The sequence below is a fragment of the Asaia sp. As-1742 genome, assembly GCF_011753235.1.
GTDB classification, from domain to species: Bacteria; Pseudomonadota; Alphaproteobacteria; order Acetobacterales; family Acetobacteraceae; genus Asaia; species Asaia bogorensis_B.
In genome coordinates this window covers 1-115,343 of sequence record NZ_VWWA01000003.1, presented here as the reverse complement: position 1 = coordinate 115,343, position 115,343 = coordinate 1, and the positions used below count along the sequence as shown (strand labels likewise).

Annotated in this window: 95 protein-coding genes, 5 tRNA genes and 1 other RNA gene (1 of these 101 running past the window's edge); 56 read left to right on the top strand and 45 right to left on the bottom strand. The window is 60.2% G+C overall.

Annotated elements, in window-relative coordinates; all coding sequences use genetic code 11:
• On the top strand, nucleotides 1–1,521 hold the 3' portion of the coding sequence (locus F3J08_RS05505; RefSeq protein WP_122039308.1) for an FUSC family protein. The gene continues 594 nt to the left of window position 1, outside the view; the window shows 1,521 of its 2,115 coding nt (coding positions 595–2,115); its start codon lies off the left edge, out of view; it ends in the stop codon at nucleotides 1,519–1,521.
• Nucleotides 1,518–2,882, top strand: a complete 1,365-nt coding sequence (gene guaD, locus F3J08_RS05500; protein WP_166928751.1) for a guanine deaminase — start codon at nucleotides 1,518–1,520, stop codon at nucleotides 2,880–2,882. Before F3J08_RS05505 ends, guaD begins: the two co-directional genes overlap by 4 nt.
• Nucleotides 2,883–2,914: 32 nt before the next feature.
• On the opposite strand, the gene F3J08_RS16925 is transcribed toward guaD, so the two are convergent.
• The 4 genes from F3J08_RS16925 to F3J08_RS05485 form a co-directional block, all read right to left on the bottom strand.
• Nucleotides 2,915–3,133, bottom strand: coding sequence for a hypothetical protein (locus tag F3J08_RS16925; RefSeq protein ID WP_205206758.1), 219 nt, complete (start codon nucleotides 3,131–3,133; stop codon nucleotides 2,915–2,917).
• Nucleotides 3,111–3,962 (bottom strand): alpha/beta hydrolase, encoded by an 852-nt coding sequence (locus tag F3J08_RS05495; RefSeq protein WP_205206756.1) that lies wholly within the window; start codon nucleotides 3,960–3,962, stop codon nucleotides 3,111–3,113. Before F3J08_RS05495 ends, F3J08_RS16925 begins: the two co-directional genes overlap by 23 nt.
• A gap of 32 nt (nucleotides 3,963–3,994) precedes the next feature.
• Nucleotides 3,995–4,438 (bottom strand): zinc ribbon domain-containing protein YjdM, encoded by a 444-nt coding sequence (locus tag F3J08_RS05490; protein ID WP_166928750.1) that lies wholly within the window; start codon nucleotides 4,436–4,438, stop codon nucleotides 3,995–3,997.
• Between the two features lie 209 nt (nucleotides 4,439–4,647).
• A tRNA-Ser gene (locus tag F3J08_RS05485) sits at nucleotides 4,648–4,737 on the bottom strand.
• A gap of 279 nt (nucleotides 4,738–5,016) precedes the next feature.
• Between F3J08_RS05485 and rplU the strand changes: the two genes are divergently transcribed.
• The 4 genes from rplU to proB all read left to right on the top strand — a co-directional run bounded on the left by rplU (nucleotide 5,017) and on the right by proB (nucleotide 7,874).
• Nucleotides 5,017–5,331, top strand: a complete 315-nt coding sequence (gene rplU, locus F3J08_RS05480) for a 50S ribosomal protein L21 (RefSeq protein ID WP_023977545.1) — start codon at nucleotides 5,017–5,019, stop codon at nucleotides 5,329–5,331.
• Nucleotides 5,332–5,359: 28 nt separating this feature from the next.
• Complete coding sequence (gene rpmA / locus F3J08_RS05475) at nucleotides 5,360–5,626, top strand: 50S ribosomal protein L27 (RefSeq protein ID WP_023977546.1); 267 nt, start codon at nucleotides 5,360–5,362, stop codon at nucleotides 5,624–5,626.
• Nucleotides 5,627–5,721: 95 nt separating this feature from the next.
• Nucleotides 5,722–6,741, top strand: a complete 1,020-nt coding sequence (obgE, locus tag F3J08_RS05470) for a GTPase ObgE (RefSeq protein WP_023977547.1) — start codon at nucleotides 5,722–5,724, stop codon at nucleotides 6,739–6,741.
• On the top strand, nucleotides 6,738–7,874 hold the full coding sequence (gene proB, locus F3J08_RS05465) for a glutamate 5-kinase (RefSeq protein WP_166928749.1): 1,137 nt from the start codon (nucleotides 6,738–6,740) through the stop codon (nucleotides 7,872–7,874). Before obgE ends, proB begins: the two co-directional genes overlap by 4 nt.
• Nucleotides 7,875–8,078: 204 nt before the next feature.
• On the opposite strand, the gene F3J08_RS05460 is transcribed toward proB, so the two are convergent.
• From F3J08_RS05460 to F3J08_RS05430, 7 genes are all read right to left on the bottom strand, one after another.
• A complete protein-coding gene (locus F3J08_RS05460; RefSeq protein ID WP_166928748.1) occupies nucleotides 8,079–9,149 on the bottom strand; it encodes an SDR family NAD(P)-dependent oxidoreductase in 1,071 nt (356 codons plus the stop codon).
• A gap of 307 nt (nucleotides 9,150–9,456) precedes the next feature.
• A complete protein-coding gene (locus F3J08_RS05455; protein WP_166928747.1) occupies nucleotides 9,457–10,455 on the bottom strand; it encodes a hypothetical protein in 999 nt (332 codons plus the stop codon).
• 163 nt (nucleotides 10,456–10,618) lie between these two features.
• Nucleotides 10,619–11,848: a histidine-type phosphatase gene (locus F3J08_RS05450; protein WP_166928746.1), complete on the bottom strand. Its 1,230-nt coding sequence runs from the start codon at nucleotides 11,846–11,848 to the stop codon at nucleotides 10,619–10,621.
• A complete protein-coding gene (locus tag F3J08_RS05445) occupies nucleotides 11,845–14,439 on the bottom strand; it encodes a TonB-dependent receptor (protein ID WP_240149158.1) in 2,595 nt (864 codons plus the stop codon). The genes F3J08_RS05450 and F3J08_RS05445 overlap by 4 nt, the downstream gene beginning before the upstream one ends.
• Before the next feature lie 108 nt (nucleotides 14,440–14,547).
• Nucleotides 14,548–15,435, bottom strand: a complete 888-nt coding sequence (locus F3J08_RS05440; protein ID WP_166928745.1) for a DUF4880 domain-containing protein — start codon at nucleotides 15,433–15,435, stop codon at nucleotides 14,548–14,550.
• Complete coding sequence (locus F3J08_RS05435; protein ID WP_166928744.1) at nucleotides 15,432–15,938, bottom strand: RNA polymerase sigma factor; 507 nt, start codon at nucleotides 15,936–15,938, stop codon at nucleotides 15,432–15,434. The genes F3J08_RS05440 and F3J08_RS05435 overlap by 4 nt, the downstream gene beginning before the upstream one ends.
• A 266-nt stretch (nucleotides 15,939–16,204) precedes the next feature.
• A complete protein-coding gene (locus tag F3J08_RS05430) occupies nucleotides 16,205–16,504 on the bottom strand; it encodes a DUF2312 domain-containing protein (protein WP_051395789.1) in 300 nt (99 codons plus the stop codon).
• 252 nt (nucleotides 16,505–16,756) lie between these two features.
• Between F3J08_RS05430 and zwf the strand changes: the two genes are divergently transcribed.
• Together zwf and F3J08_RS05420 are read left to right on the top strand one after the other, a co-directional pair.
• Nucleotides 16,757–18,226, top strand: a complete 1,470-nt coding sequence (gene zwf / locus F3J08_RS05425; protein WP_166928743.1) for a glucose-6-phosphate dehydrogenase — start codon at nucleotides 16,757–16,759, stop codon at nucleotides 18,224–18,226.
• A 9-nt stretch (nucleotides 18,227–18,235) separates the two neighbouring features.
• Complete coding sequence (locus F3J08_RS05420) at nucleotides 18,236–18,709, top strand: hypothetical protein (RefSeq protein ID WP_062164307.1); 474 nt, start codon at nucleotides 18,236–18,238, stop codon at nucleotides 18,707–18,709.
• Between the two features lie 25 nt (nucleotides 18,710–18,734).
• Here F3J08_RS05420 and F3J08_RS05415 read toward each other — a convergent pair whose 3' ends face one another.
• Entirely contained in the window at nucleotides 18,735–19,715 is a 981-nt protein-coding gene (locus F3J08_RS05415; protein ID WP_166928742.1) for an alpha/beta hydrolase, read from the bottom strand.
• A 288-nt stretch (nucleotides 19,716–20,003) separates the two neighbouring features.
• On the opposite strand from F3J08_RS05415, the gene rnpB reads away from it, so the two are divergent.
• The 28 genes from rnpB to F3J08_RS05275 all read left to right on the top strand — a co-directional run bounded on the left by rnpB (nucleotide 20,004) and on the right by F3J08_RS05275 (nucleotide 54,799).
• Nucleotides 20,004–20,400: RNase P RNA component class A (rnpB, locus tag F3J08_RS05410), an RNA gene on the top strand.
• Nucleotides 20,401–20,820: 420 nt separating this feature from the next.
• Nucleotides 20,821–21,291 (top strand): division/cell wall cluster transcriptional repressor MraZ, encoded by a 471-nt coding sequence (mraZ, locus tag F3J08_RS05405; protein ID WP_122039311.1) that lies wholly within the window; start codon nucleotides 20,821–20,823, stop codon nucleotides 21,289–21,291.
• A complete protein-coding gene (gene rsmH / locus F3J08_RS05400; RefSeq protein ID WP_240149157.1) occupies nucleotides 21,288–22,289 on the top strand; it encodes a 16S rRNA (cytosine(1402)-N(4))-methyltransferase RsmH in 1,002 nt (333 codons plus the stop codon). Before mraZ ends, rsmH begins: the two co-directional genes overlap by 4 nt.
• Complete coding sequence (locus F3J08_RS05395; RefSeq protein ID WP_166928741.1) at nucleotides 22,286–23,290, top strand: hypothetical protein; 1,005 nt, start codon at nucleotides 22,286–22,288, stop codon at nucleotides 23,288–23,290. Before rsmH ends, F3J08_RS05395 begins: the two co-directional genes overlap by 4 nt.
• 22 nt (nucleotides 23,291–23,312) lie before the next feature.
• Nucleotides 23,313–25,451, top strand: a complete 2,139-nt coding sequence (locus F3J08_RS05390) for a penicillin-binding protein 2 (RefSeq protein WP_166928740.1) — start codon at nucleotides 23,313–23,315, stop codon at nucleotides 25,449–25,451.
• A 4-nt stretch (nucleotides 25,452–25,455) separates the two neighbouring features.
• Complete coding sequence (locus F3J08_RS05385; protein ID WP_166928739.1) at nucleotides 25,456–26,919, top strand: UDP-N-acetylmuramoyl-L-alanyl-D-glutamate--2,6-diaminopimelate ligase; 1,464 nt, start codon at nucleotides 25,456–25,458, stop codon at nucleotides 26,917–26,919.
• Nucleotides 26,916–28,292 (top strand): UDP-N-acetylmuramoyl-tripeptide--D-alanyl-D-alanine ligase, encoded by a 1,377-nt coding sequence (gene murF / locus F3J08_RS05380; RefSeq protein ID WP_166928738.1) that lies wholly within the window; start codon nucleotides 26,916–26,918, stop codon nucleotides 28,290–28,292. Before F3J08_RS05385 ends, murF begins: the two co-directional genes overlap by 4 nt.
• Nucleotides 28,292–29,383 carry a phospho-N-acetylmuramoyl-pentapeptide-transferase gene (mraY, locus tag F3J08_RS05375; RefSeq protein WP_023977565.1) on the top strand — a complete coding sequence of 364 codons (1,092 nt, stop codon included), beginning with the start codon at nucleotides 28,292–28,294 and terminating at the stop codon, nucleotides 29,381–29,383. The genes murF and mraY overlap by 1 nt, the downstream gene beginning before the upstream one ends.
• Nucleotide 29,384: 1 nt before the next feature.
• Nucleotides 29,385–30,752: a UDP-N-acetylmuramoyl-L-alanine--D-glutamate ligase gene (murD, locus tag F3J08_RS05370; RefSeq protein ID WP_166928737.1), complete on the top strand. Its 1,368-nt coding sequence runs from the start codon at nucleotides 29,385–29,387 to the stop codon at nucleotides 30,750–30,752.
• A 27-nt stretch (nucleotides 30,753–30,779) separates the two neighbouring features.
• Nucleotides 30,780–31,973: an FtsW/RodA/SpoVE family cell cycle protein gene (locus F3J08_RS05365; protein WP_166928736.1), complete on the top strand. Its 1,194-nt coding sequence runs from the start codon at nucleotides 30,780–30,782 to the stop codon at nucleotides 31,971–31,973.
• Complete coding sequence (murG, locus tag F3J08_RS05360; RefSeq protein ID WP_166928735.1) at nucleotides 31,970–33,085, top strand: undecaprenyldiphospho-muramoylpentapeptide beta-N-acetylglucosaminyltransferase; 1,116 nt, start codon at nucleotides 31,970–31,972, stop codon at nucleotides 33,083–33,085. The genes F3J08_RS05365 and murG overlap by 4 nt, the downstream gene beginning before the upstream one ends.
• Before the next feature lie 101 nt (nucleotides 33,086–33,186).
• Nucleotides 33,187–34,605 (top strand): UDP-N-acetylmuramate--L-alanine ligase, encoded by a 1,419-nt coding sequence (gene murC, locus F3J08_RS05355; protein ID WP_122039249.1) that lies wholly within the window; start codon nucleotides 33,187–33,189, stop codon nucleotides 34,603–34,605.
• A complete protein-coding gene (gene murB, locus F3J08_RS05350) occupies nucleotides 34,602–35,513 on the top strand; it encodes a UDP-N-acetylmuramate dehydrogenase (protein WP_166928734.1) in 912 nt (303 codons plus the stop codon). Before murC ends, murB begins: the two co-directional genes overlap by 4 nt.
• Nucleotides 35,510–36,448 (top strand): D-alanine--D-alanine ligase, encoded by a 939-nt coding sequence (locus F3J08_RS05345; RefSeq protein WP_205206754.1) that lies wholly within the window; start codon nucleotides 35,510–35,512, stop codon nucleotides 36,446–36,448. Before murB ends, F3J08_RS05345 begins: the two co-directional genes overlap by 4 nt.
• Nucleotides 36,445–37,545 (top strand): cell division protein FtsQ/DivIB, encoded by a 1,101-nt coding sequence (locus tag F3J08_RS05340; protein ID WP_166928733.1) that lies wholly within the window; start codon nucleotides 36,445–36,447, stop codon nucleotides 37,543–37,545. Before F3J08_RS05345 ends, F3J08_RS05340 begins: the two co-directional genes overlap by 4 nt.
• A complete protein-coding gene (ftsA, locus tag F3J08_RS05335) occupies nucleotides 37,542–38,942 on the top strand; it encodes a cell division protein FtsA (RefSeq protein ID WP_122039252.1) in 1,401 nt (466 codons plus the stop codon). The genes F3J08_RS05340 and ftsA overlap by 4 nt, the downstream gene beginning before the upstream one ends.
• Before the next feature lie 83 nt (nucleotides 38,943–39,025).
• Nucleotides 39,026–40,504, top strand: a complete 1,479-nt coding sequence (ftsZ, locus tag F3J08_RS05330; RefSeq protein ID WP_166928732.1) for a cell division protein FtsZ — start codon at nucleotides 39,026–39,028, stop codon at nucleotides 40,502–40,504.
• Between the two features lie 168 nt (nucleotides 40,505–40,672).
• Nucleotides 40,673–41,680, top strand: coding sequence for a UDP-3-O-acyl-N-acetylglucosamine deacetylase (gene lpxC / locus F3J08_RS05325; protein WP_240149156.1), 1,008 nt, complete (start codon nucleotides 40,673–40,675; stop codon nucleotides 41,678–41,680).
• A 79-nt stretch (nucleotides 41,681–41,759) separates the two neighbouring features.
• On the top strand, nucleotides 41,760–42,638 hold the full coding sequence (locus tag F3J08_RS05320; RefSeq protein WP_122039255.1) for an outer membrane protein assembly factor BamD: 879 nt from the start codon (nucleotides 41,760–41,762) through the stop codon (nucleotides 42,636–42,638).
• 78 nt (nucleotides 42,639–42,716) lie between these two features.
• On the top strand, nucleotides 42,717–44,432 hold the full coding sequence (recN, locus tag F3J08_RS05315; RefSeq protein ID WP_166928731.1) for a DNA repair protein RecN: 1,716 nt from the start codon (nucleotides 42,717–42,719) through the stop codon (nucleotides 44,430–44,432).
• Nucleotides 44,432–46,486: an NAD-dependent DNA ligase LigA gene (gene ligA, locus F3J08_RS05310; RefSeq protein ID WP_166928730.1), complete on the top strand. Its 2,055-nt coding sequence runs from the start codon at nucleotides 44,432–44,434 to the stop codon at nucleotides 46,484–46,486. The genes recN and ligA overlap by 1 nt, the downstream gene beginning before the upstream one ends.
• A gap of 84 nt (nucleotides 46,487–46,570) precedes the next feature.
• Complete coding sequence (locus F3J08_RS05305; protein ID WP_205206752.1) at nucleotides 46,571–47,902, top strand: hemolysin family protein; 1,332 nt, start codon at nucleotides 46,571–46,573, stop codon at nucleotides 47,900–47,902.
• A 392-nt stretch (nucleotides 47,903–48,294) separates the two neighbouring features.
• A complete protein-coding gene (locus F3J08_RS05300; RefSeq protein ID WP_166928729.1) occupies nucleotides 48,295–50,346 on the top strand; it encodes an FUSC family protein in 2,052 nt (683 codons plus the stop codon).
• Between the two features lie 33 nt (nucleotides 50,347–50,379).
• Nucleotides 50,380–50,574, top strand: coding sequence for a DUF1656 domain-containing protein (locus F3J08_RS05295; RefSeq protein ID WP_023978594.1), 195 nt, complete (start codon nucleotides 50,380–50,382; stop codon nucleotides 50,572–50,574).
• A 13-nt stretch (nucleotides 50,575–50,587) separates the two neighbouring features.
• Nucleotides 50,588–51,535: an HlyD family secretion protein gene (locus tag F3J08_RS05290; RefSeq protein ID WP_166928728.1), complete on the top strand. Its 948-nt coding sequence runs from the start codon at nucleotides 50,588–50,590 to the stop codon at nucleotides 51,533–51,535.
• A gap of 70 nt (nucleotides 51,536–51,605) precedes the next feature.
• The gene (locus tag F3J08_RS05285; RefSeq protein WP_166928727.1) at nucleotides 51,606–52,157 is read left to right on the top strand and encodes a nicotinamidase; all 552 of its coding nucleotides are present in this window, start codon (nucleotides 51,606–51,608) and stop codon (nucleotides 52,155–52,157) included.
• A 125-nt stretch (nucleotides 52,158–52,282) separates the two neighbouring features.
• Complete coding sequence (locus F3J08_RS05280; RefSeq protein ID WP_166928726.1) at nucleotides 52,283–53,797, top strand: PepSY domain-containing protein; 1,515 nt, start codon at nucleotides 52,283–52,285, stop codon at nucleotides 53,795–53,797.
• A gap of 15 nt (nucleotides 53,798–53,812) precedes the next feature.
• A complete protein-coding gene (locus F3J08_RS05275) occupies nucleotides 53,813–54,799 on the top strand; it encodes a DMT family transporter (RefSeq protein ID WP_166928725.1) in 987 nt (328 codons plus the stop codon).
• Nucleotides 54,800–54,840: 41 nt separating this feature from the next.
• Here F3J08_RS05275 and F3J08_RS05270 read toward each other — a convergent pair whose 3' ends face one another.
• The 3 genes from F3J08_RS05270 to F3J08_RS05260 form a co-directional block, all read right to left on the bottom strand.
• On the bottom strand, nucleotides 54,841–55,227 hold the full coding sequence (locus tag F3J08_RS05270; RefSeq protein ID WP_197669055.1) for a response regulator: 387 nt from the start codon (nucleotides 55,225–55,227) through the stop codon (nucleotides 54,841–54,843).
• Nucleotides 55,224–57,158, bottom strand: a complete 1,935-nt coding sequence (locus F3J08_RS05265) for a GAF domain-containing protein (protein WP_205206748.1) — start codon at nucleotides 57,156–57,158, stop codon at nucleotides 55,224–55,226. The genes F3J08_RS05270 and F3J08_RS05265 overlap by 4 nt, the downstream gene beginning before the upstream one ends.
• 172 nt (nucleotides 57,159–57,330) lie before the next feature.
• The gene (locus F3J08_RS05260) at nucleotides 57,331–60,291 is read right to left on the bottom strand and encodes a ligand-binding sensor domain-containing diguanylate cyclase (protein WP_166928724.1); all 2,961 of its coding nucleotides are present in this window, start codon (nucleotides 60,289–60,291) and stop codon (nucleotides 57,331–57,333) included.
• Nucleotides 60,292–60,833: 542 nt separating this feature from the next.
• On the opposite strand from F3J08_RS05260, the gene hsdR reads away from it, so the two are divergent.
• From hsdR to F3J08_RS05240, 4 genes are read left to right on the top strand one after another with little or no spacing between them, the layout of a single operon-like run.
• Nucleotides 60,834–64,253 carry a type I restriction-modification system endonuclease gene (gene hsdR, locus F3J08_RS05255; protein WP_166928723.1) on the top strand — a complete coding sequence of 1,140 codons (3,420 nt, stop codon included), beginning with the start codon at nucleotides 60,834–60,836 and terminating at the stop codon, nucleotides 64,251–64,253.
• Nucleotides 64,254–65,720 (top strand): N-6 DNA methylase, encoded by a 1,467-nt coding sequence (locus F3J08_RS05250; RefSeq protein WP_166928722.1) that lies wholly within the window; start codon nucleotides 64,254–64,256, stop codon nucleotides 65,718–65,720.
• On the top strand, nucleotides 65,717–67,180 hold the full coding sequence (locus tag F3J08_RS05245; protein ID WP_166928721.1) for a restriction endonuclease subunit S: 1,464 nt from the start codon (nucleotides 65,717–65,719) through the stop codon (nucleotides 67,178–67,180). Before F3J08_RS05250 ends, F3J08_RS05245 begins: the two co-directional genes overlap by 4 nt.
• Nucleotides 67,181–67,184: 4 nt before the next feature.
• On the top strand, nucleotides 67,185–68,114 hold the full coding sequence (locus F3J08_RS05240; protein ID WP_166928720.1) for a restriction endonuclease: 930 nt from the start codon (nucleotides 67,185–67,187) through the stop codon (nucleotides 68,112–68,114).
• Between the two features lie 253 nt (nucleotides 68,115–68,367).
• Here F3J08_RS05240 and F3J08_RS05235 read toward each other — a convergent pair.
• The 4 genes from F3J08_RS05235 to F3J08_RS05220 all read right to left on the bottom strand — a co-directional run bounded on the left by F3J08_RS05235 (nucleotide 68,368) and on the right by F3J08_RS05220 (nucleotide 69,497).
• Nucleotides 68,368–68,444 (bottom strand) — tRNA-Arg (locus tag F3J08_RS05235).
• A gap of 24 nt (nucleotides 68,445–68,468) precedes the next feature.
• Nucleotides 68,469–68,545: transfer RNA gene (locus F3J08_RS05230), tRNA-Pro, on the bottom strand.
• 113 nt (nucleotides 68,546–68,658) lie between these two features.
• Nucleotides 68,659–69,144, bottom strand: coding sequence for a xanthine phosphoribosyltransferase (gene gpt, locus F3J08_RS05225; protein WP_023978602.1), 486 nt, complete (start codon nucleotides 69,142–69,144; stop codon nucleotides 68,659–68,661).
• Complete coding sequence (locus tag F3J08_RS05220) at nucleotides 69,144–69,497, bottom strand: tRNA-binding protein (protein ID WP_205206746.1); 354 nt, start codon at nucleotides 69,495–69,497, stop codon at nucleotides 69,144–69,146. Before F3J08_RS05220 ends, gpt begins: the two co-directional genes overlap by 1 nt.
• Before the next feature lie 164 nt (nucleotides 69,498–69,661).
• On the opposite strand from F3J08_RS05220, the gene F3J08_RS05215 reads away from it, so the two are divergent.
• Nucleotides 69,662–70,924, top strand: a complete 1,263-nt coding sequence (locus F3J08_RS05215; protein WP_166928719.1) for an MFS transporter — start codon at nucleotides 69,662–69,664, stop codon at nucleotides 70,922–70,924.
• A 19-nt stretch (nucleotides 70,925–70,943) separates the two neighbouring features.
• Here F3J08_RS05215 and F3J08_RS05210 read toward each other — a convergent pair.
• Nucleotides 70,944–71,019, bottom strand: a tRNA-Asn gene (locus tag F3J08_RS05210).
• Nucleotides 71,020–71,102: 83 nt separating this feature from the next.
• Between F3J08_RS05210 and F3J08_RS05205 the strand changes: the two genes are divergently transcribed.
• Nucleotides 71,103–72,110 carry an ABC transporter substrate-binding protein gene (locus F3J08_RS05205; protein WP_122039264.1) on the top strand — a complete coding sequence of 336 codons (1,008 nt, stop codon included), beginning with the start codon at nucleotides 71,103–71,105 and terminating at the stop codon, nucleotides 72,108–72,110.
• A 163-nt stretch (nucleotides 72,111–72,273) separates the two neighbouring features.
• On the opposite strand, the gene rnhA is transcribed toward F3J08_RS05205, so the two are convergent.
• The 3 genes from rnhA to ispH are packed head-to-tail and all read right to left on the bottom strand — an operon-like array spanning nucleotide 72,274 to nucleotide 74,764.
• The gene (gene rnhA, locus F3J08_RS05200; protein WP_122049377.1) at nucleotides 72,274–72,750 is read right to left on the bottom strand and encodes a ribonuclease HI; all 477 of its coding nucleotides are present in this window, start codon (nucleotides 72,748–72,750) and stop codon (nucleotides 72,274–72,276) included.
• Nucleotides 72,743–73,705: a homoserine kinase gene (gene thrB, locus F3J08_RS05195; protein WP_166928718.1), complete on the bottom strand. Its 963-nt coding sequence runs from the start codon at nucleotides 73,703–73,705 to the stop codon at nucleotides 72,743–72,745. The genes rnhA and thrB overlap by 8 nt, the downstream gene beginning before the upstream one ends.
• Nucleotides 73,706–73,750: 45 nt before the next feature.
• On the bottom strand, nucleotides 73,751–74,764 hold the full coding sequence (ispH, locus tag F3J08_RS05190; RefSeq protein WP_023978608.1) for a 4-hydroxy-3-methylbut-2-enyl diphosphate reductase: 1,014 nt from the start codon (nucleotides 74,762–74,764) through the stop codon (nucleotides 73,751–73,753).
• A 237-nt stretch (nucleotides 74,765–75,001) separates the two neighbouring features.
• On the opposite strand from ispH, the gene F3J08_RS05185 reads away from it, so the two are divergent.
• The 3 genes from F3J08_RS05185 (at nucleotide 75,002) to F3J08_RS05175 (ending at nucleotide 79,363) form a co-directional block, all read left to right on the top strand.
• Nucleotides 75,002–75,568: a hypothetical protein gene (locus F3J08_RS05185; RefSeq protein ID WP_166928717.1), complete on the top strand. Its 567-nt coding sequence runs from the start codon at nucleotides 75,002–75,004 to the stop codon at nucleotides 75,566–75,568.
• 94 nt (nucleotides 75,569–75,662) lie between these two features.
• Nucleotides 75,663–77,372, top strand: a complete 1,710-nt coding sequence (locus F3J08_RS05180) for an alginate export family protein (RefSeq protein WP_166928716.1) — start codon at nucleotides 75,663–75,665, stop codon at nucleotides 77,370–77,372.
• Between the two features lie 50 nt (nucleotides 77,373–77,422).
• A complete protein-coding gene (locus F3J08_RS05175; RefSeq protein WP_166928715.1) occupies nucleotides 77,423–79,363 on the top strand; it encodes an OPT family oligopeptide transporter in 1,941 nt (646 codons plus the stop codon).
• Between the two features lie 188 nt (nucleotides 79,364–79,551).
• Here F3J08_RS05175 and F3J08_RS05170 read toward each other — a convergent pair whose 3' ends face one another.
• From F3J08_RS05170 to F3J08_RS05160, 3 genes are all read right to left on the bottom strand, one after another.
• Complete coding sequence (locus tag F3J08_RS05170; RefSeq protein WP_166928714.1) at nucleotides 79,552–80,151, bottom strand: hypothetical protein; 600 nt, start codon at nucleotides 80,149–80,151, stop codon at nucleotides 79,552–79,554.
• Nucleotides 80,152–80,677: 526 nt separating this feature from the next.
• Nucleotides 80,678–81,217: a cob(I)yrinic acid a,c-diamide adenosyltransferase gene (locus F3J08_RS05165; protein WP_166928713.1), complete on the bottom strand. Its 540-nt coding sequence runs from the start codon at nucleotides 81,215–81,217 to the stop codon at nucleotides 80,678–80,680.
• Nucleotides 81,214–81,789, bottom strand: coding sequence for a DUF4142 domain-containing protein (locus F3J08_RS05160; RefSeq protein ID WP_162922234.1), 576 nt, complete (start codon nucleotides 81,787–81,789; stop codon nucleotides 81,214–81,216). The genes F3J08_RS05165 and F3J08_RS05160 overlap by 4 nt, the downstream gene beginning before the upstream one ends.
• Before the next feature lie 97 nt (nucleotides 81,790–81,886).
• Between F3J08_RS05160 and F3J08_RS05155 the strand changes: the two genes are divergently transcribed.
• On the top strand, nucleotides 81,887–82,273 hold the full coding sequence (locus F3J08_RS05155) for a DUF423 domain-containing protein (RefSeq protein ID WP_166928712.1): 387 nt from the start codon (nucleotides 81,887–81,889) through the stop codon (nucleotides 82,271–82,273).
• On the opposite strand, the gene F3J08_RS05150 is transcribed toward F3J08_RS05155, so the two are convergent.
• Nucleotides 82,246–82,557 (bottom strand): hypothetical protein, encoded by a 312-nt coding sequence (locus tag F3J08_RS05150; RefSeq protein ID WP_166928711.1) that lies wholly within the window; start codon nucleotides 82,555–82,557, stop codon nucleotides 82,246–82,248. The two genes, F3J08_RS05155 and F3J08_RS05150, sit on opposite strands and share 28 nt — an antisense overlap.
• 156 nt (nucleotides 82,558–82,713) lie before the next feature.
• Between F3J08_RS05150 and F3J08_RS05145 the strand changes: the two genes are divergently transcribed.
• Nucleotides 82,714–83,262 (top strand): thioredoxin family protein, encoded by a 549-nt coding sequence (locus F3J08_RS05145; RefSeq protein WP_370458672.1) that lies wholly within the window; start codon nucleotides 82,714–82,716, stop codon nucleotides 83,260–83,262.
• A gap of 96 nt (nucleotides 83,263–83,358) precedes the next feature.
• Here F3J08_RS05145 and F3J08_RS05140 read toward each other — a convergent pair whose 3' ends face one another.
• The 12 genes from F3J08_RS05140 to F3J08_RS05085 all read right to left on the bottom strand — a co-directional run bounded on the left by F3J08_RS05140 (nucleotide 83,359) and on the right by F3J08_RS05085 (nucleotide 95,112).
• Complete coding sequence (locus F3J08_RS05140) at nucleotides 83,359–85,041, bottom strand: M3 family oligoendopeptidase (protein WP_166928710.1); 1,683 nt, start codon at nucleotides 85,039–85,041, stop codon at nucleotides 83,359–83,361.
• 116 nt (nucleotides 85,042–85,157) lie between these two features.
• A complete protein-coding gene (locus tag F3J08_RS05135) occupies nucleotides 85,158–86,306 on the bottom strand; it encodes a pyridoxal phosphate-dependent aminotransferase (protein ID WP_205206789.1) in 1,149 nt (382 codons plus the stop codon).
• Nucleotides 86,307–86,367: 61 nt separating this feature from the next.
• The gene (locus F3J08_RS05130; protein ID WP_166928708.1) at nucleotides 86,368–87,570 is read right to left on the bottom strand and encodes a pyridoxal phosphate-dependent aminotransferase; all 1,203 of its coding nucleotides are present in this window, start codon (nucleotides 87,568–87,570) and stop codon (nucleotides 86,368–86,370) included.
• A gap of 19 nt (nucleotides 87,571–87,589) precedes the next feature.
• Entirely contained in the window at nucleotides 87,590–88,642 is a 1,053-nt protein-coding gene (gene leuB / locus F3J08_RS05125) for a 3-isopropylmalate dehydrogenase (protein ID WP_240149189.1), read from the bottom strand.
• Between the two features lie 53 nt (nucleotides 88,643–88,695).
• Nucleotides 88,696–89,328, bottom strand: coding sequence for a 3-isopropylmalate dehydratase small subunit (gene leuD / locus F3J08_RS05120; RefSeq protein WP_023978622.1), 633 nt, complete (start codon nucleotides 89,326–89,328; stop codon nucleotides 88,696–88,698).
• Nucleotides 89,328–90,746 carry a 3-isopropylmalate dehydratase large subunit gene (gene leuC / locus F3J08_RS05115; protein WP_166928707.1) on the bottom strand — a complete coding sequence of 473 codons (1,419 nt, stop codon included), beginning with the start codon at nucleotides 90,744–90,746 and terminating at the stop codon, nucleotides 89,328–89,330. Before leuC ends, leuD begins: the two co-directional genes overlap by 1 nt.
• Nucleotides 90,747–90,769: 23 nt before the next feature.
• Nucleotides 90,770–91,150: a 50S ribosomal protein L19 gene (gene rplS, locus F3J08_RS05110; RefSeq protein WP_023978624.1), complete on the bottom strand. Its 381-nt coding sequence runs from the start codon at nucleotides 91,148–91,150 to the stop codon at nucleotides 90,770–90,772.
• 25 nt (nucleotides 91,151–91,175) lie between these two features.
• The gene (gene trmD / locus F3J08_RS05105) at nucleotides 91,176–91,877 is read right to left on the bottom strand and encodes a tRNA (guanosine(37)-N1)-methyltransferase TrmD (protein WP_166928706.1); all 702 of its coding nucleotides are present in this window, start codon (nucleotides 91,875–91,877) and stop codon (nucleotides 91,176–91,178) included.
• Nucleotides 91,874–92,458 (bottom strand): ribosome maturation factor RimM, encoded by a 585-nt coding sequence (gene rimM, locus F3J08_RS05100; protein WP_062164271.1) that lies wholly within the window; start codon nucleotides 92,456–92,458, stop codon nucleotides 91,874–91,876. Before rimM ends, trmD begins: the two co-directional genes overlap by 4 nt.
• A gap of 31 nt (nucleotides 92,459–92,489) precedes the next feature.
• The gene (gene rpsP / locus F3J08_RS05095; RefSeq protein ID WP_023978627.1) at nucleotides 92,490–92,825 is read right to left on the bottom strand and encodes a 30S ribosomal protein S16; all 336 of its coding nucleotides are present in this window, start codon (nucleotides 92,823–92,825) and stop codon (nucleotides 92,490–92,492) included.
• Nucleotides 92,826–92,875: 50 nt separating this feature from the next.
• Complete coding sequence (ffh, locus tag F3J08_RS05090; RefSeq protein WP_166928705.1) at nucleotides 92,876–94,273, bottom strand: signal recognition particle protein; 1,398 nt, start codon at nucleotides 94,271–94,273, stop codon at nucleotides 92,876–92,878.
• Between the two features lie 323 nt (nucleotides 94,274–94,596).
• A complete protein-coding gene (locus F3J08_RS05085; RefSeq protein WP_166928704.1) occupies nucleotides 94,597–95,112 on the bottom strand; it encodes a Spy/CpxP family protein refolding chaperone in 516 nt (171 codons plus the stop codon).
• A gap of 555 nt (nucleotides 95,113–95,667) precedes the next feature.
• On the opposite strand from F3J08_RS05085, the gene F3J08_RS05080 reads away from it, so the two are divergent.
• Both F3J08_RS05080 and F3J08_RS05075 read left to right on the top strand, forming a co-directional pair.
• A complete protein-coding gene (locus F3J08_RS05080; RefSeq protein ID WP_166928703.1) occupies nucleotides 95,668–96,981 on the top strand; it encodes a sugar ABC transporter substrate-binding protein in 1,314 nt (437 codons plus the stop codon).
• A 152-nt stretch (nucleotides 96,982–97,133) separates the two neighbouring features.
• Nucleotides 97,134–98,798 carry a glycoside hydrolase family 13 protein gene (locus tag F3J08_RS05075; RefSeq protein WP_240149155.1) on the top strand — a complete coding sequence of 555 codons (1,665 nt, stop codon included), beginning with the start codon at nucleotides 97,134–97,136 and terminating at the stop codon, nucleotides 98,796–98,798.
• Between the two features lie 112 nt (nucleotides 98,799–98,910).
• On the opposite strand, the gene F3J08_RS05070 is transcribed toward F3J08_RS05075, so the two are convergent.
• The 5 genes from F3J08_RS05070 to F3J08_RS05050 form a co-directional block, all read right to left on the bottom strand.
• Complete coding sequence (locus tag F3J08_RS05070) at nucleotides 98,911–100,404, bottom strand: UdgX family uracil-DNA binding protein (RefSeq protein ID WP_370458671.1); 1,494 nt, start codon at nucleotides 100,402–100,404, stop codon at nucleotides 98,911–98,913.
• Nucleotides 100,401–101,633 carry a putative DNA modification/repair radical SAM protein gene (locus tag F3J08_RS05065; RefSeq protein WP_122049568.1) on the bottom strand — a complete coding sequence of 411 codons (1,233 nt, stop codon included), beginning with the start codon at nucleotides 101,631–101,633 and terminating at the stop codon, nucleotides 100,401–100,403. The genes F3J08_RS05070 and F3J08_RS05065 overlap by 4 nt, the downstream gene beginning before the upstream one ends.
• Nucleotides 101,634–101,728: 95 nt before the next feature.
• A complete protein-coding gene (locus F3J08_RS05060; RefSeq protein WP_166928701.1) occupies nucleotides 101,729–104,287 on the bottom strand; it encodes an HWE histidine kinase domain-containing protein in 2,559 nt (852 codons plus the stop codon).
• Nucleotides 104,280–104,855: a biliverdin-producing heme oxygenase gene (locus F3J08_RS05055; RefSeq protein WP_166928700.1), complete on the bottom strand. Its 576-nt coding sequence runs from the start codon at nucleotides 104,853–104,855 to the stop codon at nucleotides 104,280–104,282. The genes F3J08_RS05060 and F3J08_RS05055 overlap by 8 nt, the downstream gene beginning before the upstream one ends.
• A gap of 474 nt (nucleotides 104,856–105,329) precedes the next feature.
• On the bottom strand, nucleotides 105,330–106,301 hold the full coding sequence (locus F3J08_RS05050; RefSeq protein ID WP_023978637.1) for a 3-hydroxyacyl-CoA dehydrogenase family protein: 972 nt from the start codon (nucleotides 106,299–106,301) through the stop codon (nucleotides 105,330–105,332).
• A gap of 143 nt (nucleotides 106,302–106,444) precedes the next feature.
• Between F3J08_RS05050 and F3J08_RS05045 the strand changes: the two genes are divergently transcribed.
• The 7 genes from F3J08_RS05045 to F3J08_RS05015 all read left to right on the top strand — a co-directional run bounded on the left by F3J08_RS05045 (nucleotide 106,445) and on the right by F3J08_RS05015 (nucleotide 114,580).
• Nucleotides 106,445–107,407, top strand: coding sequence for a LysR family transcriptional regulator (locus F3J08_RS05045; RefSeq protein ID WP_166928699.1), 963 nt, complete (start codon nucleotides 106,445–106,447; stop codon nucleotides 107,405–107,407).
• A gap of 160 nt (nucleotides 107,408–107,567) precedes the next feature.
• Entirely contained in the window at nucleotides 107,568–108,521 is a 954-nt protein-coding gene (locus F3J08_RS05040) for a LysR family transcriptional regulator (protein WP_122049358.1), read from the top strand.
• Nucleotides 108,522–108,591: 70 nt separating this feature from the next.
• Nucleotides 108,592–109,578: a D-erythronate dehydrogenase gene (gene denD, locus F3J08_RS05035; protein WP_166928698.1), complete on the top strand. Its 987-nt coding sequence runs from the start codon at nucleotides 108,592–108,594 to the stop codon at nucleotides 109,576–109,578.
• A gap of 69 nt (nucleotides 109,579–109,647) precedes the next feature.
• Complete coding sequence (locus F3J08_RS05030) at nucleotides 109,648–111,012, top strand: MFS transporter (RefSeq protein WP_166928697.1); 1,365 nt, start codon at nucleotides 109,648–109,650, stop codon at nucleotides 111,010–111,012.
• 67 nt (nucleotides 111,013–111,079) lie between these two features.
• Nucleotides 111,080–112,012, top strand: a complete 933-nt coding sequence (locus tag F3J08_RS05025; RefSeq protein ID WP_166928696.1) for a sugar phosphate isomerase/epimerase — start codon at nucleotides 111,080–111,082, stop codon at nucleotides 112,010–112,012.
• A 118-nt stretch (nucleotides 112,013–112,130) separates the two neighbouring features.
• Entirely contained in the window at nucleotides 112,131–113,441 is a 1,311-nt protein-coding gene (locus F3J08_RS05020) for an MFS transporter (RefSeq protein ID WP_166928695.1), read from the top strand.
• Nucleotides 113,435–114,580 (top strand): alpha-hydroxy acid oxidase, encoded by a 1,146-nt coding sequence (locus F3J08_RS05015; RefSeq protein ID WP_166928694.1) that lies wholly within the window; start codon nucleotides 113,435–113,437, stop codon nucleotides 114,578–114,580. Before F3J08_RS05020 ends, F3J08_RS05015 begins: the two co-directional genes overlap by 7 nt.
• A 636-nt stretch (nucleotides 114,581–115,216) precedes the next feature.
• Here the strand turns inward: F3J08_RS05015 and F3J08_RS05010 are convergent.
• Nucleotides 115,217–115,293: transfer RNA gene (locus tag F3J08_RS05010), tRNA-Met, on the bottom strand.
• Nucleotides 115,294–115,343: the final 50 nt, after the last annotated feature.

The window sequence follows — 115,343 nt, the reverse complement described above, 5'->3', positions numbered from 1 at the left end:
CTCTCTGACGCAGCAACGACGCAGCGTAAGGCACGCGAGCTTTTCGCGACAATCCTGCGCCTGAACAGTGAAATAGAATTTGCCGAGATAGAAATGGGCCCGCACGGGCACGAGGGCGACCACGCGCGTGCGGCCCTCGCTGCTGTGTCCATTCTCCTGTCGCGAGGCTTCGGCATGGCTGCCCGTCTGGCCGCTCTTGCCCATAGTCATGGCAGCTTTCACGAAACCTCGCGTCATGCGCAGATATTCCTGCGCGGACTGGAAGAAAGACTACGGAGTGCTGAGCCTGTTCAGGGTATTCTGGCCGATCTGCATCTGCTGATAGAGGAGTGCCGCATCCATGCTGCACCTTTCATAAGGCCTGATCATGATGACGCCCCCGATCTGGGTCCTGTCGATGAGCGCGTACTGCATGTTGCACTAGGGGAACTGCTGAACGATCTCGAGATTGCCATAATCGAATATGACGCAAGCACGCATCTGATCCCCAGGGATCGTTTTCATTTCCGGCTTCAGCCTCACCACGATCCACGCAACGCCATCAATAATGGCTTGCGCGTCATGGCGGCTATCCTCTTCACGGCGCTGGTCTGGGAGGTAACGGCTTGGCCAAACGGCACTGGCTTTATCTCGATGACGTCCCTCATCTGCGGACTGTTTGCCACTCAGGAGAATCCTGTTCTCGGAACCACAGCCTTCCTCAAGGGGACGATCTGGTCGGTCGTTGCCGGTGGTATACTGACATTCATCTTCGTGCCGAAATTCGACACCTACGAGATGTTTATCATGGCTTTCGGACCTGCAATGTTCATCGGCGGTCTGGCACGTGCCAATGCGGCCACAGCTGGTGCTGCCGCCGCATACGGTCTGCTCATGCCAAGCATGGTCAACGTGCAAAACCATCATCGCCTCGATGAGATCGCGTTCTATAACGGCGCGATGGGGACTGTTATGGCCGCCTGCGCCGCCGTTCTGGTGTTCCACACTTTCCTGCCCTTCAGCCCTCAGGCCGAGCGCCTGCGTCTGCGCCGACAAATGCTGGGTGAGCTACGCACGCTCTGTCACCTGAGCAAAGCACCGGAGACGCGACAATGGATTGGGCGAAATATCGATCGCTTTGCCCGTCTTATCCGTCATGCAGGCCCCTCCCCTCTTCCTATCGTTGAGAGTTATCTGCAGGGGACCCTGGCCGTCATGACCATCGGTCTGAACGCCATCCGACTGCGTACATTGCTGGATCGCGAGCATCTGCCGGTTACGGCCAGACGCCCGATAGAGCTGCTGCTTGATCGTATGGAATATACGCGTGACCGTCATGACCGTCCGGCGCGTGTAGCGGCAGCGGCCGTGCGACGGCTACGCTCACTCGACCGCACCGAAAAAGACCTTGTTACGAGACTCGAGTTGATCCGGGGTATTTCCTATCTGGTGGTGATCCGCGATGAACTCGCGGCGAACGCAGCCTTTCTCGACGAGACGCACGCCTTCACCAGTCATGTATTGCTTGAAGAAACCAGATGAACCCCACCAGCCATTCTTGCAACGATACCGACAACGATAGCGCTCGGCAGCCTCATCGCATCGCCCTGCGCGGCACTATCCTGCGCTTTGCAGGAAATCCGTTTGACATGCCTCCAGAGGAAGCATTGAGCGCTGAAACGGATAGTGTTGTCATCATCGAGAATGGACGCATCAGCGCTGTTGGGTCCTATGATCAGATGGCACACAGGCTCGGAGACAGCGTCGCGCTTGTCGACCATCGCGGCAGCCTGATCGGGCCGGGCTTCATCGACACGCATGTTCATTATCCCCAGCTCGGGGTCATTGCGTCTTATGGTGAGCAGTTGCTCACCTGGCTCGAGCGCTATGTCTTTCCCGAGGAACGCCGCTTTGCCGAGCAGGCCTATGCCCGACGCATTGCCTCGGACTTTCTGGACGCCCTGCTGGACCAGGGCACCACAACGGCTGCGGTCTACTGCACGGTTCATCCTGAATCGGTCGAGGCTTTCTTCGATGAGTCGACCCGACGCAACACGCGTATGATCGCCGGGAAAGTTCTCATGGATCGCAATGCGCCGGATTACCTGCGCGATACTGCCCAGAGCGGTTATGACGAGTCCCGTCGCCTGATCGACAAATGGCACGGTCGTGGCCGTCAGCTCTATGCCGTGACGCCACGCTTTGCCCCGACCAGCACCGAGGCCCAGCTTGAACTGGCCGGAACCCTTCTCGATACCGCGCCCGATCTGTTCATGCAGACGCATCTTCTGGAAACAGTGCAAGAGGAAGAATGGGTCCGGTCCCTCTTCCCTCATCGTACAGGCTATCTGGATGTCTATGACAAGGCAGGGCTTGTTCGACCACGCAGCATTTTCGGCCATGCCGTCCATGTGAGTGAGCAGGATCTGACACGTTGCGCCCATGCGGGCTGCACGCTGGCGCATTGTCCGACCTCAAACGCGTTTCTGGGCAGTGGTGCGTTTCGCCTGTTCGACGCCATGCGTCCCGATCGGCGTGTACATGTTGGACTGGGGACCGATATTGGCGGCGGTAACAGCCTTTCCATGCTACGTGTGATGAACGATGCCTATTGCGCGGCACAGTCGCATGGCACGAGTCTGCATCCGGTGCAGGCCTATTGGCTGGCGACCGCCGGAGCAGCGCAAGCGCTCGGGCTGCAAGACCGGATCGGCCAGGTGGAGCCAGGGCTCGAGGCGGACCTCTGCGTGCTTGACCCCTGTGCAACGCCCCTTATGGCGCAACGTACGAAACGTGCCGAGACGATTTCGGACCTACTCTTTGCCCTCTCAATGCTGGGTGACGACAGGGCCGTCAGCGCCACCTATGTCATGGGGCGGCTGCATCGGCGCTTTACACCCTGAGGCAGTAAAGGCGCGTCAGGCACTGGCAGGGCTTAGCTGGCGTCGATCAGGCCATGCTGGGCAAGCCAGGATTCATACCAGCCTGGCCAGTTTGCGGTGACCTGATCAGGCTCGCCCATACCGAAGCCATGCCCGCCAGTGGGCAGGCGACGATAATCGACAGCCGTTCCTATTGCCTCGCAGGTCTGGGCCATCAACGCGGCGTTATAGGGGTTGGCAATATGATCATTATCGGCCTGTGTCAGAAACACCGGCGGATATCCTGGCCTGACATGACTCTGTACTGACCACAGACGCGCCAGATCGGGGGGGGGCATTTACCCCCACAAGATCACGACGGGTCGCAGTGTGGTCATAAGGCTTCTCAAGTGTGATCACGGGATAGATCAGAGCAGCACCAGCCGGTTTCGGCACAGACATTTTCTCGAGGAGAGGCGCAAACGGACCCTCGCCATGCCACTGCGAGGCTGTCATTCCCATGAGATGCCCGCCAGCCGAGAAGCCAAGCAGACTGATACGCTCCTTGTCGATACCGTCTCGACGCGCATGACGCCCGATAAGGGCAAGCGCACGACGGGCATCCTGCAAGGGAGCAAGCGGACCCTCTGCCCACCCTTCACCCGGCAGACGATAGACCAGCACGTAAGCGGTCACGCCACGGGCCGCGAGCCAGCGCGCGGCGGGATAGGCCTCACGCTTCATGCCGATGCGTTGATACCCACCCCCTGCCGCAATAAGAACTGCGCTGCCGTTGGGGTTCGCCGGGCGGAAGATTTCAAGGCGCGGTTCGGTGATGTTGTAAAGAGCACCTCTGGCCGTTGCCTGTTCCGGCCCGCTCGGACCACCACCGCCGGGTGGTGTCTCGGGCCAGAGCGCGATCTGCTCCGGCGAGCGCGATCGGGAAGGACCGTGGCAACCCGCCAGAGCCGCCGCGGAAAGCGCAAGGCAGGATGTCAGTAAGCTGCGACGGTGGAGCCCCCTCGCGCCCGGGGGCCCGTTCGCGCAGAACGGGTCATGCCCCGGGTTCTGCCCCGCCATTGCGAGAGCGGGTCTGAAAGTTCGGGGCGCTTTACACGACATGCGGCTTCCTTCCTGCTTGTCGCGAACGGCGTTCAGGCCTTTCGGACGAATTCCGATTTGAGGTTCATCCCGCCGATACCGGGGATCTTGCAAGACAGATTGTGACCATCGCTCGCATCGACAAGACGGATGCCCTTGATCTTGGTGCCGCCCTTGATAACGGACGATGAGCCCTTGACCTTCAAATCCTTGATGATGGTTACGGTATCGCCATCGGCCAGCACATTGCCATTGGCATCACGTATCGCAAGGTCATCGGATTCAGATACCGCCCCAGCGGTTGCGCCACCCGCCACGCTCCATTCCAGCGCGCATTCGGGGCAAACCCAGAGTCCGCCATCCTGATAGATATGTTCACAGCCACATTGCGGGCAGATATCGCTTTTCACGATCTTGTCGTCCTGTTCCTTCGGGCACCTTACGACCGCCGCATGGATGGGTCGCTTCTGTTTCACCTGATACGGAAGCGTGTACATCGATCCCGGCAGTATTTGCCAGAGTTACATGCAGGTTTACTTGTCTCCGGCGCATTTCCGCCGATCCGAAAGCGTCACTACAGTCAGAACGCCGCAGCCTTCCGTATGATCAGATCTGGCTAAGCCCGAACACGGATCGCCAATCTGAACGGAGCCTTGGCTGCCCTATTCCCGGGACAGATAATTTTTGGGAACCCTCAAATGGGGTCTGGCGGAGAGGGTGGGATTCGAACCCACGGTGCCCGTGAAGGCACAACGGTTTTCGAGACCGTCCCAATCGACCACTCTGGCACCTCTCCGTAGCAGGATAACCTGGTCGTGGGCGGCTTATAAGGGGCAGATCCGGTGGCTTGCAAGAGGGGGGAATACGATTCTTTTCATGTTGCTGTCATTTCACCCTGTTTCCCACGCGATAATGATTGACGGACGCGGCTTGCCTCCTGTAGTGAGCCCCCCTCGCGGGAGCATGCGTCTTGTGGTGCGTGGTTCGGCCAATAATAAAAAGCGACTGGGCAATGCCGACCGGGGAAAACCCTGGCAAAATTGCCAAGAGATCGGACTGATAGAGAGTTTAAGACATGTTCGCAGTCATCCGCACCGGCGGAAAGCAGTATCGCGTGGCCCCGCAGGCAACGTTGAAGGTTGAGAAGCTCGAAGCCGAAGCCGGCACGACCATCACCTTCTCCGACGTTCTGGCCGTTGGTTCCGACGCAGGCATCAAGATCGGCGCTCCGCTGGTCGCTGGCGCCACCGTCACGGCAACCGTCATCGCCCAGGACCGTCTGGACACGGTCATCATCTTCAAGAAGCGCCGCCGGCAGAACAGCCGCCGCAAGAATGGTCATCGTCAGCACGTGACCGTCCTGCGCATCGACGCGATCAACGCAGCGTAACTGACGCTAGAGAGAAGGAGAGACCTCCATGGCACAAAAAAAGGCAGGCGGTTCGAGCCGTAACGGACGCGACAGTGCAGGCCGCCGTCTCGGCGTCAAGAAGTTCGGCGGTGAAGCCGTTCTCGCAGGCAACATCATCGTCCGCCAGCGCGGCACGAAGATGATGGCTGGCCCGAACGTTGGCGTTGGTCGTGACCACACCCTGTTCGCCCTCGCCGATGGCGCCGTGAAGTTCACGCGCCGCGCTGAAGGCCGCGTCCACGTTTCCGTGACGCTGGCAGAAGCCGCAGAATAAAAGACTGGCCAATACCAGTTGACGGGAGAGGCCGGTCCGCTTGGGCCGGCCTTTCTTGTTTTGAACGATATTGTTGGACGAAGACGAGACAGACCATGAAATTCCTCGACCAGGCCAAGATCTATGTGCGCTCCGGCGATGGCGGGGATGGTGTTGTCGCGTTCCGTCGTGAAAAATACGTCGAATTCGGCGGTCCTGATGGCGGCAATGGTGGCCGCGGTGGCGACATCATTTTCCGCGCCGTGCCGAACCTGAACACCCTCATCGATTTTCGCTACACCCAGCATTTCCGTGCTCGCAAGGGCGGCAATGGCGCGGGCTCGGACCGTACCGGCGCCAAGGCCGAGACGGTCATCATCAATGTGCCGATCGGCACGCAGATTTTTGACGATGATCGTGAGACCATGCTGGCCGACCTCGATGAGGACGGCAAGGAAGTGCTGCTTTGCAAGGGCGGCGATGGCGGATTCGGCAATGCCAATTACAAGACGAGCACCAATCGTGCGCCGCGTCGTGCTGACAAGGGCTGGCCGGGCGAGGAACGCTGGGTCTGGCTGCGCCTCAAGCTGATTGCCGATGTCGGTCTTGTGGGCCTGCCCAATGCTGGCAAATCTACCCTGCTCTCCGTCTGCTCGAGGGCCAAGCCCAAGATTGCCGACTACCCTTTCACCACGCTCCACCCGCAGCTTGGCGTTGTGCGCCTCTCGGCCACGGAAGAGTTTGTTATTGCCGATATTCCGGGCCTGATCGAAGGTGCCAGTGAAGGCGCTGGTCTTGGAGACCGTTTTCTCGGCCATGTCGAGCGTTGCGCCATGCTCATCCATCTGCTCGACGGAACAGAGAGCCAGCTGGTCAAGAATTATCGCATGATCCGCGGCGAGCTCGCTGCCTACGATGAGACCCTTGCTGAAAAGCCGGAAATCATCGTGCTGAACAAATGCGATGCCCTGACCAAAACCCAGATCACCGCCAAGACGAAGGCCCTTGCCAAGGCTTCCGGTGCCGAGGTGTTCACCTTGTCGGCAGCAACCCATGAAGGGCTGGCCGAGCTGCTGCGTATCGTGCAGGATCGCGTCACCCATTACCGTCTGGAAGAACGCGAGACCCATCAGTGACCAACCAACTGGCTGAAGCGCGCTGTGTTGTCATCAAGATTGGTTCGGCCCTGCTGGTCGATGCCAAGAACGCCGCGCTACGCCATCACTGGCTGAACACTGTCTGCGAGGATATCGCCCGGCTACGCCGTCAGGGCACCGATGTCGTGGTTGTCTCCTCGGGTGCCATCGCGCTTGCGCGTGTGCGCATCGGCATGGTGGGGCGCAAGCTCCGCCTTGAGGAGAAACAGGCCGCTGCCAGTGTCGGGCAGATCCAGCTTGCGCAGGCCTGGAGCGCCGCTCTGGGCCTTCAGGACCTTACGGCAGGTCAGTTGCTGCTGACCCCTGGTGACACAGAAGACCGCGAGCGTCATCTTAACGCCAGAGCAACGTTACGTACCCTCCTGGGCCTGGGCTGCGTACCTGTCATCAATGAAAATGACGCGATTGCCACGACTGAAATCCGCTTTGGCGATAATGACCGTCTGGCAGCCCGTGTCGCCCAGATGATCGGCGCTGACACGCTGATCCTGCTTTCGGACATCGATGGCTTGTACACCGCTGACCCCCGCCTCGACCCCGGGGCGGAACATCTGCCTGAGGTCGCTGCCCTGACTGAGTCGGTCATGGCCATGGGTGGAGCGCCCCCGCCCGGTTATTCGTCAGGCGGTATGCACACCAAATTGCTGGCGGCCCAGATTGCCACGCGTGCGGGTGCCCGCATGGCCATTGCCTCTGGCCTCTCCCCTCACCCGATCAGCCAGTTGCTCGATACCGGGCGCTGCACCTGGTTTCTGGCAGCGGAAGATGCAGGCTCGGCCCGCAAGCGCTGGCTAGCCAGTGCGCTCGAAACCAGAGGTCGTGTCATGATCGATCAGGGCGCGGTACGTGCTCTCGATCATGGTGGTTCTCTCCTGCCTGCGGGTGTGAAACAGGTCGAGGGCCGTTTCAGCCAGGGCGATCTCGTCGTTATCTGCGATGAGACCGGACAGGAAATCGGCCGCGGCCTGACCGCCTATGATGCCGAGGAGTCCCGCCTGATTGCCGGCCATCGCTCTGAGGATATCGTCACGTGCCTCGGTCATTCAGGGCGGGACGAACTGATTCATCGCGATGATCTGGTTCTGATCCGCCAACCCCGCGAGCCGTCCTGATCCTCTGCGGTCCGGCGCGGTAACCGGGTCGGGTCTTTGAAAAACCCACTCAGCCGGTCAGGCCGTAACGGGCAAAGCTGCTGTACCGTCTAAGGCAAGCCAAGACGTCAGATACAGCCCCTGCCTCCGCCGGATGAGTTCGGGTGCCTGTTACCGGCACCCGGAGTGGTCTTCAATCCCCTTGATGCTCCTGTGCCTATCGGCTCAGGTCATCAGAGCACTGTCACCGCCATTGACCTCGAATTCGGCGCCTGTCGTGAGGGCAGATGCGTCGGAAGCCAGAAATACGGCAATAGGCGAGATATCCTCAGGCTGTAGCCATCCGACTGGCTGAACCTCGGTTCGGGCACGATCCTTCCATGCCTGAGCGGGTGAGATCTCGCCATGTACTGTGTGATGCACCTGCTGCTCAAGGGCCGCGAGGCGCTGCTGATTCAGCGTGAGTGCGGTACCCACAAGCCCCGGTATGATGGCATTGACCGTCATGCCATAGGGCGCGAATTCCATCGCTGCGGATTTCATCAGGCCAATCAGACCCCATTTTGACGCGGAATAGCTCGCGCCCCCCTTCGTGCCGTGTCGCCCCTGCATGGACGAGACGATCAGCACACGACCGCCCTGGCGCGTGATCATGTGCGGTACAAAAGCCCGCAGGGTTCGGGCGGTGCCATTGAGGTTGTTCTCAATCTGGTCGTCCCAGTCAGCATCATCCATATCGAGCAGCGACTTCCAGCCTTGTATCGCGGCATTGGCTACTAGAATATCGATATGACCAAAGGCCCTGACCACCTCATCCGCTGCGGCTCGCAGCTGTGCGATCTGACGGATGTCAGCCCTGATCGCCATTGCCCGGCGACCGAATGACTGGATTTGCCGCACAGTCTCATCCAGTTCCTCATGGCTGGCAGGGACCGCATCGGCCACACGGCTTACCGGGCCGGCGATATCCAGCGCCACCACATCGGCCCCGTTTGCGGCATACTCGACCGCAATGGCACGACCGATGCCCCGGGCCGCCCCCGTGACGACAGCCACGCGTCCCTGCAACTGCGAGCCTCTCCCCGCCCGGATCGCCCCCGCACTGAACGCATCAGAAGCTCTCGGCGCCGTTCCAGGCCCGTCGTCATTGACCGCTGCGGCCTTGGAACCATTTGCCGAGGAGAGAAATGCTGCCCCTCCGGCCAGTCCGGCCACAAGCAAGGCTCGCCGTGCATGAACCGGTGAAGATTGGGCCTCATCGCTTATGAGTGTCTTGCTTGTCTGCGAGTGTGGCATGGTCGTATTCCCTTGTCTGACCGACGTGTTCGGCCTGGACATACTACGACACAATAAGACACAAATAGGTACACATCATTGTGTCTATTTGCCCTGAACGCGAGCCTTGCCAGTAACAGTCGCAAGAATCACTGACAAAGCCTTGGCGGATAACCATATAATTAGATCTATTATCGTAACTAAATTATATTTTCTATCTACCACACAGGATGGAGCAGCATACCTGCATTGGCTTCAGGCAAGGTTACTTACCCTGTGCTTCATCGTTTCAAAAATTGTGCGTAGGACCGCTCAAATTTGACATTGATCAGGGGCGCGGCGGCCAGCGCAGGGTCGGCTCGGAACGAACGCGGCGCGCGCCGGCCTCTTCCGCCTGACGGAGTTTCTCGGCTTCCGCCCCGGCGCCGCGCGGTGCCATTTCCTGACGCTGCGCCTTCAGGCGCCACGCATCATCGTTGCGGCTCGTCGCCTCATTTTGACCCTTGCCCTGATAGCTGGATATCGATGCGGCGGTACCTCCTGCCCCGGCGTATGGAGCGGCGGACGCTCGCGTGTCATAAGTGGCACCTGGCGGACGCGGCGCCTCTCGCGGTGGTGGTGGGTCAAAATGCGTAGGACGCAGAATGCGCTCCAGATTTTCCTGCGCGCCGGACTCTGCATAGCTGTAATCATCCCGCACACTGGGCGGGCTCTGGCGGTCACGACGCTCGTCGGTCGACGGGTGGCGTGGCTGGAAGGCCTCGCGCAGTGAAACCTCCTCGGCAGCAGGCATGGGCCGCAATGCCTCATCCTGGCCTGAGCGCTCGTACTGCATCCTGTCCGGCTGGATACGTTCAGCCGGGGCATGATCTGGCGTAAGGCGCTCACCCGAAGTCCGCTCAACCGGGGGACGCTCGGCCAGAGGGCGTTCGGCAGGCGGGCGCTCAACCGAGGGACGCTCAACCGGGAGACGCTGGGCTGCCTGCCGACCGGCCTGCGCTGACCACGGCATGGGGTCGGGGGCGCGCATGGTTTCAGTCGGACGAAGGGGCGGCTCGGCCTGCCCGCCAGACGACGTTACGCGTCGGGGCGGCGCATAGATCGGCTCACCGGAGGGACCAGTTTCGCCAGCGCCCTGAGCCAGCCTCATGGCGATGATGCGCAGTTCAGCCCGCACCTCGTTGAGTTGTAGCTCCACCTCTTCCAACCGCGGTTTCACACCGAAGATGGAAAACGGCATGAGGATGAACATAAGCCCCAGCCCAAGCAGGATGAACCCTGCAAGAAACTGCATCCACAGAGGAAGAGAAAGGAGTGCGGTCGTCATAATCAGCGATCTATGCCAATTTTACCGACACCGCCAAGCGCGATCTTTGCAGCTGGTCCTTCTGCCTTACCACGATTGGCGCCTGGGCCGACTCCCGTTGCTCTTAACGGTGCATTCCCACTCTGCAGCCGCGAAGCAGATGCCCTCTGCGGCCGCATAATTTCTAGCGCAAATCCGCCCGGGTCAGAGTTACAGCAAGAGGTTGAGCGGCGCCGCTTTTCCCGTCCCTCAGGGCTTGCAGGGATTGATGGAATATCCGGGCACGATAGACGATCCGTCCTTTTCCATCGCGCCACTGCTCGAAAGCCAGTGTCGTGTCCGGGGCCGTGCTGTCCGGCTGATCACTGAAATGCCAGTCCAGACCATATCGGGCCGCCAACGCATCGAGCGTCGTGTCATGACCCGCGAAGGCGAGAAGCCGTGTTGCGGGTAAGACGATCGAACCATCCCCCAGCCTGATCGTCTCGCCCGCCATGAAGTGCGCGATGATATCCGCCATGACCGCGCTACGTGCGGCTACAGCCACACCCTGACGGCGGACGAGCCTGGACAGATAGTCATGCACCGGGAGTACGGTTGTCAGCAGAGCCGGGTTGATTTCCCCCACCCACGCCTCACGGGCGGACTCATCTCCTGCCCGGTCAAGGCTTTGCGCATGGATCAGCAGCAGGTTTTCCGCGAGCATTGCTGCCAGCGTCATTCCTCCGCTCAGCGAAGGTCGTCCCTTTTTCTCACTGACCACGAGGCCGGTTTCGAAACAGGGTCCCTGCCCCGTCTCACACGCTTGCGGTGCAAAAAGCTGCTGCAACGCCGCCAGCCCGGCATTCACGCTGTCAGGACGCGCTTGTTTGTCATTCCGTGCCAGCTGCGTCGCGTCCTGCGCCATCTGATCATGGTGCTGTTTCACGAACTCCGCCGTCACAGCGTCAAACACCGGATCATGCTGCCCGGCGGCAAGTGAGCGAGCCGCGATTTCATGCCCCGGCGAAAGGGCACGGGCCATGATCTGCCCGCTCTCACGGGTGCGGTTATCGGCAGAATCTGCCCATATGAAAGGAGGCGTCGCCCCAAGGCAGGGAGACGCATTTTGTGTGCAGGTGAGATCATAATAGCGAGCCACGCCCTGCATCATGGCGTCAAGTGTGGCGCGGCCATGATCGGTCAGTTCGCCGGGGGCTACCGGCCAGGTGGGCCAGACAACACCGGTTTCCTGCTCGAGGCTACGGGCATCATGCGTCGGGCTGCGTATCCCGTGACGGGCAATCAGCACGACGCGCTCCAGTCTCGCTGGCGCCTCAGGCTCGACCGCAGAGAAAACAGGAGATGAGGCAGCTCGTGCTGTACCCGCGCCACCCAGCGCCAGCGCAAGAGAAAGAATGAGCGCGCGGTTCATGGCAGGGTGACCGTCAGGTTGAAGAACACAGAGCGCCCCGCCAGACGCCAGTAAAGCGGTGCGCCATCGGGATAGCCCGCACTGGCGGCAGACTGGTTACCGGCAAAATCGCTGATGGCACGGTTATTGAAGAGGTTGGATATCTTGAGGCTGGGCGTCACATCGCGCATGAAGCCGCCCAGCTTCTTGAAATGCCACCCCAGGGCAAGATCGGCCGTGGTGGTGCTTCCAATACGATACTGATTGGCAAAGACTGTATTGCCAGCGCTATCGGTGGTGCTGTCGAGCCCATAATGATTGCCCACGAATTTGCCGATAAGCGAGGCATAAGGGCCCTTATTGTCGTCATAGAGCACACCAAAGGAGGCAAGCACATTGGGGGTAGCCGCCACGCGCACCGAGCTGTGCTTGTACTGCGCGTCATTCACGCTGTAATTGCCATAAAGCGACACGCCATGACCGATGGCATATTGCCCCTCAACCTCCAGCCCCTTGTAGATGGCACCACCACTATTGACCGATGTGCTCTGCGTGCCAAAGCCGGGCACCTTGATCTGCGCCGAGGCAATGAAGTTCGAGAAATTGATGTAATAGGCGTCGAACGAGACCGTCCAGCGCTTCTGCTGCACCACTGTGCCGATCTGATAGTTCAGCGTGGTTTCAGGGCTGACATTGCCTACATTCTGGGTCTGGAACACGCTCATGGGCGGCGCGAGAAAGCCACGGGCAATCTGGGCGTAGGCACTCCAGCCCGGCAGGATGATCTGGTTTGCCGAGATCGAAGGCTGCCATGAGGTGAATTGCTGCGTCGCGTTCAGCGGCACCTTCGTCGATTTGTTGACCGCCGCATCATAATCACGACGGAAGTATGAGTATTTGATTCCCGGCTTGATGATGGTGTTGCGGAACGGCTTCCAGTCGAACTCGAGATAGGGCTGAACGGTCGTGTTGAAATCCGAGATGTCGTAGCTATAGGCCGAGCCATTCTTGCCCGGCACCATGATGCCGCCTTTTGTCAGATCGAGGGCATAGGTATAGCGCCGATCGTCCTGCAGATCGGCCCAGGCACCAACCAGCACATCACCCTGCGACGTATGGGCCTTGAAGGTCAGTGTGTCGCCATAGTCACGGAATTTCGCGTCGGCATATTTGCCGGGCACGTCATTCTTGTAGGTGGCCAGCTTCTTGCCCGCAGTTGAATAGAAGGTCACGCCATTGGCGCCCAGGTCATCCGAACTGGCGTCGGTGGACTCGGTGTAATCGTGTTCAAAACCGTTCGTATAAAGACGGTTCTCGATTGTCAGCCAGGGCAGCACCTTGCTCTTGATATCGATGTAATCGAAATCCGACGTATAGGTGCTCGGCTGATACCCGGCATAGCATTGCAGCGCAGGATTGAAGCAGAGACCGTAATCCTTGCCGTATTTACGGTACTGGGCCAGCGTAGCCCCCTGCGTGGTGTTCTGGTTCTCCCAGTTATAGGTGGTCAGCAAGGTCAGGGTCGTGTTTTCCCCCAGCCGCGCGACATCCTTGAACAGCAGGTTATTGCGCCGCTCTCCCGAGCCGGTCAGATATCCATCCGTCTCCTCATGCTGCAGATCGAGCACCATCGAACCAAAACGGGTCTTGCCTGAATCGACCTCCACACCCCCGGCACGAGTGTTGAAGCTGCCATAGGTGCCATAGGGTGTGACCCCGAAATGCTGTGCAGGGGTGCGGGATTGAAACCCGATCGTCCCGCCAAAGGTCGCATTACCGATAGTCGAGGCGGTACCCGGCCCACGATTGACCTGCACCTCGCCCAGAAAATGCGAAATGAAAAGCGACGAGGTGGTGTGGTGCAGATCGCTGGCATTTCCGAACGGGATACCATCGAACAGCATGTTGTACTGACCATCCTGAAAGCCGCGCAGGCTCATGGTCTCGGCCTTGCCCATGCCGGGGCCGTTGGGGTTCTGTGTCCAGATGCTCGGCTGGAACTTGATAATGTCATCCACGCTTGCCAGAGGCACGATATTATTGGTGATGAAGCGCTTCTGGATGACGGAGGTTGGTTCGGTAATGGTCAGAGGTACGGTGGAGGGCGCAAGGCGCTCGGCCCGCCCGATGACCGTGATATGCTCCTGTCCGGTTTTGTCGTCGTGTTTGTCATGCGCGAAATTGCTGCCACGGGCGGCATTGGCGATCACAACAGTCCCATCGGGCTGGATATGCGCACTCAGCCCGGACCCACCCAACAGACGCTCCAGTGCCTTGTCGAGCGTCAAGCGCCCCTTCAGCGCCGGAGCATGCCTGCCGCGTACCTGATCGCTCGAGAACAGGATGTCGCGCCCTGACTGCCTTGCGAGGGCGGTCAGGGAGTCTTCGAGTGGTCCCGCGGGTTGACTGAACCCTGTGACCACACGCCCCTTCCCGGAGACCGCATCCCCTGCCTCTGTCTGCCGTACAGTGGAGGTCTGAGCCAGACCAGGGATTGGCCAGGCACAAAGCGACAGCAGCACCATCGCCAAACGTTGGCGGTTCCTGCGCGGCTGCATGGCAGGAACAGGGCATGAGGCAGGGCGATCAGAGGCATACAAGGCGGGAATCATTGAAGCGGGTTTCCGTCAGGGTACGACCGGATTGGTCTCTCCCTAGCGAGACGACAGGCACGATCAGGCCCTCATCTGTTTCGGTGTCGTTTCATCAAAGCTTAACAATCAGAGCTGCACGATCGAGATCAGATCGGGGGCAAAAATCACCCGCAAAGGCAGAAGATGCGCCAGCGCCCGGAAAAAACGGGCCGGGTCGTGGGTGTGAAAGACACCGCTGATGCGCAGAGAAGCAAGCGAGGGCGAAACAAGCCTGACAGGACGATCGCTGTAGCGAGCCATCTCGTTCAAAGCCTGTGCGAGCGGCGTGCCATGAAACACGGCGCGCCCCTCACGCCATGCCAGCAGATCATCCAGCCTCCCGGGCCGCTGGGTCACCAGATCGGTCCGCCTGTCATATGCAAAGACCTGCCCTGCCTGCACAACATGCGACGCACCGGGTTTCTCCAGCCTTGCGCTCCCCTCCAGCACCGCAAGCGTCATGGCAGCGTTCGTCACATCCAGCGCATAACGTCCACCACGCCCCGACACAGCCCACGAGCAACAGCCGAATTGTGCCTGCTGCCCGAATGGCGCGGCCATCACCTCATAACGCCCTGTCTCGAAAACCATGCGACCGGTGCGCGGTGCGAGAACGAGAGAGCTGCACGCATCCATCTCCACACGCAACCCGGAAGCCATAACGCGCCGATGCTCGCCACGGCCCGTACAGATCGTCCGCGCATCTGCCACGTTTGCCGCGACACCGAGACTTGCCCCAAGCCCGACGATACCGGCCACGACGCCACGACGTGACAGCGGCAGGGAGACGCTTCCCTGACGCGACCGCGCAAACTGCCCGCCCTGCCAGATCTGTGAGACGAGGTTATAGGCCTGATGATGCGCCTCTTTTTCGTCAAGCCACGCATCGAAACGCCTGCGGTCAAGGTCGGAACACCGGTCGGACATAAGCCGCGCCTGCCAGTTTGCCGCCTGTTCGATCTCTGCGGGCGTCACGCGTCCACCGCTGTATCGGTCAGGAGCGCCATCGCCAGATGGGCAAGGGCTCGCGCCATGGATTTTTCGATCGTGCTGACACTCAGCGAGAGGGCCGCGGCAATCTGGCTGTAGGTCAGGTCATCCAGGCGATGCATCAGGAAGATACGCGCCGTGCGGGGATCGAGCGCATTGAATGCCGTGCGCACGCGCCTCAGTTGCTCGCGACCCAAAACGATGCGTTCCGGCCCCGGCGCAGCACAGGCGGGCTCTGCGCTGGTATCATCGTCAAGCGATGCCACACGCAGCCGTGCTTCGCGTCGAGTGCGGTCGATGGCGAGATTGCGTGCCGCGCGCAGGACATAGGCTTCGGGATGTTCGATGCCGTCCAGACCGCGCTCGAACAGATGCATGAGCGCGGTCTGAAGCAGATCATCTGTATCGTTGCGCCGGTTCTGACGCCGGATACGCTCGTGCAAAGACGTCCAAACGGACTGTCTGAGGCACCATTCTGCCGCTGACATCGCCATCCTGACCGTAATGAAACAACCGGAACGGGGCGTTTCATATCAATGGCCGTTGCCAAAGTCAGGGAGAGATAGATCGTGTCTTTAAATCTTCATGAAACCCGGCACAGGCCCTTGCTGCACTCAGCAGGATCACAGTGCGGCCCAACAGCAGGGCGCTGACGCCCTGCCGGGCCGCGCGCCTGCGAAACCGGCCTCGTGAAACCGGGGGCTCCGGAAACGGGCATCAAAAAAACATGCCCGGTTCGTGTTAGTCAGAAGCCTTACATTCCAAGCGCACGACGATAGATATCGAGCAGCGTCTCCTGCTCTTCAATCTCATTGGGCTCTTTCTTGCGCAGCTTGATAATGTTTTTGATAGTCGCAACATCGAACCCGGCTGACTTGGCTTCGCTGAAGATATCCTTGATATCGCCTGCCAGCGCCTTGCGCTCCTCTTCCAGACGCTCGACGCGCTCGATAACGCTGCGCAGGCGGTCAACGGCAATGCCCCCTACATTCGAGTCAGGATCGGCAGCCTGACGCGCACGGCTGGCGGCGGCTTCGTCAATATCAAAAGGCATGTCAGACATGGTGACCTCGAAAACAGGGGTTGCATACGGCCCGGTCGGGCCAGAACAGCCACAGATGCACGCAGCAGGATTTTGCAGGCACTTGCGAAGAACGGCGGCTTATCGCGCCGGTATAGGCCGGGTCAACGCATATTGCGAGGGAACGACCGGCCATCTGGCGGCTTTGCTTTGCTACCTTTACCCCGTCCGGGCACGCATGTCATAAGACCGCACTGCCCCACCCAGAACCGGAGAGCCAGGAAGATGACCAACTGCCACCAGGTCGCCCCATTCGACTATGTCATTTTCGGCGCCACCGGCGATTTGACCATGCGCAAATTGCTGCCCGCCCTCTATTACCGTCTGACCATGGGACAGGTGCCGGATACGGCCCGCATCATCGGCACGGCACGCTCCCCGCTCAAGCGCAGCGAGTATCAGACGCGTGCACGCGATGCGCTCAAGCGCTTCGTCAAGACCGATGATTTCGACGAAGACACTGTCGATCGCTTCCTGGACATGATTCATTATGTCAGCCTCGACGGCTCCAAGCCCGACAGCAACTGGGCAGGTCTGCGTGAGGTGCTCAGCCACAAGGCCGAAGAGCATGTGCGCGTGTTCTATTACGCCACGGCCCCTGACCTCTATGGCGCAATCTCGAAGAACCTGCACCACGAGGGGCTGATCACCGATGACAGCCGCGTTGTGCTGGAAAAGCCGATCGGCATTGACCTCAAGACTGCCGAAGAGATCAATGAAGGCGTTGGTCAGTATTTCAAGGAAAGCTATGTTTTCCGCATCGATCATTATCTGGGCAAGGAAACGGTCCAGAACGTGATCGCCCTGCGCTTTGCCAACCCGCTTTTCGAGGCGGTCTGGTCGGGTGAGCATATCGAGTCCGTGCAGATCACGGCAGGTGAGCTCGTTGGCGTTGAAGGCCGCGCCGCCTATTACGACAATTCCGGCGCCCTGCGCGACATGGTGCAGAACCATCTGCTGCAGGTGCTTTGCCTGGTCGCCATGGAAAAGCCGGACTCCCTGCAGGCCGATGACGTGCGTGACGCCAAGGTGGCTGTCCTGAAATCGCTCGTACCGCTCGATGCCAGCACGCTGCCCACCAGCACGGTGCGTGCCCAGTATACGAAGGGTCACAGCAAGGGCGCGACGGTCGATGGCTATCTCGACGAGCTCGGCCATGACAGCAACACCGAGACCTATGTTGCCCTGCGCGCTGAAATCGACAGCCCGCGCTGGAAGAGCGTGCCGTTCTATATCCGCTCGGCCAAGCGCCTGAAGGCCAAGGTCAGCGAGATCGTGGTGACGTTCAAGCCGTCCGCCACCAAGCTGTTCCCGTCCCAGCCGGAGAAGAACGTGCTGGTGATCCGCATCCAGCCGGATGAAGGCGTGTCGTGGCAGTTCAACGTCAAGAACCCGCTCGATGATGATTTCGGCCTGTGGGAAACCAACATGGACGTGCATTTCGAGCGCGAATTCTCGGTTCGTTACCCCGATGCCTATGAGCGCCTGCTGCTCGATGCCGTGCGTGGCTATCCTGTGCTCTTCATCCGTCGTGACGAGGTCGAGGCCGCATGGAAGTGGGTCGCGCCGGTTATGGATGCCTGGGCCAAGAACGAAGTGCCGATGGCGCATTATGCGGCAGGCAGCTGGGGCCCCGAAGAAGCGCGTCAGATGCTCGCCCGTGACGGGCAGATCTGGCACGAAGACATGGAATAAGGCATCCCCTTGGCCTCTGAACCCAAAACACCCTCGCAGCCCGGCGCGCCCAGACTTGGTTCGGGCCGCCGCAAGCCCCGCACGCTCAAGCAGCATCTGCTGCGCCGCCTGATCGTGCTGGTGCCCGCCTCGCTTTTGGCCATTCTCGTCATGAAAATGGGGTGGCTGGATCAGGCGGCGGACAAGATCCAGTTCGACCGTCTGGCCTGGTTCGACAACACAAAGCTGGTCGAGCATCTGCGCGTCATGGTCACGCATAACGGTATGACCGACGTGCCTGCCAAATGCCTCGTGCCCATTCTCAATGGCAATGATCCGCCAGATGCAACACGCATCGATTTCATGCAGCGCAGCAATGATGGCTGCCCCGGCAAGCCGGGTACTTTTGACCGCCTGTTCACCATCAAGGTCAACCGTGCCGATCGCATGCTGGCAACCGATCAGGGTACACCCGGCCGGTTCCACGCCATGTCGCAACAATAAAAAACCGGGCCCTGAGCCCGGTTTTTTATTGCGCCTTTCTGTACCGCGCGAATTGTGCCCGCAGATACGCGCCCCCTAGCCGTAAGGCGCGCCGCCCTTCGACCACGACAGCATAGAAATTGAGAAAGCCATGAATGACTTTTGCACAGCAGACAAGACGCACCCGTACCCCTGCTTCACGCAACAGCGTGGCATACAACTCGCCCTCACCTCTCAGCGGATCGAACCCGGCCGTCACGATCATGGTGGGGGGCGCCGCTGACAGATCATCTGCGAAAACTGGCGCAAAATCCGGGTCGAGCATGTCTCGGTCGCGCCGGATATACTGTCGACCATACCAGTCGAGCAGACGCGCCGTGAGCATAAACCCTTCCGCGTAGACAGCGCGGCTTGAGGGTGACCAGAGGCCCGAGACCGTAGGGTAGTAAAGAAGCTGGGCGACCACGCGCCGCATGCCCTCCACTCCAGCACGGCGAGCGAGCACAGCTGCCAGATTTCCGCCCGCGCTGTCGCCACAGACAGCGATGGGCAGATCACGCATCCCGGCCTGTTGATCGAGCCATTTCAGGGCCGCCCATCCGTCCTCGACGGCCGCCGGATAGGGATGTTCCGGGGCCAGCCGGTAATCCAGCGACAACACCATCGCGCCTGCATGGCGCGCGAGACGGCAGCACATGCCGTGATGCGACACCAGATCGCAATGGACGAACCCGCCACCATGCAGAAACAGGATGACGCCCGTCACTTCGCCCCTCGGGCGATACAACCTCGCCGGACGCACATGATCGCCGCACGGGATATAGAGAGTCCGCCACGCCTTTATCTGCAGGGCAGAGAGACCCTGCGGAAAACTCGGCATGCCCGTCATGCGGCGCAGGGCAGCGAGCGATTCCGGGGTCAGGTAGTCCGGCATGGGCAGACCATCACGGCCTTTTGCGGAGCGCTTCAGCCACGAGAGGAATACCCTGTAAGGCAATCCGGGACGAGCAACGGGAAAATCAGTCATGCACGGACCCTAGCACAGGACGTCCGCACTTGACCGGACCCCAATCATCCTTCCCCGGCCCGAAGGGCTCCACCCCATTGCAATAGACGTTCATATCGATAACCGCGAACGAGCCGACTCCCCCTTGCAGCGCCATTACGCTGTATTCCCCCGCTTCGCACGGGATGACGCACGCGCCAGACACTGCCTCGGTTTCAGGCATCGGAGGTCAATGATGGAAGCCGTTACCGATCGAAAAGCGCAGCCTTGCGCTTGACCCACTCGCCCTGTTGGGTCAGGTTGCGCCCGTCAGACGGTCGGGCGATCGCTGCTGCGCCGGTGAGAACCGTCGTGATGGAGGAAAGTCCGGGCTCCACGGGAGAACGATGCCGGCTAACGGCCGGCGGGGGTGACCCTAGGGAAAGTGCCACAGAAAACAAACCGCCTGCCCGGCCCTTGGGCTGCAGGCAAGGGTGAAACGGTGCGGTAAGAGCGCACCGCTCCTTCGGTAACGCGGGAGGCAGGGCAAACCCCATCGGGAGCAAGACCGAATAGGAATGGCGGATCCGTCCCCCGGGATGGGATCAGAGGCTCTCCCGCCTTGTCATTCGGGTTGGTTGCGTGAGGCCGGTTGCAAGACCGGTCCCAGAGGAATGATCGCCCCGCTTTCAGCGGACAGAACCCGGCTTACAGACCGTCTGACACTCTTCCGACAGCTTATTACGCGATGAATACTTTGCCGCACGGTAAAGACGAAATATCGACAAGCAATAAACGCATCGATCGCAAATACCCCATTATTTTCTCCTTTCGCCTCACTCACGCCACAATCAGATCCGGCACACTTCACACAAGAACATAACAAAAACTTCGGTACTGGCGAGCTGCTGAAGCCGGCCGGAATTCCATTCAGAACAAAACAAGAACTAATAAACCGTTATTCTGCGGAAATTCTGCGAAATTCTGCCATTTTTTGTTGCGAATTGTTTGACGTCCCATGAAATCCCATGATATCCCAAAATTATCCCATGCGGTTTTCTCGACATGACGCGCAAAGTCCTGTCCCGTGTCGGGTCCGAAACATCTGCGGCAATCACTCCAGGACGAAGGGGAGGCATCGAACGGCGTGAGTGTGTTTCTCGGCACGCATCAGAACCGCTTCGACGCCAAGGGCCGCGTGTCCATTCCGGCTTCCTTTCGCGCGGCCCTCAGGGCCCAGGCCAAACCCGATGAGAGCCTTGTGATTCTCCGCCCATCCCATCTTCACCCCTGCATCGAGGCTTGGCCCAGCGCTGCCTTCGCCACGCTGGCAGGTCCGGTGGAATCGCTCGATATCTTCTCTGACGATCATGATGATCTGGCCGCCAGTCTCTACGCGGACGCCTACCCGATCGACGCCGACAAGGAAGGGCGCATTATCCTGCCAGACGTTCTCAAGCGTCACGCCAATCTCGTCGATGAGATTTCGTTCATGGGTCTGGGGCGCGTGTTCCAGATCTGGGAGCCCGAAGCTGGCGCCAGGCGCCGTGAAGAGGCGCGAGCGCGCGCACGGCGCATGACCAGCCGCCCCGCCACGCAGGGCGAGGTGGCGTCATGAACGCCCTTGCACCGCTCGCCATGCTGACCCGCCACGACCCCGGTCATGTGCCCGTGATGCTGCCAGAGGTGCTCGATGCGCTCGCGCCACGTGATGGCGGGCGTTATGTCGATGGCACATTTGGCGGTGGCGGTTATACGCGCGGCGTCCTCGCTCGTGCGGCCTGTACCGTATGGGGAATTGATCGCGACCCGACAGCTATTGCCCGTGCCGCCGACCTCGCCGCAGAACTGGACGCTCATGCGCCGGGCCGAGCACTTGTGCCTGTCGAGGGCACATTCGGCGCCATGGCTGAACTCCTGACGGATGATGCGCCGTTCGATGGCATCGTGCTCGATATTGGCGTTTCGTCGTATCAGCTTGACGAAGCGGAGCGTGGCTTCTCTTTCCGTCATGACGGTCCGCTTGACATGCGCATGTCCCGTGCCGGTCGCTCAGCTGCGGATCTGGTCAACGAAGCGGATGAGGCCGAGCTGGCTGATATCATTTATCACTATGGCGAAGACCGCATGTCCCGCCGTATCGCCTCGGCCATCGTGCGTGCACGTCAGGAAGAGCCGATCCGCACAACGGCCCGCCTTGCGGATATCGTGCGTAGCGTCGTACGCCCTGATAAATCTGGCATCCATCCTGCCACGCGCAGCTTCCAGGCGCTGCGTATTGCCGTCAATGACGAGCTTGGCGAGTTGCAGCGTGCGCTGGACGAAGCCCCTGCCCTTCTGGACGAAGGCGGAAAACTGGTTGTGGTGACTTTCCACTCCCTCGAGGATCGTCTCGTCAAGCGCGCCTTCGCCCAGGCTGCCGGACGGGTAAGCCGCCCGTCCCGCCACGAACCCATGGCCGAGCGTTTCGTCACGCCCGACTATGTTCTGCCCCATACCCGCCCCGTTCTCGCCTCTGACGAGGAGATCGGGCGCAACCCCCGCTCGCGCAGTGCAAAATTGCGCAGCCTTCTCCGTACCGCACCATCAGCCTCTGTTAGGGGGTCTTCTTCATGATCCGGCCGTTTACGATTCTTTGCGCGCTTCTCGCTGGTGGTTCGGGGATGTTTCTTTACACGAAGAAGCATGAAACAACGGTCCTGGACCAGAACATCACTTCGGTCGTGCAAAAGACCGAGCGTGTCAGGCAGCAAACCGCCATGCTGCGCACGCAATGGGCCCTGCTGAACCAGCCGGATCGCCTCAGCGCCTTGTCATCGCGCTTTCTCGGACAGCTTCATCCGATGGCACCCACGCAATATGTGCGGCTTGCCAGCATAATCGAAACGCTGCCTGCGCCTTCTACACGTCCGGCCTTTCATGATCCGCGCGAGAGCCTGAGCATTGCGGTCTCGCAGGCGCCGGCGATGCCTGTCGCTCGTGTCTCCGATCCCGCCCCTGCCCCCGCAGCGTCGGCACCCAAGGTCGGCAGCCCGAAGGCACAGGCCCCACGCGAGACTGCGGCTCTCATAGCGAGTGCCGAGCCTGCTCATCACCACGCGCCGTTCGTAACACCCCCTGTCGCCTCCCCGGTGGTGGCACCCCGCGTCATGGTCGCATCGGTGACACCACGGGTGCCCGCGACTGTGCGTCCTGCGCCTTCTTCCGCTCATGTCCAGAATGCCTCGTCGCATCCGACCATCGAACTCGCGCAGGAAACCCAGCGTACCCATGTCGTGTCTGACGAGCTCGGGCAGACAAGCCATCACAAATCCCGCTACGGCGCTGTGGTTCATGCCTCACCGCGCGATGCCGGCGCGCGTGACAGTGCAGCCCAGTCCGGCGGCCAGTCCGACCTTGCCGTGCGTCTGGCGAGCTTTCGTGGCAATCGCCCGCAGGCGACCCCGGCGACGTCATGGCACAGTGCGCGCGAGGCCGCCTCTCACAGCGCGCGCACCAGTCATGACATTGCCATGCAGTCTCCGAAGCCGCATCATGTGCAAAGCGATTCCGGGTCTTCATCGGCGCTGGCAGGCTATGGTGATGCCTTGCCGCCCCCGACCCCACTCGCCAACTGAGCGGATATGAAAGCGGCTGAGCATGGCTGGCAGGACACCCCCACCCTCTAACAGGTCGGGCCATAGCAGCGGCGCATCGTCTCGCGCCGAGGGAAAGACCACAAAGAGGGTTCGGGCCTCGCTCGACCAGATGCATACGCGACTGATTGGCGTGGGGCTCGGCTTCATGCTGCTTTTCAGCCTTGTCGCGGCCAAACTCAGCCTTGCCACCGTGTTTATGCCCATGGCGCCCGAGAAGCGCCAGATTGCCTCCCAGGTTCCGGAAATCCCCAAAAGCGACCCCAAGGGTCAGGTTGCCGGTGATTTCTCGCTTCCCGACGTGCACCGCGCCAGCATTGTCGACCGCAACGGTCAGACACTTGCCCTGTCGCTGCCTGTGGCGCAGGTCTATGCGAACCCCATGGAGTTGATCGACGCGGCCGATGCGGCAAAAAAGCTCAAAAGCGTGCTTCCGCAGCTGGATGAAGCCGAAACCACACGTCGCCTCTCGCTTAAAAAGCAGTTCGTCTACATCGCGCGTGACATCTCGCCGGTGCAGGAAATCGCGATCAACAATCTTGGTATTCCCGGCATCTATTTCGAGGCCAGCGAGCGGCGTCATTATCCGCTGGGGCGCACCGCTGCACAGATTCTGGGTGGCGTGGACATTGACGATCATGGCGTTGCCGGTGTCGAACGCTACTTCAACGAGCGGCTGAACAAGGATCGTACCCCGCTGCGCCTGTCGCTTGATGTGCGTATCCAGGCCGTTGCGCGTGAAGTGACCCAGGCGGCTATGGACGAGTTTCAGGCCATCGGTGCGGCTGCCATTGTCATGGATGTAAACACAGGCGAGATCATCTCCATGGTCAGCCTGCCTGACTATGATGCCAATGAATTCGGCCACGCGCCTGCCGATGCCCGTTTCAACCGCGCTGTTACAGGCATGTATGAGCCCGGCTCGACCTTCAAGCTGCAGACAGCGGCCATGGCCATCGAATACGGCGTTGCCCATATCTGGGACCGTTTCTCGACCATTCCCATCCATATCGGCCGGTTTACCATCTCTGACATCAAGACCGATCATTTCGCCCCCTGGCTGGCATTGCCCGACGTTCTGGCAAAATCCTCAAACCCGGCGGCTGCGCATATTGCGCTCGATGTGGGCGCAAAAAGGCAGCAGGACTGGCTGCGCACGATGGGGTTCTTCAACCGCGTGCCTATCGAGCTGCCCGAGGCCGGGCGTCCGATTGTGCCGTCCTCGAAGAACTGGGGCATATCAACTGTCATGACGGTCGGGTTCGGGCATGGCGTTGCAGAGCCACCGCTCTCGATCGTGCGCGGCACGGCGGCAACAGTGAATGGCGGCATCCTGATCAAGCCGACCCTCCTTGCCCGTGAGCAGGATGATGGCACCAATGCCGCGACGGACCAGGCACCGGGGAATGCTTCACCTCCGCCTACAGGCAACGCCGGATCGCAGGATGGCGCGCTGAACACGGCCCCTGCCACCACGCAACCCGCTCATGCGCCTGTCGTCCCCGCCGCATTCAAACCGGATGCTGACGCCAGCAGCGATGCCCCTGCACCGCCGCCCATCCCTCAGGGTGAGCGCGTCGTGTCAGAAGAGAATTCAAAGCTTATCCGCAAGATGCTGCGTCTTGACGTGACACAGGGTACGGCACGCAGCGCCGAGGTGCCTGGCTACTTCGTGGGCGGCAAGACCGGCACGGCAGAAAAGGTCGGCCCCAATGGCCGTTACCTCAAGCACGTCAATATCTCGGCTTTCACCTCCATTTTTCCGATGAATGCGCCGCGTTATGCCGTGTATGTCATGCTCGACTCTCCGCATCCTACGCCCAAGACACATGGCTTTGTAACCTCCGGCTGGAATGCGGCGCCAACGACCGGCAAGCTGATCGCCCGTATCGGCCCGATGCTCGGCCTGTTTCCGGACACCAAGAACGCTGCCCGTATCGACGCCGAGATGGCCATACCGCTTGAACCCGGCATTCCCGCCGGGCGTCGCGCTCTCGGGCCGGGTAATGATCCCGGCGACCCGCGTATTGCCGCGCAGAAGGAAGAAGCCGAGAAGAAAGCTGCCAAGGCTGCCGAGAAAGCCGCGAAGCTCGCTGCCAAAGCCGCCGATCGCGCCGCGCACCACACTCCCGAACGAGGCTGAGCCCATGCGTCTTTCCGAGATCCTGAAGCGGGCCGGATTAACGGTCCCGCCTCTCGTCGTTGACCCTGAAATTCATGGCATCACGGCAGATAGTCGTGCGGTGCGGCCGGGTATGATCTTCGCTGCCCTGCCCGGCGTTGCTGTCGATGGCGCGACGTTCATTCCGCAGGCGCTCGCACAAGGTGCCTCGGCCCTGCTGGCCTCAGACGCGGTGACCCCCGCTTTTTCCGTACCCTGCGTCTCATCGCCCTCGCCTCGCCATGCGCTGGCGCTCATGGCAGCCGCCCTTTCCGGGCCCCAGCCAGCCCATATTGCTGCAGTGACGGGAACAAACGGCAAGAGCAGCACGGCAGATTTCCTGCGCCAGCTCTGGTCCATGAGCGGCAAACCAGCTGCCAGTATCGGCACGCTGGGGCTGATCAGCGACATCCCGGTCGAGGCCCCACCGCCGCTGACGACGCCAGACGCCGTCTCGATGGCCCAGACACTGGCTCAGCTCAAAACCGCAGGGATCGACCATGTCGCGCTGGAGGCCTCGTCTCACGGTCTCGACCAGCATCGTCTGGATGGCGTGCGTCTCGGCGCAGGCGGATTCTGCAATCTGACGCGCGACCATCTCGATTATCACGGGACGATGGACGCCTATCGCGCCGCCAAGCTGCGCCTTTTTGCCGACCTGTTGCCCGAAGGGGCCATTGCCGCCTTCAACGCGGATATGGATGCGCAAACTGTCACCGCCCTGCGCGATCTGGCGCAGGCACGACGCCTCAAGCCGCGCAGCGTGGGCGAACAGGGTGAGACGATCCGTCTGCTGAATGCCACCCCATTGCCGCATGGTCAGATTGTCTCCCTCGCCCTGTTCGGTGAGAAACTGCCCGACCTCACTATCGGGCTGACGGGCCGCTTTCAGGTCGATAACGTGCTTCTGGCGGCGTCGATGATCTGGGCGCAGGACGATCAGGCGCGGGGTATTCTCGACCTCATCCCCCGTCTGCAAGGCGTACGCGGTCGCGCCGAACTGGCCGTGACGCTGAATAATGGCGCCGGTGTCTATGTCGATTACGCCCACACCCCCGATGCGCTGGATCATCTGCTGCACAGCCTGCGCCCTCATGCGCAGAACCGCCTGATTGTCGTGTTCGGTGCCGGGGGCGACCGTGACCGGGGCAAGCGCCCGCTCATGGGTGGCATCGCTGCGAAACTGGCCGATATGGCGATCGTGACGGATGATAACCCGCGCAGCGAGGATCCCGCCTCAATCCGCGCTGCCATCCGTGCCGCCTGCCCAGATGCTCTGGAAATCGGCGACAGACGCGCGGCCATTGCCGCTGCGCTGTCCGAAGCCAGACCGGGTGATGTGGTGGTCGTGGCGGGCAAGGGCCATGAAAGTGGACAGACCGTGGCTGGTGTCACGACCCCGTTTGACGACCGTGCGGTGATCCGCGAACTGGCCGGGATGCCGGCATGACACCGATCTGGACCAGCACCGAGCTTCGTGAGGCCACATCAGGCCAGCTCATTGCCGATGTCGCCGTGACCGGTATCTCCATTGATACCCGCACGCTGGAACCGGGAGACCTGTTCATCGCCCTCGTGGGCGATACCAGCGACGGCCATGCCCATATCGCGACGGCACTGGAGAGAGGCGCGGCCTGCGTCATGGTTCACAGTGCGTCAGGCAGCGACGACCCGCGATTGCTGCATGTGCAGGACACCATGCAGGGGCTACGCGCCCTGGCACAGGCCGCACGGGCGCGTTTCACCGGTGTGATGATCGGTGTGACGGGGTCGGTCGGCAAGACCACGACCAAGAACATGCTGCATTGCGCCCTCTCGGCGCTCGGGCCGACCCATGCGGCAGTCGCTTCCTACAATAATCACTGGGGTGTCCCCCTGACGCTCGCCCGCATGCCGCGCGACGCTGCATTCTGCGTGGCAGAAATCGGCATGAACCATCGTGGCGAGATCGCTCCACTGGCCGGGATGGTGCGCCCCGATGCAGCCGTCATCACCACCATAGGCAGCTCGCATCTGGGCTATATGGGGAGTGTCGAGGCCATTGCCGAAGAAAAATCCGACCTGATCCGCGCCCTGAGTGACGCAGGCGTGGCGCTGGTTCCAGACGATACAGGCCTGGACGCCGTTTTCGAGGACGCTGCCGCGCAGGCCGGGTGCCGACTGGCCCGTGTCGGTCTGGGCGAGAACGCTGATTATCGTCTGACCGGCGTGCAGACCGCGCCAGAAGGCTCGCAATTCACACTCGGTTGTCGTGATGGGATGAGTTATGCGGTGACGCTTGCTGCACCGGGAGCCCATCTCGTGCGCAACGCAGGCATGGCCCTTGCGGCCCTTCAGGCGCTCGGCCTGCCTCTTGCCCACCCTATAGCGGCTCTGGCCGCATGGCGCCCCGGCGCGGGGCGTGGCCAGATCCAGCCCATCATGGCCGGGCAGGCTGCCCTGCTGGATGAGAGCTACAACGCCTCGGTCCTTTCCATCCGTGCAGCGCTGGAAACGCTCTCTCTCGTACCGGGCCAGCGAAAAATCGCCGTTCTGGGTGATATCCGCGAACTCGGTGACTTTGCCGAGTCAGAGCATCTCTCACTCGTGCCGGATCTCACAGCAAACGCCGATCTGGTTTTTTGCTGCTGCCCGCACATGCGCCATGTTTTTGACGCTCTTCCCGAAGAAAAGCGTGGCGTCTGGCAATCAGACGCGGCATCTCTCGCCCCCTTCGTCCAATCCAATCTGAAAGCCGGTGACGTGGTTCTCGTAAAAGGCAGTCTTGGCAGTCGCATGCGCGACATTGTCACCCCTCTTCTTGCAGGGGGCGTGCAGGCCTGATGCTATATAATCTTATCGCCATCCACGACACGACCCATGGCGGCTTCTTTAATCTGTTCCATTACCTGACATTCCGCTCGGGCGGCGCATGCCTGACGGCTTTTGTCATTTCGCTGGTGTTCGGACGTCCCTTCATTGCGCAGCTCAAGCGTATCCAGCGCGAGGGGCAGCCCATTCGCACGCTCGGCCCGGAACGCCATATCCTCGAAAAAGCCGGCACCCCCACAATGGGCGGCATGCTCATCCTGATCGCGCTTTTTGCTTCCACCCTGCTCTGGGCCGATCTCACGAACGGCTTCGTCTGGGCCGTCATGTTCGTGACAGCCGCTTTCGGCGCGGTAGGGTTTGCGGATGACTATCTCAAGCTCTCGCGTCGCAACACGGCAGGCGTATCCAAGCGGGCCCGATTGGGGAGCGAATTCGCCGCCTCGCTGATTGCCGGCTACTGGATGGAAAGCCTGATGCCGCCCGAACTGCGCAATATGGTGGCCTTTCCGTTCGTGAAAGACTTCCTGCTGCCGCTCGGCTTTGCCTTTCCGCTTTTTGCCATGCTCACCATGACCGGGTTCGGCAATGCGGTGAACTTTACCGACGGCCTCGACGGGCTCGCCATCGTGCCTGTCGTGATCGCATCGCTGGTTTTCGCGCTGATCGCCTATCTGGTCGGCAATCGCGTCTTCGCCGATTATCTGCAGCTTCACCTTGTCCCTGGCACCGGCGAGCTTGCGGTTTTCTGTGCGGCGCTTATCGGCGCAGGGCTCGGCTTTCTCTGGTTTAATGCGACCCCGGCCGATGTGTTCATGGGCGATACGGGCTCACTCTCGCTGGGTGGCGCTCTGGGCGCTGTCGCGGTGGCGGTCAAGCATGAGCTGGTGCTTTGCATCGTGGGCGGGCTTTTCGTGGTCGAGACGCTCTCGGTTGTCATTCAGGTGTTCTGGTACAAGCGCACAAAAAAGCGCGTCTTCCTGATGGCCCCGCTGCATCATCACTTCGAAAAGAAGGGATGGCAGGAGCCCAAGATCGTCATCCGGTTCTGGATCGTGTCCATCCTGCTTGGCCTGGCTGGCCTTGCCACGCTGAAGCTGCGCTGAGATGACCGGTCGCACCTTCCCCTCCGACCTGTTTGCCGGGTCGCGCTTTGCTGTGGTCGGCCTTGGCCGCAATGGCCACGCTGTCGTCAAGGCCCTGCTTGGCATGGGGGCAGAGGTCCAGGCCTGGGATGACAAATCACCCCCGGCCCCTGATGCTTATGGGGCGCAAGGCGAAAACAGCCGCTTTACCGCTGCCCCTCTGGACGACCTGACCGGGTTCGAGGCGCTGATCCTCTCACCGGGCATCCCTCACAGGCTTCCGAACCCTCACCCCGTCGCCGTCAAGGCGCGTGACGCTGGCATCCCCATTCTGTCCGATGCCGAGATGCTCTATCGTGCTGTGCGCAAGGCAGGCTCAAAGGCTTGTTTTGCCTCGATCACCGGGACGAACGGCAAGTCCACGACGACCGCCCTGCTCGCCCATATGCTGGATAAGGCCGGAGTGCCTGTTCTGGCCGGGGGTAATCTCGGTACGGCCTCGCTTGCCCTGCCGCTCCTGCCGGATGACGGCGTGTATGTCATCGAGATGTCGTCCTATATGCTGGAGCGTCTGGACCAGTATCATGCCGCGACAGCCTGCCTGCTCAATCTGACGCCGGATCACCTGGACCGTCACGGGGATATGGCGGGCTATGCCGCAGCCAAACGCCACGTTTTCGATAACATGACCCCGGATGATCTCGCTGTAGTGGGCGTCGATGACGCCTACACCCGCGCCGAGGCATCAACGCTGATTGCCAACGGCCTGAGCGTCCTCACGATCTCGGTTCATGATGAAACGCGTATCGCGCCGGTTGCGAAAGCCCTTGAAGCAGCGCCCGCCCTGCCCGGCGCCCATAATCTGCAGAATGCTCTCGTGGCACGGGCGATGGCAAAGCATCTGGGGCTGGACGACCGCGCCATCGAAACCGGCCTGACAACCTATCCGGGCCTGCCGCATCGTCAGGCGCTGGCGGGCGTCATTGGTGGTATCCGTTTCATCAATGACAGCAAGGCGACCAACGCCGAAGCCGCCGAAAAAGCGCTGCTCTGCTATGACAAGGTCATCTGGATTGCGGGGGGTACGGCCAAATCCGGCGGGATCGAGGCACTGGCGCCATTATTCGATCGGATTGCCAAGGCTTTTCTGATCGGTCGCGACGCGCCCATCCTGCAGGCCACTCTGCTAGCCCACGGGGTCCCCACTGAAATCAGCCAGACACTCGATGTTGCGACGTCGGCGGCACTCGAGGCGGCTCGCGCGCTCGATGTCCCGGTTGTTCTACTGTCGCCTGCATGTGCAAGCTTTGACCAGTTTGCGAGTTTTGAAGCGCGCGGCGCGTCTTTTATCGATATCCTGACTCGCCTCAGCGATTCAGAAACGCCCTGATCCGAAGGGCCGAGGGGTTAGGGAAACATGGCAGGGCTTTCACGTGTCGATACGTCCCGTATAGGGCGCTGGTGGCGCAATGTGGATCGCGTCACCTTGTGCTGCGTCGGGGTGCTGATAGCTTTTGGCTATGTCCTGATGCTGGCCGCCAGTCCTGCCGTCGCCGTGCGCATTGGCGCCTCGCGCGAGATGTTCATCCTCAAACAGGTGATCTTCCTGCTTCTGGCGGGCGGGGTCGTGCTGCTTGTCTCCAGCCTGTCGCGTGAGGCGGTCAAACGCCTCGCGCTTATCGGCGGTGTCATTGCGTTGGCAGCTACCTTCATGACGCTCGTTCATGGCGTCGAGATCAAGGGCGCACGGCGCTGGATTGCGCTGCCCATGATGTCGGTCCAGCCCTCCGAATTCCTCAAGCCGTTCTTTGCAGTGGTGACCGGATGGCTGCTTGCCGAGCAAAGGCGGCGGGTCATTTTCGGCTCGGTCCGTTTCCCCGGCATGCTCATCGCCTTCGGTTGTTTCGGGCTGATCCTGCTGCTGCTCAAGTCACAGCCTGATATCGGCATGTTGTCGGTCATCACGATGGTCTTTTTCATCCAGCTTTTCGTGAATGGCCTGCCCATCATTTTTGTTGGCGCTGGCGTGGGAGCCATGATTGCGGCGTTTGCGGGCGCCTATGTCGCGTTTCCGCACGTGCGCTCGCGCGTGGAGCGCTTCCTGCACCCCAATGTGGGCGACCATTACCAGATCGACACCGCGCTGCGTGCCTTCGGCAATGGCGGCATGATGGGGCGTGGGCCCGGTGAAGGCCGGGTGAAGGATCTGCTGCCAGACGCCCATGCCGATTTCGTCTTTGCTGTGGCGGGTGAGGAATACGGGCTGTTCATCTGCCTGTTCATCATCCTGATCTTCACTGTCATCGTGGTGCGCACGCTGCTCAAACTCATGCGCGAGAGCGACCCGTTCGTGATCACGGCCGCGTCGGGGCTGGTTGCCGGGTTCGGGCTGCAGGCCTTCATCAATATGGGCTCGACCTTGCATCTGATCCCCACCAAGGGCATGACGCTGCCCCTCATTTCCTATGGTGGCTCCTCGGCCATCTCCATCGCCCTCACCCTTGGCATGGTGCTGGCCCTGACACGCCATCAGGTTTCGGCCAGCCCCATCAGCTCGCACTATGCCGGTCAGGGGCACTGGACGTCGCTTCGTGAAGGATCCAATTCGTGAAAAGCCCCATCGTGATTGCTGCCGGTGGCACAGGCGGCCATTTCTTCCCCGCTGAGGCGCTCGCGACCGAACTTGCGGCGCGTGGGCATGATCTGGTGCTGATGACCGACAAGCGAGCCGGTAAGAGAACGAGCGGCATTTTTCAGGACAAACCGCAATATGTGCTTGATGGCACAGGTGTGGCTGGCAAGGGTATTGCTGCCAAATTCCGCGGTGTGACTTCGCTTCTGCGCGGTGCCTGGGAGGCCCGCAGCCTGCATAAACAGATCGCGCCCGTCGCCGTGATCGGCTTTGGCGGCTATCCGTCGGTGCCCCCCATTCTGGGCAGTCGTCTTCTGACCGGCGGACGCAAGCCGATCGTGATCCTCCATGAAGGCAATGCCGTGCTAGGGCAGGCCAATGCCCTGCTGGCCCGCTTCGCCAGCGCCATCGCGACATCTTTCCCCACCGTCGCCCGTCTGCCCCTTGGGCTGCGCACGGCTCTGACCGGCATGCCGGTGCGGCCCGCCATCGAGGCGCTGCTCGATGAGCCCTATACCCCGCCCGAAGAAGTGATCAATCTCCTGATCTGGGGTGGGTCCCTGGGCGCCAGGGTGTTCTCGACCACCATGCCCGCCGCTCTGGCCCAGTTACCCGCAGGGTTCCGTGCCCGTCTGCGCGTGACGCAGCAGGTGCATGACAAGGACATCGCCGAAACACGCGCCGCCTACGAGGCCGCAGGAATTGAGTGCACACTGGCGCCGTTTTTCAGTGATGTCGCCACATTACTGCGGCAGGCGCATCTGGTGATCGGGCGTGCCGGAGGCTCCTCTGTGGCAGAGCTTACCATTGCGGGTCGTCCGTCCATTCTCGTCCCCCTGCCCATTGCTGCGTCAGACGAACAGGGTGCCAATGCCACACAGCTCGTCGATGCTGGCGGTGCCTGGATGTTTCGCCAAAAGGACTTCACTCCGGAGACGATATCGGCCTTTCTTGGCACCTTGCTGAACGACCCCGAACGTCTGGCGAGTGCGGCGAAGGCCGCACGCGGTTTTGCCCATCCGCACAGCGCCAGATTGCTGGCCGACCTTGTCGAAGCCCGCATTTCGGACTACCGCTCCCCTGTTTCATAGTGGGCAGCCGCTTCGCTCCCATTCATCGCTGACCTGACGCCCTCCTTCTGTCCTTACCCCGATCTTCCTGTTTTTTCGCAGTTACTCTGAAAGCCTGGTTCATGCGCGCACTCCCCCTTTCCATCGGAACCATCCATTTCGTCGGTATTGGCGGGATTGGCATGTCAGGAATTGCCGAGGTGCTGCATATGCTCGGCTACAAGGTTCAGGGGTCGGATATCAGTGAAAATGCCAATGTTCTGCGCCTGCGCAAGCTCGGCATTGTCGTCGCGATCGGCCATGACGAGGGCAATCTGGGCGCGGCTCAGGTTGTGGTCACCTCAACGGCCGTGAAGAAGGATAATCCCGAAGTTCTGGCGGCGCGCGCAAGGCTGATCCCCGTCGTGCGTCGTGCCGAGATGCTGGCCGAGCTCATGCGCCTGCGCTGGGCGGTGGCAATTGGCGGCACCCATGGCAAGACAACCACCACAAGCCTCGTGGCCTGCGTGCTCGAACAGGCCAAACTCGACCCCACCGTGATCAATGGCGGCATTATCGAGGCCTACGGCACCAACACCCGCATGGGTTCGGGCGACTGGATGGTGGTCGAGGCCGATGAGAGCGACGGCTCCTTCCTGCGTCTGCCTGCGGTCATTGCCGTGGTCACCAATATGGACCCCGAACATCTGGACCATTGGGGCACGGCAGAAGCCATGCAGGCGGCCTATGACCAGTTCGTGTCCAACATTCCGTTCTACGGCTTTGCCGTGCTGTGCATCGATCATCCTGCCGTACAGCAGATGATCCCGCGCCTGTCGGACCATCGTATCGTGACCTATGGCTTCAGCCCGCAGGCTGATATCCGCGCGGACAAGCTGATCACCGACCGTCTGGGCGCCACATTCGAGGTGGTGATCACCAACCGCACGCGAAAGACCACGCGTCGCGCCGGGCCGTTCCGCCTGCCCATGCTGGGCCAGCACAACGTGCTCAACGCACTCGCTGCCATCGCGGTGGCCAGCGAGATGGATATCAGTGACGAAACCATTCGCCTTGCGCTCGCCGGGTTCCGCGGTGTCAAGCGTCGTTTCACGCGTTGCGGTGATTTCAATGGTATCACGGTGATTGATGATTACGGTCATCACCCGGTCGAGATTGCTGCCGTGCTGCGCGCCGCCCGTCAGGCGGGTGCACGCGACGTGATTGCCGTAGTGCAGCCGCATCGCTACTCGCGCCTTCAAGCCCTGTTCAGCGATTTCTGCACCTGCATGAACGACGCTGGAACCGTGATCGTGACCGATGTCTATGCTGCCGGTGAAGCGCCGATCGAGGGCTTCAGCCGCGACACACTGATCGAGGGACTGCGCGCCAGCGGCCATCGCTCCGTGGTGCCGTTGCCCGGCCCCGAGCATCTGGCCGAGATGATCAATGCCATCGCCAAGCCGGGTGACTTCGTTGTGTGCCTCGGCGCGGGCACCATCACCAACTGGGCCCACGCGCTGCCCGGTCAGCTTGCCGCGCTTAATGGCAAGGCATCATGAGCACGAAGCTGCATCAGCTCTCGCCGCGTGGCCGGTTGAGTTTCGACGCCCCGCTTGGCCCACGTGCCTGGTTTCGCACGGGCGGCAATGCGGAAGCCCTTTTTGTGCCCAAGGATGTGCAGGACCTTGCCGACACCCTGGCGGCCCTCCCGAAAGGGGTTCCGGTCACCGTGCTTGGCGCCTGTTCGAATGTCATCATCCGCGATGGTGGGATCGAGGGACTTGTGGTGCGCATGGCGGGTGGTTTCGCCGATATCGTCATTGAGCCCGATGGTCTCGTGGCCGGTGCTGCAGCGCTCGACATGATCGTGGCCGAGCAGGCTGCCGCAGCGGGTCTGACCGGGCTGGAATTTCTGGCTGGAATTCCTGGCTCCATTGGTGGGGCGGTGGTCATGAATGCCGGCGCTTATGGCTCTGACATCAATGCCGTGCTCGACTGGGCTGAAATCCTCCTGCCCGACGGGACAATCACGCGCCTGGGCAATGCCGCACTGGCCTTCAGCTATCGTCATGCCAGCCTGCCTGATGGGGCCATCGTGCTAAGGGCGCGGCTGCGAGCCCAGCCGGGCGATCGCGAACAGATCCGCACCCATATCGCGGGCATCAAGGCCGCCCGCGAGGCCTCGCAACCCGTCAAGGCCCGCACGGGCGGCTCGACCTTCCGCAATCCTGACGGCCACAAGGCCTGGCAGCTGATTGACGACGCCGGATGCCGTGGCCTCATCCGGGGTGGTGCTCAGGTGAGCGAAAAGCACTGTAATTTCCTGCTCAATCTCGGCACTGCCACAAGCCGCGATCTGGAAGATCTGGGTGACGAAGTCCGTGCGCGCGTCCTTGCCCAAAGCGGCATCGCCCTGCATTGGGAAATCAAACGCCTTGGAAAACCGTCATCGGGAGAACAGCCATGAGTCTGAAGATTGCCGTCCTTCAGGGAGGCATTTCGAGCGAGCGACCCGTCAGTCTGCGTAGTGGCGCTGGCGTTGCACAGGCTCTCGTTGAAGCCGGTCATGATGTTGTCAGTATCGATGCCGGCCCCGATCTGGCCGAAACGATCCGCGCCCTGCGCGCTGCAGCACCGGATGTCGTGTTCAATGCGCTGCATGGCCCGCTGGGTGAAGATGGTGCCATTCAGGGCGTTCTGGAGTGGCTGGGCCTGACCTACACCCATTCTTCCATTCGGGCGTCCTCGCTCGCCATGGACAAGGAAGCTTCACGCCGCGTGTTTGCTGCGGCCGGTCTGCCCGTGGCCGAAGGACGGGTCGTGACGATGGAGGAACTCGCGGCGGCTGACCCTCTACCGACGCCCTATGTGGTCAAGCCCATCGCCGAAGGGTCATCATTCGGGGTCGAGATTGTCCGGGCCGGCAGCAACCGCCGTCAGACCATTGCCTCGAACTGGGCCTTTGGCCGCGAGGCACTGGTTGAGGAATATATTCCGGGTCGCGAACTCACCGTCGCCGTGCTGGGTGACCGGGCTCTGACCGTGACTGATATCGTGGCGGCGTCCCCCACAGGCGATTTCTACGATTTCGACGCGAAATACGCACCCGGTGGTTCGGTGCATCACGTGCCAGCGCAAGTGCCCGAGGCCATTTTCACCCAGGCCTTGCGCGTGGCCGAGAACGCCCATCGTGCGCTGGGCTGCTCGGGTGCCTCGCGTGCCGATTTCCGTTATGACGAGGAAACATCCCGTCTGATCCTGCTGGAAGTCAATACGCAACCTGGCATGACCGCAACCTCTCTCCTGCCGGAACAGGCCGCCTATTGTGGCATTTCCTACCCGGAACTCTGCGACTGGATCGTGCGTGATGCCCTCGCCACGCGGGGCAAACAGGCCAGATGAGAAATCGACGGCCGGAAGCCCCGTATCGCGGGCCCGTGCAGCAGGACAGGCCCGCGCGTCTTGTGCTGTTCATGCGCCGCCACAAGCGGGGCCTGCGCGTGCTTCTGGCTTTTCTGTTTCTGCTGGTCGTGGCGGGGGTTGCCGCGTCTTTTCTACGCCTTTCAGCTTCCGAAGTGCGTTTTGCGCCTTACCGGGCGAAACTTGTTCAATATCTGCCGTTCCAGATCAAGACGATCCAGGTGGAAGGGCGCAACCTTACGCCAGAGAGTGACCTGATGCGTGCTCTTGGCACCTCGGTCGGCAAGCCGATCTTCGGGTTTTCGGTGTCGGCGGCGCGTGACCGCATCGATACCCTGCCCTTTATAGATCACGCGACGGTCGAACGGCATATGCCGGACACCATCGTTATCAAGATTACCGAACGCAGCCCGGTGGCCGTCTGGCAGGACCATGGACAGTTCATTCTGATCAACCGCGCTGGCGAGCGCGTGCCGGACCAGGGGCTGGAGGGCAAAAATGGCCAGGCCTTCGTCAAGCTGCCGCTCGTTGTTGGCGAGGGCGCGAACCTTGCGGCCTCGACGCTGGTAGATGCACTGACGGCAAATCCATCGGTCAAGGAGTTCGTTGTCGCGGCCGTGCGCGTCGGGCAGCGTCGGTGGAACCTGACCCTGCGTGATGGCGCAACGATTCTGCTGCCAGAGGGGCAGGAGCAGGCGGCGCTTGCGCGACTTGCGCAATATCAGGGTCAGTTTCGCCTGCTGGAGCGTCCGGTCGTTTCGATCGATATGCGTCTGCCGGATCGTATGGTCATTCATCAATCCCCGGCCACTGAGCCGGCCGCTTCACAAGACCCGAACGGGTCGGATGGTACGAAAGACCCCGAGGGTGGCCCTGCCGGAACGCGCATGAGGCCGGGCCCTTCAACCGGTGCAGAGCGGCAGATACAGGCCGGGCATCAGGATGACGGGCAAAGCGGACCTGCACCCACCGCCGGAAAACCGCCTCAATCCTCACACAGGCTCGGACGTGTTTCCGCCTCACATGACAACGAGAATCGTTCCTCCACCCCCGCAGACGGAGCCTCGCCAGAAGAATGAATGACCTCGTGGCCACAGATCCGGACTCCCCCCGAAAGAGGCGCCGCCGAGCAGTGCGCAGCCGCGCGCTTCTGCCCGTCAGCACGGGGCAAAGACATCATGAACGCTCCGAGGATCATATCCTCGCTCTGCCCCCGGCCGATGAACCGTCCATACCCAGACACTGGCGTGTAGGCGTTTTCGGAGTTCTCGATATCGGCTCGACCAAGATGACCTGCCTTATCGGGCGTGGTGAAGCCGATGGCACGCTGCGTGTGCTTGGCTATGGCTGGCGTCGGTCGCGCGGAATACGCAATGGCAACATTGTTGATCTGAAGGAAGCCGAGCAGGCCATTCGCGCCACTGTCGGTCAGGCCGAAGATGCTGCCGATCGTCGCCTTGACAATATTGCGGTCAATCTCTCCTGCGGACATCCTGAGAGCCGCCTGTTCAACGCGCGTATGCCCATCGGCGGCCATGGGGTCAGCGAGGGCGACATGGCCCGCGTTGTGGCAGAGGGTCAGGCTCGTGCGTTCACCGAGGGCCGGACCGTCATCCACACCCTGCCCATCGGTTATGCGGTGGATGACACCTACGGCATTGTCGATCCACGGGGCCAGGTCTGTGAGCAGCTCACTGCACGTCTTCATGTCGTCGATGCAGCAACGACCGCTGTTCGCACGCTGGACTCCGTGCTGATGCGCTCTGAACTCAAGATGACGGGTCTCGTCTCAGCATCGCTCGCCTCCGGCCTTTCCGTTCTTGATGCCGATGAGCGCGAACTGGGGGCAACAGTCGTGGATATGGGCGGCGGCACGACCTCGATTGCAGTCTTTGGTGACGGGATGCTGCGCCATACAGCTTTCCTGCCAGTTGGGGGACTACACGTCACACGTGACCTGGCCGGCATGCTCTCCACGTCGCTGGACGAAGCCGAACGACTCAAGACAAAATACGGTGCTGCCGAGCTTTCAGCTGAAGATAGCAGTGAGCTCATAACGCTTCAGAAGATAGGTGAGGCCCCCGGCACACTCACAACGGTTTCGCGGGCGAGACTTGTTTCAGCTATCAGACCACGCATTGAAGAGACACTCGAACTCGTGCGTGATCGCCTCGACGATGCCGGGTTCAGCCGGACCGGGCGTGAACGTGTCGTCTTGACAGGTGGCGCCTCCCTGCTTGATGGCGTCGGGCCAATGGCAGCGCGTATCCTCGACCGACCCGTGCGTCTGGGCCGACCTCTGGGAATCGTCGGATTGCCGGAAATAGGCGCAAATTCTGCCGGATTCTCAACGGCCTCGGGGCTTTTGGCATGGGTTGCGGGAGCCGACAGAAGCTTTCACGATGCAGACACCCCGGAACCCCGGCCAGGGGGCTTACTAAAGCGCATGGTGCATTTCATTAGGAGTCGCACATGACCAAAAACTAACCTATTAAGGTTATGCTTCTTAGTCATTCGCCCTGAATTCGGGCCTGTCAATCGCCCTATCCGGATTACACCATGACGCTCAATCTGACTGCACCGCATTATAATTACTCGGATTTTTCTCCGCGCATTACCGTTATCGGCGTTGGTGGCGGTGGCATGAACGCCGTGAACAACATGATCGAGATGCAGTTGCAGGGCGTCGAATTTGTTGTGGCCAATACGGATGCGCAGGCCCTTGCGGGTTCACGCGCCGAACGCAGGGTGCAGCTTGGCCCTCACCTTACCCAGGGCCTCGGTGCAGGTGCAAAACCTGAAATCGGCAAGGCTGCTGCCGAAGAAGCTGCTGAGGAAATCAGCCGCCATATCGATGGCGCACACATGGTTTTTGTAACCGCTGGCATGGGTGGCGGCACCGGCACAGGCGCAGCACCCGTCATTGCCAAGATGGCCCGTGACCGCAAGATCCTTACAGTTGGCGTAGTCAGCACACCTTTTGGCTTTGAGGGCGCACGACGCAAAAAAGTGGCCGAAGCTGGCATTGCCGAGCTGCAGCAATATGTCGATACGCTGATTGTCATACCGAACCAGAACCTGTTCCGCATGGCGACCATGCACACCACCCTGCGCGAAGCCTTCAAGATGGCTGACGAGGTACTCTATATGGGTGTGCGCGGCGTGACCGATCTCATGCTGGCACCCGGGCTGATCAATCTCGACTTCGCCGATATCCGCACCGTCATGGCTGAAATGGGCAAGGCCATGATGGGCACAGGTGAGGCCGAGGGCGAGGACCGCGCGCTTGAAGCCGCCAACCGCGCCATTTCGAACCCGCTTCTTGATGATTCGTCGATGTCTGGCGCACGCGGCCTGCTGATCAATATCACTGGTGGCGACGATCTTACCCTTTATGAAGTTGACCAGGCCGCCGAACGCATCCGTCAGGAAGTGGCCGATGACGCCACGATCATCTGGGGTTCGGCTATCGACTCCTCGCTTAATGGTCGCATTCGGGTTTCTGTCGTTGCAACCGGCATCGACGGAAGCCGTGAGCCGGAGCCAGAGGAAGTACACGCGCCGGCCGAGCCCTCGCCGGAAGCCCCGATTGTCAGCGATGGTGCAGAACTCGCCCAGAATTCCGGACAGCAGCCGTTCCAGCCAGCATCAACCTATGCTTCAGTCCCGAGGCAGCAACCCCATTACGGGCTGGATGCGCAAGGTCCTGCAAGTGCAGCTCCCTCCCCTCACTCGGTCCCTCCCCAGGCGGCAAAGGCAACCCCAGCGCCAGCGGCTTCGCCACGCTCGGGCCTGTTTTCGGAACAGGGCCAGCGCCCTGCGCCGGAACCCCAGTCACGCAGCCTGTTTGGTATCGTGACCGGCGCCCTGCGTGGTCGCCCGGCACCGTCGAACTACACGCAGCATGACGAGGCTCCCCGGAACGAACCCACCGTAGTGGAACGCGCGGAGCCAGCACGTCCTGCCTCCAGCCATGATACCGGCGAAGAGAATGGCCTGGATATCCCCGCCTTCCTGCGTCGCGATCAGGGTCGCTGAGTTTCGATACACAGCCCTATCCTGAAACTGAAATTTACGTTCAGTTTCAGGATGTTATGCCGTAATGTTTGGCAATAAACATTGACTGGTCTGCGCCCCCCGATACCGGCTAGAGCTTTCATGAAGCCGCGAACATAACGTTCCGGTAATTCAGGAGAGCATTCAATCATGCAGATCACGGCCGAGACACCGTACAAAGCATCGATTGTGCCGCCCTCCGTGTTCAAGAGTTCGCCGGATTTTCTGTCGCCTTTCGGTGGCACCATGCTCGCGGCGCAGCAATGCACACTCCGACAGCCCATCAGCTGCACAGGAATTGGGCTTCATAGCGGGCAACAGGTTAGGATGGTCCTCCATCCCGCAGCCACCAATCATGGTATCGTTTTTCGTCGTACCGATCTGCCTGAGGCCCGCCCGATCGCTGCGCGATATGACAATGTTGTCTGCACGCGCCTTAGCACCGTAATCGCAAATGCAGAGGCGTCGGACATACATGTCGCGACAATCGAGCATCTGATGGCTGCTCTTCATGCCAATGGCATCGACAATGTACTGATTGATATCGACGGCCCCGAAACACCTGTCCTCGATGGCTCTGCTGCTGAGTTCGATTTTCTTATTCAGTGCGCTGGCAAAATCGAACAGGATTGTGCTCGCGTCGTGATCGAAGTGCTGCGTCCTGTCCGCGTCGAGGATGACAACGGCGCCTTCGCGGAACTACGCCCTGCGCGCTCTGGCTTCGCCCTCGCCATGTCGATCGATTTTGCAGCCGGTGCTATTGGCCACCAACGCCATGCCATGCCGTTCACCCTCGATCGCTTTCGTCAGGAAGTCGGCTTTTGCCGCACTTTCGTGGAGCGTAAGGAAATCGAAACGTTACAGAAAATGGGGCTGGCGCGCGGCGGTTCGTTGCATAATGCCATTGTTGTCGAAGGCGACACAGTGCTCAACCCCTGTGGCCTGCGTCATCCCAAGGAGTTTGTGCGCCACAAGCTCATGGACGCTGTGGGCGATCTGTATCTTGCCGGCCATACGCTCAAGGCAGGCTTCATGGGCCATAAATCGGGCCATGGATTGAACAACCGCCTCCTGCGATCCCTTTTTTCCTCCGGTGAAAACTGGCGCCTGGCTGGCCAGACGGCTCGTAACAGAAGTGAAATACACGCAGCAGCGTAAGAGAAACGATCTCGTGCGCCCAGGACTTCCGCGAATGGTCAGGCGTGATATAAGACCGTTCGTCAGTGGAAGAGTCGGCATGCACCAGAATACAGAACGTCACGTACCTCCTGCCATGAAGCGCCAGCGCTTTGTCAGCGTCATGATGGCTGGCAGCTTTCTGCTCCTGAGCGGATGCTCGCTCTTTTCAAACAAGGAAGAGGTCAAGGCGCCAAAAGTCGCCAGTGCCGAGACGCTGTATAATTACGGTATCGATGCCCTTCACTCGAAGCGCTATACGCTGGCCAGCGGCGAATTCGAACTGCTGCAGCAGAATTACCCCTACTCAGGCTATGTCGGTAATGCCGAGCTGATGGAGGGCTATGCCTATTACCTGCAGGGCGAGTATGCCCTCTCGGTCCAGCAGCTCGAACGCTATCTGCTTCTGCATCCTACCAGCCCTGACGCGGCCTATGCCTATTATCTGCGTGCGCTTTGCTATTACGAGCAGATTGCCGAGGTGCAGCGTGACCAGCAGGGGACGCTCGAGGCTCTCAACGCGCTTGAGGAAGTCGTGACACGCTTCCCGCAGACAGCCTATGCCCGCGACGCCCAGCTGAAGATCGACCTTTGCCGTGACCATCTTGCCGGCAAGGAAATGCTTGTCGGCCGCTACTACCAGCAGCAGCACAACTATGAAGCGGCTCTTGGCCGCTACCAGCGTGTCGTGAACGACTTCCAGACGACCAATCATGTCGCTGAAGCGCTCGAACGCATTGTCGAGGTCAGCCTTGAACTGGGTCTGGTCGACGAGGCACGCAAATCGGCCTCGGTTCTTGGCTACAACTATCCCGACAGCCAATGGTATCGTTACAGCTACAATCTGCTGCGCAACCGCAACCTCCTGCCCGATCACAGCGTCGCACCGGGTGGCAAGCAGCGCGGCCTGTTCGGCCGCATGTGGCACTCGGTTTTCTGATCCGGACGAGACAAAGACGCTGGCGCACGCTACCGCCGCCAGCGATGTTTTCAGACTGACACATCAGGACCGTCTTGCATGCTGACTCACCTCTCGATACGCGATGTCGTTCTGATCGAGAGGCTCGATCTGCCCTTTCATCCGGGACTGACGGTCCTTACGGGGGAAACCGGAGCGGGCAAGTCCATCCTCCTCGACTCACTTGGACTGGCTCTTGGCGACCGCGCCAGCGGCGGGCTGGTCCGTGCCGGGGCAGATCAGGCTGGCGTTTCCGCCTGTTTCGATATTCCCGATGGTCACCCTGTCCATCGGCTTCTTGCCGAACAGGGTATTGCCCTCGATGACCCGCATGAGCCGCTCGTGCTCCGGCGCACGGTCACTGCCGATGCGCGGTCGCGGGCCTATGTGAACGATCAGCCCATTGGCGTTGGGCTGTTGCGTCGCATCGCGGCTCTTCTGGTCGAAATCCAGGGCCAGCACGACCAGATGGGTCTGGCGGATCAGGCGACCCATCTCGATCTGCTCGACGCTTTTGGCGTGGATCGCAGTGCTCGCGAGGCCGTGGCTCGCGCCTATCGTCGCTGGATCGAACTCACCGCAACACTCGCCGCAGCGCAGTCCGAAATGGAAGCAACGCGGCGTGAGGAGGACTGGCTGAGACAGGCAGTTGACGATCTCAGCGTTCTTGCCCCGCAGGAAGATGAGGAAGAGCAACTGGCTGCGCTGCGTATCGGCCTGCAGCAAAACGAACGACGTGGCGAGGCCATTGCAGCGGCCCTGTCCGAGCTGACACCGCGTGACCGTCGCTCCGCCACCCCCGCCGCAGCCCTGCGCAATGCCAGCCGCACACTGGCCCGCCTGCTTCCCTCCCCCGGCGACGACCCCGTCGCCCATTCCGCGCAGCAGGCCCAGGCGCAGGAGGCACTCGAGGCTCTGGAGAAAGCCGAAGAGGCGCTTGCCGAAGCTGAAACACTCCTCTCCCGTCTCGCCGCTGATGCAGACACCGACCCCCGCCTGCTTGAGGAAACCGAAGAACGTCTCTTTGCCCTGCGCGCAGCGGGTCGCAAGCATGGTGTGGCGGTCAATGAACTGGCCGCTCTTCTGGCGAGCCTTCAGGCCCGCCTTGAAGCGCTGGATTCGGGCAATGCCCGCATCGATCAGCTGATGGCGGAAACGCAGGCCGCGCGGGAGGTGTTTGCCGCAGAAGCAGAGAAACTCAGCCAGATACGCGAGCGCGCTGCGCGTCGGCTTGAGACCGCTGTCATGGCCGAACTCAAGCCGGTCAGGCTCGAGCGCGCCAAATTCATTGTTTCGCTCACGCCACTTGCGCCGGAGGCCTGGAACCTGCGTGGCAAGGAGCAGGCATCCTTCCTGATCGCCGCCAATCCGGGCCAACCGCCTGGCCCACTGGCCAAGGTGGCCTCGGGCGGCGAATTATCGCGCCTCATGCTCGCTCTGAAGGTCGTGCTTGCCGAACGCTCGGCCATACCCACGCTGGTTTTCGACGAAGTGGATTCCGGCGTTGGCGGGGCTACGGCCTCGTCCATCGGTGACCGCCTGCATCGTGTGGCGCAGGATGTACAGGTCCTTGTCGTCACCCACAGCCCGCAGGTTGCGGCGCGTGGCGACCAGCATTTGCGCATCAGCAAGCGTATCCGGAAGGACAGGACAGAAACCCTCGCAGAAAAACTTTCAGCCGAGGAACGCCGCGAGGAGATCGCGCGTATGCTGGCTGGCGAGACCATAACAGATGCCGCGCGTACGGCCGCTGACAGCCTGCTGGAACAAGAGTGATGACTGATACCCCCGCCCGTGAGCACGCCAGATTAACGGCGCTCATTGCGCGCTGGAACGACGCCTATTACCGCGACGACGCCCCTGAAGTGTCAGACGCGGAATATGACGAGACCAGAAGGGCGCTCCTTGCCCTCGAAGAAGCTCACCCTGACCTCAGGATTGAGGGCGGCATCTCGGAGCGCATTGGTGCAGCGCCAGACAACGCCTTTGGCAAGCAGCCCCATCGCGTGCCCATGCTGTCGCTCGACAACGTCTTCAATACCGAGGAATTCGAGGCTTTCGTGGCGAAAGCCGCCCGCTTCCTCGGGCTGGATTCCAGGGCGGCCGATCAGCTTTCTTTCGTTGCCGAGCCCAAGATCGATGGCCTGTCGATCAACCTCACCTATGTAAACGGCGAATTGCTGCGCGGGACGACACGCGGTGACGGGCTGGTGGGTGAGGACGTCACCGCCAATCTGAAAACCATCGCTGACATTCCGCAAAAGCTCGAAGGAGAGTTCCCGCAGGAGATCGAGATACGCGGCGAGATCTTCATGGCAAAGGCCGATTTCCTGTCGCTCAACGAGACAATGCAGGCACAGGGACAGAAGGTTTTCGCGAACCCGCGCAACGCTGCCGCAGGGTCACTGCGCCAGCTTGACCCCAACGTGACTGCCAGACGCCCTCTGTCGCTTTTTGCCTATGCGCAGGGCTTTTCGAGCCAACGCTGTGCCGCAACACACTGGGACTGGCTGGAGCAGTTGAAACGTTGGGGCTTCCCGGTCAATCCGCTTTCAACACGCATCGGCCATGCCAGCGAGATCGCCGGTTATATCGCCAATCTTGCCCGCGAACGCTCCTCCCTGCCCTATGACATCGATGGTGTCGTCTTCAAGCTGGATGATATCGACCTCCAGACCCGTCTTGGCTTTGCAGGCCGCGCGCCGCGCTGGGCCATCGCATGGAAATTCCCCTCCGAGCAGGCCATCACGCGGCTGGAAAAAATCGAGATACAGGTGGGGCGTACGGGCGCGCTTACCCCCACGGCCCATCTGGAGCCGGTCAATGTCGGTGGTGTCATCGTGTCGCGCGCAACGCTGCATAACGAAGACGAAATTGCGCGCAAGGATGTCCGTCCCGGCGATCTGGTACGTGTGCAGCGCGCAGGCGATGTCATTCCGCAAATTCTCGGCCCTGTCCCCGAGGACAAGCCGCGCGGCCCGGCTTTCATCTTCCCGACGCATTGTCCCGTCTGTGGCGCCCTGACAGAGCGCCCCGAAGGTGAGGCTGTACGACGCTGCACGGGCGGCCTGACCTGCGAGGCGCAGGTTGTCGAGCGCCTGATTCATTTCGTCTCCCGGCCAGCATTCGATATCGACGGGCTGGGTGAGCGCTCCATACGCGAGTTCCACGAGATCGGCCTGATCGACCGGCCCGGCGATATTTTCCGCCTGCGCGACAAGGCCGACATTATCCGTGACCGTGAAGGCTGGGGCGAGGTATCGACGCGCAATCTGCTCAATGCCATCGAGCAGCGCCGTACCATCGCCTTCAGCCGGTTTCTCTTCGGGCTGGGCATACGGCGTATCGGCGAGCGCAATGCCCAGCTTCTGGCACGCCATTACCAGACCTATGAAGCCTGGTTCGACGCCATGCGCGCCGCCGCCATGATCGGTTCTGACGACCGCCTTGCCCTGGGCAGCATCATGGGTATCGGCCAGAGCATCGTGGCCGATCTCCTCGCTTTTTTTGCCGAGCCGCATAATGTGGAGGCGCTGGCTGATCTGCGAGCGCAACTCACAATCGAGCCGGAATCCCGCCCCGAGGAAGGTCCGCTCTCGGGCAAGACCATCGTCTTTACCGGCACCCTGCACACCATGACGCGCCCTGAAGCGAAGGCGATTGCCGAGCGTCTGGGCGCGCAGGTGAGCGATTCCGTGTCGAAAAAAACCGGATTGGTGGTGCTGGGCGAAAAAGCCGGATCCAAGGCAAAGAAAGCTGCCGAGCTTGGGCTTGAGACCTGCGACGAGGCTGGCTGGCGCGCAATCGCCGGGTTGCCGCCAGCCGGTTGAGGGCGGATACTGTGCCATGAGCCAAAAAAAACACGAAAACAGGCTCTTTTTTTTCCTGCCCATTCAGAATGAGGAGTCAGGCACATGATGCTGCTGCTTCTGGGCCTCGCGGCCATGGTGGCAGCGATTGCCGTCTCGATCCTGATATCACTTTCCGAGATCTCCTTTGCCGCAGCGCGTGACATTCGCCTGCGTGCGCTGGCCGATCAGGGTGACGCCCGTGCGGCGGCTTTCCTCAAGCTGCGGCGTAATAGCGGGCAGGTCATCACCGTCCTGCAAATCTGCCTCAATGCCGTAGGCGTTCTTGGCGGTGTCATATCCAGTGAGCTTCTCACACCGGCCTTCAGCACGGCCCTGATCGAGGCCGGGCTGACACCCGGTGTCGCCACCAAGACGGCTGCGACACTGGCCTTTGTGATCGTGACGGGCCTGTTTGTCCTGTTTGCCGATCTGCTGCCAAAGCGTATCGCCCTGAACAATCCGGACCGTGTGGCGCTGCGTGTCGGCTGGTTCCTTACCGGGGCGCTGAGAGTGCTCTACCCCGCTGTCTGGATTTTCTCGGTGATTTCAGACTGGCTGCTCACCCTGTTGCGCATCCCGGCAGCCTCTGCTGTCGAGCCCGTCACGCCTGAGGATCTGAACGCCATGCTGGCCGCAGGTACGGCATCCGGCGTGTTGCAGGAGAAAGAGCATCAGCTGATCCAGAACGTTCTGGCGCTACAGGATCGCTCTGTCACCTCTGCCATGACCCCGCGCGACGAGATCGTTTTTCTCGACGTGCAGGAGAGCCTTGAATCCCAGCGCGACAAGGTACGTATCCGGCCCTATTCGCGCTATCCGCTCTGCGATGGCGGCCTCGATCACGTGATTGGCTCGATACGCGCCGAGGACGTTCTGGTTGCGGTCGTGGATGAGGTGCCGGCCTACACCGATCCGAGCCAGCCCATTACCAACCAGATTTTCCGGATGCGTCGTGACACGCTTTCGCTGCCGGACACGCTGAACCTGTGGGACACACTGGCGCAGTTCGACTCGCATGGTGCAGGCTTTGCGCTGATCGTGAATGAATACGGTCTGGTAGTCGGCCTTATCACCTTCAAGGACATCATGGGCGCGCTCATGGATGGACTGGCAAGCCCGTTCGAGGAACAGGCCATTGTACGACGCGACGCAAATTCGTGGCTCATCGACGGCGCGGCGCCCATTGGAGACGTATTCCGTGAGCTCGATATCAACCTCGACGCCGAACGCGATCTGTTTCACACAATTGGTGGTTTCGTCATGCACCGACTGCGCCGCATGGCCCGCAAGGCCGACCGGGTCGAGGCTGCGGGATACCGCTTCGAGGTGGTCGATGTGGATGGCTTCCGCATCAACCAGCTTCTCGTTTCCCGTATGGCACAAGGTGACGCGTAAGCACCCTTTTTACGGATAGCCACACCGGGTGTCGGGGGTACTCGTGATATCAGGAGACAATCCGACACGGCGGCAATCGAATGCCTCCTGACGCTTCGAGAAAGCTGGAGCGTTTCCGGAGACCCGCCTCCGGGTGATCCCCCAAGCTTGTCGCCGGCTTGTCCGCGTCACGGCGTCTATCCTGACATCGCCTGACGTCATGGCGGCCTCCGATCACAGGACAGCCTGTCGTTATCCTGCCGAGACCTCCCAAATCTGCCTCCAACGGGCGCACCATTGCAAACCCGTATCTGACAAAGGATTTCCCGGTCTGCATCAGGCCCCTGCGTGCTTGACCTTCTGAGCCTACGGGGCGTTCCTGTTGCGCGCGTCAGATTTCGGGTTGGAGGCACATGTCAAAGGGGGTGGAAACACGCATACGCTGGTGGCCCGTCCCCGCCGATCTGCCCAACCCACCCTTCCCGCCCGGCTGGATCGGTTTTTCCCTACGCAGCTGGGCGGCAGTCTGCCTCGCCCTTGCCACCGCCTTCTGGGCGCAGCTCGACTCCCCCGCTGGTGCCGCCGTCACCGTCATGATCATCACCCAGCCCCTGCGCGGACAGGCCCTCTCCAAGGCGCTCTACCGGCTGGTTGGCACGGCCCTTGGTGTGGGGGCTTCAATCCTGCTCATCGCCTGTTTCAGCCAGGATCGCGGCATGATGCTGGGTGGATGCGCGCTGTGGCTGGCAGGCTGCACCTATATCGGGTCGCTTGAACGCCATTTCCGTTCCTATGGCGCGCTGCTCGCCGGTTACACGATCGCTCTGGTCGCCATCAACGTGATCGACACACCGCAGAATGTGTTTGACGTCGCCCTTTCCCGCGCAAGCTGTGTCGCAATCGGCATCGCCTCTGTGGCCTTCATCAACATGCTTACCGGATCGCCCAAGGCGTGGCAGAAACTGGCGGATAGTCTTGAGGCCAAGGCGGTTCAGATCCGGGCTTTCGGACGCGATGCCATGCGGGGTGATTCCGTGCCAGATGCGATGGAGACCACAGCCATCGCAGGCGAGATTCTTTCGCTCTCGGCCCAGATTACCTATGCCCGTACCGAGATCGACCGCTCAACGCGGCGTACCGCCGGGGCGCGTCTTGCGATCATCGGCATGCTCACCGTCCTCGGGTCGGGACGGGCCATCGCCCATATCCTGCGTCACAAGAGTGTCTCGGCTCTCGCGCATCGTCACGTGCTGGCATGGCATGAGTTACGTGAGGACAATAGCGACCGTTACGAAACGGTTGGCTCCCTGATGGACGCCATGCAGGCGGAAGCACCGGATTATCACCCCGACGCTCATGATGCGCATTTTCTGGAGCGCAGCGCCGTCATGCTGAGCAACCGGCTTCATATCGCGACGGGCATCGATACGCTGCAGCACGCTACCCCTGCAGGAAACGCCCTCAAACTGGCACAGCTCGGCCAGCACGCCGATCATGTCGCCGCGTTCATCAACGCGCTACGGGTCCTGCTGGGGTTTTCGATCACCGCCGGGCTTTGCATCGCCAGCGATCAGCCTGCCTCCATGGCGGCTCTGTCACAGGCCGCGCTGATCTTGACTCTGGCGTCGACCGCCCTCGACACCTCCCAATTCGGCATGGGTGCAATACTCGGCCTCTCATTGGCCGTGGCTGTGGCCATCGTCATGAATTATTTCGTGCTTCCGCATATCGCTGCTTTCGGTGCGCTGGCCCTGGTCTTTCTGCCCCACACGATCTTTGCCTGCGTCATGCTGATGAACGCCCGTACCAGCGCCATCGGGTTCAATTACGGGGCGTTTTTCCCCATCATTCTCGGTCTGAGCAATCATCAGGATTACGACCCGCTTGCCTTCATCTCGCGCAATATTTTCTATCTGATCTCGGGTGTCGTTGCCTTCGTCATTCTGGTCCTGCTGTTCCCTCCCACGCCCAAAAGCCGGCGTTTTCGTATTGCTGCCTCAATCGGTCAGGATCTCGAGGCCCAGCTGCATGGAAACGGGAAACCAGCCGGGGCGCGTTTGCTTAGCCTCAAATATGACAGGCTCGCGCAATTGCTGACCTGGACAAAACGCATGGACGCGCATCGCCGGGTCAACCGCCATGTCTTCAATCGCCTTGTCATGCTGGAGGACCTCGCCACCACGCTGGCGCGGGTGCGTCATTATCTGGATGAGGCTGCGGCCTCGCCGTGTCTGCGCCTTCTCGCCACTGAAGCACATGGGCTGATTAACACCGCTTCGTTTCCCACCCTTGATCATGCCCTGCCACAAATCAGCAACCGCTTTCTCGATATCGCACGCACGGCGCGCGACCATGAGCGCAATCTGGCCGTGCTCTGCGCGGGCAGTCTTGAGGCTGTGCGGTCCACACTTGAGGATAATCGCTCGACCTTGCGCCATTTCGGCTTGGGGCGTCGGCGATGGTAGGCGGGATTTCCACACGCAAAACGGGTGATGGGTATGAGTGAAGTCATCGACCTCGAAGGCGTTCTCGTCTCGGCCTTTGTCGCCAATCTGTTTCTCGCTCTCCTCACGCTGGCCATTGTGCGCTGGTGCTTCGGCCGTCTCAATCTGTGGCGTTTTTTCTGGAATCCGCCACTCGCGCAATTCGGCCTGCTTGTCTGTCTGCTTGGCCTTTATACCTGGCTTTTGTGAAGGTAATCCGCTCGTGCTCGCTCGTGCCTCCCGCCTGATCCGGTGGTTCATCACCCTGTCGATCCTTGTGGTCGCCGGGATCGTTATCGTGATCCTGTGGGATTACTATACCGCAGCCCCCTGGACCCGTAACGGACAGGTCCGCGCGCAGGTCGTGAACATGGCGCCGCGTGTTTCAGGCGAAATTATCGAAGTTCGGGTGCAGGACAACGAATTCGTGCATCGGGGCGACGTGCTCTATGTCATCGATCCTTTCGACTTCAAGGTGCGTGTCGCCTCCGCCGAAGCCAATCTGGCCGAGCGCAAGGCCGATCTCGATTTCAGGAATTCGCAATTCCAGCGGCGTCGGATCATCCCGGGGGTTGCCGTGTCCGGGGAGGAAAAACAGCAATATGCCGCCGCCGCCGCTCAGGCCCGTGCCCAATATGACGCTGCACAGGCAGCCCTCAGACAGGCCCGCATCGATCTGGAGCGGACGATCGTGCACAGTTCGATCGATGGCTACGTGACAAACCTGCTCATGCGGCCCGGCGATTTTGCCACAGCCGGCCATGTGAATATTCAGATCATCGATTCCGCCTCCTACTGGGTCGACGGCTATTTCGAGGAGACCAAGGTCCATAATATCGAGATTGGCGACCCCGTCCGGATGGATCTCATGGGCGGCCATCATCCTGTTTTCGGCCATGTCGAGAGCATTACCCGCGGCATTTCAAGCATAAATGCCTCGACTGCAACTCAGGGCCTGCCGTCGGTGGACCCGGTCTATACATGGGTAAGGCTCGCACAGCGTATTCCGGTGCGTATCCATATCGACAAACTCCCGCCTGACCTGCATCTGGCAGCGGGCATGACGGCCACCGTCACGATTGTCTCCGAAAACGGCCACAGGCGGCACATGTCCACAAAGGACGCGCTTCATCATTTCGGAGACGACATGCGTCATGTTATCGGCCATTAGGAAAGCGGAATGATGCGATGGCACGCAGGCGCCTAGCCTTCTGGAGAAACAGGGAGCCACCGGAGTGACCATGCGAAAAGCCCTCCTCCTGATTGACGTACAGAACGATTTTCTACCCGGCGGCGCACTCGGCGTGCCCAATAGCGATGCGATTTTCCCGGCAATCGACACGCTTCTGTCTCTTGATTTTGCAGCTGTTATCGCCAGCCGTGACTGGCACCCGCCTGAACACTGCTCTTTCACGCCCTATGGCGGTCCCTGGCCCGTTCACTGCGTAGCAGGCACGAGAGGGGCCGATTTTTCTCCCCGCCTGAACCAGAGCCGACTCAGCCATATCGTCCATAAGGGGCTGGATATTGCCTGTGATTCCTACTCGGCCTTTTTCGATAACGATCAGGTCCACGCCACCGGGCTTGAAGGCCTCCTGCGCGGGCTCGATATCGGGCATGTCACGCTTTGCGGCCTAGCGCTCGATTACTGTGTTGCCGCTACGGCCCGGGATGCGCGGCGGCTTGGCCTCGCAACTGATATCGCGCTCCCTGCCTGTCGCGGCATTGCCCCTGACCCTGCCGCCTGCCTGACGGAACTGCGCATGCTTGGCGTGAACCTCATCGAGGCCTGAGCAGGCGGCATTGATGCAGCGCCGCACGACACAGGCGTCTTGTCAGGGCGATCACGAGGCGGCAGGTAAAAGTCGCCTCCCTCTGCTTTCATCCGGATCGACCATGCGCCCGCGCCTCCTTCATCATGACTGACCGCGCGAAGCAATGGCGAAAAAAAGCCGTTCGAGCGGCGTTTCTGATTCATCGCTGGCTGGGTATTGGCCTTGGCGCGCTGATGCTTCTCTGGTGCCTGTCCGGGATGGTCATGCTCTGGAAACCCTGGCCCCAGCCAGACGAGCCGCTTGCCAGACTGGCACATGAGCCTCTGCGGTTCGATCGCCCTCCTGTGCTTCCGGATCTGCATGGTTCCTATCGGCAGTTCCGGCTGGTTATGGCCGGATCTGTCCGGGTTTTGCAGGTCATGGACGACAAGGCAGAAAGCCGGAATTACGACCTGCGCACAGGCCAGATTCTGGGCCGTGAGGATATTTATCCCGACCCTGCTGCTCTTGCGGAGGTAGCTGGCCGCTATGCTGCGCTGGAGGGCGAAACCGCCCCACCCGTTTTCAGGGGGCTGCGCCGCGTGGATCAATGGATCCTGAATACCAAGGGCCATGATGCAGGCTTCTATCGCTTTGATTTCGACAGCCCGCGCCGCACGATCCTCTATCTCTCTCCGCTGACGGGCGATGTCGTGCAGGCCACCACCCGCAAGACACGGTTCTGGTCATGGCTCGGCGCTATCCCCCACTGGCTGTATTTTTCACAACTGCGCCGTTACCCCGTCATCTGGTCTGACACACTCATCATCCTGTCAGGCCTTGGCGTCACCCTGACCACGCTTGGGCTCTGGATCGGTCTGCGCCGCTTCCGGGTCGGGCGTCGTCTTTCACCCTATCGCGGCACGCATCTCATTCATCATGCTGCCGGGTCGGTCTTCGGGCTCTTCCTCCTGTCATGGATCCTGACCGGGTTCCTCACCATGAACCCGGCGGGGCTGATGGCTCACAAGCCCTCCCCCCTCTGGATGTCCCAATGGCGCGGCACGCTGCCCGCCTCGGCACTGACGCAGACAGTTGCAGCGCTTGCCCGCGTACCCGACCGGCCGTTTCGCGACATTGTTGTCCTGCCCGGCGTGCATGGAACGAGACTTGCGGTGACAGACGCAAAGGGTACCCCACAGCGGCTGGATCTGACATTCGCGCCCTCACCCCTGACCGTGCAGGAACTGGTGGATACAATGGCCCAGACGGGCACAAGGGCTGAAGTGACGCTCTTGCAGAACGATGATGCCTATTATTTCTCGACACGTCACAAACGCCGCATCTTCCCGGTTTTTCGTCTCATCGGACAAGACAGGGCAAGACTCTATCTCGATGCTCGTACCGGCGAGGCGCTGCTACGTATCGACACATCAGAAAAGGGCTCACGCTGGGTCATCTATGGTCCCCATGATCTCGATTTCTTTTCTTGGCTCCGTCAGCCAGACGCACGGCTCTGGATCATTCTGCCCCTGCTTGGTGGTGTCAGCCTGATATGCCTGTCTGGCCTGTGGATCGGCGTGAAGCGCTGCCGGCATCGACGCCGCAGCCCGGCGAGGCTTGACCATGCAACACGTAACAGATCAGGAAGAAAACCACGCCGCCATGCAAGATCGTGATGCAAGAGAGCCAGGATGACACCCCCTTCTGCCACACAGCCTGACCGACAAGCTTATCCCCTGGGCATTTTATGTGGCGCAGGCGCAGGGGCCCTGTGGGGACTGGTTTTCCTTGCTCCTGAACTGGTGCGTCATTTCTCGCCGCTTTATCTCGCCGCCGGGCGCTACCTCGCCTACGGCCTTATTGCGCTGCTCCTGATTGGCGCGCGATTGCCCGCGCTGTGCCGGGTTCTCGCGGCTCGTGACTGGAGCACATTGTTCCGTCTCTCGTTTCTGGGGAACAGCTTCTACTATGTCATGCTGTCCATGGCCGTGCAGAAGGGCGGAATTGCCCTGACTTCCCTTGTCATAGGGTTCATGCCTGTGGCCGTAACGATTATCGGCAGTCGCGACCACGATGCCCCACCGCTGCTGAAACTCGCGCCATCGCTGTTCTTCTGCATGATCGGGGCTTTCTGCATCGGCTGGCAGGCGCTGTTTCAGGTCGATCTGTCACCGGAAATTGCGGGGCACAACCCTGTTCTCGGCCTTGCATGCGCCTGCGCTGCACTGGCCTCCTGGACCGGCTTTGCTGTCGGAAACAGTCGCGCTCTCGCGCGCCTCGATCATGTCTCAGCGCATGACTGGAACCTTCTTACGGGGATCATGACCGGCGCCCAAGCTCTTGTGCTCTTTCCTGCCGCTATCCTGAGCGACACAGCGCGGCATAGCCATCATGACTGGCTTATGTTCTGGGCGGTTTCGGCGGGAGTGGCCTTTGTCGCTTCGGTCTGTGGCAATGCCTTGTGGAACCGCATGAGCCGGTTGCTACCGCTTACCCTCACCGGGCAAATGATCCTGTTCGAAACGCTTTTTGCACTGATCTACGGGTTTGCGTGGGAGCAGCGCTTGCCACGCCCGCTGGAGATCGGCTCCTTCCTATTTATCATCGCCAGCGTCTTGTCATGTGTCGCGGCGCATCGTCGCCCCGCCCCGGAGGCCGTAACCGAACAGGCGATGTAATGCCTGTCCGGCTGACCCGTCAGGAAAATTACGGCGTACGCTCAGGCGAAGAGTGTCAGAGCTTCCTTTACGCGCTGCTCGTTCAGCGGTTTGGGCAGAAATCTGGCCCGTGCCGGAAAGGTCGCGAGCTGGGGCACACCGCGACCGCTCGTCACGATAATCTCGATGGGCGGCCAGCGATCACGCACAAGGGCCGCCAGACGTAATCCGTCCATGCTGCCAGGCATGTCCACATCGGCCAGAACGATACGGATGTCAGGTCTGGTTTCCAGAACGATCAGGGCCTGATCGGCATCCGAGGCCTCCGCCACAGCGTAACCGGCTTCCTCGACCATATCCATCAGACACATGCGCTGCAGCGGCTCGTCCTCCACAACCAGTACGGTAGGGAAACCTGACGTTTTGCCCGATATCGCGTGCGCCATCATGTCCTCATGATCTTTTCTGCATCGGCCCTGAAGCTGGCCGACAGACCTTCAGGCTCATAGCGCAGCGCAACGCCACCCGTTCCAATCAGACCAAAGGAAATAAGGCGTGAGCCAAATCCGCCACGCACGGGCTTGGCAGCAGGTGGACCGTGGCGCTCTCGCCAGTTCAATACGAGCTCGCCACCCCCGGTCTGGCAGTCGATCTCCCAATCGATCTCGATCTCGCCCTCAGGCACTGAAAGCGCCCCGTGCTTGCAGGCATTGGTCGTCATTTCGTGGATCAGAAGCGCCGTGGACATCGCGGCACGCGAGCCCAGGCGTATGACAGGCCCCGACAGGCGGCATCGCTCATCCATACTGGCATCGCGCAGGATATTGGCGATCAGATCGCCCAGATGGGCGGCGCGCTGGTCATCACCATGCAGCAGGTCATGAGCGCGCCCCAATGACTGCAGCCGTTCATAGAAGCGCGTGGCATCCTCTTTTGAGAGCGCATCACGCAGTGTCATTCGGGCAACCGCCTGTACCATTGCCAGCGTATTGCGCAGACGATGGGCAATCTCGCCATTGACCACTGCCTGCATCTCGTCGGCACGCCGCCGCGCTATGGCCACCTCCAGACGGTCTGCCGCGTTATGCAGCCAGTGAATTTCATCCGCACCCCACTCATGCGGATGAGAGAAATGCACCAGCATGAGCGCTACGTTACGACCATCCTCACGCACCGGAATATTGATCACGCCGCGCGCATTAAGGGCCAGCCAGCCAGCACTCTCGTCAGCCGTACGCGGATCGGTCAGGATATCGTTGATCACAAGCGCTTCGCCGGCGAGAAGCGTCTCGCGCAGTCTGCCGTAATCATCAAAGCGATAACGCCCCTTGATAGAAGGCATCCCCTCTACCGCCCATCCCTCACTGACAGTCAGGGTTTCGATGTCGTGGTCGAGCTCGCCATAGGTGGCACGGTCGGCATCGAGAGCCTCACCGATAACCGCCATGGCCCGGCATATCATGACGTCGACGTCACGTTCGTCCCGTAACACGTCCCCGAGCGCGATGAGGCCGGTCTGACGCTTGTCAGCCGCGACCTGAGCGGTAATTTCACGAAAGGTGAGCGAAAAGAAGTCCTGCCCCACCGGGTAGAACGTGCCCTCGAACCAGCGACGCAACAGGCGCACTTCCTGCACGAAAGACACGGGACGGTTTTCATCGACTGCCTGCGCCGCAAGGGAAATCCAGCGCGGCTCGACCCCCGGGAAGATATCGCGACATGTCCTGTTGATGGCATCGGCTGCCGCAATGCCAAGATGGCGCTCCCAGGCCGGGTTGACCTCCTGATATCGCCAGTCAAACACCTGCCCTGCCTCATCACGCATGATTTGGGCGAGAATATAGCCCTCGTTCATGGTCTGGATGAGGCTGCGCCAATGCATCTGTGCCCGATCATGGGCCAGGCTCTGACGACGCAGTTCCAGCAGGTCGACCACCAGACGCGCCAGCTTTTCGAGCGCCGCGCGCTGCACATCGGACAGCCCCCCTGGCTTCGGCGCCGGGTCGAACACCGCCAGCGCTCCGATTGTGCCAAACGGGGTCCGCAGAGGTACGCCCGCGTAAAACCGGAGATGGGGCGCCTCGACCACGAGCGGGTTGCGATCAGTGCGGGGATCAAGCCGGAGATCCTCGATCTCGATGATAGAGTCCGTGCTGACCACCATGCCGCAAATGGCATGATCAAGATCAGTCTGGCACAGGCCGATGCCCTGACGGGCCTTGAACCACTGGCGATCCCTGTCGATCAGACTCACGACGCCGGAGCGGGTTTCGCAGATCTGGCTGGCGAGCGCGACCAGATCATCATAGCCACGCTCAGGTGGCGTATCGAGAATGTCATAGGCACGCAGCCCATGCGGTGTCGCCATCTCATCAACCATACCGGGTTCCATGCACCTCAGGTCCGGAATGCCCGCAGGATCAGTCCGGCTTACGGCCTCAAGCTTGTGCGACAACTCAACTCAGCGGATAGGTTCGACCATACGGTGTTACATGCCCGATGGACAACCATTGTTTGTTTACGTTTTGGCCTCGCTTGCCTCCCACCCGTGATCAGCCATTGTGGATGCGATCGCGCCCCGCGTTCTTGGCTTCATAGAGCAGCAGATCAGCACGTTTCATAAGTGTCTTGATGGTATCACCAGCTTCAAAGCGGGTCAGCCCTGCGCTGAAGGTGACCAACCCGGTAGACCGTGAGATTTCCCAATCGGTCTTTTCATGAAAAGCCTCACGCACACTGTCGAGACGAGCTATGGCCGTATCCAATGTCTGGGCAGGCAGAAGAATGCCGAACTCCTCCCCACCGATACGGGCCACCATGTCAGCCGGATGCGTATGGGTCGCGAGCACGTGGGCGACCTGACGCAGAACCTGATCCCCCGTCTGATGGGAATAGGTGTCATTGATCGCCTTGAAATGATCGATATCGACAATCGCCAGACAGAAATCAGGGCCACCGGCATTGGCCCCTGTCAGCATTTTCTCGACCGCCTCGTCGAAGGCGCGACGGTTGTAAACTCCGGTCAGGGCATCCTCACGCGCCTGACGGGCAGTCAGGTCGATCTGGATTTCCAGACGCGCCAGCAGGGCATCTTTTTCCCGCGTCTGCGCCTCAAGATCCTTGGTGCGAGACCGGATGATGCGCGACAGACGGTTTGCCTCCGCCCGGTAACTCCAGACAATCCCCCAGTACGAAAACGCGATGACAATGCAGAGCACAACAGCACAGAGAACCCAGAACTGGCGCCGCTGCCACCATTTCGGGTCGATCACAAACCGGACCAGCGTGACGGCACGAGGCCAGACCTGCCCTGGATGCGCGGCCGACGTTGTAAGCGTATAGCTGCCGGGGGGAAGCGATGTCAGTTCGAGCGTGCGCGAACGTCCTGTTGTCGTCCAGGCGCTCCCTGCGCCGGTGATCGTGGTACGGAACAGGATCTCGTCAGGCGCAATATAACTTGGCGCTGTATAGCGTATGGTCAGATTGTGCCTTGAGGGCACATGCAGCACGTCACCCTTGCGCAGATTATGAATATCGCGCCCATCCAGAGCCACGCCATCAAGTGCGACAGGGGGCGGCGGTGGCTTGACCAGAAACTTGTCGAAACTGTTCGTATCGGTTCGGGCAAGACCAATGGCGGTTGCGATCCAGAGCGTGCCGTCATGCGTAAGCGCTGCGCCTGGTTGTGCGCTTCCGCTGGCCTGACTGCTGCTGAGCCCATTGGTCTCATCAAGCTGGATATAGCTCAGGGTCTTGCGCCCGCCATCGGCTACGGCCTCAAGATCAGCCAGCGCGATACGAAAAAGGCCGCGATTGCTGGTGATCCAGAGATAGCCCCTGTTATCCCTGATCAAGGTAAACACCGAGTCTACCGGCAGCCCGGCATCACGCCCGATATGGGTCAGCTTCCCCTGCCGATAGCGGTAGAGCCCGCGATCGGTAGTCAGCCAGAGATCATTGCCAATGGATGCAAAGCCGAAGATCGTATGGGCCCCATCAACCCCGCTGAAGCGTATGGTTCTGGTCTTGCCATCGCGTATCACACGCACACCATCCAGCGTGCCCACCCAAAGCGTGTCGTCCTGAACCTTTATGGAAGTGATGAGACCACTGGGTGCCTTTGAAGCCCCGTACCGCTCGACTCTGTCATCCGCAGCCAGCCTGAACAATCCACGCTGCGTTCCGATGATCAGATTATGATCACGGTCGAATGCCAAAGCGCGCACATTGCCCGCGGGAAGACCGTTCTGCGTGTCAAGATGGCGTATGGTCCCATCAGGCGCTATGGCAAACAGGCCATCTGCATAGGTACCAAGCCAGACCGTGCCATCGTTATTCTCGGCGCTCGACAGGACTTCCGGCTGATGCCCCGAGCGCGTCGGGAGATACATGGTCTCGGGTGAATCATTATGGATAAGGCGCGAGACACCGCCATCCGTACCGATCCATAACCCCCCGGTATGATCCTCCATGACGGTGCGAACAAAATCACCCGACAACCCGTTATGGCGGCGCAGACTGCTGAAAGGGGTTTCCTGCAGCCGGAACAGTCCGGCGTTGGTGCCAACCCAGATCGACCCCTCTGTATCCTCGGCCAGAGACAGGATACGCCCGCCCGTTGGGTCGAGCGTATCGGGCATGACCTCAACCCTGTCCCCGCTGAGCCGCAGCAACCCGTGATCCTCGGTGCCAACCCATAGCGAGCCATGCCGGTCCTGAAGCAATGCGGTAACCCGTCCCTTATCCCTCAGATCGTAGGCCAGACGGGGCTTGTTGTCGGCGATGGAAAATATGCGGCTGTCCGAGACAATCCAGAATGTGCCGTCCGGCGCATGATAGGGCCATGACAGCCCATGCGGCAGATCCCATGACGCCGGAGGCTGGCGCACATGGCCTTCCTTGTCGCGTATGATGATACCGCTATAGGTGCCGAGCCACAGCGAATCCGAGGCATCAAACGCCATGTTGCGATAGATGCTCGAGAGCGGCTCGTTATGCCCCGGCGTCAGGTAATGAAACCTGCCGGAATGGGACATGGTGCCCAGACCATGATTTTCATAAAGCATCCAGACATCGTCGTGCCTGTCCACTTTCATCGACTGGACGATTGTCGAGGGCGCACTGGCCTCATGCGGCCAGAAATGCCAGCTGCCATCACTGTCATGACGACCGACATCACCACGTGAATCGCTGAACCACATATCGCCTGCGGCATCGAGCGCGAGAGCGCCGATCCCGTTATCGGGCAGGGCCGGATCACTGCCGCGGTTCTGCACGTGAAAGTCCAGCCCGTCATAGGAGACGAGACCCTCCCATGTCGCAAACCACATGCGACCATCAGGTGTCTGAACGATGTCGCGTATGGAATTCTGCGGCAGTCCGTCCTGCGTGGTCCAATGCTTGATGGCGTAATTGCCGAGTGATGAGACATCATCAACCGATGCCGCATGAGCCGAAAAGGCAGGCGCGGCGAGCATTGCCAGACTGCACAACCCGGCCCGAATCTCGCTCACCCGGGAAACTCGATCGCACCTGCGTGCTGGAGAGGCTGGTTTGTACGGGACCTCAGGCAAGACACGAACACCCGCATGGACCGGGCCATGAGGGCAATTCCTTACATCGGGTCATTCTGTCTGTCTGGTCTTCGGGCTTCGTCATCTGTCACGTTCATCATGCGGGCAGAGTACGATTCTTATAGCCTTGCCCCTGCCTGGGGAAAAGCAGCGCCGCCATCCTGTGACCCGACGTGGCCTTTTCGCAACGCCGGGCGGGATGCTGCCGCAAAAGAGTACACGGCCGTTCGTTAAACGCGGCTGTTAGCCTGGACCTAACATTATGAGATGTCGGTCCATCATTTCCCTCTGGAAGAATGAGCGTTTGCAGCCAGATCATGATGATCATCACAGCTTTGAATAATCATCTTGATCGGCAAGATTGTTACATCGGATGAATTGGGTCATGCTCGCTTGAGTAAGATGAATGAATCAAGGTCACTTGGCATCTGTCTGTATCCGTATGTGATTTACGGAAATTCAGGAATTGCTCCGGGGGGCCGATGGCTCCTGCGGAAGAGACAGGTAACGGTTTGGGGGAAGCAGTGGACTCGTCAAATTTCGGTTTTCTGGCTTCGCATGACCAACAGCTGACGATTCTCGGCGGGCTGGCTGAACGTTACTTCCCAAGCGATCCCTCGACCACTATCGTCAAGCTCCGGCAGTTTGCGGAACTTATGGCGAAACTCATCGCCGCCCACCATGCGACCTATCGCGATGCGAGGGAAACCTTCGAGGAGACCCTGCGACGCCTCTCCTATGATCGACTGATACCCAGAGAAATTGCCGATATTTTTCATGCCTTGCGCAAGGCGGGTAACAGCGCCGTTCATGAGGCGACAGGAGATCACGCTACCGCTCTCACGACACTCAAATTCGCTCGGTCGCTTGGCATCTGGTTTCATGAAACCTATGGCCGCGCCGAGAATTTCAAAGCCGGCCCTTTCATACCGCCGCGCCAGCCTGCCGATGCGACAACGGCTCTGCGGGAGGAAATCGAGCGGCTGAAACGCCTTGTCGTCGATACCGAGGACAATGCGACCCGTGCCCGTCTGGACGCCGAGGCGCACGCACAGGCGCGCGAAGCCCTCGAGATACGCTATCAACGCGAGGCAGAAGATCGTATCGCATGGGAACGCATCGCCCAGGACCTCGATACAGAAAAGGCCCAGATCGAGAGCAAGCTCGTCGCGCTTCAGGCCGAATCTGCGGCTGCGCCCCGTGCTGAGGTCGCACATCTCGTTGAGAAGGGTGAAAAAGCTGCAGCCAAGATCGACCTCGATGAAGCCGAAACACGTGCGCTCATAGACCAGCAATTGCGTGATCGGGGTTGGGATGCCAACACAGTCGATCTGCGCTACAGCAACGGTACCCGGCCTGCCAAAGGGCGCAATCTCGCCATTGCTGAGTGGCCGGTCACGAAGGGCCGCGCCGACTATGCCCTTTTTGCAGGCACCACACTGATTGGCATGGTAGAGGCAAAACGCAAACGCAAGAATGTCTCGGCGGCAATTGATCAGGCCGAACGCTACGCGGTCGACGTGCAGGACAGTGTCGACTTCACCTATGCTGGCGGCCCTTGGGGCGCATACAAGGTTCCTTATGTCTTCGCCGCCAACGGGCGCTCATACCTCAAACAGCTTGAGACAGAGAGCGGCATCTGGTTTCGCGATGTCCGTCGCTCGGCAAACCATCGACGCGCGCTGGTCGACTGGCCAACACCGCAAGGGCTCATGGGCTTACTTGAAGTGGATAAGGACGCGGCAAACGCCACCCTCGAGGCGCAGCCTTTCATATTTGGCTTTCCCCTGCGCCATTATCAGGAAAGCGCCATACGCGCTGTCGAGGCCGCGCTGTCTGCCGAACAACGGTCGATTCTCGTGGCTATGGCAACCGGCACGGGTAAGACCAAGCTTTCCATAGCCATGCTTTACCGCCTGCTATCCGCCAAACGCTTCCAGCGCATCTGCTTTGTGGTCGATCGCAGCGCGCTCGGAGATCAAACGGCAGGGGAGTTCTCGACCACGAAAGTCGTATCCGGCAAGACATTTGCCGAAATTTTCGGCCTCAAAGGCCTGAAGGATGTCACGCCAGATACGGAAACCAAGGTTCATATCTGCACCATTCAGGGATTGGTCAAACGCGTTCTATTTTCCGCCGATGGATCGTCCATCCCTCCGATTGACCAATATGATCTGATGGTGATCGACGAATGCCATCGCGGCTATCTGCTCGACCGGGAGATGTCCGATGCTGAGCTGAGTTTTCGCGGGCAGGAAGACTATATCTCCAAATATCGCCGCGTGCTGGACTATTTCGATGCGGTCAAGATCGGCCTCACGGCCACGCCCGCCCTTCATACCACCGATATTTTCGGCGCGCCGGTCTTTACCTATTCCTACCGTGAGGCGGTGGTTGACGGGTTTCTGATCGACCATGAGCCGCCAATACGCATCGAAACGGCCCTCGCGCAGTCAGGCATCACGTTCGCAAAAGACGAGGCGCTCGAACTGCTCAACACCAGGACAGGCGAAATCGATCTGGCGCATGCGCCGGATGAACTCAACTTCGAGGTCGAGGCTTTCAACCGTCAGGTCATCACACCGGAATTCAATCGGGTCATTGCAGAAGAACTGGCGCGCCATATCGACCCCGCCCTCCCTGGCAAGACGCTGATCTTTGCTGCGACAGACGCTCACGCGGATATGGTCGTCAGCGCCATCAAGAAAGCCTTTGCCGACCATTATGGTGAGATCGATGATAGCGCGGTTAAGAAACTGACGGGCAGCGTGGACAAGGTTGGCACCCTAATACGCTCCTTCCGCAATGATGCCGATCCCAAGATTGTCGTGACGGTCGATTTGCTTACCACCGGCATCGACGTGCCCAAAATCACCAATCTCGTCTTTCTACGCCGGGTGAACAGCCGTATTCTCTATGAGCAGATGATTGGTCGGGCCACGCGCCAGTGCCCCGAAATCGGCAAGGACGTCTTCCGTATCTTCGACGCCGTTGATCTGTATCCCCACCTCCAGAACATGACCGACATGAAACCTGTCGTGGTCAATCCGTCCATCAGCTTCACGCAACTCGTGCAGGAAATGACGACGGCCCAGAATAACACCCAGCGCGACGCCATACGCGATCAGCTTGCCGTCAAACTGCGTCGCAGGCTCAAGAAACTGACCGAAGCGGCACGGCAGAAATTCGAGGCCGTAGCAGGCGAAACGCCAGAAGATACATTGCAACGCCTGATGGATGACAACGCCCCGACATTTGCCGGCTGGCTGCAAGATCGCGCTGCCATTGGCCCCGTTCTCGACTGGCAGGCCGATGGCAATCGCCAGAATTTTCTACCCGTCTCGCATCATGCCGATCACATCGTCGATGTATCGCGCGGCTATGGCGACGCCGCAAAGCCCGAGGATTTTCTCGAAAGTTTTGCCACGTTCGTGCGCGACAACCTCAACACCCTCTCTGCGCTGAAACTGGTCGTGCAGCGCCCGCGCGACCTGACGCGCGCCGACCTGAAGGCGCTACGCCTCGCGCTGGACGCCAGGGGATTTTCCGACGCGAATTTGCGTCGTGCCTGGTCCGACGCACGCAATGAGGAAATTGCCGCCTCCATCATTGGCTTTATTCGCCAGGCGGCCCTTGGGGATGCGCTTGTCCCCTATGAAACCCGTGTGCATGACGCCATGCGCACGATCCTGGCCAGCCGTACATGGAGCGACCCGCAAAAACTGTGGCTCAGGCGCATCGGTGATCAGATCCTGCGGGAAATCGTGGTAGATCGTGCCGCCATCGACAGGGAGCCGTTCAGTTCTGATGGCGGCTTCAAGCGCCTCAACAAGGTCTTTGAGGGGGAGCTGGAAAACCTCCTGGGCAAGATCAATGAAGAATTGTGGAAGAAGACTGCATAAATGAGCACCACCACCGATATCGTCGCCAAGCTCTGGAGCCTGTGCAACGTCCTGCGTGATGATGGCGTCACCTATAATGAATATGTGACGGAGCTGACCTATCTGCTCTTTCTCAAGATGCTGGAAGAAACCGGCCATGAAGAGCGCCTGCCGGAAGGCTGGCGCTGGAGCCTGCTCGCCAGGCGTGAGGGCCTGGAGCAGCTCGATTATTACAAGGCCATGCTGCTCGCACTCGGCAAGGCACAGGATTCACTGGTCAGTGCCATTTTCATTGATGCGCAGACCCGCCTGCGCAAGCCAACCAACCTCAAGGCCCTGACCACTTCGCTCGATCAGCTCGACTGGTTCTCCGCCCGTGAAGAAGGCTTGGGTACACTCTATGAGGGCCTGCTGGAAAAGAACGCCGCCGACAAGAAATCCGGCGCCGGGCAGTATTTCACCCCACGCCCGCTGATCGATTGTATCGTGCGCCTGATGCAGCCCCATCCCGGCGAGATCATCCAGGACCCGGCTGGTGGAACGGCAGGGTTTCTTGTCGCCGCTGATCACTACATCAAGCAGCATAAGGGGGGGATTTACGCCCTCGACGAGAAGGAAGCCCATTTCCAGCGTCACAACGCCTATACAGGGGCGGAGCTGGTGCCCGATACCCACCGCCTGAGCCTGATGAATCTGCTGCTTCACGGCATTGAGGGCGGCATGGTCAATATCGACACGCTCTCACCCGATGGCGAGGCCCTGCCAAAAGCCGATCTCATCCTTTCCAATCCGCCCTTTGGCACCAAGAAGGGCGGCGGACGCCCGACGCGCTCTGACTTCTCCATCACGGCCGATACGTCCAACAAGCAGCTTGCCTTTGTGGAACATATCGTCCGGGCCCTGAAACCCGGTGGCCGTGCCGCCGTGGTCATTCCCGATAACGTGCTGTTTGAGGACAATACCGGCCGCCGCCTGCGCAGCTGGGTGATGGAGCTTTGCGATCTGCACACCATCCTGCGGCTGCCAACCGGCATTTTCTACGCGCAGGGTGTCAAGACGAACGTGCTGTTCTTCACCCGTGGCAAAAGTGACAAGGGCAATACAAAGGCTGTGTGGGTGTATGACATGCGCGCCAATATGCCCGCCTTCGGCAAGACACGCCCCCTGACCGTGGCGGATTTTGCCGATTTCGAGGCGGCTTATGGCGATGACCCCTACGGCAAGGCCCTGAGGCAGGATCAGGGCGAGGACAGCCGCTGGCGCAAATTCACCCGCGCCGCCATCGCGGAACGCAACGATAATCTCGACATAAGCTGGCTGCGTGACACCGAGACCGAAGCTGAAGAATCCCTGACCGAACCCGAAGACATCGCCGCCGCGATCATCGGACATCTCAAGGCTGCGCTGGAGGAGATCGAGATACTGTCTGAGGAACTGGAGCCGGATAGTGTGGATGAAGCGGCTTCGGTTGTGGAGACTGCGGAATGAATGATTTGCCAGAGGGTTGGACAAGTACCACGCTTGCGGAGGTCGGTCGATGGGGTAGCGGCGGAACACCAAAAGCCTCAGAACCATCTTACTACGGCGGTTCCATCCCTTGGATACGGAGTGGCGATTTACAAGATGGACCTATTGTAAAGCACATAATGACGATTACCAATCATGGCTTGGAAAATAGTCCGGCGAAATGGGTGAGCAATGGTGTCATTCTCATCGCAATGTATGGCGCAACTATAGGTAAGCTAGGTATCACGACTTATCCGGTAACAACGAACCAAGCGGTGGCCTTTATTAAACCTCACGCGTCAATAGGCGTTGAATACTTATTCCATAATTTGCGCGCCAGAAAGGCCGAGTTTGTTGCTCTTGGTCAAGGAGGAGCACAGCCTAACATCAGCCAAGAAATTTTAAAATCACAGATATTCACACTTCCTCCCCTTCCCGAACAACGGCGGATCGTGGCGAAGATCGACAGCCTTACCGGCAAATCCAGACGCGCCCGCGACCATCTCGACCACATCCCCCGCCTCGTCGAGAAATACAAACAAGCCATCCTCGCCGCCGCCTTCCGCGGCGACCTGACGCGGGAATGGCGCCAAAATAATGGACAGATAGCGCCGTCACTGCATCAATATGTTGCAGTTGATAAATGCCGAATAAACATACGAAAGGCACGACAGCGAAAATCTGCTGCAATTACGCCTAGTCAGGCACTACCGAGCAAGTGGTGTTGGTTGTCGACAGATCAAATTGCAGATGATTCGCTTTATTCAATAGGTATTGGACCGTTTGGCAGCAACCTCGTACGATCGGATTATAGGGAAACAGGTATCCGGCTGGTATTTGTGAGAGATATCCGACGCCAGAATTTCGAAAGCAGCAACGCTCATCATGTGACACTGGAAAAGGCAGAGTCACTTGCTCCCCATTCGGTTCTCCCGGGTGATGTCTTAATAACCAAGATGGGTGATCCACCGGGTGATACTGCTCTTTACCCACAGGACGCATCGCCAGCAATTATTACATCTGACTGTATAAAAATCCGTCCCCACGCGAAGCTAAGCATACCTGCTTATATCATGTATTGTATCCGGGCTGATCTCGTGAAGTCTCAGCTTCATGAGATCACGAAAGGAGTTGCGCAGCAGAAGGTCAACCTTGATGGCTTTCGTCAAATTGCGCTGCCAATCCCGCCTCTGGAAGAACAGGAAGAGATCGTCCGTCGCGTCGAAACGGCCTTCGCATGGATCGACCGTCTCGCCGCCGAGGCAACGAGTGCCCGCAAGCTGATCGACCATCTCGATCAGGCGGTATTGGCCAAAGCCTTCCGGGGCGAGCTGGTGCCGCAGGACCCGAATGACGAACCCGCCAGCGTGCTGCTCGACCGCATACGGGCGGAGCGCGAAACCGCGCCGAGGGCCAAACGCGGACGAAAGAAGACGGCCTGAGCCTATGACCATTCCGACCTATCAGGAGGTGATGCTTCCCGTGCTGCGTCTCGCCGCCACAGGCGAACAGCGTGTGGCCGAGGCCGCCGAGCATATCGCCAACCAGCTCGGCCTGAGCACGGAAGAACGTGAGGAACTGCTCCCGAGCGGCAATCAACGCGTACTCCATAACCGCATCCACTGGGCAAAATTCTATATGGGCAAGGCGGGGCTGATCGCCTCGCCCAAACGCGGGCGGTTTGTCACCACCGAGGCCGGCAAAGCCTTGCTGCACACCAATCCCGCGCAGCTTGGTGTTCAGGAATTGAAAGCCTATCAGAGCTTCAATGATTTTTACGACAAGCCGAAGCCTGTGGAGGGTGAAACCAGCATCCCCGCCCCCGCAGACGCCGCGCCGCCCTCAATCGAAACCGCCACACCGGAAGAGCAGATAGAGGCCGCATACCAAGCCATGCAGTCAGCCCTGCGGGCGGAACTGCTAGAACGCATCGTCCAGAACACGCCGGCGTTTTTCGAGCACCTCATTGTCGATCTGCTGATTGCCATGGGCTATGGCGGCTCACAAAGAAGCGCTGCCACAAATCTTGGACGTTCGGGCGATGGCGGTGTGGATGGTGTCATCAACGAAGACAAGCTGGGTCTGGACCGGGTATATGTTCAGGCCAAACGCTACGCCGATACGACAATTGGCCGACCCGATGTGCAAGCCTTTGTGGGCAGTCTGGTCGGACATGGCGCGACCAAGGGCGTGTTTGTCACGACATCGAGTTTCAGCGCTCAGGCGAGAGACTATGTCAGACATCTGAATCAGCGTGTCATTCTGATTGATGGCGACAGGCTGACCGACCTGATGATCGAATATGGCGTGGGCGTGCGCATCAACCGACAGATTGCGTTCAAGCGCGTGGATGAGGATTTCTTTGCCGAGGAGTGATCCTGCCAGGTCCGCCCGACAAGTCCGCGCCCGGTGATAGTGCAAAGACATTTCACCCATCACAGGGCGCGAATCGTCGGCGGTCGGATGAATGAATGTATAGGAAAAAACATCAAATCCGTGAAACGACGAAGATCGTCTCGATCACGGCTTCGCGTGGGCGGCTGATGTAAACGTTTTGGCAAGCTGCCCATCGTGCGGGCAAACCATCTGCAAGCTTTGCAAACCAGAGCGCGCTCAAACCCTTGGAAAATGGCGCGCCCTGCTGGATTCGAACCAGCGACCCACAGCTTAGAAGGCTGTTGCTCTATCCAACTGAGCTAAGGGCGCGTATCGCCATACCCTTGGTGGTGGTGGTCGGGGCGCCCGGACTCGAACCGGGGGCCTCTTGTACCCAAAACAAGCGCGCTACCAGGCTGCGCCACGCCCCGAACGCGCGGACCCTACCGCAACTCGCGGCAGGGTGAAAGGTGCACTCTCGAAAAAACTGAAGAATTATCCGAGGTTACGCCCAGAAGTTGCGCGCCCAAGTTAGGTGCCCAGTTCAGGCGCCCAGGTTGCGGGCCAGGGGCGGCACGAAGAGCGGCGCCGTGTCCCACGGGAAGAGCACCCAGGTATCCTGCGCCACTTCCATGACATACTGATCGGTATGCGGCTTACCGTTGGGCTTGGCGTAAAGGCAGGCAAAATGCGCCTTGGGCAGCACATCGCGCACGACCTTGGCGGTTTCACCGGAATCCACCAGATCATCGATCACCAGAAAGCCCTCACCGTCACCGGCGGCAATCGGGGCTTTCACGACGCGAGGTTCCTTCTGGTCCTGTGCGCTCTCGCCCGAATAGCTGATGACCGAGATGGATTCGACAAGACGGCAATCGAGCTCACGCGCGATAATGGCCGCCGGGATAAGCCCGCCCCTTGTCACGGCCACGATGCCCTTGAATTCGCCGCGCGCCATCAGGGCCGAGGCGAGGGTACGGGCATCGCGGTGCAGCTGGTCCCAGGTGACGGTTGCGTAGTTGGTAGCCATCAGAACAGTTTTCCTCCATCTGGCACCCGGTGGTCCGGGCAGATCAGCACCATGTCGCCGGAGCGATCAGGCATGCCGAGCGCCAGCACTTGATTGACGGTCGTGTTTTGCAGTTGCGGGTTAACCACAGCGCAAACCTGCCTGCCAACCAGCTGCGGTGCCTTGTAGTTTCTTGCCAAGGTCATTGTGGCACGACGGACACCCAGATGGGCGCCGAAATCGATCCAGAGCAGCGTCTTGCCCCCCTCTTCCTGCGCCGAGGCGATCGTCCCGACACGTATATCAGGCTGAACGGTCCCAGCCTGCACCGGGGCCGGAGACGATTCGGGGGCAATGTCGCTGTCTGAAGTCATGCGGCGGAACCTGCCTGCGCAACCCGTGAAATGCAATCGCGCAATCACCATGCTGCGCGGGCATTCTGACGCTTGCTATGGGGCAAAAACCTGCGCGAAGGTGTGCTGCCGATTCTCATACACAACATTGCTGGATTGCGGGCGCTGTCTATAGTGATTGCGCCATGCCAGAGCCCCTTTCTCCCGACGCTTCGCCCCCTCCTCCCTCCGACGCGCTGCGCGATATCATCGGGCTCAGGCCCTTTCTCGCCGGTCGCACGCTCTCTGCCCTGTCTGCACAGGTGCTTGCCGTGACGGTTGCCTGGCAAACTTATGCCCTGACCCATAGCGTCACGGCGCTTGGCCTTATCGGTCTCGCCCAGTTCCTGCCCATGCTCGCACTGGTATTCATCTCGGGACACGTAGCCGATCGCTATAATCGCAAGCGTATCGTGCAGATATGTCAGGCGATCGAGGTGTGCGGTGCACTTCTCATGGCCTTCGCCACCATGACGGGCCAGCTGGCGCCTTGGGCGCTCTATGCACTCGTCGCGTGTTTCGGAGCACTTCGGTCCTTCGAGGGGCCCTGCCAGCAGACCTTTCTGCCTTCAATCGCCACTCCGGCACAGTTCCCTCGGGCGGCGGCGCTGTCATCCTCCCTGTTCCAGACAGCCTCGATCATTGGCCCGTCTCTGGGTGGCTTGCTGTACGGCATGGGCGCGGATTTCTGTTACCTGACCTGCGCCTGTGGTTTTGCCGTTGCGCTGGTCTCGACCTCTTTGCTCAGGCTGAAACCCTATGTGGGCAATCGTTCGCCCATGAGCCTCGAATCGCTGTTCGGCGGTATTGCCTTCCTCAAGCGTCGCCGCGACCTGCTGGGGGCAATCTCGCTCGATCTGTTCGCGGTGCTGCTGGGTGGGGCAACAGCCATGTTGCCTGTCTATGCCGATGATGTTCTGCATCTTGGCCCCATAGGGCTGGGCATACTTCGGGCTTCACCGGCTGTGGGGGCGCTCATGGGCTCGCTGGTGCTCGCCCGCTACCCGCTCAAATCTCATGCTGGCCCCATCATGTTTGCCTCTGTCGGTATTTTCGGCATCGCCACGATTGTGTTTGGCGTCTCGCATTCCCTCACCCTCTCCGTCCTCTCCCTGGCCGTGCTGGGCGCTGCCGACGTGGTGAGTGTAGTGGTGCGTGGCGCCCTCACGCAGCTTGCCACGCCCGATGGCATGCGGGGCCGTGTTTCTGCCGTGAACATGCTGTTTATCGGCTCGAGCAATCAGCTGGGTGAATTCGAGAGCGGTATGCTGGCGACAGCCATCGGCACTGAAGCCGCAGTTGTGGCAGGCGGCATTGGCACGCTTGTCGTCGCGGGGCTCTGGATCAGGATGTTCCCGCGCCTGTGGGCGCTGGATCGCCTTGATACGATCACGACGGATGAAACATGAATTCTGAAGGAAAAATGCCTGGCTCCCGAAGTAGGACTCGAACCTACGACCCAGCGATTAACAGTCGCTTGCTCTACCAACTGAGCTATTCGGGACCGGCGAGGCACTATCTAGCGAAAGCTTTTCATGGGGTAAACCCCCCTTTGTCATTTTTTTTGCATATGGAGTTTTTCTTCTGATGGCAGCGCCCTCCCGCCGACTTGTTCTCATGGGTGCAGGCGGCATCATTCTCGCTACAGTCCTGCAATCACGGCATGTTTTCCATCATCGCACACAGATCGCGACAGACGGAAAACCGAGGCGCGTACGCCTCGCCTGGCCCGAATCCGATTATGATCCCCTGCTCTGGCTGTGCCAGCAGGGGCTTTTCGGTCGCTATAATCTGCAGGTCGATATCGTCGAGGTTGGCGGCGGAAATAGTGCCATCGATGCCGTGCAGAACGGTCGCGCCGATGCCGCGCTGAGCCCCCTGCTCGACTGGCTGCCCGCGCTTTATCAGGATGACGCCGAAGATCTGCCGGCGAAACTGGCCTGCGGCGTCAGAGGCGGCAGCTACCGGCTTCTGGTGCGGCGCGACCTGAAGCTGCACAAGGTGGCTGACCTCGCTGGAAAGAAGATTGGTGTCATGAGCCTTGAGGGTGCAGACCGCCGATTCGTCAGCATCCAGCTTCGTAGACGTGGGCTGCATCCAACCGATTCGGTCCATTGGGTCGCGATTCCTGCAGACGACATGGCCGATGCCCTGCGCGCAGGGGAGCTGGATGCCGTCGCCGTGCATGACCCGATGGGATGGCGAATCCTCCAACAGACCCAGGGTGTCAGCTGGAACATGCTCGACAGCATGACGGGGGCTGAACGCGAAAGAATCGATCTTACGCTCGGTATCGCAACCAAGGCTCTGGCTCAGGACCCCGGCCTCGCTGCCGCCCTCACCGCCGCGCTCAGCGATGCCCAGCACGAATTCCCCGCGCATCGCGACGAGCTGGCGTTGCTATGGGACAAGGACAAGGACGCACCGGACGATGCGAAGGGCATGCTGGATCGCGAAATCACCAGCCATCCGGTCACAGGGCATCCGCTTCGTGTGCAGGTCGAGCAATATGTGGACGAACTCAAGCTGCTCGGCCTGATGCAGGACGCCGATAACGCGACCGACATCGCCCATCGTATCTGCCTGCCCGTCTGATGCGGGGTTTTCGCAAGGCTTGGATGCGCGGGGGAACGCCCCGCTATGCCCGACAGCGTTGTGACCCGGCGAAAGCCCGAGACATCGGGCGGTTGCTTGTCTGAACGGGACGAGAAAAAGAGATTTAACAGAGACATGTATCGGCCAGCGATGGCCGGGGCCATCAGCTCCGCTCGATAGCCTCGCGCCCTGCTGTGGCAAGCTGGTCCACGCGTTCATTGTTGACGTTGCCGCTATGACCGCGCACCCAGAGCCAGGTCACATGGTGGCGCTTTTCCGCTTCCAGGATACGCTGCCACAGATCCATGTTCTTGACGGGATCACCCGCCGCATTGCGCCAGTTGCGCCTTACCCAGCCGGTATGCCAGCGCGTGATGCCATTACGCAGATACTCGCTGTCGGTATGGAGCGTCACATGACAGGGGCGGTTGAGCGCCTCAAGCGCCTCGGCCGCTGCCGTGAGTTCCATGCGGTTATTGGTGGTCTCGGGTTCACCACCCGAAAGCTCACGCTCATGCCCATTGGCACAGAGCAATGCGCCCCAGCCTCCCGGTCCCGGATTGGGGCGGCAGCCCCCATCGGTCCAGATCTCGACGTGCGGCGCGCCCTCGGGGAGCGGTGGCTTGGCTGCCTCAGACATGGAGCAACCCCTTCGCATTCTCGCGCCAGGCTCGAAGCCTGTGATGATAGGCCAGCGGGTCCTTGCGTGTGACGATCGCATCCGCTGGCGTGTTGATCCAGTCATAGAGTCGGGTCAGCAGGAAACGAATGGCAGCCCCCTGAACGAGCGCTGGCATAGCCGCCTTTTCCTCAGCCGCGAGCGGCCGCACGGATTGATAGCCCCCCATCATCCCGGCAATGAGCGCAGGCGAGGCCGTCTGCTCGTCAGGAAAGCACCAGGCATTGAGACAGATCGCCAGATCATAGGCATAGAGATCAGTGCAGGCGAAATAGAAATCGATCAGCCCGGAGACGTTCCCGCCCTCAAAAAACACGTTGTCCGGGAAGAGATCCGCATGGATCTGCCCCTGCGGCAGGGTCCCTTCCTGCGGCCAAGCTTTCAGCACATCGGCAATGGCCAGCTGAAGCTCTTCAGTCAGGCCCGGATACAGGCTGTCGCCTGCGCCGTGGCAGGAATCGAGCAATGGCTGCCAGGCCTGCGGGCCAAGACTGTTTTCACGACGCGCCCGAAAGCCGTCCCCCAGCAGATGCAACCGCGCCAGCGCCTGACCCAGAGAGAAGCACGCTCCCGCTGTGATCGTGGCGATCGGTCGGCCGGTAAGAAAGGTCGTGATGGCTGCCGGACGATCCATGAGGCGCCGCAGGGCAACGCCGTCACGCGCAATCACCGGGGTCGGGCATTTGAGGCCACGACGGGCAAGATGCTGCATCAGGCCAAGAAACCAGGGCAGTTCGGCCTCATTCACCCGCTTTTCATACAGGGTGAGGATCGCGCGCCCGGCTTCGGTCTCGATCAGATAATTGGTGTTCTCGACACCTTCGGCGATTCCGTCCACGCTCTTGAGCGGACCGAGATCGTATTCCGCCAGAAACGCCTCAAGCGTCTCCGGCGGGATGGTTGTATAGACCGCCATCGATTCAGGCGGACAGAAAAGCGTTCATGCGTGTTCCGCCAGATTTCAGACGGGTTCGCCGAGCGGGCTGGGCAGACGGAACGCCACGTTTTCCTTCTTCACGATACGCTCCTCGATATCGAGCTTGTAGCGCGTGGAGAGGGCATCGACCATTTCCTGAACCAGCGATTCAGGTGCCGAGGCCCCTGCCGTGATCCCGACCGTGGAAACACCTTCGAGCACGCTCCAGTCGAGCGCAGCCAGCTTGGGCACCAGAAGCGCACGCTTGGCGCCCGAGCGCTCGGCCACTTCACGCAGGCGCTGCGAATTCGACGAGTTAGGAGAACCAATTACGATCACCAGATCACTCTCCGGCGCAATAGCCTTCACGGCTTCCTGACGATTTGTGGTGGCGTAGCAGATATCTTCCTTCTTCGGCCCTTCGATGAGCGGGAAACGCTCACGCAGGATCGCGACGATCTCTGATGTATCATCCACCGAAAGCGTCGTCTGGGTGATGAAGGCAAGACGCGTCGGGTCAGCGGGCTGGACGGTACGGGCTTCTTCCGCATCGTTGATGAGCGTCACTGCACCGTTGGGCAGCTGGCCCATCGTGCCGACCACTTCAGGATGGCCTGCATGGCCGATCATGAGGATATGACGGGCGTCAGGACCACCACCGGCAAAATGGCGTTCGGCTTCACGATGCACTTTCGAGACCAGCGGGCAGGTCGCATCCAAATAGAGCAGGTTGCGACGCTGTGCCTCGGCCGGCACCGATTTCGGCACGCCATGCGCCGAAAACACGACATGGCCATCCGCAGGGACCTCGTCGAGCTCCTCGACGAAGATCGCTCCCTGCTCCTCGAGATTCTCGACGACAGTACGGTTATGCACGATCTCGTGACGGACATAGACAGGGGCGCCATAACGGCGGATGGCTTCTTCCACCACGCGGATGGCCCGGTCCACGCCAGCACAGAAGCCACGCGGCCCGGCCAGAAGAACGCGAAGCGTTTGTGCCCCGGACGCCTGCTCCGAGGTCTCTTGCGGGCGTGAAGTGGTCAAGGTGTCGGGCATGGTGTTCCCCAATCTCACGGCAGGCGGTATATGCGAACAAGCCCCATGGCAGCACGCATGTCAGATGATGCAACGCTTCGCGATATGGGCTCGCATATGGGAGCTACGCAACCCGTTGCCAGTATGCAAGCCCATGATTGATGTGAGCCCGTGATTGCATGATCATTTGGCGTTGTGTCGCCACCATACCATACCGGGCTCGGTTTCCGCACCGGTGAATAGACGAGAGCCTTGTTCATGACCAGATATGCCCGCCAGTTCCTTCCTCTTCTCGCCATACTCGGCACGGGCACAGCCCTCACAGCGTGCGATCAGGATGATCAGAGCGCCTTCGCCCCGGTCTGCCCTCCTGTCGAAATCCTGAGTTCGGCAGCCGATTACTATCAGTATGACGGCCATGGACTGGACGCAGGCAGCCTCGTGACCCATGCGGCCATGAGCGCTCTGACCGGCAATTGTGAAGGTGCGCCTAAGAAAACCGTTCGCTCACGCCTCAGCCTGGGCATTACGGTCGAGCGCGGCCCAGCCTCTGATGGCAAGGATATCGTCCTGCCCTATTTCGTGGCCGTGATGCGCGACGGCAAGATCATCGACAAGAAGAAATTCGAGGTTCCCGTCTCGTTTGCCGGCAACCAGTCCACCGTTTCGCTGCGTACGCCGGTACGCATCATCGATGTGCCTGCCTCGCCCGATCTGCAGCTGACCAACTACTCCCTGAAGATCGGCTTCCAGCTCAGCCGCGAGCAGCTCGACTACAACCAGACCCATTTGCGCCCGGCAACGTTTACTGCCCACACGAACTAAACCACACAAACTTCTAGTGTTTTTATAGAAACACTTTGTATTTTCGTTTTATGCTGATACGCTGGGGAACCATCTTTCTCCGGAACGTTTCGTCATGCGCCCATATCCTGCCCTGCCTGCCTTGCTCCTGCTTGCAGGCTCGCTTCCCTGCGCCGCGCATGGCGAAACCATCAATCAGGTCAATACAGGCCGCACGGCGACGACCGCCCTATCGGTTTCACGCGAGAAACCGCGGGTTGATCCGACAGCGGCCGAGGAACAGGTGACGGTAAGCGGCACCAGCCGACCCGAAATCCAGAACTTTCCCCATGCCGGGCCGGTGGGCCAGCCGCGACGCGTGACCCCGCTTCAAAACCGCCCCCCGCACGGGACGCAGGGCGACTGGGGCGTTTTCACGCGGGGAAACGGTGAATCTGCCGGGTTCGGCCCGATAGGTCGCTACGGTGTCGCCCCCTGGGCGGAAGACTGGTCTTTCCTGCGCGACAGGAAGCGCCATGATGACCTGTTCGACGCCATCAAATATATCCCGCTCAATGCCAGTGGCCGCTGGTGGCTCAGCTTTTCCGGCGAAACCCGCCTGCGCAACTGGTCGGAGGAGACACCGTTTCTCGGGACACGTGGCCCGGCAGGCTCGGGGCGATTTGCCGTGCGCAACCTCTACGGTGCCGATCTGCACCTGGGCGATCATGTGCGCTTCTTCGGCCAACTCGTGAATGGCGATGCGGCTGGCTGGGGCGGGTTTGGCTACAACACCACCTATCGCAAGCGCCTCGACCTGCAACAAGGGTTTGTGGAACTACGCTCCAGGCTTGCTGGCGCAAAGGCCGGGGTGATTGTGGGGCGCCAGCAGTTTCTCGATGCACCGTCGTATATTCTCTATAACCGTGAGACACCCAATGTTCCCCTCTCCTGGAACGGTGTGCGTGGCTATGCCATCTGGCCGCGCCTGCGCGCGGATGTTTACGATTTCGTCGGCACGAATGTGACGTTCAACAAGATGTTCCATGACCGCGTCGACTGGAGCACGCGTCTGCACGGTATCGACGTCACCTGGGCGCCGCCCTCCTTCTCTCTTGGGGCAGAGCGCGTATCATCCTTTCTCGACCTGTTCCTGATTGCCTTTCGCCTGGGCGGCAGCTCGGCGGCCCTTGCCTATAACCGGTCGACTCTCAACGGAACGACGGCGCGTCAGGATTACGGATTTCGCTGGTATGGCGGCGCGCCATCCTTCGAATTCTCGGTGGGTGGGCTCTATCAGGGGGGCAGTTTCGAGCTGAACCGTACCGGACAGAACCGCGCCGTCTCGGCTTACGCCTTCAACGCCATTGCTGGCTACCGCCATACACCCTCGCCGCTGCATCCCTTCATCGGTGTGCAGGCCGATTTATATTCCGGTGGCTCCTCAAAGAGTAATAACGGTACGATTGGCACCTACATCGCCCCGTTCAACCCTCAGACAAACTATCTTGATACCACGACCTATATCGCGCCAAGCAATCTCGTGAGCCTGTCGCCGGTGCTGCGCATCACGCCACGCAACTGGCTCAGCCTTCAGTTCAAGAGCCCCTTCTTCTGGCGTGAATCAACGGATGATGCTGTCTACGGTCCCTCGGGCGCTTACACGTTCAATAACCTGCATGGCGGGTTTATCGGTATCGTGCCGCAAGCCTCGCTGACGCTACAGCTCAATCGCCACCTCACATGGACCCAATATGGCGCGCGCTTCATCGGCTCGGACGGGTTGCGCGCAGCCGGTGGCAAGAGCGGAAGTTACTACCAGTCCAACTTCGTCTTTCGTTTCTGATCGCTTCGTCGTAGGACCAGCTCCTTACGACATCGACACAGAGAGACAGCATGAGCAAGGCGACGCGGGAATTAACCATAAGAGGACTCATTCTCGGCGCCCTGATTACGGTCATCTTCATCGCGTCCAATGTCTATCTTGGCCTCAAGATCGGCCTGACCTTTGCCTCGTCCATTCCTGCGACCGTCATATCCATGGCCGTCCTGCGGGCCTTGGGCGGCAGCACGATTCTGGAAAACAATCTGGTCCAGACACAGGCTTCGGCCGCGGGAACGTTGAGCTGCGTGTTTGCCACCATCCCCGGTCTGGTCATGATCGGATTCTGGGGCGGTTTTCCGTTCTGGCAGAGCTTCTTCATCACCCTGCTCGGTGGCGCGACGGGCGTCCTGTTCACAATCCCGCTGCGCCGCGCACTGGTTACCCATAGCGCCCTGCCCTACCCCGAGGGGGTTGCCTGCGCGGAAATCCTGCGCGTCGCGTCTCCGGAAGGGAACCAGCAGGCGCTCAGATCCCTGATTCGCGGCAGCGTGCTTGCTGCTGTTGTGACATTCATGAGCACCGGCTTGCGCCTGATGCAGGATGGCTGGAGCCTGACGCTCAGTCTCGGTCAGTCCATCTTCCGTCTGCAGGGGGCGTACTCCTTTGCGCTGATTGGTACGGGCTATCTGGTCGGGCTGACGGGCGGGCTCGCCATGCTGGGCGGCGTTGTGCTGGGCTGGGGAATTGCCGTGCCCTGGCTCACGGCCATTCTGCCCCACCCGGCTGGCGTTTCGGCTACCGACTTCGCGACAGGGATATGGGTGCACAAGGTGCGGTTCATGGGCGCCGGCACAATCGCCATCGCTGCACTCTGGACCGTTGGTTCCCTACTTGGTCCGGTCATGCGTGGCCTGAGGGAGGCCTTTTCGGGCACGCATCGCCAGACGCTGGACGAGACGGACCGCGACCTGCCCCCCGCCATCATGAACATCCTGCTCGCAGCGCTCGTTCTCGGATTGGGCGCTCTGTTCACGCTCTTCCTGTGGCCCGTCACACCGCATGATTTCCTGCTGGTCGTCATGCTGGCTCTCGGCCTCGCCTCCTGTCTGTTCATCGGTTTTCTTGTAGCCAGCGCCTGCGGTTACATGGCCGGGATTATCGGGTCTTCCTCATCTCCCATCTCCGGCATCTCGATCATCAGTGTCGTGGCGCTCTGCATGGCTCTGATGGGGCTCGAAGCCCTCCATCTGGTGCCGGACGCACTCTCGGCCCATGACCAGCACATCGCCATTGCCTATATCCTGTTCGTACTCACGGCGCTCACAGGCTCGGCCGCGATTTCAAACGACAATCTGCAGGATCTGAAAACCGGCCAGCTTGTCGGGGCCTCCCCCTGGAAGCAGGAGGTCGTGCTACTGGTCGGCTGCGTCGTGGGCGCCCTGATCATCCCGCCCGTATTGAACGTGCTATATCAGGCCTATGGTTTTGTCGGCACCCTGCCCCGTGCGGACATGGATCCCACACGTGCCCTTGCCGCGCCACAGCCGGCCCTTATGGTCGATCTGGCACGCGGAATTCTGCTGCATAATCTCGACTGGACCATGATCCTGGTTGGCGCTGCGATTGGTGCCGCCCTGATCGTGATCGACCGCCTGTTCAGGCTGCGTAACCTTGCCCTGCCGCCACTGGCTGTCGGCATGGGCATCTACCTTCCAGCCGATGTATCGGTCACCATAGCCATCGGCGCCGTTATCGGTCGGCTATTTGACAAGGCCCGTCACAGGGACGCGCATGACGATGAAAGTGCCGGCACGATGATTGCCTCCGGCTTCATCGTTGGTGAGAGTCTGATTGGTGTCGTCGTTGCCGTTCTGAGCGGTATGAGCGGCCACGGTGATCTCCTCGCCTTGCCGGTCGGCGCAGGGACAGCACAGATCATCGGCCTTGTCGTATTTGCGGCAAGCCTGGTCTGGTTTGCGCGTCAGCTGGCGCAGTCCCGCAAGCCCGGATGAAAGCAGCGCATGCAACAAGCTGCGCCCTAAGCCAGGCGGGGTGAGAGGACCTCGGCAGCTTGTTCCGGAGCCTGTGACCCCGTCGAACCAAAACTTAGGGGATCCTCTCCGGCCATATAGATCGGCCGGGCTTTTCGCCCGGCCTGCATCACGCCATCATCATCACATCGTATCGAAAGCGTACCGGCTCAATCTTTCCACCATTGAACGGGCTCGGGTTCACCAGCAGGATCGATTGGCGGCCTGACCTTTGGAGGGCGTCCCGGCCCGCGGGTTTTTCTGACAACGATTTCTCCGGAAGCGGCAACGCGCTCCGCGGCTGCTTTAGGCGCTGCAACCTGCTCACGCAGGCGTTCCACGATGACTTGTGAGTCGAGAAGCGCTTGCTCAACGTCGGCGCAACGCGACTTGAGTTCCTTCACATGCAGCTTTTCATGGACAAGATGCGTCTCGAGTGTCCGAAGCTGGACCTGAGCGTCGCCAAGTTCACGCTGGGCATCTTCAGCGCGCCTCTGCTCCAGTCTGAGGAGGTTGCGCAAACGGTTCATTTCTTCAGCGTGGTCATCGCCTGGAGCAGCGGATACACGTTGCGTCGCGCGCGAGCCCTGATGATGTTCAACAACGACCTGCCCTTCCTGAACGAAACGACGGCGGCGTGGCTCACTGGAAGGTTTCGGATGCATAGTGTGATTCGGGCGCTTCCTGTTATTGGCCCCCAGACGCTCCAGCGCGAGACGCAGGGAATCCTCGCTGATCTCGCTCTCCGAACGTTCATCTTTACTTGGCAAATCCGGGTTCATGTCCACTTTATTTTATCCGGTACAAAAATATTAACTAAGCAACTACCATAAATCTACAGTATGTATGCAAGACACAATTGATCTTGCACAGATATGTCAGGCACATTGATTTGCATATGTTTCTAAACGATTAATTTTGGCATGTCACCTTTATGAATTTGAAATCAAACTATTATCCATGACCTCGTAACAATCGCTGAAGCAACAAATACCATCCGTTATTTTTGGGAAAATCTTTTCTTACTATATCCCATCATATGGATATATTATTGCCACCCGGAATTACTCCAGTAACGCGAACCGTACACGTGCCGCGCTTCGGGCGCAGGTTTCAGACCGCTATAGGAATATAGTAACGTATATCACAGACATTTGTCCTATCATATCACAATCTTATCGTCGTTCGCGTGCGCCGCTTATAACGGCAGCGCCTTCTGCGCTTGCAGGGAAGATAGGCATCTGTGCCTCTTTCCCCCAGCGCAGGAACTGGGGAGATAGGAAGGATATCTCTCTGTTATGCGCCGCGTGGCCGCCAGAGAATGTCATCCTTGCCATCCCCGTTGAAGTGTCGGGCCAGCACGAAGAAATAGTCCGAAAGCCTGTTCAGAAAGGCCATGCCGCCTGTAAGCCGCGGCTGGTCCAGCATAACGAGCCTGCGTTCCGCCCGACGCGCGGTTGTACGCGCCATATGAGCCCAGCTTGCCTCTGAACATCCTCCGGGCAGGACGAAACTCTTCAACGGCTCCTGACGGTCGCGCAGTTGCTCAATCTGATCCTCAAGCCACAGAAGATCTTCTTCAATAGCGTCGGCGTGAATGTTGCGTTCGGGTATGCACAATATAGCCCCGATATCGAACAGAATGTTCTGAATGCGTGCGAGTTCTGTCCCATAAGCCCCGGACAAGCGCACGAGACCTATGACCGCGTTGAGTTCATCCAAAGCGCCCATCGCCTCGATCAACGGATCGTCCTTGCGTACCCGCTCACCGTCGCCGAGCGAGGTCATCCCGCCATCACCGCCGCGCGTGACGATCCGATCGAGGCGTACGCTCATCGATGGGCACCAGACCGGTGCTTGCGCGTTGCGAGTTGCGGCAACCAGCTGAACGCCGAAGAAATATAGCGCTGATCGAGCTTCTGCAGATCGGTCGCTGCAGCTTTCACATCGCTGTCCTTGGTGGTGGTAAACACCGTGCCAATGGAGGCCTGGTTGGCCTGGGCATCGTCACGTATCGCCTTCATATAGGCTCTATCGAAGGCAGGGCCGTGGAGCTTCGACAGCCGGTCTGTCTTCTCCTGATCAGTCGCCAGCACGGTGGTCGTAAGGGCGAGATCATGCTTGCCAGCCAGCGTCGAGAGAGTCTTGCGATGCGCCTCGTAATCCTTGAGCGCGTCCTGGCCTAGCGCCTTCACATCACTCGACCGGGCATGGTCGACTGTCAGCTTCGCCAGCGCGATCTGTGTCAGGTCGTGTTCATTCGCCTGCTGCAGAAAAGCGGCATCGGCCGTCGTGAAGGGGGGAGCCTTGTCAGGGAGAGGAGGCAGTTTCGGATAGGCGGGCGTACAAGCACAAAGCGGCAGAAGCGCAAGACCAATACGCAGCTCAGGTCTCAATCCGAATTTCATGAGTATTCCTTCTCTCTCGTTATCCCGGCAGTGCAACGCGCGTGATAAGGGTTTGTTTTGTAGATTGAACCGCGCAGCAATGAAGAGTGTGCTTCCCATGATGAGATGGCAACGTTTGATCCTTACCCTTGCGGGGCTGTCCGGCTTTGCGGGCGTCATGCTGGCTGCGCTCGATGCCCATCTGCCGGATACGCATTTCATTACCGGCGGCAGGGCCATGCTGGCACGAGGCGTTGAGATGCTCATGTGGCACGCCATCGCGCTTATGGGCATCGCCTTGAGCGGCTGGAACGATCTGCGCTGGGCGGCCTACCTCATGGCGCTCGGCATGGTCCTGTTCGTTGCCCCGGTGGTGATGCTGGCCCTGAACGGCCCAGCCCTCGGTTTCATTGCGCCCTGGGGCGGCACGCTCACGATGCTCTCCTGGCTGCTGCTCGCCGTGCTGGCCTGGCGCTCTCAGCGCCGGAACCGCGACCACGCGTAGACCAGACCGGTCTGCACCGCGAGAGCCACGATGAAGCAGGCCATCATGATCCCGATCAATATGAGCTGTTCACGCCCGAGGCTCGTATCGATGCCAAGCAATGCATAGAACTTCTGCCAGATTTGCGTTCCTGCAACGAACTGAACGCCGTGAGAGAGAAAGGGCACGAAACGAATCAGACAGGCAAGGACGAGCGTCAGACCGACAAGCCCGATGGTACGGAGCAGGGTTGTGGTGATCGAGACCTCTGTGACCGGGTCGCCCACTGGCTGACGCTGTTTCATGATGCGTTCCTCGCTCTCTTGTATTCCCACGGGACAGGGAACATTTCATACTCTGTCAGACTTTCAACCCCCCGCCATCGGACAGGCGCTTTTATCTCCGGGCCTCTGGTCCAGCTGTCCTGCCCGAATGCCCCTGCCATCCGAAAGGCCCGCCTCGTGTTCCATCGCAAATTCGGTGTTTTGACGTCCCTTGCCCTCGGCCTCTCGACGCTCTCTGTGGCGACCCCTTCCCTCACCAGCAACGTGGCTTATGCAGAAGACGGGCCACCCGCGCCGCCGGTATTGGACAAGGATGTGCAGATCACCCCGGCGAAGGACGTCTATCCCGATATCGCACTGGCCAAGACACAGGTTGAGGAAGCCTTTGCCACCGCGGCCCGCACCAAACGCAAGGTACTGATCGATTTTGGCGGCAACTGGTGCCCTGACTGCCGCATGCTTGCAGGCATATTCGAGCAGCCCGAAGTGGCACAGTGGCTCGAATCGCAATTCGTTGTTGTGCCGGTCAATGTCGGTCGCATCGACAAGAATCTCGATATCGCCAAGCAATACGGTGTGACCATCCACGAAGTGCCCACAGTGCTGATCGTCACACCGGGGCGCACGCTGCTCAATGCCGATGGGGCGAACACACTGGGCAATGCCCGTGCCATGTCCACACAGGCCGTACTTGACCTGTTGGACAAATGGAATCGCCGCGGCTGACGCGCCTGATCGCACCGACCTGCCCCCAACCACTGGCGCTGAAGGGCAAAATCGGCGCGATGCCTGATCCGGCCGAGCCGGATCAGCGCGCCGAGGTCACATCATGAGCATCTGCTCGGCCTCATGCACAATCTCAGCCAGAGCATCGTCCTCGAACGGCACAGTCAGCCCGGCCTGACGCACAATGGTGCAGAAAGCCTCGCTTCCGCCGACCTCGCAGAGGCCGCGATACAGATCGAGCGCGCGTGGTGCATCGACCTGGGCAATCAGCCAGATCTGCAATGCCACGCACAGCGCGAGCGTATAATCGATATAATAGAACGGCGAATTATAGATGTGGCGCTGGGCCTGCCAGCGGCCGCCCTTGGCCGGATAGGCCAGATCGCCCCAGTCGCGCCAGGGCATGTATTGCTGTTCCAGACGCCGCCATGTTGCGTGGCGTTCCTGCGGCGTCATATCCGGGTGGGCGTAAATCTCGTGCTGGAAATGATCCACACAGGCGCCATAGGGCAGGAAGCACAGGCTCTCGATCAGGTGCAGCCGGCGATAACGCTCGCCTGCCCCATCTTCCACCAACAAGTCGATTTCTGGCCAGGTCAGGAACTCCAGCCCCATCGAATGGATCTCGGCTGCCTCCATGGTGGGCCAGAGCATGTCGATCACGGGTTGTGAGCGGCTTTTCCAATTCTGATAGGCGTGACCCATCTCATGGGTAAAGACGCCGATATCGCCGTGTGTTCCGTTGAAATTGGCAAAGATGAATGGCGTACCCTGCGTGGAAAACGACGTACAGAAGCCACCCCCGGCCTTCCCGCCACGGTTTTTGAGATCGACATAATTGCGCTCGACCATTTCAGCGAAGAAGGCGGCCATTTCACCGCTCTCATCGAGGCGTGAGAACATCTCGCGGGCACGGGTGATCATCAGATCATAATCGCCGGCCGGGGCCGGATTTCCCCTTGGATCAACGAGAGCCTCATCCCAGGCCTTGAGACTGTCCCACCCCATTTCAAGCTGACGACGCTGCAGCAAAGCCTGAACCAGCGGCGTTACATGGGTGGCAATACGCTCGCGGAAACGGGCCACATCTGCCGCTGTATAATCCGTACGCCGCATGCGGCGGTAACCAAGCTCAACATAGGAGTTGAAGCCGAGCGTCTGGGCCATCGCGACACGCACGCGCACCAGATCGTCAAAGATCCGGTCCAGCGTCTCGCCATTTGCTTCGTAAAAGCCCCAGCGCGCCGCTTCAGCCTCATGACGCGTGGCCCGATCCGACTCCTGCTGGAACGGCTCGATGCCGGAGAGGTTGTGCGTTTCACCACGAAACGGAATCTCGGCCGCTGCGAGAAGCGCCGTGTACTCCGCACAAAGGCGGGCCTCTTCCGCCAGCATACTCTCGATACGCTCATCGAAGGTGGTGATATCGGCCTCCCACAAGGAAAGCACATGGGCGGAGAGGTGCTTAGCAGTCTCTTCTCGTGTCGCGAGAAGGCGTTTCTTGATATCGGTCTCAAGCCCGGTCGCGTAGGGCGTCAGCGTATCGGCATAGTCGCGTGCTGCCACATAATCGGCGTTGCGCGTATCCTGAGCGAACCGCAATTCAACCAGCGCGGACCAGGACTCATAGGCGCGGCGCTGCGTATCGAACAGGGCGATGGCCGAAGCGATATCGCCAGACTCGAGTGACTCGCCAATAACCGCGTAAGCCTGATCGAGGCTCTCACGGCTCGGGGTGGGAAAATCAAGCGTATTGAATTCTGGAAAGGGTGTGATCATGCCTCATGGTCGCATCCCCCGGAGCGCACGTCCAGACGGCGCCCCTTCGGCCAGAGCAGGTTTGATCCGCCCCCGGTTTGACAGCCCCTACGGCGATACTGCCCCTATAAAGATGGTCAGCCCAGCGTATCTAGAAAATGCGAAAGGCGCAGACAGGCTTCGCGCAGCATATCATCTGAGGCGGCGACGGAGAGACGGATGTGACCGGGCTGACCGAAGGCACTCCCCGGAACCACACCCACATGCGCCTCTTCCAGAAGCGCCTCGGCAAACGCGATATCATCGGTCAGAACGCGCCCCTTGGCTGTGGTCTCGCCCAGCGCCGCACCAATGCCCGGAAACGCATAGAAAGCGCCCTCCGGCATAGCGCAGGAGACATGCTTCATGGCGCGCAGGGCCGTGACAACAATGTCGCGCCGCTGCTGATACACATCGCGCATGGCATCGCGTCGCGCTGCCGGTGTGGACAGTGCGGCCACTGCCCCCGCCTGCGCCAGCGTGCAGATGCCTGACGTCGCGTTGCTCTGGATGCTCGTCATGGCCTTGATCAAGGGCTGAGGCCCACCACAAAAACCGACGCGCCATCCGGTCATGGCATAGGCCTTGGCCATGCCATTGATCGTCAGGATGCGGTCTTTCAGATCTGGCGCGACAGAAGCGAGTGACACATGACGGCGTCCGTCGAAAGTCAGATGCTCATAAATCTCATCGGCCATGACCAGAACATGCGGTGCGTCACGCAGCACGGCGGCGATCGCCTCCAGATCATCGCGTTCAAGAATGGCCCCGCTGGGATTGTTCGGGAAATTGAGAACCAGCCAGCGTGTGCGCGGTGTGATCGCAGTGCGCAAAGCTTCGGCACGCAGTCGAAACCGATCGCTTTCGAGGCAGGGTACCGGCACCGCAAGGCCACCCATCATCTGCGCGATGATCGGATAACTCACCCAATAAGGCACGGGGACAATCACCTCGTCGCCCGGGTCGATGGTTGCGGCAAACGCATTATAGATGAGTTGCTTGCCGCCATTGCCGATCAGGATTTCTTCCGGCGCGTAGCTCAGCCCGTTTTCGTCGAGGAATTTCTTCGCAACGGCTGCCTTGAGCGCGGGCTGGCCGCCAACGGGCGGATATTTCGTATCACCGCGCAGCCCCGCCTGATAGGCCGCCTCCACCGCCTCAGGCGGTGAAGGAAAATCGGGCTCGCCCAATGCGAGAGAAATCACATCCACACCCGCCGCACGCAGGGCGCGCGCCTTGGCGGACATGGCTATGGTGGCAGGCTGCGGCAGACCGTGCAGGCGCTGCGCAAGACGAAAACTCACTGCTTCAGCTCAGAGAGGCGCAGAAGCGCTGGATACGGGTGCAAGCCTCGCGCAGGCTCTCGGTATCGGTCGCATAAGAGATACGGAAATATCCAGGCGTCAGGAAGGCGCTGCCATGAACAGCCGCTACACCCGTCTCCTCAAGCAGTTCAGTGACAAAGACCTCGTCATTCTCAATGACCTTGCCGGACGTTGTCTTCTTGCCGATCAGCCCCGCGATGGAGGGGAACACATAGAATGCGCCCTCTGGTCTTGTGCAGGTCAGACCCGGTGCCTGAGCCAGCATGGACAGAACCAGATCACGTCGGCCCTGATAGACAGATACCATCTCACCAATGAAATCCTGCGGCCCTGTCACAGCCTCAAGCGCTGCGGCCTGAGCGATAGAGCAAGGATTGCTCGTGCTCTGTCCCTGAAGCTTGATGAGCGCCTTGGTCAGTTCGACGGGCGCAGCCGAGAAACCGATGCGCCAGCCCGTCATGGCATAGGCCTTGGACACACCATTCATGGTCACCACGCGCTCGCGCAGCTTCGGCTCGACCTGCACCAGTGTCTTGCTCACGTGGCCGTCATAGACCAGCTTGGCATAAATATCGTCGGTCAGCACCCAAATGCGCGGGTGATCGAGCAGCACGTCGCACAGCGCACGCAGATCGGCTTCAGAGTAAACCGCGCCGGTCGGGTTGCAGGGCGAGTTGAGCACCAGCCACTTGGTCCTGGGCGTGATCGCTGCACGAAGAACTTCGGCGTCGAGCCGGAAGCCGTTCTCGGACTTCGTCTGCACAATGACAGGCGTGCCATCGGCCAGCGCCACGATATCGGGATAGGAGACCCAGGCCGGTGCCGGGATGATCACCTCGTCCCCGGCATCGAGCGTGGCCGTGAACACGTCATAGATGACCTGCTTGCCGCCCGTAGAGACGACAATCTCCTCGGCCTTGTAATCAAGGCCGAAATCACGGTTCAGCCAGGCGGCAACCGCCTTGCGCAGCGGGGCCGTACCGGCGACGTCCGTGTAACGCGTCTCGCCACGGGCGATGGCGTCGCAGGCGGCCTGCTTGACGTTTTGCGGCGTGTCGAAATCCGGCTCGCCGGCAGAGAGGCTGATAATGTCCCGCCCTGCTTCTTTCAGGGCCCGCGCTTTCTGCGTGATGGCGATCGTCTGGCTTGGGGAGATCCGGTTGAGCCGGGCAGCGATCAGGGACATATCTTCCTCCGGCTGGCTCTCAGGCCAGCTTCTGCATTTCCTGAAGAACAGCGGCGCCCATTTCCTCGGTGCCGACGCGGTTCATACCATCGGACATGATATCGGCCGTGCGCAAGCCACTGGCGAGCACATTTGATACCGCCTTCTCGATCAGACAGGCCTCATCTTCACGCTGAAGCGAATAACGCAGCAGCATGGCGAAAGAGAGGATCTGCGCCAGCGGGTTTGCAATACCCTGCCCTGCAATATCCGGTGCCGAACCATGAATGGGCTCGTACAGCGCATGGCGCTTGCCGCTCTCCTGCACCGGGCCCAGCGTGGCCGAGGGCAGCATGCCCAGCGAGCCGGTCAGCATGGAGGCCAGATCGGAGAGAAGGTCACCAAACAGATTGCCGGTCACGATCACGTCGAACTGCTTCGGGTTGCGGACCAGCTGCATGGCGCAGTTATCGGCCAGCATATGGCTGAGCGTGACATCGCTGTACTCACGCGCATGCAGCGCGGTCACAACCTGCTTCCACAGCAGGCCGCTTTCCATCACGTTGCACTTCTCGACCGAGCAGACGCGATTATCGCGCAGGCGGGCCAGTTCGAACGCAACACGGGCCACGCGCTCGATTTCCGACGTCGTATAGACCTCGGTATTGATTCCACGCTGTGAGCCATCGGCCAGCGTTTCAATGCCACGTGGTTCGCCAAAATAGATGCCACCCACCGTCTCGCGCACGATCATGATGTCGAGACCGGCCACGAGCTCCGGCTTAAGCGAAGAGGCATTGACCAGAGGCGGAAAGACCTGAGCCGGGCGCAGATTGGCGAAAAGCTCGAGTTCCTGACGCAGGCCCAGAATAGCTGCCTCGGGACGCTTGTCGAACGAGACCTCGCTCCATTTCGGATCGCCTACCGAGCCGAACAGCACGGCATCGGCTTCCTTGGCCAGCGCCACAACTTCGGGGCGTAATGGCACGCCGTGAACAGCCAGCGAAGCCCCCCCGACGAGCTCTTCCGTCATGTCCAGCTTGAGGCCCTTGGCCTCATCCAGCCAGCGCGCAATCTTGACGACTTCGCGCATGACCTCGGGGCCAATCCCGTCACCGGGAAGAACGAGTAGCTTATGGGCCTGGCTCACGAAACCGTCTCCATCACAATGGTGGGGCGCCAGGATTCGTCTCTCTGACGCTTCTGTTCGAAGGACGCGATGGCGCTGTCATGCTGCAGGGTCTGCCCGATATCATCGAGCCCCTCGATCAGCATGTGCTTGCGAAACGCATCAACCTCAAACGCAATGGTGCTGCCATCGGGGCGCTGTACGACCTGTTTCTCCAGATCGACAGTGATGCGGGCATTGGCCCCCATCTGCGCATCTTCCATGAGGCTCTCACAGATTTCGCGCGGCAGACGGATCGGCAGGATGCCGTTCTTGAAGCAGTTATTGAAGAAGATATCGGCAAAGCTCGGCGCGATCACGCAGCGGATACCGAAATCCAGCAGCGCCCAGGGTGCATGTTCACGCGAGGACCCGCAGCCGAAATTGTCCAGCGTGACCAGAATCTCGGCCTGGCGGTAAGGCTCACGATTCAGCACGAATTCCGGCTTTTCCGATCCATCCTCGTTATAGCGCTGCGCGGCAAAGGCGTTCTTGCCAAGGCCGCTGCGCTGGATGGTCTTGAGAAAGCGTGCCGGGATAATCTGGTCCGTGTCGATGTTCTCGACCGGCATCGGAGCCGCAATGGCGGTGAGTGTGGTGAACTTGTCCATCATGCCATCTCCCGCACATCGACAAAGCAGCCTGTGACCGCCGCAGCCGCCGCCATCGCAGGCGAGCAGAGATGCGTCCGGCCACCCGGCCCCTGACGCCCTTCGAAATTACGGTTCGAGGTCGAGGCACAACGCTGGCCAGATGTCAGCTTGTCCGGGTTCATGCCCAGACACATCGAGCACCCCGCCTCGCGCCATTCAAATCCGGCTTCGCGGAAAATCTGGTCCAGCCCCTCGGCCTCGGCAGCGGCCTTCACATGGCCCGAACCCGGCACGACCATGGCGCGCACGCCCGGTGCCACATGGCGGCCCTTGGCAATGGCGGCTGCTGAGCGCAGATCCTCGATGCGGCTATTGGTGCAGGAGCCGATAAACGCTACGTCGATCTTGGTCCCGGCGATCTTCTGACCGGCTTCGAGACCCATATAATCGAGCATACGCTGTACCTGACGCGCACGGGCCGGATCGTTGCAGCTTGCCGGATCGGGCACGACACCATCAATGGCAATAACGTCCTCAGGGCTGGTGCCCCAGGTCAGATTGGGCTGGATGGAGGCGGCATCGAGCGTCACCTCAGTGTCGAACACAGCGCCCTCATCGGTGGCCAGCGTACGCCAATAGGCGCAGGCCTTCTCGAAATCCTCGCCTTTGGGGGCAAAGCGGCGACCTTCAACATAGGCAAAAGTCGTCTCGTCCGGCGCAATCAACCCGGCGCGGGCACCTGCTTCGATCGACATGTTGCACAGCGTCATGCGCCCGGCCATGTCGAGCGCACGGATGGCGTCGCCTGCGAACTCCATCACATGGCCGGTCCCGCCAGCGGTCCCGATCTTGCCGATGATCGCCAGCATGATGTCCTTCGCCGTCACGCCGGGGCCAACCTGGCCTGCCACCGTGATACGCATGTTCTTGGCCGGCTTCTGCAGCAGGGTCTGCGTGGCCATGACATGCTCGACCTCGGAAGTGCCGATACCGAAGGCCAGAGCCCCCATCGCACCATGAGTCGAGGTATGGCTGTCACCGCAGACGATGGTCATGCCAGGCAGGGAGATGCCCTGTTCGGGTCCCACCACATGCACGATCCCCTGGTCTTTCGAGCGCAGCTTGAAATAGGGAACGCCAAATTCGGCAACGTTCTTTTCGAGCGTTTCGATCTGGAGCCGGGATTCCGGCTCCTCGATCGGCAGCGAGCGGTCGGAGGTCGGCACATTGTGATCGACCACGGCAACCGTCGCATCCGGACGACGCAGGCGTCGCCCGGACATCCGCAAGCCTTCAAAGGCCTGCGGGCTTGTCACCTCATGGAGAAGGTGCCGGTCTATGTATAGGATGCAGGTGCCGTCCGGGAGGCGTTCGACCACATGGTCATCCCAGATTTTATCGAACAATGTTCGCGCCACCGTACTCTCCTTTGTCATGAACCGGTTTCGACTATCCTGATTTAGGAAGCCGTCTTGGCAACGTCACGGGGACGCTCGGCAATACGAGCCGACTTGCCGCTACGCTCACGCAGATAATACAGCTTTGCACGACGCACCTTGCCGCGACGGACAACAGCGATCTCGGCGATGGAGGGGGAGTAGAGCGGGAAGATACGCTCAACGCCTTCACCGTTGGAAATCTTGCGAACCGTGAAGTTGCTGTTCAGGCCCTTGTTGGAACGGGCAATCACAACGCCTTCATAGGCCTGTACGCGCTCACGCGTGCCTTCAACAACGCGCACGCCAACCCGCACGGTGTCACCGGCCTGGAATTCGGGAACCGGACGGGCGGCGGTCAGACGCTCGATTTCGCGCGCCTCATACTGCTGGACAATGTTCATGGTACTTCTCCGAGAAAACGAAAATTTATCTGTTGGTCTTGGCTTCAGCATAGGCCGCCCAGAGATCGGGGCGTCTGGCCTGTGTCACTAGGCAGGCCTGCTCGTGACGCCAGGCCGCAATCGCAGCATGATGTCCTGAAAGCAGGATGTCCGGCACATCCATGCCATCCCATGAGGCTGGCTTGGTGTAATGAGGGTATTCAAGCAGACCGTCACCGAAGCTTTCTTCGGCATCGCTCAGCTCGGACCCCATCACACCGGGCAGAAGGCGCACGCAGGAATCGAGCAGTGCATAGGCAGGGATTTCCCCGCCCGACAGCACGAAATCGCCAAGCGAAATCTGCTCGACATTGCGTCGCTCCAGAACACGCTCGTCAACGCCCTCGAAGCGCCCGCACAGCACCACAACCCCGTCACCCGACGCGAACTCGCGCGACTGCGCCTGTGTCAGGCGTGCGCCACGCGGCGTCGGGTAGATGACCGATCGGCCATCGGCCTCGATCGAGTCCAGCGCTTCGGCAACCACATCGGCCCGAAGCACCATGCCCGCACCACCGCCGAAGGGCGTGTCATCCACGGCGCGATGACGCCCACGCCCGAAGTCACGCAGATCATGCACACCCAGAGACCAGACGCCTTCCTCAAGCGCCCGCCCCGCCAGGGAGAACCCCAGCGGCCCCGGAAACATGTCCGGGAAAAGGGTGAGAATGTCAGCGCGCCAGGTCATGAACGCACCGCCACATCGGCCTTGCCCGACAGATCACCCTCGACTTCCACCTCATGCGGCGGCTCGACAATGATCCGGCCCTGATCGAACAGGATTTCGGGCACACAGGCATGGGTGAAAGGCACGATCAGGTCCTGACCCTTGCCATCCTGCCCTGCGGCCGTGATTTCGAGGCTGACACCCGCGCCGTAATCATGAATGACCGCAACCGTGCCCAGCACCGTGCCCTCGCGGGTTTCGGCACGCAGCCCGATCAGATCGGCATGATAGAACTCGTCCTCATCCGTATCGGGCAGGCAGTCCCGGCCGACATAGAGCTTGAGGTTCACGAGACGCGACGCTTCATCGCGGTCAGTAACGGGGCGACCCGACGCGTCGAACAGACGCGCGATGCCATGACCCTGCCATTCCGCCCGCCATACGCGCCCCTTCTCGTCGTGCAATGCTCCGATATCCTCGACCGAAGCCGGGTCATCGGTTGCCGCGAAAAGATGCACGAGCCCCTTTACGCCATGGGGCCTGCCCACGGTCGCGACCAGAATATCTTTCGATACATCCGAAGGGGCGCTGACGGTTGTCATGGATTACTGAAGCCTATCCCTGGTCTATGGCTCAGGCTGCGGCCTTGGCGGCTGCACGCTCCTGGGCGCGCTTCTTCGGCGCAGACTGCTTGGGCTGCTCGTTGTAAACGGGCTTCTCGATCAGGCCGGCATTGCCAAGGAAGCGGGCAACGCGATCGGTCGCCTGTGCGCCGTTCGACAGCCAGTGCTTGATGCGCTCGTCGTTCAGACGGATGCGGTCAGCATGGTCAGAAGGCAGCATCGGGTTGTAGGCGCCAACCTTCTCGATGAAGCGGCCATCGCGGGGGCTACGGCTGTCAGCAATCACGATGTGGTAGTACGGACGCTTCTTGGCACCAGCGCGCGAAAGGCGGATCTTAACGCTCATATTTTTACTCCAGAGTATCGAAAACTATGTGAAAATCATGCCGGTTGGGGTTAGCGACGCGGGCCGCCAAAGCCACCGCCGGGCCGCCCGCCGGGAGCACCGCCCGACATGAGACCGGAAAGCATCTGCTTCATGCCACCGAGGCCCATCTTGCTGATGCGCTTCATGATGGTGGACATGTCGTCAAACTGCTTGAGCAACTTGTTGACCTCCTGAACCGTCGTGCCGGAACCGGCAGCAATACGCTTCTTGCGGGAGGCCTTGATGATCGAGGGCGTCTTGCGCTCATCCTTGGTCATCGAGGAAATAATGGCCTGATGGCGCCGGAAGATCGAGGTATCGAGATCCTGATCGCCAAGCTTGTCCTTAAGCTTACCCATACCGGGCAGCATGCCGATGATACCGGAGATGGAGCCCATCTTGCCGATCTGACGCAGCTGCGAGGCATAATCGTCGAGGTCGAACTTGCCCGCCATCATCTTCTTGGCGACGCGTTCGCTTTCTTCATGGTCGAGCGTCTCGCTGGCCTTCTCGACCAGCCCGGCGATATCGCCAAGGCCGAGAATACGTCCGGCCACACGCTCGGGATAGAAATCGTCCAGCGCCTCGAGCTTCTCGCCCAGACCCACCAGCTTGATGGGCGCGCCGGTAATCGCACGCATCGACAGCGCCGCACCACCGCGTGCATCGCCGTCCATACGGGTCATGACGACACCGGTGATGCCGACCGCCTCGTTGAAGCGCTGCGCGGTGTTCACCGCGTCCTGACCCGTCATGGCATCGACCACGAGCAGAGTCTCGACCGGGCTGGTCGCATCGCGTACGTCGCGCACTTCCTGCATCAGGGCTTCGTCGATCGACAGACGACCTGCCGTATCGAGAATGACGACGTCATAGCCTTCGCGACGACCCGTCTCGAGAGCGCGCTTCGCAATCTCGACAGGCTGCTGGCCAGCGATGATGGGAAGCGAGCCCACGCCAACGCGCTCGGCCAGCTGCTGAAGCTGAAGCTGCGCGGCAGGACGCTGCACGTCGAGCGAGGCCAGCAGGATGCGCTTGCGCTCACGGGTCAGAAGGCGCAGGGCAATCTTGCCCGATGTCGTGGTCTTGCCCGAGCCCTGCAGACCGACCATCAGGACGGGCACCGGAGCCGCAGCCGCAAGGTTCAGCGGCACATTGCCCGCACCGCCAAGCGCCTCGATCAGGGCATCATTGACGATCTTGGCAACAGCCTGACCGGGAGAAATGCTTTCCAGCACCTCCGTCCCGACGGCCTTTTCTTTCACCTTGTTGACGAAGTCACGCACAACGGGGAGCGCCACGTCGGCATCCAGCATAGCCAGACGCACTTCACGCATCGCTTCGGCAACATCCGCCTCGGACAGCCTGCCGCGCTTGGACAGACCCTCAAATACACCGGAAAGCTTGCCAGAAAGCGTGTCGAACACGTTTAACCCTTATAAGCAACAGAAAGACGCCACTGCGCGAGTCTTCGCGAGGTGGCGTTTCAAATCTGGACAGGGAGCTAAAGGGGTGGGGCGGCAAAGTCAAGGCAAAACCTGCCCTGCGCCCACCTGCCCTTGTTTCAGCATCACGATGACAGAAAAAGTGGCAGGCGGGACAGCGATCTGCCCCACCTGCCCCTCTTCTTCCCGGTCACACATCAATCAGGTCACCCGACCCACACAGGGTGAGCAGCAGTGATCGTCATGGACCCGACCTTCAGGGGCGGTTACCCGCCCCCTCGGCAGCACCTCGCGGCGTTGCGGGATCAGGGTGCGTCGTCGTCATCCTTGTCGGCGGCGCCCTTTACATGGGGAGGCCGCAGCAGATCACGGATCTGGCCTTCAAGCGCGTCGAGCTTGTCCTGCGTCACGCGGGCCTTGTCGAGCTGCTCGGGTGTCAGAACATCATGGATAGCCACGGCATCGGCGGCCATCGCCTCTTCATCCTTGGCGTTCAGGGCCTCCTTCTGCTTGATGAGCCCATCGAGTTTCGCCTTGTCGATAGGCCCCTTTGCAAGAAGCAGGGCGCCAATCTGGGTGTCCAGATCACGACGCTGGTGCATCGCCTCGCGACGATCCTGACGATGGGCATGCATGAGAGCATGGATCTTGTCGCGCTGCTCCTTCGTCAGATCCACACCGCGCAACATGCCCATCAGCGGCGGGGGCATCATCATGCCCATATGGCCCGGCGGCGGGGGAACGGGACCGACAGGACCGGGAACCGGAGGATGTGCATAGGCAAGAGCCGCAAGAGAAGGCGCGGCAGCGAGTGCCAACATGCAAAAAGTTTTCTTCGAGATCATGCTCGTCATCTTCCTATATTTGTGAAGACACCAAGAACGATGTCCTTGACCTCCGTATTAGCAAGAAGAATGCGGAGAACTAGGGCGAAAGCACTACAGATTGTATGAATTGTTACAGAACCTCTACCGCCCGCACCGCAAGGCACGACATGCCAATGCCTGCCCGCCCCACAAGGGACGGACACGCATAACACATTTATGTTACAGGCTTGTCATCTTCTTGTTAATTTACCGAAAGGGTGACAGCGTGTGCCGACGCGTTTCCTCAAGGAATGGGACGCAGGAACCCGAACGCCAAGAGTTACGTGATCCATGCTCAGGCATCATACCGACCCCGCTGCCAACGGCCCTGATATCACCCCGCCCCGTTCGCCGTGCCCTGAGCGCCTAGCGACAGGGAATGGCTGTTACATTTAAGCCGCCCCCTCGCGGAACATGGCTCCGCCTGTCCCGCATGGCAGGCCCCTCTGCCGCCTGCCAGAGCCCACCCTAGTGCCTTACCTCACCAGAGTTTTTCCAAGGACAGCCCACATGAAGAAATCCCTGCTTCTGGCCAGCGCCGCCCTCGGGCTGGGACTTGGCGCCCAGGCCAAGGCCGATACGACCCTGACGATCGCGACCGTCAACAACGTGCAGATGATCGAGATGCGCAAGCTGTCGGGCGTGTTCGAGAAAGCGCATCCCGATATCCACCTCAACTGGGTCACGCTTGAGGAAAACGTGCTGCGTCAGCGCGTGACGACCGATATTGCCACCCATGCCGGTCAGTTCGATATCCTCACCATCGGCAATTACGAGGTTCCGCTCTGGGCGAAGCAGGGCTGGCTCTACAAATTCGATAATCTGTCTGCTGCCTATGACCTGCCGGACATCATCGCGCCTGTGCGTGAGAGCGTGAGCTATGAGGGCAAGGTCTATGCCCTGCCCTTCTATGCCGAGAGCGTCATGACGCTTTATCGCAAGGACCTCTTCGCCAAGGCCGGGATCACGATGCCCGAAACGCCAAGCTGGGACCAGATCCGCGACTTCGCGGCCAAGACGACCGACAAATCGACCGATACCTATGGCATCTGCCTGCGCGGCAAACCCGGCTGGGGCGAGAACATGACGGTGGTCACCACCATGGTCACGAGCTTTGGCGGTCAGTGGTTCGATATGAGCTGGAAGCCAACGCTCAATACCCCGGCCTGGCATAACGCCATCACCTATTACAGCTCTATTCTCAAGCAGTTCGGGCCGCCGGGTGCCAGTGCAAACGGGTTCAATGAGAACCTGTCCCTTTTCGCCACTGGGCATTGCGCCATCTGGGTCGATGCCACCAGTGCAGCGGGCACGGTATTCGACCCCAAGCAGAGCTCTGTGGCTGACAAGGTCGGTTTTGCCTCCCTGCCCACCGGCAGCTTCAAGGGTGGCCCGACCTGGCTCTGGTCGTGGAACCTTGCCATTCCGGCATCGTCCACCCATGCCGAGGCCGCCAGCACCTTCATCCAGTGGGCGACCTCCAAGGAATATATCCAGCTTGTGGCCAAGACGGATGGCTGGGTGAATATTCCCCCCGGCACGCGCAGCTCGTCCTATCAGTCTGCTGAATACCAGAAGGTCGCACCCTTCTCGTCTTTCGTGCTGAAGGCCATCGAGACCTCGAACCCCTCAGGCCAGACGGCCCAGCCGCGCCCCTATGTCGGGGCTCAGTTTGTCGATATCACCCCGTTCCAGGGCATCGGCACGCAGGTTGGCCAGACAATCGCCTCTGTTCTTGCAGGCTCAACCACCGTTGACGCTGGCCTCTCAGCCGCCAATGCCGCCACCAATCGCGTCATCCGTCAGGCGGGATATCAGAAGTAAGTCGTTCTCGCCTTTTGCCTCGCGGCAATTGATCTGAAATCTGCGATCCATCCATCCTGCGGGGTGGGTGGATCGGTGCAATTTAGTGTGACTAAGCCAACCCGGCTGCCAGCCAGATGTTTCCTGAGACTAATCTCATGGAAAACAATGCGATGTCTCAGAACGGTTCGAATCCTGTCTGGTGGAAAGACGCGGTCATCTACCAGGTCTATCCACGCTCATTTGCAGACTCCAATGGTGATGGCATTGGCGATCTACCGGGCATCATCAGCCATATGCCCTATCTCGAGCACCTCGGGATTGATGCCTTGTGGATCTCGCCCTGCTTCCAGTCCCCGCAGGGGGATGCGGGTTACGACATTTCCGATTATCGAAAGATCGACCCGATTTTCGGCACGGTCGATGACTACGAAGCGCTGATCAAGCAGGCGCATGATCATGGTCTGCGCGTCATTGCCGACATGGTGCCCAACCATACCTCCGATCAGCATGTCTGGTTCAAGGAAGCCATGGCTTCCGAACCCGGTAGTGTCGCCCGTGCGCGTTATCTGTTTCGCGACGGCAAGGGAGAGAATGGCGATGAGCCACCCAATAATTGGCAGAGCGTCTTTGGCGGGATCGCCTGGACACGTGAACCTGAACGCAAGGATGGCAAGCCCCGTCAATGGTATCTGCATCTGTTCGATAGCTGTCAGCCCGACCTGAACTGGGACAATCCCGAGGTCCGGACAGAATTCGAGTCCGTGCTGCGCTTCTGGCTGGATCGTGGTGTCGACGGCTTCCGCATCGACGTGGCTCATGGCCTGATCAAGGAAAAAGGCCTTCCGCCCTATACCGAGCGCGCCACGATGGTGGGCGAGGATGACGACAAGACCCCGAGCGACGCCCCCATGTGGGACCGCGACGGCGTGCATGAAATCTATCGCAGCTGGCACAGGCTTCTGGCCAGCTACCCCGGTGACCGGATGCTGGTTGCCGAGGCCTGGGTCAAGCCGCTCTCACGCCTTGCACGCTACGTCCGGCCTGACGAGATGCAGCAGACGTTCAACTTCGACTATCTGCTCTGTCGCTGGAACGCTGCCAAGTATCGGGAAATCATCACCGACTCCCTTGAGGCCATGCACAAGGTTGGCGCCATAACAGCATGGGTCATGTCCAACCATGACACCGTACGCCATGCCTCACGGCTAGGCCTGAAGGACGCCGGCGCACGCCCGCAGGGAATCGACGCGGCACACGAGCAACCTGACGAGGCGCTGGGCCTGCGCAGGGCACGGGCCGTGATCTTCATGACGCTTGCCCTGCCTGGTTCAGCCACGTTGTATCAGGGAGAAGAGCTTGGCCTCCCGGATCACACCACGCTGGACCGGAAGTACCGGCAGGATCCCGCCTTTTTCCGCACCGAAGGCAAGGAGATCGGTCGCGATGGCTGCCGTATCCCCCTGCCGTGGAGCGACAAGGGGCCATCGCTTGGCTTCAATGAGACAGGCAAACTCTGGCTGCCCCAGCCCGAACACTACAAGACCTACGCGGTCTCGGTAGAGGAAAAGGACCCTGACTCGACACTCGCGCTCTATCGCGCACTGCTTGCCGAACGCAAAGCCGCCGGGCTCGGTCATGGTGCGCTCAGATGGGCGGAGGAACGCCGTAACGTGGTCGAGTTCACGAATGGCCCGATCCGCGTCGTGCTAAACTGTGGCAGCGATCCTGTCTCTCTTCCAAAGGGCGACATCATTCTGGCCAGCCACCCTATCGACAAGCCGGGATTCCTGCCGGGTAATGCGGCAGTCTGGATGCGCGTGACACAGGAAAGCTGAGACGCACCGGAAGCGGTTCGGTCGCGGCGTCAATACGCGGGAGAGGATGAAGAGCTCGACGACAGCCTTCGCGCTCCTCAAGTTTCGACAGGAGCCTCCTGCAACGCGCTGGCTACGTCGCTGCCTGCTGCGCACGGAGCCAGTCGCGTGCGACGCCGAGTTCCTGCTCGAACCGGGCTTCCTCCTCCTGCGCCCGCTGCGGGTCCGGGAGGCGAAGCAGATAGGACGGGTGAATGGTTGCGAGGCTCGGGGGGCGCAGGCCACTGGCGCCGCGCACATGCCCCCGGCTGGCACCTAGCCTCGCACTCTTCCCCTCAAGTGACTGCAAGGCGGTTGCACCCAGCGTGACGATGAGCTTTGGCTGGACCAGGGCAATCTCCTGACGGAGCCAGTCCGAACAGGCGACGATCTCGGTTCTGTCCGGCGTCTGGTGAATTCGCCGGCGGCCCTTCGAGACAAATTTGAAGTGCTTGACCGCATTGGTCATCCAGACATTCTCACGCTCGATGCCAACAGTTGCAAGAACACGGTCAAGAACCTGTCCGGCCGGGCCGACGAAGGGCTTGCCCTGCAAATCCTCCTGATCGCCCGGCTGTTCACCGATCATCATGAGGGATGCGTTCTCGGGCCCGATACCGGGCACCACCTGTGTCGCATGGCGGCACAATGAGCAGCGTTGGCAGCGCTCCAGAGCCGTCGCCAGCGCCGGCAGTCCCGTCAGGCCAGCCTCTGCTGCACTGACCTCCTCCGCCTTGCGCTGCCATTCCGCCTGATGGCGCTCATGAAAGCCGGGGGCTGTTCCATCATTCTGCAAGGCAACCATGGCTGCCACACGGTTTTCGGCATTGGCAAGCATTGATGGAATCAGCCGCGTCTCAGGAAGGTTCTTCCAGTATTTGGTCGGCATTTCCGAACGCATCGCCTTTGTCTTGATGCGCGCAGGGTTGAAGATCGACTGATAATAGCGATGCCACAATGTCTCGACATCATCTTTCAGGTCCGGCGGCTCGCACGGCGTTCTTTCAATGGCTGCCTTGCCGTTCTCGAACAGGATCGACCCGATTGGCGTCAGAATGAGCCAGTCCATGTCTGAAAAGCGTTCGGCAAAGAACGGGGCCACCGTCTCAAGAATATAGTGCTCAGGCTCGAACCAGGCGATAAAACGCCTCCGCGCGCCCTCTTCTGCGTTATCCTCCCGAAACCGCAGGAATGCCTTCATCTTGTGCGCGTCGCGACGGATCTGATGGTCCATACGCGCGGCCTCACGCACTTCCGGATCTGTGGCAATTGCGGGAAGCGCGGGCTCTGTCTGGAGCCGCCAAAGCAGGCGATAGGCAAGAGCGAAACGCTTCGGATCGCGGTACCGCAGGATCGAACGAAGCATGGCAAGCCCTGCCTTGCTGACATGCGCGCCAGAAAGAGTCGGGCCGTCAGCGGTCGGCTCAAAAGCAGCAACCGGCTCAGCAGCTTCAAACAGCTCCGGCTGGTCTGCGTCAGGGGTGACCCATTCGAGCTCGTCCGGCCTCAACCCATGTAATAGCGCAGCCCTCGCCGTGCTGCGCCACTGTTCAAACCCGGCATCTGCCGGGAGAGAAATCGACTTCACAGCAAGCTCAATTGCTGCGGCTGCGGGCGGAACGATGCAGCGAGATTCTCCTTGTCGATCAGACGGCCGGGCGACCAGTCCGCTGTCACCACAAAGGGTTTGATCTTGCGCAGGGACACGTTCAGACGCTCCACATCTTCCAGCCTGATGATCCGATGACGGCGCGCCGAAAGCAGGGCACCGACACTTCGCGGACCAAGGCCCGGTACGCGCAACAACATTTCACGGCTGGCTCGGTTCAGATCGAGCGGAAACTGGGCGCGGTTTTGCAAAGCCCAGGCAAGCTTCGGATCAAGCTCCAGATCGAGCATGCCATCCTGCCGTTCAGCAACGATCTCCTCGAAGGAGAAACCATAGAACCGAACCATCCAGTCCGCCTGATACAGGCGATGCTCCCGCAGGAGCGGGGGAGACTGGGCGGGCAAGGCCAGCGAGGCATCGGGGATGGGGCTGAAAGCCGAATAATAGACGCGACGCAGCGCATAACCGGAATAGAGCGAGGCACTGCTGCGCAGGATATCGCGATCGGTCGATTTATCGGCTCCGATGATCATCTGTGTGCTCTGGCCACCCGGCGCAAAGCGTCTTGGCTTACGGCCACTCAGCGTCTTGTCGCCTGACTCCTGAATACGCAGGCGCAGCGCGCCCATGCTCTGCCGGATATGGCCCGCATCCTTCTCAGGCGCATAAGCCGCCAATCCGGCATCGGTCGGCATTTCCACGTTGATGGAAAGGCGATCTGCATAGAGACCGGCCTCCTCAATGAGGTGCGGTGCCGCATCGGGGATTGTCTTGAGGTGAATATAGCCGTGGAAATGGTGGACGAGACGCAGTTCGCGCGCCACACGTACCATTTCCTCCATCGTATAGTCGGAGGAACGGATGACGCCCGAAGAGAGGAACAGACCCTCAATATAGTTACGCCTGTAGAACTCAAGCGTAATCCAGATAATTTCCTCGACTGTAAACCGCGTGCGCTCGATTTTCGACGATGAGCGATTGATGCAGTAAGCGCAGTCATAGATGCAGAAATTGGTCATCAGGATCTTGAGCAGCGAGATACAGCGCCCATCGGGCGTGTAAGCATGACAGATCCCGTTTGGCGCCTTGGAGCCCAGCCCTTCCTCGCCCGGTTTCTTCTTCGAACGCGCGCCGCTCGATGCGCAGGACGCATCGTATTTGGCGGCATCGGAGAGGATTTCCAGACGTGCGGCGAGGGTCTTTTTCATACACCCGAAATGGGTATCGTGCAGGAACAAGTCAAGAACGTCAGAGTGCGGTAAACGCCGTTAATTTTGTTCAGAAAAGGCCGCAGTCCCTAGCCTCAGGCGTCCCCTCCCTCAGGGAAAACACGGAGCAATTCCTGAACGGCGCTCTTGATTGAGTAGGGCTTGCGCAGAACGGGAACATCCCTGAATTCAGCCGGAATCATTGTCCGGTCGGCATAGCCCGTTGCGAAGATGAACGGCACATTCTTCTTGCGCAGAAGCGTTGCCACTTCGTGAGAGTTTTCCTTGCCCAGGTTGAAATCGAGCAGCGCAATATCCGGGCAGCGGTCCTTGATGGCCTGCAATGCCTCATAGACCGACGAGACCGTACGGATATGACGCACTCCATAGGTGCTGAGAGCCTGCTCCGTTTCCATCGCAATCAAAAGCTGGTCCTCGACCAGAAGCACATTGGCCGCGTGCAGACGCTCCGTCTGGGCAGTATCGGCCACAATCGGCCCTTCGGCTTCGGGCACGGTGGCTGTCTCGGCCACCAGAACAGCATGACGGGCCGGGAAAGTCAGGCGGATGAAGAGGCCTTCCGGCCTGAACTCCCGCTTCGCCGTTCCGCCCAGTTCATGCGGGATGGCACGTTCGAGCAAAATGGAGCCAAACCCGTTGCCTTTGGGCGGATTGACGTGGGGGCCGCCTGTCTCGGTCCATTCAAGCACCCAGCAGCCTTCAGCCTCGTCAATGAACCAGCGGATATGCAGATTGCCGCTCGGCACCGAAAGCGCGCCATATTTCGCGGCGTTGGTTGCCAGTTCGTGCAATGTCAGGGCGGCAACCGACAGGGCAGGCCCGGGGAGCCATAGATTAGGGCCATCGAGAATGACGGCGGTTGGCTGATGCCGGTAGGGTTCGAGTTCGGCCTCCAGCAGGGTGCGCAGCAATCCACCGCCATCGGTGCGCGCAACCTGATCATGCGCACTCGCAAGTGCCTTGATACGCCCACGCAGAATCTCGACATATTCCTCAATGGTGCGCTCTTTGGCCACAGGGCGACCGATGAGAGACTGCACAACCGCCAGAATATTCTTCACGCGGTGGTTGAGTTCCTCATTGAGCATGCGCTGGCGCAAATCGGCGTCAGCCCGCTCGGAAAGCTGCTGCTGATGATAGACGCCCATCACCTCGATCAGGGCCGAGCGCAGTTGGGCCGCGGCCTCGATGTCGAAGCTGGACCAGGGAAGGCAGCGCTCATGCACCTGCTCTTTCCAGATCGCGAAGCTCTGGCGCGGCGTCAGGCGCGGGCCGTGTGGCCCATGCTGATAAGTCTTCTGCGGATCCCCGCCCCAGTTGATGGTCTGCACGATTTCACGGCGAAACAGGAAAACGTAGTTTTCCGGTTGGGGTGAGATCGGAATGATCAACACACCAGCAACATGCGCTGTATGCGCCGCGATCCAGGGGTGATCCTTGACCAGATGGTCCGACTGCCAGATCTGTGTTCCAGCCTTCGTGCGGGCCAGCTCCACGAAGCGATCCTGCACCTCGCGAGGCGCTGCAATCCCGTGTCCCGTCCATTCATTATCGATCCAGATGGCAATACCATCGGACTGTATGAGCGGTGCCAGACGACTGATCTGCCCGCGCAGATAGGCGGGCATATCGGACACGGAGGCGGCATTGCGCAGGACGCTCTCGATCAGCCCGTGCGTTCGCTCCGCAACCTGAAGGCGCGTGGTCTTGAGGATGACGATAACCTGAAGCGCAAAGAACTCCGCAAACATCTGCACGACGGCGCGCTCGGCAATCGGGAGCACGCGAGGCGCGTAATGGTGACACGCAATCATGCCCCACAGGGCGCCATCGATGACGATCGAGATCGACATGGAGGCGCGAACGCCCATATTGGTCAGATATTCGCAGTGGATCGGTGAAACGCTGCGAAGCTGCCCCAGGGACATATCGAGCGGCGAGAGCCCCTCCCCCTCGACCAGCGGGACCGGGACGAACTTTACATCCCCGATCATGCGAATGGGCGAACGCCGATAGAGTTCACGCGCCTGGGCCGGGATATCGGCGCTCGGAAAATGCTGCCCCAGAAAGCTTTCGAGCGAAAGCGCCCGCGCTTCCGAGACGACCTTGCCAGACCAGTCATCGGCAAAGCGATAGACCATCACACGGTCATATTCGAGCAGGCCGCGCATGAGCATGGTCACGACATCGAAAAGGCGCGTGATATCGGTCGTCTTGCGTACACGGTCCATCATGCCGTGAAGCTGGGTGAGAAACTTGGTGGCACGGTGCGTCGGCGCGGCTGGCTCACATTCGAGCACCACCTCACCGTTAACGATATGCACCGCCAGATCGAAAAACAGATCCGGTCCCAGCTCCTGATTGAGCAGGAAAACCGGGCGACGCTGCGTCACGCTCAGAGTCAGGCCATTACGGATGTCATGAATGACATCCGCACCAAAAAGCGCGATCAGGTCAGCCCCGATCCCCAGCCCCTCATGATGCAGCATTGCCGGTGCATTGGCCGAGTGCCGCAGAACAACAAAATCGTTGATCGTGCAGGTGATCAGACAGCCATGAGGCTGGATGCTCCCTGGAATGTGGATCGGCTCGCGATCACAACTCGTCAGATCGACCTGACCAAACTCAGCCATCGACTTTTTCCTCGGCGCGATCGACCATCTTCACAGCATCACGCGCATGACGGAACAGGGTGGCAGCGGCGCGCCCTGCTTCATCCGCATCAAATTCGGGAGCATTTTCCAGAAGGACCAGGAAGCTGCGCCAGTTATCTGGCGTCGCCGTCTGTTCGGCCAGATGACTGGCTCCATAGGTCGCATCGAAGCCAAGGGCCGCAGCGCGCCGCGCAATTACTCGCCCGCCCAGCGCCGATCCCTCGAGCGTATAAAGCATACCCAGAAGTTCTGAATCTGTTGCAGGCGCGGCAATCGCCTTGATCTCGGGCGGAACGATCTCAAGAGACTGCAGGTCTTCATTCAGACTGCGTTGCATACTGACAGGTCGCCAGCCCTCAAACCATGTGGGGTAGATTTGCCCCTGAAGGGCATTTTCGGCAGCGAGGCGGAAACCGGCAATACCGGCAACATAGCGCCGATAGTTCCCCACTGACGCGAGATCTCCGATAAGGTGATCGAGCTGCTCGTGCGCCTCATGCACATGCGCGCGCAACGCAGCACGACGGGAGCTTTCGGCCCTCAGCACGACAATCCCGGGAAACTCACCCTATCAGACATGACCTCGAAGTTCCGTTCCGCCAACGTGAATGACTTTCCATTTAAATCACTCTGTAGCGCAATGTAAACTCGAAGTTTTCCCACCCCGACCATGAAATCGTTTTTAGGTAATATTTTCAAGTATAAAGTTAACGAGAAACGAAGTCCGTAAATAAATCGTTGCACACAATAAACCGCACCCCTGTGCCGGGCATCGTCCTATTCGACCTGATGGGGACTAAGGCCGAGATGTAGTTTGGCTTGGTGACCATGTGACAAATCGCGTTCCACAGGGAGGTCCTGACACCGTATCGGAGAGGTTTTTGCGATACGCTCTACTTTGCAATATGTGCTCCTTATGTTCCGGACACCACGTTACGGTGACTCTGCTCTTTGAGAGCCTTCCAGCAAACAGCTCTTACGGTGTCCCGTAAGAGCTGTGAAAAGGCTCGGGCTTTGAGGATCATTTCTTTTCGAGAGGCGACGGGCCGAGCTCACGCAGCAGTTCTGCCATCTTGGCATAGGCCTTGTTCCGGTAGGCCACGAGCGCTGCCGCCTCCTCCGGCGTATATTGCCCGTAATATCCCGCGCCGTTCTTGACCCCGTATTTGCCCTCCGCAACGAGCTTCTTCACCGTGTCCGGGCATGAAAGACGCTCGCCAAACGCATTCTCGGCCGTCACGAAACCGTTCACATACACTTCCAGACCCGCCATGTCGGCGATGGCAAAAGGCCCGAAGAAAGGCAGGCGGAAGCCGAAGGTGGAGCGCACGATCGTGTCCACATCCTGCGGCGTGGCGATCCCCTCTTCCACAATGGTGTTCGCTTCCTTGAACAGCACATATTGCAGGCGGTTCAGCACAAAGGTCGGGCGATCTGCCACCTCGGCCGACTGGCGATTCACGCGGCCCAGCATCTCCTTGACCGTTGCCACGACCTCCTTTGTCGTCTCCACACCCGATACAAGCTCGACACCCGGAATGAACGGGGCCGGATTGCTGAAATGTACGGTGAGAAAACGGGCCTGCCCTGTCACAAACGGGGCGAGAACGTGCACAGGAATGGTGGAGGTGTTGGTCCCGATAATGGCATCGGGCCGCGCGGCTGCGCTGATGCGCCCCAGGACCTCTTTCTTGACGTCTTCACGCTCGAAAACGGCCTCTTCGATGAAATCGACGTCGCGCACGGCATCCTCGATTGAGGCAGCCGTGGTGAGATTGGTCATGATACGATCATAGCTGCCCGGCAGGATGAGCCCCTGATCCTCGAAGGCGCGCGCCTCACCCAGCAGGCGTTCATGCGCGCGCTGCGTGGCCTCGGGCGAAATATCAGCCAGCGTGACACGCATACCGGCCGCCGCCATGCTTTGCGCAATACCGCCGCCCATATAGCCCGCACCGATGACAGCAGCGCTTCTGATTGTCTGAACGGCCATGATATTTCCTCACGATCATTTTGATGGACGCTGGAAACGGGATGTTCCAGCGATGTCGTGGACGTAGAAATATTCACCCGGAACGGGGAGCGTCCAATATTCGTATCGATACGATCCATACCTATTTTAATATGAAACTTGCCATGTCACATTCCCATCTTGGCCCGTTCTGGTTCATCGCGTCGCGCCTCAAGCTTCGGCATCTGCAACTTCTCGCGGCTTTTTCGCGCCACTCGACCCTGTTGGCCGCGGCCGAGAGCCTTGGCATGGCCCAGCCTGCCGCTTCCAAACTCATCGGCGATCTCGAGGAGTTGATGAAAATCCGGCTGTTCCGGCTGGAGGGGCGACGGATGATCCCCACCTTTGCAGGCGAGGTTCTGACCCGCCACGCGCTTGTCATGCTCGATGAACTCGAGCGTACCCGCGTTGAACTGAACGCCCTTGTCGATGGCAGGATTGGCCATGTCTCGATTGGCGCCATCGATGGCCCGGTGGTGCAGTCGCTCGCCGACATGTTGCGCATTGCACAGGATGATTATCCTGAAATCGAGCTCGAGATACGCAGTGGCCCAAGCGACAGTCTTTTCCAGATGCTCATCGATGGACAGATCGACATCATGCTGGGCCGTCGCCCCGTCATTCCGTCGGCTCATCCTGTGAGCTACGAGGAGATTGCGTCAGAGCAACTCGTTGTGGCAGCAGCTCCAGACCATCCGCTCGCAGCTTCAGGGCCGCACACGCTCGAAACCCTGTCTGAACTTCCCTGGATTCTCCAGCGTCGCGGCAGCCGGTCGCGCCAGCGCCTAGAGGAACTCTTTCTCGAGCGCGAACTGCCCCTGCCAACCCGCATCGTCTCATCGGATTCCTGGATGATGACACTCGCCTACATCACGCGCAGCCAGGCGCTCACCCTGCTTTCGGCTCCGGCCGCCGCCCTGCAATCGGATTTCGGTCAGATCGCAATTCTGCCGATCGATTTTTCCTTCAATGTCGCCCCATGGGGGATCATGACCGTGCGTGAACGCGCGCCAACTCCGGCAGCGCTCACTGTCATGACACTCCTGCGCCAGTGCATCCCGCAGATATCGCTGAGCCCGCAGGCCTAGGTGCGCCCGTATCATGACTCCACTGGTTACGTTTCGGCGGAGCCTTCGATACAGCATATGATTCAGCAATTGTCATGGCGCGAGAGCGCATCTGAAGCCCCATGCGCGCCCCTGAGCCCCAGCGGCTGTCCACTCGTTATGTGACGCGGATATCCATCTCATGACCGCCCATTCTCTCATCAACCGTCTCAAGCTGCGTCATCTCCGGCTCATTCTGGAACTTGAAGCGACCAATAACCTGCACCGCGCTGCCGAGCGGATGAATCTCTCCCAGCCTTCGGTGTCCAAGTTGCTGCAGGAAGTCGAACACGCCCTGAACACACGCCTTTTCGAGCGCTCGTCACAGGGGGTATTTCCCACCCCAAGCGGCGTTCTGGCCGCACGCCATGCCCGACTGATGCTCAATGATATCGACAGGCTCCAGCTCGATATGAACGCAATGCAGGAAGGGACCTATGGCACGGTGCGCGTGGGCTCGATTGTGGCTGCCCTGCCCGATATCATTTCGCCCGTCTTTGCCCGCATCGCCCAGACGCAGCCCGGCATCAGTCTCTCACTGACCATCGACACAAGCGATGCGCTCTTGCTGGGCATGGAAACAGGTCGCCTCGATTTTGTCATCGGGCGCGCACTCGGCTTGCACGGCCCAATGGCACTCGATTGCCGTGAGCTCGCCCAGGAGCCGCTTTGCGTCGTGACCAGCATCCATAACCCGATGCCCGACCCCGGCACCCTGACACTGCAGGACGTAGCGAACGAGAAATGGATTCTCCAGACGGCGCCAAGCCCCATGAGACGGGCAATAGAAGCCGCGTTCACCACGGCACTCCTGCCCTTGCCCGCCCATCCCATCGAAGCGTCTTCGATGTTCGCGACCATCGACCTGTTGCTTCATTCCTGCCTGCTGGCGGTCATCCCCTGCAGCGTGAGCCAACATTACGAAAAGGCCGGGCTCATACGCCGTCTTTCAGTTGCCATGCCCGATTTCCTCGGGCCCTTCTCGCTCATCAGCCAGCCGGGACGACCGCTTTCCCCTGCGGCCCAGCTGGTTTTCAGCGCCATAGAACAGGAGTCGATCAGAATTCCTGATCGGTCGGTTCAATCTTGCTTCTAGCGCGCCATTAACTTTCGGATAGGTTTCGTTCATCTCCATTCGGCCCAGTCCGAACGAAAAGGTGACACAGATGCATATCCTCGTCATTGGCGCAGCAGGCATGATCGGGCGCAAATTCACTGAAAGCCTGGTCGCGAATCCCCTTCCCGGAACAGACGGCCCCGAAATCCTGACGCTCGCGGATGTGGTCGCACCTTCAGCGCCAGCCGGGTTCTCGGGACGATGCGAAACCATGACATGCGACCTCACCCAGCCGGGCGCCGCCGACCGCCTATTGAGCGGCCGCCCCAACATCATCTTCCATCTCGCTGCTATTGTTTCTGGCGAGGCCGAGGCCGATTTCGAAAAGGGATACAGCGTCAATCTCGATGGGACACGGGCGCTGTTCGAGGCTATTCGCCATCATGGCGCGCGTGAGGGCTGGAAACCCCGCGTTGTCTTTGCCTCATCCAACGCCGTATTCGGCGGTGATTTTCCCGATGTCATTCCCGATGACTACATCCTGACACCGCAAACCAGCTACGGCACGCAAAAGGCCATGGGCGAATTGCTGCTGGCCGATTACCGCCGCCGAGGCATTTTCGATGGTATCGGCCTGCGTCTGCCGACCATTTGCGTCCGCCCCGGCAAACCCAACCGCGCGGCCTCCGGGTTCTTCTCCGGCATCATACGCGAGCCGCTGGTCGGGCTTGAGGCAACTCTGCCCGTGCCTGACACCACACGCCACTGGATGACGAGCCCTCGTTCGGCTGTGCAATTCCTGCGTCATGCCGCAGTGCTCGATCTGAACCGGCTGGGCGAGCGACCCAATCTCTCCCTGCCCGCCCTGTCGATCACGGTGGGAGAACAGATTGCCGCCCTTCGCCGCGTTGCCGGAGAAAAAGCGGTCGCACTCATCCGCCGGGAGCCCGACGAGGCCATAGCTCGCATCGTGGCCGGATGGGCCAGAGGCTTTGACCCGAGCCGGGCCCTTTCGCTGGGCTTCACGACCGAGCAGAGCTTCGATGAGATCATCCGGGCTCACATCGAAGACGAACTCGCAGGGCGGATCGCCTGACCCTCTTTTCCGCCTGACCAGCATCGCGCCAGTCTCACAAGACTGGCGCGAGCGAGGAGCACATGCACCATGAGCCCCGATCAGAAAACAAGTCCGCGCGCCGAAGCGCCTTCGCAAGACACCCTGCGCGCCCGAGCAACCGGCAAGGCCTTTGCCAAGCTGCTGCCCTTCCTCATCCTCATGTATATCGTGGCCTTTCTTGACCGGTCGAATATCTCATCGGCCAAGCAGGCGCTGCAAACCGATGTCGGCGTCTCGGATGCCATGTTTGCCTTCGGTGCAGGTATCTTCTTCGTCGGTTACGCCCTGTTCGAAATCCCGAGCAATCTCATTCTCTATCGCGTCGGGGCCAGACGCTGGATGGCCCGCATCATGGTGACATGGGGGCTTGTCTCGGCCGCCATGATGTTCACCCAGGGCAATCTGTCCTTTGTGCTGCTGCGTACGCTGCTGGGCGTGACAGAGGCCGGCTTCTTTCCCGGCATCATGCTCTATCTGACATTCTGGTTTCCCGAAAAAGAGCGCACCCGCGTCCTGGGCGTGTTCTATTTCGGCTATCCGCTCGCGATGACCTTCGGCAATCCGCTCTCGGGTGCGCTGTTCGGTCTTGATGGCGCCTTCGGTCTCGCCGGATGGCAGTGGATGTTCCTGCTCGAGGGCGGACTGGCCGTAGCCATGGGGATCGCCACCTATTTCGTGTTGCCCGACAGGCCGCAGGACGTCAAATGGCTGACGACAGAAGAGAAAGCCACGCTCTCAACCGTCCTCGAGCGCGAGGCCGCCAGCAAGGCCGGGGCGACGGGCCACAGTGTCAGACTGGCTGCCCTGCTCCATTCCACCAAGCTGCTTCAGTTTCTGGCGCTTTATATGGTGATGCAGATTGCCAGCTATGGCGTGGTCTTTTACCTGCCCGAGCAGGTCTCGACCATCCTGCATGAGAAAATCGGCCTGCGTGTCGGGCTGGTCAGTGCCATTCCCTGGGCCTGCGCCATTCTCTCCACCTATGTCGTCACGAAACTTGTCCAGAAGCACGATGCCCCACGCTTCGGGCTGTTGGGCTGTCTCGCGGCGGCAGCAATCGGGCTCGTAATATCAGGCTCTGGCTACGGACCTGTCGCTCTGATCGGTCTGTGCATTGCCGCAGCGGGCGTTGTCACGGTGCAGGCCGTGTTCTGGAATTTCCCGCTTGCCCATTTCACCGGGGTGCAGGCTGCCGGCGCGATCGCGCTCATCAATGCGCTGGGTAATCTCGGCGGGTTCGCCGCTCCGAATATCCGAAGCTTTGCCACCGGGTTCTGGCACACCCCCATGGCCGGACTTTACGCCGTCGCCCTGTCCGGCGTGATCGGCCTTGTCATCGCAGCGTTCCTGCCGCGCACCAACAACCCCGAGCATTCGCCCCCTCATCACCCCCGGCATCGCCCCGTGCATTGAGCGCATGCGCACGCGCCTTGCCCGATGTCAGGGCCTCTCGCCCTCCATCATCATGAAGGAACCGACCATGTCGACCACCTATGATCGCACCAACTGGCCCATCGCTGCCGCCATGATCCAGTATGCCAATATCCTGCCAGACGGATCGAGCGTGCAGGATCAGACGCCGGAGCAATGGGCCGCCACGCTGTCTGAAGTGACTGATGCAGGTTTCACGGAAATCGACCCCACGGACTCCTGGATACGCCTCGCCGATCTGCCGGAGGCCCGCCTTAAAATCTTCGCCGATCTCGTCCGGGAAGCGGGCCTGACCATGCCGGGCCTTTCCACCGCACGGCGCTCGGTCATCGATCCCGAGGCTGGCGACGAGAATCTGGCCTATAGCCACAGGGTGATCGACACAGCGGCCAGACTTGGCATTGCCGAAGTCTCTTTCGGCCTATTTTATCCCCTTACGCCCCCGCAAAAGGCGGCGCTCTGGTTCTGGACTGCGCAGGGCAGCGTCAATCCCGATGACCCGTCCGTATGGAAGAAAGCGGTCGATCGCATCCGCGAACTTGCACGTCATGCGCAGGAAGTCGGGGTCGGTCTGTCGCTGGAGATGTATGAGGATACCTATCTGGGCACGGCAGACAGCGCGGTACGCTTCGTACAGGATGTCGATCACCCTGCAGTGGGCATCAATGCCGATCTGGGCAATCTGGTCCGACTGCATCGCCCTGTCGAGCACTGGGCCTCGATGATGCAGAAAGTCGCACCGTTTGCCCGCTACTGGCACGTCAAGAATTACTACCGCACGGAAGACGCGACCACTGGCATGGTCGTCACGGCCCCGGCGCCGCTCGAATTCGGGGTGATCAGCTATCGCGCGGCCATCAAGATGGCTCTCGCCCATGGTTTCAAAAGCGCCTTTCTGGTCGAGCACTACGGCGGTGACGGCCTGAGCGTCAGCGCTACCAATCGCGAGTATCTGCGTCGGGTTCTACCCCGCAAGGCCTGAACCCTCCCCTTCTCTGCGGGCCCCACCGTTTTGGGCCTGCAGAGAACTGAGCGGTCAGCCGGCCCAGCCTGTCTGCCACACCGACACTCCTTCCCTCGCTCATGATCGGAGAGAGATCATGCCCCGACTTCGCTGGCTAATGATCATCCTCTGCTTTGCTGCCACCACCATCAATTATATCGACAGGGCGACAATCGCGATTGCCGCCCCGTTCATGGCCCGCGAACTTCATATCGATCCGGCTGTCCTTGGCGTTATTCTGGGTGGGTTCTTCTGGACCTACGCATTCATGCAATTGCCATTCGGCATGATCGTGGATCGGGTGGGGGTGCGCTCTGCCTATGCTTTTGCCGTGATCTGGTGGTCGGTCTGCACGGCTCTGACAGCGCTTGTTCGCGGCCCCTTGAGCATATTGGGGCTCAGACTGGCGCTTGGCGTCGGTGAGGCCGGCAGCTATCCCTCCAATGCCAAGGTCGCATCGCTCTGGTTCCCCAAGGCGGAACGAGGTCTTGCAGCCGGCATATTCGATAGCGGCTCCCGCGCCGGCGCAGCTCTATCAATGCCTGTCGTGGCGCTGCTCATCGCATGGCTGGGATGGCGTCTCGCCTTTGTGGCGGCAGGAGCACTTGGCCTTGTCTGGGTCGCAGTATGGTTTGGGCTCTATCATGACCCCGATGCCCATCCGAGGGTCAGGGCAGACGAGCTTGCGCGCCTGAAAGCCACTCAACCGCCAGCCCTGAGAGCCCCTCCCGGTAGCTGGAAAGCCCTGCTGAAACACCGCTCCGTCTGGGGTATGATGCTGGGCTTCTTTTGCGCCAATTTCGTATTCTATTTCTTCGCCACCTGGTTTCCGAGCTACCTCGTTTCAGCCCACGGTTTTTCGCTCAAGGATCTCGGGCTGATCGGCATGATCCCGGGTGTCATCGCCATTCCGGCTGCCTGGCTCGGGGGATGGTCATCCGATCGCCTCCACCATCATGGGTGGAGCCTTACTGCCGCACGCAAAACCTGCCTCGTTGGTGGATTGCTTCTCTCGTCGGTCATTGCCCTGACCGCTTTCGTGACCGAGACATGGCTTTGCATCACGCTCCTCTCACTTTCGTTTGGGGGCATTGCCTTCACTGGTGCGAATATCTGGTCGCTGCCGGCCGACCTCGCCCCCAGCCCGGACCTTGTTGCGACACTTGGTGGGATGCAGAACAGCGCGGCCAATATCGCCGGTATCGTGATTGCGAGCTTCACGGGGCTAATGGTCAGTCTGACCCACGGTTCATTCCTCGTCCCGCTTTGCGCGACCGGGTTCTTCGGCCTGCTCGGGGCACTGTCCTATCTTTTCATTGTCGGCCCCATTGCCCCTCTCCCGCTGGACAAAAGATTCGAGGACGCAAGAGCGCGACAGCCTGTAAATGTGAGACATGAGCCATGCTGAAATCTGCCTCGTCTATCCTGAACCTCAACGATTTCGAGCATCTTGCAAAACGGCATCTGCCACGTGCGATTTTCGGCTATGTCGCGGGCGGAGCTGATGACGGCGCTACGGTCCGGCATAACCTCGCGGCGCTGGCTCGGATCAAAACAATCCCGCGTGTTCTGCGCGACGTGTCCTCATGTAGTCAGAAAATCACGCTGTTCGGTCAGGAGTACGCCAGCCCGTTCATGATCGCACCCATGGGCGCCTCAGCCGTCGTTGGCTATGATGCGGACAATGCCATGGCCCGCGCGGCCAGGGCGGCACGCATACCCTACGTTCTGAGCGCGAACGCCATCACGCCCATGGAAGAAATCGGACGGTCCTATCCGGGATGCTGGTTTGCCGGGTATCAAAAACCCGACGAAGACAACATTAGGCGTATGGCCGCTCGTGTCGCCGATGCGGGTTTTTCCGCGTATATGCTCACGGCCGATGTCGCTGTCGGGTCGAACCGGGAGAATAACAAGCGCAACGGCTATACGATGCCATTCAGACCGACCGCACGTCTTGTAGCGGATATGATCGGTCATCCTTCCTGGCTTTACAAAACGGGATGGCGCACGTTGCAACAACGCGGAATTCCCGCAATCAGCAATATCGACCCGGTTGCCAGACCCTCAATTTTTTCGCGCGAGATCAATGCTGTAACGGGTTACCCGAGCTTCAGCTGGAAGCATGTCGAGATGCTGAGGCGACACTGGAGAGGCGCACTCATCATAAAGGGTATTCTCTCCCCCCACGATGCGCGGCTAGCCAGGGAACTCGGGGCCGATGGTATTGTCGTGTCCAATCATGGGGGGCGACAGCTCGACTGTGCGGTCTCCCCGATTGATGTGCTCAGCGCGGTGAAGGCTGAAAGCGCAGATATGACCGTGCTGGTTGATAGTGGTTTTCGACGTGGCACGGATGTGATCAAGGCCCTGATGCGTGGCGCTTCGGCGGTGCTTGTAGGCCGCCCCTTCCTCTATGCTGCCTGCCTGGGCGGCGAGGCGTCGATCCGTCATGCGATCGGTCTTTTGCAGCGTGAAGTGCACACTGACATGTCGCTGATGGGCGTAAGTTCGTGCGAGGCATTGCGTGAGGAGATGTGCATCTGATCAGGACGGCTGGAGGAAAATATTGCGCGTCTAGGCTCAGGCTTTCTCTCCGATCTGTGCTGCGGCCAGACTGAAGCCCGCACGAAATCAGGTAGCGTTTGATATGACGGCCTATAAGCGGACATAGGTTTGTCCGGGACCATCATGTCTGCCGACGAGGCCAACCAGACGCTGGTGACTGACGCATGGTCACCGCGCTTATCAGAATGATTTTGGATCGCCCAAACGACGGGCTGATGAGTAAGACGATCACAAGAGCGTATGAGCACTTGAATCATCTCTCTCGTCTGAATCTGCCTCTTTGCTCTCCCCCCACCTAACGGAGCCATCATCCCGGCCCTGTCGACCTAAAAGACCAGTCTGCCCCATGACTGGCCCTGCGGGTGGCGGGTGCCGGGTGCCGGGTGATGCAGGCGTAGATGTATCTTTGGAGAGACTGCAAAGTGTGTTGTGCGTGATGCACCAGATCACCAGATCACCAGATCACCAGATCACCAGATCACCAGATCACCAGATCACGATGGGGTGCAGGTTGATTGCGCTGTCAAACGTAGGCTGAGTTTGTGAAGCCAGGAACGCCAAAAACGCCTCAGGCTGTGACGCTGAGGCGTTGCGTAGGAATTTGTATAAATATTTTGGTTGCGGGGGCAGGATTTGAACCTGCGGCCTTCAGGTTATGAGCCTGACGAGCTACCGGGCTGCTCCACCCCGCGAGGGTGGGGTGTTTTTGTGGGGTGGATCAGGGGACCTGGCGGCGACCGAC

Excerpts from the sequence above, each read along its gene's own strand:
- guaD (WP_166928751.1), top strand. The coding sequence starts at position 1,518 with ATGAACCCCACCAGCCATTCTTGCAACGATACCGACAACGATAGCGCT.
- F3J08_RS05495 (WP_205206756.1), bottom strand. The coding sequence starts at position 3,962 with ATGTCGTGTAAAGCGCCCCGAACTTTCAGACCCGCTCTCGCAATGGCG.
- F3J08_RS05490 (WP_166928750.1), bottom strand. The coding sequence starts at position 4,438 with ATGTACACGCTTCCGTATCAGGTGAAACAGAAGCGACCCATCCATGCG.
- rplU (WP_023977545.1), top strand. The coding sequence starts at position 5,017 with ATGTTCGCAGTCATCCGCACCGGCGGAAAGCAGTATCGCGTGGCCCCG.
- rpmA (WP_023977546.1), top strand. The coding sequence starts at position 5,360 with ATGGCACAAAAAAAGGCAGGCGGTTCGAGCCGTAACGGACGCGACAGT.
- obgE (WP_023977547.1), top strand. The coding sequence starts at position 5,722 with ATGAAATTCCTCGACCAGGCCAAGATCTATGTGCGCTCCGGCGATGGC.
- F3J08_RS05460 (WP_166928748.1), bottom strand. The coding sequence starts at position 9,149 with ATGCCACACTCGCAGACAAGCAAGACACTCATAAGCGATGAGGCCCAA.
- F3J08_RS05455 (WP_166928747.1), bottom strand. The coding sequence starts at position 10,455 with ATGACGACCGCACTCCTTTCTCTTCCTCTGTGGATGCAGTTTCTTGCA.
- F3J08_RS05450 (WP_166928746.1), bottom strand. The coding sequence starts at position 11,848 with ATGAACCGCGCGCTCATTCTTTCTCTTGCGCTGGCGCTGGGTGGCGCG.
- F3J08_RS05445 (WP_240149158.1), bottom strand. The coding sequence starts at position 14,439 with ATGATTCCCGCCTTGTATGCCTCTGATCGCCCTGCCTCATGCCCTGTT.
- F3J08_RS05435 (WP_166928744.1), bottom strand. The coding sequence starts at position 15,938 with ATGTCAGCGGCAGAATGGTGCCTCAGACAGTCCGTTTGGACGTCTTTG.
- F3J08_RS05430 (WP_051395789.1), bottom strand. The coding sequence starts at position 16,504 with ATGCCTTTTGATATTGACGAAGCCGCCGCCAGCCGTGCGCGTCAGGCT.
- zwf (WP_166928743.1), top strand. The coding sequence starts at position 16,757 with ATGACCAACTGCCACCAGGTCGCCCCATTCGACTATGTCATTTTCGGC.
- F3J08_RS05415 (WP_166928742.1), bottom strand. The coding sequence starts at position 19,715 with ATGACTGATTTTCCCGTTGCTCGTCCCGGATTGCCTTACAGGGTATTC.
- rsmH (WP_240149157.1), top strand. The coding sequence starts at position 21,288 with ATGAACGCCCTTGCACCGCTCGCCATGCTGACCCGCCACGACCCCGGT.
- F3J08_RS05395 (WP_166928741.1), top strand. The coding sequence starts at position 22,286 with ATGATCCGGCCGTTTACGATTCTTTGCGCGCTTCTCGCTGGTGGTTCG.
- F3J08_RS05390 (WP_166928740.1), top strand. The coding sequence starts at position 23,313 with ATGGCTGGCAGGACACCCCCACCCTCTAACAGGTCGGGCCATAGCAGC.
- F3J08_RS05385 (WP_166928739.1), top strand. The coding sequence starts at position 25,456 with ATGCGTCTTTCCGAGATCCTGAAGCGGGCCGGATTAACGGTCCCGCCT.
- murF (WP_166928738.1), top strand. The coding sequence starts at position 26,916 with ATGACACCGATCTGGACCAGCACCGAGCTTCGTGAGGCCACATCAGGC.
- mraY (WP_023977565.1), top strand. The coding sequence starts at position 28,292 with ATGCTATATAATCTTATCGCCATCCACGACACGACCCATGGCGGCTTC.
- murD (WP_166928737.1), top strand. The coding sequence starts at position 29,385 with ATGACCGGTCGCACCTTCCCCTCCGACCTGTTTGCCGGGTCGCGCTTT.
- F3J08_RS05365 (WP_166928736.1), top strand. The coding sequence starts at position 30,780 with ATGGCAGGGCTTTCACGTGTCGATACGTCCCGTATAGGGCGCTGGTGG.
- murC (WP_122039249.1), top strand. The coding sequence starts at position 33,187 with ATGCGCGCACTCCCCCTTTCCATCGGAACCATCCATTTCGTCGGTATT.
- murB (WP_166928734.1), top strand. The coding sequence starts at position 34,602 with ATGAGCACGAAGCTGCATCAGCTCTCGCCGCGTGGCCGGTTGAGTTTC.
- F3J08_RS05345 (WP_205206754.1), top strand. The coding sequence starts at position 35,510 with ATGAGTCTGAAGATTGCCGTCCTTCAGGGAGGCATTTCGAGCGAGCGA.
- F3J08_RS05340 (WP_166928733.1), top strand. The coding sequence starts at position 36,445 with ATGAGAAATCGACGGCCGGAAGCCCCGTATCGCGGGCCCGTGCAGCAG.
- ftsA (WP_122039252.1), top strand. The coding sequence starts at position 37,542 with ATGAATGACCTCGTGGCCACAGATCCGGACTCCCCCCGAAAGAGGCGC.
- ftsZ (WP_166928732.1), top strand. The coding sequence starts at position 39,026 with ATGACGCTCAATCTGACTGCACCGCATTATAATTACTCGGATTTTTCT.
- lpxC (WP_240149156.1), top strand. The coding sequence starts at position 40,673 with ATGCAGATCACGGCCGAGACACCGTACAAAGCATCGATTGTGCCGCCC.
- F3J08_RS05320 (WP_122039255.1), top strand. The coding sequence starts at position 41,760 with ATGCACCAGAATACAGAACGTCACGTACCTCCTGCCATGAAGCGCCAG.
- recN (WP_166928731.1), top strand. The coding sequence starts at position 42,717 with ATGCTGACTCACCTCTCGATACGCGATGTCGTTCTGATCGAGAGGCTC.
- ligA (WP_166928730.1), top strand. The coding sequence starts at position 44,432 with ATGACTGATACCCCCGCCCGTGAGCACGCCAGATTAACGGCGCTCATT.
- F3J08_RS05305 (WP_205206752.1), top strand. The coding sequence starts at position 46,571 with ATGATGCTGCTGCTTCTGGGCCTCGCGGCCATGGTGGCAGCGATTGCC.
- F3J08_RS05300 (WP_166928729.1), top strand. The coding sequence starts at position 48,295 with ATGTCAAAGGGGGTGGAAACACGCATACGCTGGTGGCCCGTCCCCGCC.
- F3J08_RS05295 (WP_023978594.1), top strand. The coding sequence starts at position 50,380 with ATGAGTGAAGTCATCGACCTCGAAGGCGTTCTCGTCTCGGCCTTTGTC.
- F3J08_RS05285 (WP_166928727.1), top strand. The coding sequence starts at position 51,606 with ATGCGAAAAGCCCTCCTCCTGATTGACGTACAGAACGATTTTCTACCC.
- F3J08_RS05280 (WP_166928726.1), top strand. The coding sequence starts at position 52,283 with ATGACTGACCGCGCGAAGCAATGGCGAAAAAAAGCCGTTCGAGCGGCG.
- F3J08_RS05275 (WP_166928725.1), top strand. The coding sequence starts at position 53,813 with ATGACACCCCCTTCTGCCACACAGCCTGACCGACAAGCTTATCCCCTG.
- F3J08_RS05270 (WP_197669055.1), bottom strand. The coding sequence starts at position 55,227 with ATGATGGCGCACGCGATATCGGGCAAAACGTCAGGTTTCCCTACCGTA.
- F3J08_RS05265 (WP_205206748.1), bottom strand. The coding sequence starts at position 57,158 with ATGGTTGATGAGATGGCGACACCGCATGGGCTGCGTGCCTATGACATT.
- hsdR (WP_166928723.1), top strand. The coding sequence starts at position 60,834 with ATGGCTCCTGCGGAAGAGACAGGTAACGGTTTGGGGGAAGCAGTGGAC.
- F3J08_RS05250 (WP_166928722.1), top strand. The coding sequence starts at position 64,254 with ATGAGCACCACCACCGATATCGTCGCCAAGCTCTGGAGCCTGTGCAAC.
- F3J08_RS05245 (WP_166928721.1), top strand. The coding sequence starts at position 65,717 with ATGAATGATTTGCCAGAGGGTTGGACAAGTACCACGCTTGCGGAGGTC.
- F3J08_RS05240 (WP_166928720.1), top strand. The coding sequence starts at position 67,185 with ATGACCATTCCGACCTATCAGGAGGTGATGCTTCCCGTGCTGCGTCTC.
- gpt (WP_023978602.1), bottom strand. The coding sequence starts at position 69,144 with ATGGCTACCAACTACGCAACCGTCACCTGGGACCAGCTGCACCGCGAT.
- F3J08_RS05220 (WP_205206746.1), bottom strand. The coding sequence starts at position 69,497 with ATGACTTCAGACAGCGACATTGCCCCCGAATCGTCTCCGGCCCCGGTG.
- F3J08_RS05215 (WP_166928719.1), top strand. The coding sequence starts at position 69,662 with ATGCCAGAGCCCCTTTCTCCCGACGCTTCGCCCCCTCCTCCCTCCGAC.
- F3J08_RS05205 (WP_122039264.1), top strand. The coding sequence starts at position 71,103 with ATGGCAGCGCCCTCCCGCCGACTTGTTCTCATGGGTGCAGGCGGCATC.
- rnhA (WP_122049377.1), bottom strand. The coding sequence starts at position 72,750 with ATGTCTGAGGCAGCCAAGCCACCGCTCCCCGAGGGCGCGCCGCACGTC.
- thrB (WP_166928718.1), bottom strand. The coding sequence starts at position 73,705 with ATGGCGGTCTATACAACCATCCCGCCGGAGACGCTTGAGGCGTTTCTG.
- ispH (WP_023978608.1), bottom strand. The coding sequence starts at position 74,764 with ATGCCCGACACCTTGACCACTTCACGCCCGCAAGAGACCTCGGAGCAG.
- F3J08_RS05185 (WP_166928717.1), top strand. The coding sequence starts at position 75,002 with ATGACCAGATATGCCCGCCAGTTCCTTCCTCTTCTCGCCATACTCGGC.
- F3J08_RS05180 (WP_166928716.1), top strand. The coding sequence starts at position 75,663 with ATGCGCCCATATCCTGCCCTGCCTGCCTTGCTCCTGCTTGCAGGCTCG.
- F3J08_RS05175 (WP_166928715.1), top strand. The coding sequence starts at position 77,423 with ATGAGCAAGGCGACGCGGGAATTAACCATAAGAGGACTCATTCTCGGC.
- F3J08_RS05165 (WP_166928713.1), bottom strand. The coding sequence starts at position 81,217 with ATGAGCGTACGCCTCGATCGGATCGTCACGCGCGGCGGTGATGGCGGG.
- F3J08_RS05160 (WP_162922234.1), bottom strand. The coding sequence starts at position 81,789 with ATGAAATTCGGATTGAGACCTGAGCTGCGTATTGGTCTTGCGCTTCTG.
- F3J08_RS05155 (WP_166928712.1), top strand. The coding sequence starts at position 81,887 with ATGATGAGATGGCAACGTTTGATCCTTACCCTTGCGGGGCTGTCCGGC.
- F3J08_RS05150 (WP_166928711.1), bottom strand. The coding sequence starts at position 82,557 with ATGAAACAGCGTCAGCCAGTGGGCGACCCGGTCACAGAGGTCTCGATC.
- F3J08_RS05140 (WP_166928710.1), bottom strand. The coding sequence starts at position 85,041 with ATGATCACACCCTTTCCAGAATTCAATACGCTTGATTTTCCCACCCCG.
- F3J08_RS05135 (WP_205206789.1), bottom strand. The coding sequence starts at position 86,306 with ATGTCCGCCAAGGCGCGCGCCCTGCGTGCGGCGGGTGTGGATGTGATT.
- F3J08_RS05130 (WP_166928708.1), bottom strand. The coding sequence starts at position 87,570 with ATGTCCCTGATCGCTGCCCGGCTCAACCGGATCTCCCCAAGCCAGACG.
- leuB (WP_240149189.1), bottom strand. The coding sequence starts at position 88,642 with ATGCGCGAAGTCGTCAAGATTGCGCGCTGGCTGGATGAGGCCAAGGGC.
- leuD (WP_023978622.1), bottom strand. The coding sequence starts at position 89,328 with ATGGACAAGTTCACCACACTCACCGCCATTGCGGCTCCGATGCCGGTC.
- leuC (WP_166928707.1), bottom strand. The coding sequence starts at position 90,746 with ATGACAAAGGAGAGTACGGTGGCGCGAACATTGTTCGATAAAATCTGG.
- rplS (WP_023978624.1), bottom strand. The coding sequence starts at position 91,150 with ATGAACATTGTCCAGCAGTATGAGGCGCGCGAAATCGAGCGTCTGACC.
- trmD (WP_166928706.1), bottom strand. The coding sequence starts at position 91,877 with ATGACCTGGCGCGCTGACATTCTCACCCTTTTCCCGGACATGTTTCCG.
- rimM (WP_062164271.1), bottom strand. The coding sequence starts at position 92,458 with ATGACAACCGTCAGCGCCCCTTCGGATGTATCGAAAGATATTCTGGTC.
- rpsP (WP_023978627.1), bottom strand. The coding sequence starts at position 92,825 with ATGAGCGTTAAGATCCGCCTTTCGCGCGCTGGTGCCAAGAAGCGTCCG.
- F3J08_RS05085 (WP_166928704.1), bottom strand. The coding sequence starts at position 95,112 with ATGTTGGCACTCGCTGCCGCGCCTTCTCTTGCGGCTCTTGCCTATGCA.
- F3J08_RS05080 (WP_166928703.1), top strand. The coding sequence starts at position 95,668 with ATGAAGAAATCCCTGCTTCTGGCCAGCGCCGCCCTCGGGCTGGGACTT.
- F3J08_RS05075 (WP_240149155.1), top strand. The coding sequence starts at position 97,134 with ATGTCTCAGAACGGTTCGAATCCTGTCTGGTGGAAAGACGCGGTCATC.
- F3J08_RS05065 (WP_122049568.1), bottom strand. The coding sequence starts at position 101,633 with ATGAAAAAGACCCTCGCCGCACGTCTGGAAATCCTCTCCGATGCCGCC.
- F3J08_RS05060 (WP_166928701.1), bottom strand. The coding sequence starts at position 104,287 with ATGGCTGAGTTTGGTCAGGTCGATCTGACGAGTTGTGATCGCGAGCCG.
- F3J08_RS05050 (WP_023978637.1), bottom strand. The coding sequence starts at position 106,301 with ATGGCCGTTCAGACAATCAGAAGCGCTGCTGTCATCGGTGCGGGCTAT.
- F3J08_RS05045 (WP_166928699.1), top strand. The coding sequence starts at position 106,445 with ATGTCACATTCCCATCTTGGCCCGTTCTGGTTCATCGCGTCGCGCCTC.
- F3J08_RS05040 (WP_122049358.1), top strand. The coding sequence starts at position 107,568 with ATGACCGCCCATTCTCTCATCAACCGTCTCAAGCTGCGTCATCTCCGG.
- denD (WP_166928698.1), top strand. The coding sequence starts at position 108,592 with ATGCATATCCTCGTCATTGGCGCAGCAGGCATGATCGGGCGCAAATTC.
- F3J08_RS05030 (WP_166928697.1), top strand. The coding sequence starts at position 109,648 with ATGAGCCCCGATCAGAAAACAAGTCCGCGCGCCGAAGCGCCTTCGCAA.
- F3J08_RS05025 (WP_166928696.1), top strand. The coding sequence starts at position 111,080 with ATGTCGACCACCTATGATCGCACCAACTGGCCCATCGCTGCCGCCATG.
- F3J08_RS05020 (WP_166928695.1), top strand. The coding sequence starts at position 112,131 with ATGCCCCGACTTCGCTGGCTAATGATCATCCTCTGCTTTGCTGCCACC.
- F3J08_RS05015 (WP_166928694.1), top strand. The coding sequence starts at position 113,435 with ATGCTGAAATCTGCCTCGTCTATCCTGAACCTCAACGATTTCGAGCAT.